The following is a 114,752-nucleotide window of genomic DNA, read 5'->3' as shown; positions in this document are numbered from 1 at the left end:
ATTTCCTTCATCATCTATAAAGCCAATTGGTGCACCATATAATCCTCTATCTAAAAGCTCTACATCACGAATTAATTTCAACGCCTCATGACGAGGTGTACCACCAAGAGCTGGTGTTGGATGTAATTCTTCTACCATCGTTAAAAGACTTGCATCACCATTTGCTTCTACTGGCGTATATAAATGGATTAAATTTTTCGTCGTTAATAAGCCTGGGCTCTCCGGAATATTAACAGATTCGCAATGCTCACTTAGCACACCTCGAATCATGTTAACTACATAACCGTGTTCAGCCAAATTCTTTTCATCATGAAGAAGCGTCTCACCATTTTGTTTACTTTCTTCTATAGAATTGCCATGACCAATTGAACCAGCAAGGCACATCGATGTGAACTTCTCGCCTTCTTTTCGAATCAATCGCTCAGGTGTCGCCCCTAAGAAGCATGCTCCTTTATAATCAAAAGAAAATACGTAACAATCCGGTTGCCCAATGCGAAGCGCTTCTAAAACAAGAACGGAATCAATATGCTGATCCATCGTTAATTTTAGCTCCCTTGCTAATACAACCTTCTGCACGTTCCCTTGCTTCATTTCATCTTGCACTTTTCCAATCGCGTTCATCCAGCTACTCGGATCAACTTCTACTTTAGAAGTAACTGTTAATTTTGATCCTACTAGTGCACATTTACTCTCTTGTAAAATTCTCTCTTCTACAGAAATAATTTCGTTATAAAGAGTTTCTGCACAATCTTCAGCTGAAACGAACTGATTAATCGTTAACCACGCCTTTTCATTTTTTACAGTTAATAAAAATGCTGGTAGTGAAAATGTGGTATCATCAAATTCTTTCCAAAGATTCGTTTTTTCTTTTTCTTGGTCAAATGAAAATCCACCAAATAAAAGAGGACCTGTTCCAAATTCGTATCCTTCTCTTTGTACGAATGCTTTCTCTTTTACTTTATCCCACTCGTCACGAGCAGTTTGAAAGCGTTTGTGAGAAGAATTTGCTATAGTGAAAACAGAGCCAATTCCAGCAAATATTACATGCTGAGCTGGGTCTGCAAAATAACATCTATTTTCGAATGCGATCCTTTTTCCTGCTGCATAAAACAGAAGTGGATCCACCCAATCTATTTGTTTTACAAAACTAACTAATGTTTTTTCATCAGTCGTACGCTTAATAGCTGTAACAAGAACTTCTTGTAAGCCTTTTCGTTTCGTTTGAATCACAATTGTCTCCCCCCTATGGGCGAAAAATAGTCATAATTACGCTTGATTTTAAGATACACCTCAAAGGAAAGGCCTGTCAACGTTTAGCATTTCTGAGAAATTCACCTTCTCTTCCTAGAAAATAAACGTTGACACTAAATGATGCTTTTTCTACACTTAATTGTGTACAATATGTGACCAAGGAGGATTCAACATGGAAATGAACGTCGAAACGAATTCCTCTCCTACGGCGCCAAAGCCAAGTAAACAAACAGGCTGGCGAATTTGGTGGAGTTTATTACGTCCCCATACATTAACAGCAGCTTTCGTTCCTGTTTTCATCGGAACAGCTTTTGCAATGCAGGTCGGAGGTATAAATCAAATACATCTTCCTCTTTTCTTTATGATGCTTCTTGCTTGCCTTCTCATTCAAGCAGCAACGAACATGTTTAATGAATACTTTGATTATAAAAGAGGACTCGATCATGAAGGTTCAGTTGGAATCGGAGGTGCTATCGTCCGCGATGGCATTAAACCAAAAACCGTGCTTAACTTAGCATTCGGATTTTTAGGAATCGCAACGCTATTAGGTGTTTATATTTGTATGAACTCTAGCTGGTGGCTTGCTGCAATCGGTCTTGTTTGTATGGCCGTTGCTTACCTTTACACTGGTGGCCCCATTCCAATTGCGTACACACCATTTGGAGAGCTAACAGCAGGATTATTTATGGGTGTCATTATTATTGGTATTTCATTCTTTATCCAAACAGGGGCAGTAACATCAGAAGTGATTTTATTATCTATTCCAAGCTCCATTTTAATTGGTGCAATTTTACTATCTAACAATATTCGTGATTTAGATGGTGATAAAGAAAATGGTCGTAAAACGTTAGCAATTCTCGTTGGACGCGAAAGAGCCGTTGGTGTACTTGCTTCTATGTTTATCGTTGCCTACATTTGGACAATCGCTTTAATCATCGTTAACATCGTATCACCATGGATGCTTATCGTATTCTTAAGTGTACCGAAAGCATTTAAAGCGACGAAAGGCTTTATCGGCAAAAGCATTCCAATGGAAATGGTACCTGCGATGATTTCAACAGCAAAAACAAATACAATTTTCGGTCTCCTAATGGGAATCGGATTATTGCTTGGATACTTCCTATAGAAAGGAGCTGCTTATGCGGCTCCTTTTTTCATATACCGACTTCCCGGCTGAAATTCATCTCATAATTCCTACTCCCAACGCTCATACTATGTAAAGAAACTGAATTGTAGGAAGGTGGACGACTATGTTAACTCCACAACAAATAAATCAATTTAAATCTATTCTAGAAAAACAACAGCAAGAAGTTGAACAAACGATACAAACTCATGAAGATGAAAACCGTGCATCTGAACGTGATTCAGTAGGAGAATTGTCTAGCTATGACAACCATCCAGGTGATATGGCTACAGAATTGTACGAACGTGAGAAAGATTTCGGACTCATCGAATTTTGGCATAAACAGTTAGAAGATACGAAACATGCTCTGCAAAAAATTGAAGCTGGTACGTACGGAATTTGCGAAGTGTCTGGTGAGGAAATTCCATTTGAAAGATTAGAAGCAATGCCAACTGCTACAACGTGTATTCAGCACACTACAAATAAATTAGATATGAAGGCGCGCCCAGTTGAAGAAGAGGTGCTAAATTCTTCTTTTCATAAGCACGACGAAGATCATTCTGTAGAGTACGATGCTGAAGATGCTTGGCAAGACGTCGCAAATTACGGAACATCAGAAACACCATCCGATTTAGAAAGACAGGATTCAAAAAACTATAATGGCATGTACGTAAATAGTGAAGAAAATGTTGGGTATGTAGAGGATTTCGAAAACTTTATTGGAACAGATATGTATGGAAAAAACCCACAAGTTTTCGCAACAGAAGAACATGAAGAATATGAACAATTGCTTGATGACTCTGAAGAACGAACCTTTAAAGGTGAATTATCTTCAGATGAGTCTGGTTCTAAAGCATAAAAAAAGCATTCCGAAATTCGGAATGCTTTTTTTCGCTAGCTAATTAGTTTTTTGTAACGTTAGCTGCTTGTGGTCCGCGGTTTCCATCAACGATTTCGAAAGAAACTTCTTGACCTTCTTCTAAAGTTTTGAAGCCGTCGCCTTGAATAGCTGAGAAATGTACGAATACGTCTTCTCCGCCTTCAACTTCGATGAAGCCAAAACCTTTTTCGCCGTTAAACCATTTAACTTTACCTGTTTGCATGTCATGTACCTCCTAAATAAAAATGAAACTATGAATCCACATGAAAAGGTGGATATAAAGGACATGAATGTATAACAAGCTTACAGCCTTTAATACAACGTGCTTTATTTCCGTACCACATTATGTAGCTCAATAGTGTTTTCACTATATCATGCTATATCAAAAACGTCAAATGAGAACACTTTCGTCCCATCGTTTTTTATAATTCTAGTATAACCTTAAATTTTCATTCTATTTTTATTCAAAAATTAATAAAACTACAGTATTCTAATTCCTTTGATTTCTGTACAATATAATTACTACATATGATGAGGTGAAAAAATGCAAGCACATGAAATCGAGTATAAATTATATGGCGATGATATGCAGTTTGTTGAAATTGAATTGGATCCAGAAGAAAGCGTTGTCGCAGAGGCTGGCGCAATGATGATGATGGAAGATCATATCGAAATGGAAACGATTTTCGGTGATGGTTCTGGACCATCTAATGGTCTATTCGGTAAATTAATGGGCGCAGGTAAACGTCTCGTTACGGGTGAAAGTATGTTTATGACTGTATTTACAAATACAGGTCATGGCAAACGACACGTATCATTCGCCGCTCCTTATCCTGGAAAAATTATTCCTGTTGATTTAACAGAATATCAAGGAAAAGTAGTCTGCCAAAAAGATGCATTTCTTTGTGCCGCAAAAGGTGTTTCTATCGGAATTGAGTTTACTAAAAAAATAGGAACTGGTTTCTTCGGTGGTGAAGGTTTCATCATGCAGAAACTTGAAGGTGATGGTCTAGCTTTCATGCATGCAGGCGGAACTGTATATAAGCGCGAATTAAAACCTGGCGAGAAACTTCGCATTGATACAGGTTGTCTCGTTGCAATGACGAAAGATGTTAACTACGATGTTCAATTCGTTGGAAAAGTAAAAACAGCTCTATTTGGCGGCGAAGGTTTATTCTTCGCAACGCTAGAAGGTCCTGGAACGGTTTGGATTCAGTCCTTAACACTTAGCCGCTTAGCAGCACGCCTTACAAGCCCAGCAGCTCAAAGCAGCGGTGAAGGCAGCGTTTTAGGCGGACTTGGTCGCCTTTTAGATGGGAAAGAATAAATAGTGTCCTTCTGGGGCCTTAGCCATCAACTTAAGAGAATGAATAAAATTAAAACACCCTTTCATAGTACTGCATGAAAGGGTGTTTTAATTTACGTCTACAAACAACAACACGTTGGTTGAGGAGTTACGCATACTAGGTGAAAAATTCCGAAATGAATTTTCCAAATCATCAGTCCATGAGGTTAGATAATATGTCCAGACATAATGCTGTCCTCGTTTTTTCTCCATTTTGGTTCACCTCGCATTATTTAGATAAAATCTGCCTTAAGCTAACGGGCAGGTTAGTTTAATAAGGTAATATTTGGATTAAGATAGATATAAGTAAAAAATTAATAAGGTTTACTTCAGTAAAATAAGGTATATTATATTGGTTGAATAGATTCTCTTTAAAGACAAGAAAAGTAGGTGAACAAAGTGGGAAAATATCAATTGGATTACAAAAGTCAGGTAGCTGTGGCAAAGTTTCATGAAAAACAGACGCCTGCCAAATTTGATAAAAAGCAGCAACTTGAAAAATTGCGTGCGGAGTATTTGAAAAAAAAGCAAAAACAAACAGATAAATAACACGTTACATTTTCCCTAATTTTCTGTATATGGTGCAAACAAACACAAGAAAATAGGTAAGTTATTCATCGTTCAAATATATACAGGCTATTTTTCAAACCTCTTACTTAATGAACTAACGCATGCGTTAGTTCATTAAGTATAACTAAAAAAGTCGATTCCTTGAGATTGAAATCGGCTTTTTTATTTAGGTGGACTATACAAACCATTTTTAACCATATAACATTCCATCGCTTCATTAAGCCATAACTCTTCTTCCTCTGTATAAGGAAAAGGCATCGTATTATTATATTGTTCTTCTACATTCTCTAATTTACCTAGAGAATACATTGTCTCTTCACCGACATACTTAAGAGTCGCTTTCATATGTTCATCAACCAATTTTTGCACTTCTGAATCTTCAATTTGTCTTCCAAATAACCTTTTCACTTCTTTTGCTAAACGCATAAACTCTTTATCAAGTGCTATGTCCTCTTCTTCCGGCTTATTATATAATCCATCAGCCACTTCTTTTGATACATATTCTTCAAGCCATAAACGTTGTTCATTTTCTTTTTGGATACTATTAATTAAGCTCATTAATATGTTACTATCTACCTCTTCATCTTCCTCAAGGTATACCATTGTTCGTTCAATCGCCTTTATCGAAACTTCAAGTTGTTTTTTCTTTTCTTCAAAGGCTACTCTTTGATTTTGTAATGTTTCTTTTAAGCTTATATTCAAACTTTTCACATTGAGCATGACACGAATTTCTTCTAAACTATATCCTAATACTTTAAGACTCACTATTTTTTGGAGCGCTAATATATCTCTATCTTTATATACACGGTGTCCTGAACTTATATTTTTTTCAGGTTTAAGCAGGCCAAGTTCATCGTAATACTGTAGTGTCCTTATTGATATACCTGTTCTCTTTGAAAACTCACCAATTGAATACCCTTCCTTTTTGCTCATCCTACACTCCTCCTAACAATATGTTTACAAAAATCATACTCCCTCACGTAACTGTAGGTTCAAGCCTTTTTTCAAAAAAGAATGAATCAAGTCCCTCACTGCATATATTGAACTATACCTTTTCTTAAGGAGGGCTTGCTTGATGCGTACTCCTTTATCCTTTGATAAAGATACTGCCATATTGTTAGCATCTTGTTGTGAGTTAACGTATGAACAATATAAACAAAATGGGATTTTTGAAATACCTGATGGATTCCAATATGTACAAGGCTTTCAAGGAAAAGCGATTCAAACGATGGAATGGTTTGGGTTCATATTAGAATCTGAAGATACGATTATTGTAGCTTTTAGAGGCACACAAACAGATACAGATTGGATTATCGATTCACTCGTCAACCAAAGACCATACCCATACGCTTTAAATAGCGGAAATGTTCATAACGGCTTTCTTTCGATTTATGAATCTTGCCGGGATTCTATTATGGATATGCTCGTGTCATTACCAGCCCATAAGAAACTTCTTGCAACAGGCCATAGCTTAGGCGGCGCGCTCGCCACACTACATATACTCGATGCGCGTATCAACACCGCCTTCGCACAGTACGGTCTTTATACATTTGCCTCTCCCAAAGTGGGCGATATTGTATTTCGTAATTATTATAAACTACAAGTAGCTAGTAGCTTTCGCTTTGTTAATTTATTTGATGTCGTTCCTCTTCTCCCTCCGCGCAATGTCCATTTTAATGAACAAGACTGGGAATATGCACATGTTCATCACAACATGACTTTTACAAAAAACACAAAATCTATTACAAATAATCATGCCATGACAACATACAAAACATGTCTGACTTCTCATTTTTAACCAGGTAATGATTGGAAACCCTATATCCTTATACTATAATAATATATGAAGTTATTTTTGGATGAGGGGACCTTACATGCTAAAATTTATCTTTGCACTTTTTCTCATTGTAATTTTTACGTTTACAGGTTTCTTTACATTTTCATACTTTGCGACGGGAGAATATGATGGAACAGGTATCATATATACCGCTATCCCATTTCTTTCTTAAGCAAAAAAAGAAAACCGAGCTTAATGAGATTAAGCTCGGTTTTTTAAGTGATTATATTCCTCTTTTAAAAGTGAATACACTTTAGCGTCCCTATACGTATTATTCATTTTTACACTTTGTCTCCATGAATAAAAGTCCCTTCAAAAGGGACTTTCACTTAATACTGTGTAACCGCATTACCAATACTCCAAATCTCATTACTATACTGTAAAATCGTTCGATCACTCGCAAAATGACCAGACTGTGCAATATTTAAAATCGACATTTCTAGCCACTTCGTTCGGTTTTCATACGCTCTACCAACAGCTTCTTGCCTTTCCGCATATGGACCAAAATCTCGCAGAACGAAGTATTCATCATTTTGAATTACGAGAGAATCATAAATCGCTTCAAATTCAGCTCCCGAATGTGCAAAGAAACCATTCGTTAACTGATCTACTACTTTTTTAATATGCATATTGTGGTGATAATAATCACTTGCACGATATCCACCATTTTGATAGTAATGAAGAACCTCTTCCGCTGTTAAACCAAAAATGAAACAGTTATCATCACCGACCCGGTCTTTTATTTCAACATTAGCTCCGTCTAACGTTCCGAGTGTAATCGCACCATTCATCATAAATTTCATATTCCCTGTTCCTGATGCTTCTTTACTCGCAGTTGAAATTTGCTCACTCACATCCGCAGCTGGGAATATATCTTCCGCTAAAGACACTCGATAGTTTTCTAGAAAGATAACTTTCATATATTGGCTTACGTACGGATCATTATTTACTTTCCTTGCGAGTTCATTGATTAATTTAATAATTTTTTTCGCATAGTAATAGCCAGGTGATGCTTTCGCTCCAAAGATAAAAGTACGCGGATAAAATGTAAAACTAGCATCCTCTTTCAAACGGTTATACAAATATAAAATATGAAGAACGTTTAATAGTTGTCGTTTGTAAGCATGTAGTCTTTTTACTTGCACATCAAAAATAGAATTAGGATCAATTATAATCCCCATTTTATTATGAATACGCTCCGCTAAAATCTCTTTACGCTCTTGTTTTACCTCTGCAAATTTCTCTTGGAAACTCGCATCGTGTTGAACTGTTTGCAGCGCTTGAAGCTTAATCGGTTCTTTCTTCCACTCTGTTCCAATCGCCTCTGAAATCAGGTTTGTCAGCTGCGGATTCGCCTTCATTAACCAACGTCTATGAGCGATTCCATTCGTTTTATTATTAAACTTATCTGGATAAAACTCATAAAACAATCGCATTTCACGTTGCTTTAAAATTTCCGTATGAATTTTTGCTACACCATTTACGCTATGGCTACCGACAATTGCTAAATGAGCCATTTTCACAAGATCATGCGCAATAATCGCCATCTCTTCAATACGATGCCATTCATATGGATAACGTTCCCAAAGTTCATGACAGAAACGTTCATTAATCTCCTCAATAATCATATAAATTCTCGGTAATAACGGTTTAAAAATGTGAATTGGCCACTTCTCAAGCGCTTCTGATAACGTCGTATGATTCGTATAAGAAATCGTTTGTGTCGTTATGTGCCATGCTTCTTCCCATGCTAGTTTTTCTTCATCTAATAAAATACGCATTAGTTCTGGAATCGCCAAAACTGGATGTGTATCATTAATGTGAATCGCAATTTTCTCATGTAATTGACGAAGGTCACCATATCTTTCTCTATGCATACGAACGATATTTTGCAAACTTGCTGATACGAGGAAATACTGTTGCTTCAAACGAAGTATTTTCCCCTCATCATGCGTATCATCTGGATATAAAAACTCCGATACAGCCTCTGTTTCACGCTTATATTTCAAAATATCTTTGCAATTTTGCGGGAAAGGAACTGGTTCAGCATTCCAAAGTCTGAGTGTATTTACAGTACTCGTCTCATAACCTACTACTGGAACGTCATATGGTACTGCCATAATCACTTCTGCATTCGTATGCCTGAACTCTAAACGCCCATCAATGTATAGCGGTTCAACATTGCCGAAATAACTTACTTCTACAGCTTGATCATGCCTTCTTACTTCCCATACGTTTTCATGAAGAAGCCACTGTTCTGGAAATTCAACTTGATAACCATCAACAATTTTTTGATCAAATAAGCCGTGTTTGTAACGAATTCCACAGCCATGACCTGGTAAGTTTAAAGATGCAAGTGAATCAAGGAAACAGGCTGCTAATCGTCCAAGTCCACCATTTCCAAGACCTGCATCTGCTTCCACCTCTTCTAATTGTTGCAAAGAAATCCCAAGCTCAGAAAGTCCTTGTTCACATACATCCCTGATGCCTAAATTTAATATGTTACTTCCAAGCAAACGCCCAAGTAAAAACTCAATGGATAAGTAATACATTTGCTTTTGCTCTCCAGACCGATAACTTTCGTTCGTTGCAATCCATTGACTATTCATATACTCACGTACCATGTACCCAAGCGTATTGTATTGATCACGAGTTGTAGAGTCTTTAAAACTTTTACCATACATCGTCTCTAACTTTTCTAGAAAAGCTGATTTGAAACTTTCAACATGAGTAAACATTTCTTCACCACCTACATGTTATTCCATGAGACTTTTATACAATTTCTTATAGGCAAGAGCTGATTTCTCCCAGCTATAATCTTCAGTCATCGCTTGTTTTACAAGCTGCTCCCATACCGGTTTATCATGATAAAATTCAATCGCACGAAGAACCGTGTGCAACATGTCATGCGCATTAAAGTTCGTGAAACTGAAACCATTTCCTTCTCCAGTTTCTTCGTCATAAGATTGTACAGTATCATTTAATCCGCCTGTCTCTCTTACAATCGGAATTGTACCGTACGCTAATGCGATAAGTTGTCCAAGTCCACACGGTTCAAATAGTGATGGCATTAAGAATAAATCACTTCCCGCATACACTTGGTGGGCTAGTTCTTCATTAAATCCGATATACACTTTTACCTTCTCAGGATACTCGTATGCCATCCACTCAAAGAATTGTTCATATTCAGAATCACCTGATCCTAAAATAATACATTGCACATCTTCCTCCATTATTTCGCGGAATACAGTACGTACTAAATCAAGACCTTTTTGCTTCGTTAATCTCGTTACCATCGAAATAATTGGTGTATCTTCTTTTTCTGGCAAACCAAAATAACGCTGCAAGGCGCGTTTATTTTCATTCTTTTCCTCTAATGACTCTGCATCATACTGAGCAGTAATATACGAATCTGTTTCTGGATTATATACGCTCGTATCAATTCCATTTACGATGCCGCTAAGCTTACCATTATTTTTTCGTAACAACCCATCTAACTTCTCACCGAAAAACTCATATTGAATTTCCTCTTTGTATGTCGGGCTAACTGCTGTAATTTGATCAGAAGCGATAATTCCGCCCTTCATAAAGTTCACATTTCCATAAAACTCTAGCTGCTCACTATGAAAATATTCATCACCAAGTTCTAACAAGTCGTACATCACTTCAGGAGGAAATACACCTTGGAACTGCAAGTTATGAATCGTATACACCGTTTTAATATGCTCATATAATGGATTATCTTGATACTTTTCACGCAGTAAGAAATTCACCATAGCTGTATGCCAATCGTGGCTATGAAGAACATCCACTTCGAAATCAAGATGCGGAATACACTCTAAAACTGCTTTCGAAAAATAAGAAAAACGCTCTCCGTCATCATAATGACCATATAGAGAATCTCTCTTAAAATAATATTCATTATCTATTAAGTAATACGTAATCCCGTCTTGCTCACCTTTTAAAATTCCGCAATATTGATTTCTCCACCCAAGCGGGACGTTAATTACTTTATGTAACGTACATCCATCCCTTAATTTTTGCGGAATAAGACTATAATTTGGAAGTATAATGCGAACGTCCACGCCTAATTTTTTTAGCTCTTTTGGGAGCGCACCTGCTACATCAGCTAATCCTCCCGATTTAACAAATGGTACACATTCTGATACTGCAAATAAAATATTCACTTGTTGTCCCACTGCACGAAAAGCTTATACAACTTCCCTTGCAGCTTCCTCCCTTCGAGTTTTCATTTGAATGAATGCTTTAATCAGTGGAGGAAAAACCCCCACTGATTCTTTTAAGAATAACTATTAATCGTACTGTTTTGAATGCTTCCTTTTTCTACAACATATGGCTCATCGGCGTTTCCTTTTAGTACAACACCGTCACCAATTTTCACGTCTTTATCAATAATAACACCGTCTATTATGCAATTATCTCCAATTTGGCTCTTTTGCATAATAATACTATTACGAACAATTGAACCTTTTCCAATTTTAACAGAACGGGAGACAACACTATTTTCTACTTCACCCTCAATAATACTGCCGTTTGCAATCATCGTATTTTTCACTACTGCACCCTTCACATAACGAGTTGGTGGCTCATCTTTTACTTTCGTAAAGATTGGTGCTTCTTTCTTAAATAATTGCTTCCAAATAGAAGGCTGCAAAATTTCTAGGCTATGTTTATAGTAACTTTCAATAGAATCAATAATAGCTACATATCCTGTATGTTCGTACGTAGTAATATGCAGTGATTTCCCGCTCTTTTCTCTCACTACATCAAATAAACTGTATTGCTCTACATCTTTATATGTCTCAAATAAGTCTAGCAATAATTGTTTCTTTAACACATATGTTTGAAGCGAAACCCCTTCATGACAAACTTCAGTAATATCTGCAGACGTATGTATATGTCGCCCTAACACCGCTTGAAAGTTTAACGCTGTTACAAGATGGCTATTCGTAATAACAACATATTCTTCTCTGCTTCTTAGAAAATAATCAATATGTCTTCTAAAATGTGCAAAAGATCCAAATTCGTCATGATCACATTGGCAGTTCGGTGGGAATAAAAACAGTCCATCACGCTTTCTATCTAAATCCCACTGTTTTCCTGAACCGACATGATCCATTAAAGAACGATTTTTATGACTTGTAAAAACCGCCACGCTATGAATATTAGAATTCACCATATTTGAAAGCATGAAATCAATGAGGCGATAACGGCCTCCAAACGGTAACGCCGCTAATGAACGATGCCCTGTTACTTTCTTTAAGGAAGGAAAACTTCCCGTTGCATTAATAATTCCTAACATTTTTTCTCCCATTCATTTCATCCCCCTTTTCTATTTTCCTTCAGCAATTAGTACTACATCATCAACATTTTTTTCTGGACGAATTATTGTCCCATCTTCAATAACCATTTCCGATCCAACGATCGCTCTTTCAATCACAACGTTTTTACCAATCTTTGCCCCCGGCATAACGACAGAATCGATTACCATACTACCTTCTTCCACCGTCACTCCTTGGAATAAAACAGAATGCTTCACGTCCCCTTCAATGACGCACCCTTCATTAATAAGTGACTCTTCTACTTTTGCCTTTTCTGCAATATATTGAGGCGGCTCGTTTGGATTTACAGAATAAATGCGCCAATTACGATCGTTCAAGTTCAACGATGTTTCATCGCGAAGTAAATCCATATTCGCTTCCCATAAGCTTTTCACCGTTCCAACATCTTTCCAATATCCTTCAAATGGATACGCCATCAACTTCTTCCCTTCATCTAACAAGAGCGGAAGTACATCTTTTCCGAAGTCATTACTAGATTCAGGGTTTCTTGCATCCATCTCTAAATATTCTTTTAAAATAGCCCAGTTAAAAATATAAATTCCCATTGATGCAAGATTACTTCTTGGAAATTGCGGTTTCTCCTCAAATTCAACAACTTCCATCTCTTCATTTGTATTCATGATGCCAAAGCGACTTGCTTCATCCCACGGCACTTCAATAACAGAAATCGAAACATCCGCTTCTTTCTCAATATGGTAATCTAGCATTTTGCTGTAATCCATTTTATAAATATGATCGCCTGATAAAATAAGGACATATTCTGGTTCATACTGACTTAAATAGTTTAAGTTTTGATAAATAGCACTTGCCGTACCTGTATACCACTTCACACCTGAAGACTCCGCATAAGGAGGTAACACAGTGACTCCACCGTTTACACGATCAAGATCCCAAGCATTTCCGATTCCAATATAATTATGAAGTTCTAACGGTTGATATTGTGTTAAAATCCCCACCGTTTCAATACCGGAGTTTGCACAGTTACTTAACGTAAAATCAATAATGCGATATTTACCACCAAATGGAACAGCTGGCTTGGCTAAATTTTTTGTTAATGCACTTAAACGACTACCTTTTCCCCCTGCTAGTAACATTGCTACGCACTTTTGTTTTTGAGCCATCTTGTTTTTTGCTCCCCTTTCTCGTCTTCACTGGTCGTAATATGGATACGCCAAATGGTGGAATTGTAATTTCTACATGTGCCGCTTGATTATGATATGGCTCTAGAATCGTCTTGAGACGTTTCTTATTCACTTGCCCCGATCCGCCATATTGCGCCGAGTCACTGTTTAAAATTTCGTTATAGTACTCGAAATCCGGTACACCTACTTTATAGTTTTCATATGTAGCTTTCGTAAAATTACATACGACAACTAACGCATCTTCCTGCTTATCCCCTTGGCGGATAAACGAGAAAATACTTTGTTCATTATTATTAGCATCAATCCACTGAAATCCTTCAGGCGAGTGATCTAACTGCCAAAGTGGTTTTGAGCGCTTATACAATGCTATGAGCTCTTTAAAGTAATCATGCATATTACGATGCATTTCAAAATCATGTAAATTCCAATCTAAATCTTCAAGGTCTTTCCACTCATCAAATTGCCCGAATTCTCCACCCATAAAGAGTAATTTCTTACCTGGATGAGTAAAGAAATATCCATATAATAAACGAAGCTGAGCAAACTTATCCCAGTAATCTCCCGGCATTTTATTTAATAACGACTTTTTCCCATGAACGACTTCATCATGAGAAAGCGGCAATATGAAGTTTTCAGAGTGAGCATATATTAAAGAGAATGTCATTTTCTCATGAATGTATTTCCGGTACTCTGGCGCACATTCCATATATTTCAGCACGTCATTCATCCAACCCATATTCCATTTATAATTGAATCCAAGTCCACCCTCGTATGTTGGAGCTGTTACAAGTGGCCAAGCTGTTGAATCTTCCGCTGTCATAAGAAACTCTTCATCTTCTGCAAACACGGCTTCATTTAACTCTCGTAAGAAAGAAACAGCATGTTCATTGCTTTGCTCTTTTCCTTCTTTATTCCAGTACAGCATATTCGCAACTGCATCTACCCTGAAACCATCAATATGGAAATGCCTCATCCAAAATAACGCATTTGAAATTAAGAAATTACGTACTTCTCTCTTCCCTAAATCAAAATTAACAGTTCCCCATACAAGGTTTTCTTGTACGTCTCTATCTTTATATTCATAAGTCGGTGTCCCATCAAACAAATATAAACCGTGAGCATCTTTACAAAAATGCCCCGGCACCCAATCTAAAATGACACCGATTCCATATTTATGACATTCATCGACAAAATACATCAAATCATGTGGCGTGCCGAATCTACTTGTCGCTGCATAATATCCTGTTCCTTGATATCCCCAAGAACGGTCATAGGGATGCTCAACAAGCGGCATAATTTCAATATGTGTAAATTGATGTTCCACCACATACGGAATGAGCTCCTCGGCCATTTCTCTGTAAGAATACAGAGCGCCATCCTCTTTCTTTTTCCAAGAACCGAAATGTAATTCATAAACTGTCATCGCTTCTTTATAAATCGATTTTTTCTTTCTCTTACGAATCCAGTTTTTATCATTCCATTCATATCCCTCTATATCAAAAACTACAGATGCCGTATTTGGTCTTACTTCTGCATATACTGCATAAGGATCCGCTTTTAAAATAACGTCACCATCCATCGTTTCAATCGCATACTTATATATATCATTCTCTTCAATATGCGGTGCAAATAAGGACCAAATCCCCTCTTCTGTCACTTGTAGCATCTTATGTTGCTCATAATCCCATTCATTAAAATCCCCAACAACACTCATTGCTTTCGCATGAGGAGCCCATACTGTGAATCGTACACCTCGCATCCCATCTTCCGTCACAATATGTGCCCCAAAGATGTTATAACTGTCATAGTACTTTTCTGTATGAAACTCATCTCGTTTCACTTCTTCACAATTTATTACATCCAATATGTTCACCTCACTAAGATGACAGAAATTTTAAACACTTTAACTATTTCTGCAAAAAACTGAAATATCCTTGTTGTTTTTAAAAAATATTCGTTTTTTTCTTAAATTTCACTTAAAATATTCACATTTTTCGTGTAAATTATCGAATTTTGACGAATATTCATTACAAGCGCTTCATTTCCCTTACTATTTCTCGCCTTTCATTGTTGCTCAATATTTATTTTATTGGTTTTTCTCTGTATTTCACGCTCTTTCCACGTAAAATACATGCGAAATAATCTATTGTTTAAAAATATTTCTCAACATTTTTTGTCCCAAATTTTATCACTTCCCGACGGAAAACTCCCACCTCAAGGAATATCTAATGAGTATGCGGGAGATGAATGCCGTTTTGGAAAAATCGCCACAAGGTTAACTCCTAAAGAATAAGGTGAAACTCTGCTCGCAAATAGTGGGATAACGCACAAAAGCACTCTATTCAAAAATAGAGTGCTTTTTCTATAAACGACCCTTCTCCAGCAAAAGGGGTATATTGGGGATATACAAGGGAAACCGGAAAAGGAATTTATATTAAATTATATAAAAACTCAGAGGTAGGAAGCAGTTTCCCGCCTCTGAATTATTTAGCAATTATTATAGTACTGGTGCCATTGTTTCTTTTAATACTTTTACAGAATGAGCGAACTTCACTTTTTCTTCTTCGTTTAATTCAAGTTCTACGATTTCACGTACACCTTCGCGGTTAATAACAGCTGGAACACCTACGTAAGCATCTTTCTCACCATATTGACCTTCAAGGTATGCAGATACAGTTAATACGCTGTTCTCGTTGCTTAAGATCGCTTTAGTTACACGAAGTAGTGACATACCGATTCCGTAGTAAGTTGCGCCTTTACGCTCAATAATGTGGTAAGCTGCATCGCGTACATTTTCAAAGATTTTATCTAAATCTTCTTGGTTATACTGTTCGTTGTTCGCTAAGATTGTTTCTAGTTTTTGTACACCTACAGTAGCGTGGCTCCATACTGGAAGTTCAGTGTCACCGTGCTCACCAACGATGTAAGCATGAACGTTACGTGGATCTACATCTAAGTAGTCACCTAACATGTAACGGAAACGAGCAGAGTCTAAAGTAGTACCAGAACCGATTACGCGCTCTTTTGGTAAACCAGATTCTTTCCAAGTTACGTAAGTTAAAATATCAACTGGGTTAGTTGCGATTAAGAAGATTCCATCGAATCCGCTATCCATAATGCCGCGAACGATTTGTTTAAAGATCTTTGTATTTTTCTCAACTAAGTCTAAACGAGTTTCGCCTGGCTTTTGTGGTAATCCAGCAGTGATAACTACTAAATCTGCATCTTTACAATCTGCATAGCTACCGCTCCAAACTTTTGTTGGTGATGGAGAGAATGGTACCGCATGGCTTAAGTCCATTGCTTCCCCTTCTGCTTTTGCTTCATTAACATCTACTAGTACGAATTCTTCAGCTACACCTTGGTTGATCATTGAGTAAGCGTAACTACAACCTACAGCTCCTGTTCCTACTAATACTACGCGATTGATACCTTTTTTCATGTTAATTTCCCCTTTCAATTGTTTACATCTATTTTTTATTATTGTTTAAGTAATTAATTAAAATACTAATTTAATGTTGTTTAACTTCTTTACATACATATTGTAGCACGGATTATTGTGAATTCCTTCACAAATTATGACCTATTTGTGAACTTTTTCACATAGAGTGTAAAGTTGTTAGAATGCGGGTGAAATCCATCTCAATGGAGGCGTTTTCTTTAGATTGTGAAAGGTTTTTTCTTAAAGTTTTCTTGGTAAGTGAAATTATATCGAACACAACTTTGGTTATATCGACGTTTCGACAAGGATAACACCATAAAGAAGCTGTCTCCAATAGATTACCTATTTAGAGACAGCTTCTTCTATCTATATATGTTATCTAAAGCAGACTACTAAAAGTCCGCTTTAGATAACATATACAACAAAAAAGAGATAGCAGATTATGCTATCTCTTTTAGTATGACCCGTACGGGATTCGAACCCGTGTTACCGCCGTGAAAGGGCGGTGTCTTAACCACTTGACCAACGGGCCAAAATCTGGCAGAGAAGAAGGGATTCGAACCCTCGCACCGCGTTCGCGATCTACTCCCTTAGCAGGGGAGCCCCTTGAGCCACTTGGGTACTTCTCTATAATATGGCTCCGCAGGTAGGACTCGAACCTACGACCGATCGGTTAACAGCCGATAGCTCTACCACTGAGCTACTGCGGAATAATTATGGTGGGCCTAAATGGACTCGAACCATCGACCTCACGCTTATCAGGCGTGCGCTCTAACCAGCTGAGCTATAGGCCCATAAAAAGCGGGTGAAGAGAATCGAACTCTCGACCAGAGCTTGGAAGGCTCTTGTTTTACCACTAAACTACACCCGCATTAAATTAAAAATGGTGAGCCATGAAGGATTCGAACCTTCGACCCTCTGATTAAAAGTCAGATGCTCTACCAACTGAGCTAATGGCTCATTTTGAAAGTGGTGCCGGCTAGAGGACTTGAACCCCCAACCTACTGATTACAAGTCAGTTGCTCTACCAATTGAGCTAAGCCGGCTTGCGATTTCAAAATGGTGGCTCGGGACGGAATCGAACCGCCGACACGAGGATTTTCAGTCCTCTGCTCTACCGACTGAGCTACCGAGCCTTTATGTAAAAAAATGGCGGTCCCGACCGGGGTCGAACCGGCGATCTCCTGCGTGACAGGCAGGCATGTTAACCACTACACCACGGGACCATTTGGTTGCGGGGACAGGATTTGAACCTGCGACCTTCGGGTTATGAGCCCGACGAGCTACCGTACTGCTCCACCCCGCGATGATATAATATTTAATTTAGAAAAAATGGAGGAGGTAGAGGGATTCGAACCCCCGCGCGACTCTCGCCGCCTGTCGGTTTTCAAGACCGATCCCTTCAGCCGAACTTGGGTATACCTCCGAGATATGAACTTTGAGTGGTGGACCTTGTAGGACTCGAACCTACGACCGGACGGTTATGAGCCGTCTGCTCTAACCAGCTGAGCTAAAGGTCCTTTATGGTAGCGGCGGAGGGGATCGAACCCCCGACCTCACGGGTATGAACCGTACGCTCTAGCCAGCTGAGCTACACCGCCATAAGTTATATTCAAATAAGTGGAGCCTAGCGGGATCGAACCGCTGACCTCCTGCGTGCAAGGCAGGCGCTCTCCCAGCTGAGCTAAGGCCCCATATTTTGAAAATATCGGGAAGACAGGATTTGAACCTGCGACCCCCTGGTCCCAAACCAGGTGCTCTACCAAGCTGAGCCACTTCCCGTTAATAAAAAACGCGCCCGAGAGGAGTCGAACCCCTAACCTCTTGATCCGTAGTCAAACGCTCTATCCAATTGAGCTACGGGCGCATATGGTGCCGAGGGCGGGGGTCGAACCCGCACGGTGGTCACCCACCGCAGGATTTTAAGTCCTGTGCGTCTGCCTGTTCCGCCACCCCGGCATGTCATACTGAAAATTGGAGCGGAAGACGGGATTCGAACCCGCGACCCCAACCTTGGCAAGGTTGTATTCTACCACTGAACTACTTCCGCAAGACATGTTTGAGTTATTTTATTAAAAGTGCGGGTGAAGGGAGTCGAACCCCCACGCCAAAGGCGCTAGATCCTAAGTCTAGTGCGTCTGCCAATTCCGCCACACCCGCATATTATAATTTAAAAAGAAAAAATGGGGCGACTGATGGGAATTGAACCCACGAATGCCGGAGCCACAATCCGGTGCGTTAACCACTTCGCCACAACCGCCATGATTTTCTGGTGCCGACTAGAGGACTTGAACCCCCAACCTACTGATTACAAGTCAGTTGCTCTACCAATTGAGCTAAGTCGGCTAAATGGTGGAGGATGACGGGATCGAACCGCCGACCCCCTGCTTGTAAGGCAGGTGCTCTCCCAGCTGAGCTAATCCTCCGAATTGCCTGGCAACGTCCTACTCTCACAGGGACAAGGTCCCAACTACCATCGGCGCTAGAGAGCTTAACTTCCGTGTTCGGTATGGGAACGGGTGTGACCTCTCTGCCATCATTACCAGACTGTATTCATTTAAGACAAGAATTATCATAACTTATTCGACATTTAAAGTCAACAAGTTTTTTATATTCTTTCAAAACTAGATAACAGTGCTTCATATTATATGGTTAAGTCCTCGATCTATTAGTATTCGTCAGCTCCACATGTCACCATGCTTCCACCTCGAACCTATCAACCTGATCATCTTTCAGGGATCTTACTAGCTTACGCTATGGGAAATCTCATCTTGAGGGGGGCTTCATGCTTAGATGCTTTCAGCACTTATCCCTTCCGCACATAGCTACCCAGCTATGCCCTTGGCAGAACAACTGGTACACCAGCGGTGCGTCCATCCCGGTCCTCTCGTACTAAGGACAGCTCCTCTCAAATTTCCTGCGCCCACGACGGATAGGGACCGAACTGTCTCACGACGTTCTGAACCCAGCTCGCGTACCGCTTTAATGGGCGAACAGCCCAACCCTTGGGACCGACTACAGCCCCAGGATGCGATGAGCCGACATCGAGGTGCCAAACCTCCCCGTCGATGTGGACTCTTGGGGGAGATAAGCCTGTTATCCCCGGGGTAGCTTTTATCCGTTGAGCGATGGCCCTTCCATGCGGAACCACCGGATCACTAAGCCCGACTTTCGTCCCTGCTCGACTTGTAGGTCTCGCAGTCAAGCTCCCTTATGCCTTTGCACTCTACGAATGATTTCCAACCATTCTGAGGGAACCTTTGGGCGCCTCCGTTACACTTTAGGAGGCGACCGCCCCAGTCAAACTGCCCACCTGACACTGTCTCCCGGGTCGATGAGACCCGTAGGTTAGAATTTCAATACAGTCAGGGCGGTATCCCACCAGCGCCTCCACCGAAGCTAGCGCTCCGGTTTCAATGGCTCCCGCCTATCCTGTACAAACTGTACCAAAATTCAATATCAGGCTACAGTAAAGCTCCACGGGGTCTTTCCGTCCTGTCGCGGGTAACCTGCATCTTCACAGGTACTATAATTTCACCGAGTCTCTGGTTGAGACAGTGCCCAAATCGTTACACCTTTCGTGCGGGTCGGAACTTACCCGACAAGGAATTTCGCTACCTTAGGACCGTTATAGTTACGGCCGCCGTTTACTGGGGCTTCAGTTCAGAGCTTCGCTTACGCTAACCCCTCTCCTTAACCTTCCAGCACCGGGCAGGTGTCAGCCCCTATACTTCGCCTTACGGCTTCGCAGAGACCTGTGTTTTTGCTAAACAGTCGCTTGGGCCTATTCACTGCGGCTTTCCGTTAAGAAAGCACCCCTTCTCCCGAAGTTACGGGGTCATTTTGCCGAGTTCCTTAACCAGAGTTCTCTCGCACACCTTAGGATTCTCTCCTCGCCTACCTGTGTCGGTTTGCGGTACAGGCACCTTTTATCTCGCTAGAAGCTTTTCTTGGCAGCGGGGAATCAAAGACTTCGCTCCATAAGGAGCTTCCCCATCACAGCTCAGCCTTCACGATAAGCGGATTTGCCTACTTATCAGCCTAACTGCTTGGACGTGCACAACCAATCGCACGCTTCTTCTATCCTTCTGCGTCCCTCCATTGCTCAAACGATAAAGAGGTGGTACAGGAATATCAACCTGTTGTCCATCGCCTACGCCTGTCGGCCTCGGCTTAGGTCCTGACTAACCCTGAGCGGACGAGCCTTCCTCAGGAAACCTTAGGCATTCGGTGGACGGGATTCTCACCCGTCTTTCGCTACTCATACCGGCATTCTCACTTCTAAGCGCTCCACCAGTCCTTCCGGTCTGACTTCACTGCACTTAGAACGCTCCCCTACCACTGATACCATTGGTATCAATTCGCAGCTTCGGTGGTGTATTTAGCCCCGGTACATTTTCGGCGCAGAGTCACTCGACTAGTGAGCTATTACGCACTCTTTAAATGGTGGCTGCTTCTGAGCCAACATCCTAGTTGTCTAAGCAACTCCACATCCTTTTCCACTTAATACACACTTTGGGACCTTAGCTGGCGATCTGGGCTGTTTCCCTCTTGACTACGGATCTTATCACTCGCAGTCTGACTCCTAAGGATAAGTCATTGGCATTCGGAGTTTGACTGAATTCGGTAATCCGATGAGGACCCCTAGTTCAATCAGTGCTCTACCTCCAAGACTCTTACACTTAAGGCTAGCCCTAAAGCTATTTCGGGGAGAACCAGCTATCTCCAGGTTCGATTGGAATTTCTCCGCTACCCACACCTCATCCCCGCACTTTTCAACGTGCGTGGGTTCGGGCCTCCATTCAGTGTTACCTGAACTTCACCCTGGACATGGGTAGATCACCTGGTTTCGGGTCTACGACCACGTACTAAACGCCCTATTCAGACTCGCTTTCGCTGCGGCTCCGCCTCTTCAGCTTAACCTCGCACGGGATCGTAACTCGCCGGTTCATTCTACAAAAGGCACGCCATCACCCATTAACGGGCTCTGACTATTTGTAGGCACACGGTTTCAGGATCTCTTTCACTCCCCTTCCGGGGTGCTTTTCACCTTTCCCTCACGGTACTGGTTCACTATCGATCACTAGGGAGTATTTAGCCTTGGGAGATGGTCCTCCCAGATTCCGACGGAATTTCACGTGTTCCGCCGTACTCAGGATACATTCAAGAGAGAACGAAGTTTCGACTACGGGGTTATTACCCTCTGTGACGGACCTTTCCAGGTCGCTTCGTCTACCTCGTTCCTTTGTAACTCCGTATAGAATGTCCTACAACCCCAAGAGGCAAGCCTCTTGGTTTGGGCTAGATTCCGTTTCGCTCGCCGCTACTCAGGAAATCGCATTTGCTTTCTCTTCCTCCAGGTACTTAGATGTTTCAGTTCCCTGGGTCTGTCTTCCATACCCTATGTATTCAGGTAAGGATACCATACCATTACGTATAGTGGGTTTCCCCATTCGGAAATCTTCGGATCAAAGCTTACTTACAGCTCCCCGAAGCATATCGGCGTTAGTCCCGTCCTTCATCGACTCCTAGTGTCAAGGCATCCACCGTGCGCCCTTTCTAACTTAACCAAACTAAAATTAAAAAAATATGAGCTACACTGTTATCTAGTTTTCAAAGAACATACATTTAAACTTGAGAGATAGTTCTCTCAAAACTGAACGAAACAAAACAAGTCAACGTTTATTGATGAACTGCGTTCATCAATTCTCCATAGAAAGGAGGTGATCCAGCCGCACCTTCCGATACGGCTACCTTGTTACGACTTCACCCCAATCATCTGTCCCACCTTAGGCGGCTGGCTCCATAAAGGTTACCCCACCGACTTCGGGTGTTACAAACTCTCGTGGTGTGACGGGCGGTGTGTACAAGGCCCGGGAACGTATTCACCGCGGCATGCTGATCCGCGATTACTAGCGATTCCAGCTTCATGTAGGCGAGTTGCAGCCTACAATCCGAACTGAGAACGGTTTTATGAGATTAGCTCCACCTCGCGGTCTTGCAGCTCTTTGTACCGTCCATTGTAGCACGTGTGTAGCCCAGGTCATAAGGGGCATGATGATTTGACGTCATCCCCACCTTCCTCCGGTTTGTCACCGGCAGTCACCTTAGAGTGCCCAACTTAATGATGGCAACTAAGATCAAGGGTTGCGCTCGTTGCGGGACTTAACCCAACATCTCACGACACGAGCTGACGACAACCATGCACCACCTGTCACTCTGCTCCCGAAGGAGAAGCTCTATCTCTAGAGTTTTCAGAGGATGTCAAGACCTGGTAAGGTTCTTCGCGTTGCTTCGAATTAAACCACATGCTCCACCGCTTGTGCGGGCCCCCGTCAATTCCTTTGAGTTTCAGCCTTGCGGCCGTACTCCCCAGGCGGAGTGCTTAATGCGTTAACTTCAGCACTAAAGGGCGGAAACCCTCTAACACTTAGCACTCATCGTTTACGGCGTGGACTACCAGGGTATCTAATCCTGTTTGCTCCCCACGCTTTCGCGCCTCAGTGTCAGTTACAGACCAGAAAGTCGCCTTCGCCACTGGTGTTCCTCCATATCTCTACGCATTTCACCGCTACACATGGAATTCCACTTTCCTCTTCTGCACTCAAGTCTCCCAGTTTCCAATGACCCTCCACGGTTGAGCCGTGGGCTTTCACATCAGACTTAAGAAACCACCTGCGCGCGCTTTACGCCCAATAATTCCGGATAACGCTTGCCACCTACGTATTACCGCGGCTGCTGGCACGTAGTTAGCCGTGGCTTTCTGGTTAGGTACCGTCAAGGTGCCAGCTTATTCAACTAGCACTTGTTCTTCCCTAACAACAGAGTTTTACGACCCGAAAGCCTTCATCACTCACGCGGCGTTGCTCCGTCAGACTTTCGTCCATTGCGGAAGATTCCCTACTGCTGCCTCCCGTAGGAGTCTGGGCCGTGTCTCAGTCCCAGTGTGGCCGATCACCCTCTCAGGTCGGCTACGCATCGTCGCCTTGGTGAGCCGTTACCTCACCAACTAGCTAATGCGACGCGGGTCCATCCATAAGTGACAGCCGAAGCCGCCTTTCAATTTCGAACTATGCAGTTCAAAATATTATCCGGTATTAGCCCCGGTTTCCCGGAGTTATCCCAGTCTTATGGGTAGGTTACCCACGTGTTACTCACCCGTCCGCCGCTAACTTCATAAGAGCAAGCTCTTAATCCATTCGCTCGACTTGCATGTATTAGGCACGCCGCCAGCGTTCATCCTGAGCCAGGATCAAACTCTCCAATAAAGTTAGTTTGTCTAGCATCTAAAAATAAAAATTGACGTTCACGTTGTTTGTTTCGTTCAGTTTTCAAAGAACTTATCTGCCGCTTCAGAAGCGACTTCATCATATTAACATCTTCATTTTTCGATGTCAACTATGTTTTTCAATTTCTTTTTTGTCGTTTTCTGCGTTTCTGCATCAGCGACGTTTATTAATATATCATGTGAAAAAATGAAATGCAACACCTTTTGAAAACTTTTTTGAAACCAACTACATTTCTTTTTTAATATCATATACTTAAACGAAACATCTCTTTCATTTCTAAGTAATTCCTACATATATTCTATAGAAAGTCACTCTGTCAAAAAACGTTTCTTTCTATATAAAGTGAAACTTTAATCAGTGGGGTGTTCATCCCCCACTGATTATTAGCCTTCACCAATCGGGCATTTACGGGCAGTCGTCTCCCACCTAACTTTCTCGCATTCGGCGAATTTTGAGGCGGGGCTGACTGCCCGCAAATAGTGGGATAAACGTTTTATTCATATACCATATCATACAAGGAGGAATATACATGGACTACACCGACTTATTAATAAAACTAGGTCTCTCGGCTATTTTAGGATTCGCTATCGGTTTAGAGCGCGAATTAAAACGTAAACCACTCGGCTTAAAAACGTGTTTAGTTATTTCTATTATTAGTTGCCTCCTAACTATTGTTTCTATTAAAGCAGCTTACAACTTACCACATACCGATCATATGAATATGGATCCACTTCGACTTGCCGCTCAAATTGTATCAGGAATTGGTTTTTTAGGTGCCGGTGTAATTTTACGCAGAGGAAACGATAGTATTGCGGGGTTAACGACCGCCGCTATGATTTGGGGTGCTTCTGGCATCGGCATTGCCGTTGGAGCTGGTTTCTATATCGAGGCTATTTTCGGAATGTGTTTCCTTATGATTAGTGTAGAACTTATACCATTAGCGATGAAATACGTCGGTCCTAGATCATTTCGCCAACGTGATATCGCAGTGAGACTCGTTGTACGAAATATGGACAATATCCCGACCGTAATTGAAGAAATAAAAGAAATGGATATAAAAGTTAAGAACATGAAGCTCAAAACATTGGAAAATGGTTCGCACTATTTACATTTAAAATTGTCTATCGATCAAAAAAGACATACTGCTGATGTTTATTATGCTCTTCAGCATCTTGAAAGTGTTCAACAAACTGAAGTTGAAAGTATGTATTAATTATGAAATGAACTCTCTTTTTAATTAGAGAGTTTTTCTTTTTTCTATAATGGTAACAATGAATGTAGTCCTGAAAAGTAAGGAGGAATAGGAACTTGAAATCCCGTCCGAATTTAGTAGATACATTTCGTGATTCCATTATTTTCCGTTTAATTTGCTTTATTATTGTACTTACTGCCCTCTCCGGCTTTCTTATACATATATTAGAGCCATCTCACTTCACCACATGGTTCGACGGGGTTTGGTGGTCAATCGTTACCATTTTCACCGTTGGATACGGCGATTTCGCCCCCCATACAACGATAGGAAAACTTATTGGTATATGTATTATTTTATTAGGAACGGGATTTTGTTCTTATTATATGGTTCTATTCGCTACCGACATGATTAATAAACAATATATGAGAATTAAAGGTGAAACAGCTGCTACCTCTAATGGTCATATGATTATCGTTGGCTGGAATGAGCGTGCAAAACATGTTGTAAAACAAATGCACATATTACAACCGAACCTTGATATCGTTTTAATTGATGAAACACTTTCTTTACTTCCAAAGCCATTTCATCATTTAGAATTTATAAAAGGTTGTCCGCATCACGATCAAACTTTATTAAAAGCTAACATTACAACAGCTCACACTATATTAATAACAGCGGATAAAGAGAAGAACGAAAGCTTAGCAGATACACAGTCCATTTTAAATATTTTAACTGCAAAAGGACTTAATCCAAACATTCACTGCATCGCTGAACTTCTTACTTCTGAACAAATCCAAAATGCAACGAGAGCTGGCGTATCAGAAATTATAGAAGGAAATAAATTAACGAGCTATGTATTTACCGCTTCTCTTTTATTCCCTTCCATTTCAGGTGTACTATTCTCACTTTACGATGAAATCTCTGATAACAAATTACAACTGATGGAGATTCCCCCGTCCTGTACCGGACAATCCTTTGCAAATTGTAGCTATACTCTTTTAAAGCAAAACATTCTCTTACTAGGTGTAAAGCGCGACGAACAATATATGATCAATCCAGTTCATTCTTTCATTCTCATCGAAAGCGACATACTCATCGTTATTCACCATTAAAAAAATGATTTTCTAGTTCTTGTACCAATACTTTACCAATATTGACATACTTTCTTTTCACATCTCCATCTGGATCTTGCGGCTCCGCAAATTGATCCAATCCACTCGTTCCAGCTGTTAAAGCATTAACATTATCATCTAGTTCGTCTTGATATACGTGCGAAAGAATATACGGTGTTTCAAGACGGACTATTACACCAGGCACATCTAGTTCCCCATCCACCGCTGTAAATGGTACGCGTAAAAATTGATACCCTTCTTCTTCGTCGATTTTATAATCAAAGCATCCTTTATCATAATCCCAATTGCCGCCAATACTATATCCAAGTGGTTTCATAACCTCTTCTAACTTATATAACGCATATGTACATCCTTCTAATTTTGATTGAATCGGAATCAAGCCCATCCCTCCTAGACTTTTCCTTTAGCATACCCATTCTAGTTTGAATATACCGATGTACCTTTCAATAAAATAATAAAAAGCGACCGGAGACCCGATCGCTTTTTATTATTTTAAACGCTCTTCTAATTCTGCTTTTAATTCTTCAAATCCTGGTTTACCAAGTAAAGCAAACATGTTTTTCTTGTATGCTTCTACTCCTGGTTGGTCAAATGGATTTACGCCTAATAGGTAGCCGCTCATCGCACATGCTTTTTCGAAGAAGTATACAAGGTAACCGAATGTGTACTCATTTAATTCAGGGATGTTTACGATTAAGTTTGGTACTCCGCCATCGCTATGTGCAAGTAATGTACCTTCGTATGCTTTTGTGTTTACGAAGTCTATCGTTTCACCAGCAAGGTAGTTTAATCCATCTAAATCGTTGTCGTCTAATTCGATTTTTAGTTCGTGTGTAGATTTACCTACTTTAAGAACTGTTTCGAATAGGTCACGACGACCTTCTTGAATGTATTGACCTAATGAGTGTAAGTCAGTTGAGAAGTTTGCTGAAGATGGGAAAATACCTTTTTGATCTTTTCCTTCACTTTCACCAAATAACTGTTTCCACCACTCAGAGAAGTAGTGAAGTGCTGGCTCATAGTTAACAAGCATTTCAATTGTTTTCCCTTTATTATATAGAGCATTACGAACTACTGCGTATTGGTAAGCTGGGTTTTCTTCAAGTTCTGATTTCGCGAAATCATTATGACCAGCAGCTGCACCTTTCATCATCTCTTCAATGTTTAGGCCACTTACAGCGATTGGCAATAAACCTACTGGTGTTAATACAGAGAAACGACCGCCAACATCATCTGGAATAACGAACGTTTCGTAGCCTTCATTATCAGATAATGTTTTTAAAGCACCGCGCGCTTTATCTGTAGTCGCATAAATACGTTTGCGTGCTTCTTCTTTTCCATACTTTTCTTCTAATAATTTACGGAAAATACGGAATGCGATTGCAGGCTCTGTTGTTGTACCTGATTTGGAAATAACGTTAATAGAAAAGTCTTTACCTTCTAGTACGTCCATTAAATCTTTCATGTAAGTGGAGCTAATGTTTTGTCCAACAAATAGCACTTGTGGAGTTTTACGTTGTTCTTTAGAAAGCGTGTTATAGAAAGAATGGTTTAACATTTCAATTGCTGCGCGTGCTCCTAGGTAAGAACCACCAATACCTACAACAAGTAAAATGTCAGAGTCATTTTTAATTTTTTCTGCGCATTTTTGAATGCGAGCGAATTCTTCTTTGTCATATTGAAGCGGAAGCTCTACCCACCCAAGGAAATCGTTCCCAGCTCCAGTTTTTTCGTGGATTGCATGATGTGTTACTTTTACTGCATCACGTAAATAAGTTAGTTCATTTTCACCGATGAAGGATAACGCTTTAGAATAGTCGAACGTTACATGTGTACTCATCTTTTTCCCTCCAATTATGTATATGTATTTCTGTATTCACTTTAGCGAAACTAAAGTTGTAAATCAAGCGATTCAACAATTGTAAACGTAACCATTATTTATTTTTTAGAAAAAGTTCATTTTTTGCATAAAAATTCGAATTTTTCGGTATAGATGTATATACATCGTTTTTCGTACATTTTTCATGTATAAAAACAACAAAACTATACCATTCTATAAAGGAGTTAAATTTTCTTATTAACTCCTTGCTTGCTCACGCTTCACATTAAGGGGGGGCTTTTCATGAGTACCTTGCAACGTATCGCATTAGTCTTCACTGTAATCGGCGCTGTTAACTGGGGACTGATCGGGTTCTTCCAGTTTGACTTAGTAGCGGCTATTTTCGGGGGACAGAACTCAGCTCTTGCACGTATTATTTACGGCATCGTTGGTATTTCTGGGCTTATCAATCTCGGCTTACTATTTAAACCATCCGAGAATCTTGGTACTCACCCAGAAACACATGAAATTCAATAGTCAGTATGTCTTTTTCGCCTCCGACATACGAATATGATTGCATGCAATCATATTTGCAAATATATATATCATAAGTCACAGTAAAAGAGGAACGCTCATATGCGTTCCTCTTTTACTTTATTACCTCCGACTCTTCAATCCATTCTGCTAGCTTTTCTCGCAGTGTATTAAATCCGTTCTCTGATGGATTCGGTATAAGAATTCGTCCTTGCTTTCTTTTCGCCGCTTTTAACGATAAACTCATTTTTCTGTGTTCTTCATCAATTGAAAGTACTTTTACTTCTACTGTATCTCCGACCTTTAAAAAGTCATGAATGTCTTTTACATACCCATTTGTGATTTCAGATATATGCACAAGTCCTTGTGTTTCTGCATCCAAAGCTACAAATGCACCGTAATCTTGAATTCCAGTTACTTTCCCTGTTACAACCACTCCCGTTGTATATTGTTCTGACATGTGAAACACTCCCATACGTTTACCATTTTCTCTACAATTGTAAATAGCAAAGCAGATGTATTTATTGTTAAATATCCGATTAGTGAGTAAGTATCCTAAGTAAAACACCGAGGATACTCCACCTTATATTAGTAAATTATACCACTTCGATAGAACTCATTCAAAATTCACGAAAAAATTTCCTGTAATACGTATAATTCTCCAATATTAGGATAGAATACTAACACATGGCTTTCTAGTATTCCCCCCCTTTTATGGACAAAACGTATTGTGTTTTGTCCTTTTTTTATTCTCTATGAACCGTTCCATTCTCTTCATTGCTTCCATAAGTTGCTCAAGCGATGTTGCATATGAACAACGAATAAATCCTTCACCACTCCCGCCAAACACATTTCCAGGAACAACAGCCACTTTTTCTTCTAATAATAACTGCTCTGCAAATTCTGCTGAAGATAGTCCGGTTGAAGCTATAGAAGGGAAGACATAAAATGCCCCGCCTGGCACATGACATGTTAAGCCCATTTCATTGAAAGATGTCGTCATAAAGTTACGACGCTTTTTATAGCTATCTCTCATTCGAATTACTTCATCATTTCCCCCGCGTAATGCTTCAAGCGCTGCAAATTGAGACATCGTTGGTGCACACATCATTGAATACTGGTGGATTTTGAGCATTAATTCTGAAAATTGAACAGGGGCTGCAATCATCCCAAGACGCCATCCCGTCATGGCAAACCCTTTTGAAAACCCTGAAATTAAAATCGTATGGTCACGCATATTTTTAATACTCGCGAAACTCGTATATGCTTCGTCGTATACGAGCTCTGCATAAATTTCATCCGATAACACGATTAAATTATACTTCTCAACAATAACTGCTAGCTTTTCTAATTCGGATTTATTTAACATTGCGCCTGTTGGGTTATTGGGAGAACAAAGTAATATTGCCTTTGTTTTCGTTGTAATAGCTGCTTCAATTTGATCTGGCTGTACTTTAAATTCATCTTCTAATGAAGTCGCCACTGGAACTGGGACCCCGCCCGCTAACGTAACAAGCGGTGCATACGAAACGAAACTTGGTTCAATAATAAGTATTTCATCATCAGGGTTTACAATAGCACGCATCGCTACATCTAGCGCTTGACTCGCTCCAACTGTAACAATGATTTCATCATTCGGATCATAAGATACTGCAAATTGTTTTTTTAGATACTTTGCTATTTCTTGACGGAGCTCCAATAATCCTGCATTTGCTGTATATGACGTATATCCTTGTTCTAAAGAACGAATACATGCTTGCCTTACATTCCAAGGTGTAACAAAGTCCGGCTCTCCCACTCCAAGTGAAATAACACCTTTCATACTTGCCGCTAAATCAAAAAACTTTCGTATACCGGACGGTTGTAAAGATTCTGCTACTCTAGATAGGTCAAATTGCTTCACGGTGTCACCACAATTCTCTTATCATCATCTGTCTTTTCATAAATAATCCCCTCATGTTTATACTTCTTCAAAATAAAATGAGTTGTCGTTGAAACGACAGATTCAATTGTTGCTAATTTCTCAGAAACAAACATCGCTACTTCTCCCATCGTCTTTCCTTCTAATGTAATAGAAAGGTCATATGTCCCAGACATTAAATAAACGGATTTCACTTCTGAATAGCGATAAATTTGTTCAGCTACTGCATCAAAACCGACACCACGCTTCGGTGTAACTTTCACATCAATCATCGCCGTTAAACCAGTATGTTCTTTCACTTTTGTCCAATCGATATGTGTTACATAGTCCACGATAATCTTTTCACTTTCTAATTTCGTAACCATTTTTTTCGCTTCTTCTACTTCTATATTTAACAACTTCGCTAATGTATCTACAGATAAACGACTATTCTTTTCAAGACAAGCTAATAATTCCAATTCTTTCTCTTTCACCATATAAATCATCCTTCCTTTTAGTTTCTGTCTAAATTATACAAATACTCTTTCCAATTTGAAAAGAAGATTTTTTTAGTGAATTATGTCAAAATAAAGTGAAACTTTAATCAGTGGAAAGACTCACCCCGCTGATTATTATTTGAACCAATCGAGCTTTTACGGACCGTTGCTTTCCCACCTAATCTCTTTGCTTAAGCTGCTTTTTGAGGCGGGAGGCTTACTGTCCGTTAAATCGGGGTAAAGTGAAAAAACGCAGGATAAAGTGAAAGGGGATGGAACCGTGAAACCAAAAGTATATATTGCTGAACCAGTTCCAACATTTGTAGAAAACTATTTATCAGAACACTGTGATTTTGAAAAATGGGATCAAAACGAGAAAGTACCTCGTGATGTTCTATTAGAAAAAATAAAAGATAAAGATGGGTTATTAAATTTCGGATCTACTATAAATGAAGAATTATTGCAGGTTGCTCCTAATTTAAAAGTAGTAAGTAACATTTCTGTTGGCCATGATAACTTTGATTTAAAAGCGATGGAGAAACAAAATGTTATCGGAACGAATACTCCATATGTGTTAGATGATACAGTAGCCGATCTCGTTTTCGCTCTTATGTTATCTGCTGGTCGCCGTGTTTGCGAACTCAATTCCTATGTAAAAAATGGTGAATGGAACGCTGAAATTGGAAAAGAACACTTCGGACTAGATGTACATCATAGTACGATTGGTATTATCGGAATGGGACGAATTGGAGAAGCTGTCGCAAAACGAGCGAAATTCGGCTTTGATATGAATGTCCTTTACTATAACCGTCGCCGTAAAGAAGAAGCTGAGCAAAAATTTGATGCTACATATTGTGATTTACAAACTTTAATCAAACAATCTGATTTTATTATTCTTCTTACTCCATTAACAGATGAAACGTATCATCTTATCGGTGAAAAGGAATTTTCACTAATGAAAGAAACAGCAATTTTCATTAATGCTTCTCGCGGGAAAACAGTAGATGAAACTGCATTAATTCATGCGTTAACAGAAAAGAAAATATTTGCAGCCGGCATCGACACATTTACACAAGAGCCGATTCAAAAAGAGAATCCACTCTTATCATTACAAAACGTTGTAACTTTACCGCACATCGGATCTGCAACATTAAAAACTCGGCAGCAAATGGCAATGACAGCTGCTGAAAATTTAGTAGCAGGATTACAAGGAAAAACACCACCTAATATTGTGCGTGGGTAATTATAAAGTGAAACTTTAATCAGTGGGGGTTTTGTCCATCCCCACTGATTATTAGCCTTCACCAATCGGGCTTTTACGGGCCGGCAAATAGCGGGATAAATAAGCGAAAGGGAAGATGACGATGTCATCTTCCCTTTTTTTGTTAACATATTTTGTTTCTTGCCGGGAGATGATATGAACAAAAATCAATGGAGTGACAAAAAATGAACCATGAATGCAAATGCCCTTACTTCACTTTTTCCACTCGCGGGACTACTATTCATTACGAATTGTATGAACATAATACTAAAAAAGAACGACCTACTTTCGTACTCGTTCACGGCTTCCTCTCTTCCTCATTTAGCTATCGACGACTCATTCCTTTACTAACAAAGGAAGGTACAGTAATTGCCCTTGATTTACCACCATTCGGAAAAAGTGATAAATCTCATCTCTTTAAATATTCTTATCACAATTTAGCAGCTATTATTATCGATTTAATCGAACATTTATCTCTCTCGAATATTGTATTAGTTGGCCATTCTATGGGCGGACAAATTTCACTCTTTGTAAACCGACTACGCCCTGAATTAATTTCAAAGACGATTTTACTATGTAGCTCTAGTTATTTAGCACGCGCAAACTTACCTTTACTGTACTCCTCTTATTTACCGTTCTTCCACTTATACGTGAAGAACTGGATTATTCGAAGGGGCATCGTCCATAACTTAATGAATGTCGTTCATGACCATTCATTAATTGACAATGAAATGATGGAAGGCTATGCTGCTCCTTTTTATGATGATCGTATATTCCCTGCCTTAACTCGAATGATAAGAGACCGGGAAGGTGACTTATCTTCAACTGAATTACAAAAAATCGAAACCCCAGTATTACTCATTTGGGGTGAAAAAGATCGCGTCGTCCCTGTACATGTAGGACACCGTCTCCATAAGGACCTACCTAATTCAACTTTCATTTCTTACGAAAATACAGGGCACTTACTACCTGAAGAAAAGCCCGATCATGTTTATGAAGAAATTATTACGTTTGCGACGCAATAAAGTGAAGCTTTATCCGCGAGCGGTTCTATCCCCACGGATTATTAGCCTTCACCAATCGGGTTTTTACGGGCAGTTTGATTTCTCGCCTAACCTCTTTGCTTCAACCGAATTTTGAGGCGGGAGTCTTACTGCCCGCAAATAGCGGGATAAGGTGAAGCTTTAATCAATCAGCACAAATGAAAATAAACAAAAAGGCTGTCGTAAATTCCGACAGCCTATAACGAACAACTTCCGCCTTCTTTTAGTACGAGTAACTCTACTGCTAATTTTTCGCATTTTTCAAGTGCAGGTACTTCTTCAAAAGACATAAAGTATATATGTTGAATCTTCTTTGCGATGTATTTCGGATCATCAAACACACTTACGACGTTTACAACATCGCTCGCTTCTGTTTCATAAAACTCCGGTCCCATTTGAAACGGATCCCAATTTTTCACAACCTCAATCATTTTGTCATATGCACCCATCTGCTTCCCGCCTTTTCACTTTTTAATGCTTTTCTTTATCGTATCACATCAGCTATTCTATAAGAAGAGTGAGAATTTTCATAACTTAACAGTTTGACAGAAGAAAGGAGCAAACATATGCAACTATTTCATAAAACGGTAAATCGTCGCGGAACGCATAGTACAAAATGGGATACATATAAAAATGAAGAGCTCATCCACGCTTGGATTGCCGATATGGATTTTGAAGTACCAAAACCAATTCAAACTGCATTACAAAAACGCACAGAACATCCTATTTTCGGCTATACACTTCCTCCTGAAAATATTGGGGATATCATTTGTAATTGGACGAAAAGCCAATACAATTGGGAAATACAAAAAGAATGGATTGTATTTAGCGCAGGTATCGTTCCAGCTCTTAGTACGAGCATACAAGCTATAACGAAAGAAGGAGAAGCCGTACTCGTACAACCTCCTATTTATCCACCATTTTTTGAAATGGTCAAAACAAATAATAGACAATTATGTGAGAGTCCCTTATTTAAACAAAATGGCATATATAAGATAGACTTCGAGCATCTAGAAACTCAATTTAAACAAGGTGTAAAACTAATGCTTCTTTGCAGCCCTCACAATCCTATCGGGCGCGTTTGGACGAAAGAGGAGCTAACAAAACTCGGTACGTTATGTACGCAATATAATGTAACCGTTGTCGCGGATGAAATTCACGCCGATATTATTTATAGAGGCCATACTCATACACCGTTTGCTTCTTTATCTGAAGAATTAGCAGCACGCACTATTACTTGTATGGCTCCGAGCAAAACATTTAATATCGCTGGATTACAAGCATCGATCATTATTATTCCGAATGAAAATCTCCGTAATGCCTTTATGTCTATCCAATATAGACAAGGATTCCACGGATTAAATACATTTGCTTATACAGCAATGCAAAGTGCCTATACAGAATGTAATGATTGGCTAAATGAAATTCGATTGTACGTTGAAGATAACGCTCAATTTGCTTGTGAGTATATTCAAAATCACATACCAGCTCTTTCTGTAATTAAACCAGAAGGTAGTTTTTTACTGTGGATTGATTGTTCCCACTTGGATCTTTCTCAAGATGAACGAACAGCATTGCTTGAAGAGAAAGGTAAAATCATCGTTGAGCCTGGTGAGAAATACGGAATGGGCGGGGAAGCCTATATCCGAATTAACATTGGCTGTCCTAGATCTGTTTTAGAAGAAATTTTAAACAGACTACACCATACATTCTCATAACAAAAAAGGAGGCTATCCCAAAATGATTTTGGGATAGCCTCCTTTTTTCGATAAATCGATATAATTCCACTTACTATCATGCGGTTTTACAACAAAATCTACCATTCACGGTAGCTTCTATTTTTTCTTCATATCCGACACTTTTTTTACGATAACACCGCAAGCAATTCGGCCACCAGATTTACCCGTTGGTTGCGTCATACCATCATCAGCGTTTTCTGTAATAATAATAGACGCTCCATCTTTTCTATGAATCGTCGTTTTTCCTTCTTCAAGCGTTATATGCGGAGCATCGATTTCTGCTTTAATCTTTCCCGAACCGTCTGCAACTACGTTCGGTAAATCACCATTTTCCGCACCTTTCGGATTCAAGAGCCCATGTTTTTTATTATCCGGATTAAAATGATTCCCAGATGATTCGAAACGTGGCGCTTTACATTCTCCGATTTCATGCACATGTATCCCGTGTGGTCCTGGTGTAAAGCCTTCCGCTTTAATCGTAATTTTCACTCCACTTGTTTGCTGAACTACTTTTGCAGTCCCAACTTCATCACCTGAAGCATTATGTAATTTCACATCAATTTCTTTCGGCTTCCCTTGGTCACAACCCGCCATTAGAAATAATAAACAACAACTGAAAAAAAGCCGTCTTTTCATTCAATTCCCTCCAAAATGCTTTCTGCCCTTAGATTGTCCGAGCATAGAGGGAAACATACAAAATGAATTACCGTTTCTTTTCAGCTAAAAGCTTTTCTTCTACTTTCTGTAATCGCTCTGCTTCTCGTTTTGATACACGAATAAACATACGCCACGTAGCGACCGCACCGATGATAAATAGAACGCAAACAATACCTGGAATAATATACTCCGTTTTATCTTCAGGAAAATATAAAGGCATCATATGAAACACTCCTTATCGGGGAATTTATAGTAAGAATAAACATCAGAATTTTCTGTTTTATCATCTTAAATTATAATTGAAGCCTGTCATATTCTCAAGGGGGGCGTTCCGAAAGCGAATGATTTCTTTGACTCCTTCGCGCACTTTCCTTACTATAAACTTGAGGTGAAAAATATGAGAGAAACATTTGAAATTGGTGAAATCGTTACTGGTATTTATAAAACTGGAAAATACATCGGCGAAATTACAAATAGCCGTCCTGGCAGTTACGTCGTAAAAGTACTAGCTGTTTTAAAACATCCAGTGCAAGGTGACTTACATAACGTAAAACAAGCTGACGTACCATTTTTCCATGAAAGACGTGCTTTAGCTTTTCGTGAACAGACGAACATTCCAGAGCAAATGGTGAAGAAATATGAAGGAGAAATTCCGGATTATACAGAGTCACTAAAATTAGCATTAGAAACTCAAATGAATTCATTTTCTGAAGATGATTCACCTTTTGCGGGGCGTAGTCTAGAAACACTTCAGCAATTGAAGCAAGATTACAAACTTTAAAAAACAAAACGACCAAATTACATATTTTGCAATTTGGTCGTTACTGTGTACTCACTTTCTTTAACACTTTCGAAAAATCAACAAGTTCCCCTAATGTCGGAGGTGCTGGTTTGACTAAATACTCTTTATCTTTTTCTACTAACTTAAAAATATTATATGTCGTCATCGCATCATCAAGCGCACAATGATGCTTTCCTGTTCCTGCTTTTCCATACGCCTCAATTGCTTTCCACAGCCCTGTTTGATTTCTCTCTCCAAAAAACTTCTTATACTCAAGCGATAAATCACGACACTGTCCAAAGAATGGAAATTCTACTCCCGCCATTTCACAGTTATGCTTTAAGACTTTCATATCCATATTTCCCCACGTTACAATTGTCGGTTTACCACTCTTCTCATATTCTGCAAGTTTCTCAACAAGTTCATGAAAAGAAATTCCTTTGTCCACTACTTCCTGTTTAATTCCTAAAAATTTTTTACATCGATCCGTTAAAGACGGAAATGTTTTCGGTCTAATATGCGATGAATACGTATCTTCCACCTTACAACCAACAACTGAAACGAGTCCGACCTCAATAATTTCTGGGAAAAAACCTTTTGGCTTTTTTCTATGCTGGGGCATCGTAAACTCAAAGTCTAAAAACAAAAATCGTTGTTCATCCATACGATCCCTTCCTTATCATATTTGTCATTCCTTTCTATTTGACACTCCTACACGAACAAGCTCGAATGCTGATTCGATTTTAAATATTCAGATTGGATGTATCTTATATATATGTCAGATGCCCACAAATATTTTTAAAAATAAGAAAAAATGACCTATGCAGAAAATATGACAAAATAAACCCTTCCATTTACATCCGCCATTTTTCTACTTTATAATGACGTTATGTGTGTTTCATCTAGTTAATTTTTTGACACACTAAGAAAAGTGAATGAAAGGAGATGAGAGTTTTGCACGAAACAACGCAAGAACTCGCAAACTGGCAGTATTATTTCGCTATCGCAGTCTTTTTAATTACATATGCCATTATTATTTCTGAAAAAATTAACCGTGCTGTCATCGCACTTCTTGGTGCAGCATTCATGGTAATTGCAGGGGTCGTTGACTTACACAATGCCTTTACGAAACATATTGAATGGGGAACAATTACATTACTCATCGGTATGATGATACTCGTAAACATTACAAGTAAGTCAGGTGTCTTCCAATACGTTGCCATTAAAGCCGCAAAAGGAGCACAAGGAAATCCAATTAAAATTTTAATTTCACTTTCCTTACTTACCGCGCTCGGCTCCGCATTTTTAGATAACGTTACAACAGTACTTCTTGTTGTTCCAGTTACTTTATCTATTACGCGCATCTTGCAAGTAAATCCTGTTCCATATTTACTTTCTGAAATTATTTTTTCAAATATCGGAGGAACAGCAACATTAATTGGTGATCCGCCAAACATTATGATTGGTTCTGCAAATAAGCATTTAGATTTCAATGCTTTCTTATTCAACTTAGCACCTATCGTGATCATCATTATTGCTGTTACGGCAACAATTCTTTACTTCATGTACCGTAAGCAATTAATTGCTGATCCTGTACAAATTAAAAAATTAATGAGCTTAGATGAAAAACAATACATTAAAGACCCAGTATTAATGAAGAAATCTTTAACAGTACTTGGCCTTACTATTTTAGGTTTCATGACTCATTCCATTTTCCATATTGATGCAGCTATCATCGCCTTAACTGGCGCTACTGTACTTATGCTAATCGGTGTGAAAGAGCATGAAATTGAAGAGGTATTCGCAAGTGTAGAGTGGGTAACAATCTTCTTCTTCGCGGGACTATTCGTACTCGTTGGAGGACTTATTGATATCGGGCTTATCAAAATGTTAGCTCAAAAAGTAATTGGAATAACAGGCGGAGATATTTCTCAGGCATCTATCCTTATTCTATGGGTATCTGGTATCGCCTCTGCAACAATCGATAACATTCCATTCGTCGCAACAATGATTCCACTTATTAACGATATGGCAGTTGGGCTAGGTTTATCACCTTCTGACGCACAAGTCGACGTACTATGGTGGGCATTAGCATTAGGTGCTTGCTTAGGTGGAAACGGAACATTAATCGGGGCTTCTGCTAACGTAATCGTAGCTGGTATCGCAAGTCGTGAAGGACATAAATTCAGCTACATGGAATTCCTTAAAGTCGGCTTCCCAATTATGATCGTTTCATTAATCATTTCTCATATTTACATTTACTTACGCTATCTTATGTAGTAGAAAAAAGCGCCCTGCTCAGCAGGGCGCTTTCGTTCTTTTTTCAGCATATCCGAATTATTATAGAACCAAATATATCGACCGCAGGGCAACTTTGATACGCCTACTCGTTATACCTCACCGGCTCATTCCGAATAATGAACAAATGAATCGGCAAGAAAACCGAAAATGTGATTGTATGAATGATCGTAAATAGTATGGAATTCGTTCCGTATCTATCCAAAATAGCATAGATAAGATAAATAGACAGTACAAGTGATACAGCTGTTGCTAATATATATAGAATTGGTACGAAATTAAAGATGAAGCATCCAACATATATGCCAAATACTTTCCACCCTGCTTCTTCTTTCAAGAAATCTGGTAATTTATCTTTCGCTAAATCACCCCATATCTTACTATTTATAAACGGAATAAAAGCAAGAACACCATCAGTTGCACCATCATTTTTTGCCATCGTATAAAGTGCAAAAGCCGTTAACAAATACGAAATAATTGCCCAAATTATTATAACAAGCATAAACGCAAAACTAAGAGCAAAGAAACCTGCTAGTACGCCTTGATCTTCCATCTTATCCTCTCCTCTCTCTTCTCAACATATTTCATTACAGTGCAAGTTATGTTTTAAAATTTAACCAAACTCTTTGTATAATAAGAAAAGAAAGATAATGAGAGAGGAGTACATACCTATGCATCCATTTGTAAAGGCATTACAAGAGCATTTTACAGCTCATCAAAATCCCGAAAAAGCAGAACCGATGGCACGTTATATGAAAAATCACTTCCCGTTTCTTGGTATTCAAACTCCTGAGAGAAGACAGTTATTGAAAGACGTAATTCAAATACATACTCTCCCAGATAAAAAGGACTTCCAAATTATCGTGCGTGAACTTTGGGACCTACCAGAACGTGAATTTCAAGCTGCCGCACTCGATATCATGCAAAAATATAAAAAACACATAAATGAAACTCACATCCCATTTTTAGAAGAGCTTATTGTCACAAAATCTTGGTGGGATTCTGTTGATAGCATCGTCCCTACATTTTTAGGTGCTATCTTTTTAAAACATCCAGAATTAATTTCTGCATATATTCCAAAGTGGATTGCATCAGAAAACATATGGTTACAACGTGCCGCTATTTTATTCCAGCTAAAATATAAACAAAAAATGGATGAAGAACTCCTTTTCTGGATTATCGGACAACTACATTCCTCAAAAGAATTTTTCATTCAAAAAGCAATCGGCTGGGTCCTTCGCGAATATGCAAAAACAAAACCAGATGTAGTATGGGAATACGTTCAAAACAACGAACTTGCCTCGCTTAGTAAACGCGAAGCAATTAAGCACATTAAGCAAAATTACGGAATAAATAACGAAAAAATAGGCGAAACTCTATCCTAGGTGGGCACGTTCCTCTATTGAGATTTAAAAAAGAACGTGTTAAAATATGTTCATTATTATTAATATAAGTAGCGATGACGGACTTATAAGTACTTGCATAAAAAGCGATTCAGGGATAGTGAAAGCCTGAAGCTGCGAGGAAACGGCAGTCTCGAGCAATACGTGATAAAGTGGATGCACATTTTGTGTATCAACTAGGGTGGAACCGCGGGCAAACGCTCGTCCCTAGGCGATTAAGCCTTGGGATGAGCGTTTTTTTATGTTTTTTAAAGCATATATTGCTCGTTTCCAAAGTACCCATCACGTCATCGCAAATACGTTAACTTTCAAAAGGAGGATTTTATTATGTATTCAATGGAACAAGTTGTAAACTTAGCGAAACATCGCGGTTTCGTTTTCCCTGGTTCTGAAATTTACGGTGGTCTTGCAAACACATGGGATTACGGTCCACTTGGAATCGAATTAAAAAATAACGTCAAAAAAGCTTGGTGGAAAAAATTCATTCAAGAATCTCCACACAACGTTGGTTTAGATGCTGCTATTTTAATGAACCCAAAAACTTGGATCGCTTCTGGTCACGTTGGTAACTTTAATGATCCAATGATCGACTGTAAAAAATGTAAAGCTCGTCACCGTGCTGACAAATTAATTGAAGATGCATTAGACGCAAAAGGTATCGAAATGGTCGTTGACGGTCTTACTTTCGACCAAATGGCTGACTTAATGAAAGAACATGAAGTAAAATGCCCAGATTGCGGTAGCCAAGAATTCACGGAAATCCGTCAGTTCAACTTAATGTTCAAAACATTCCAAGGTGTTACAGAGTCTAGCACAAACGAAATCTTCCTTCGTCCTGAAACAGCACAAGGTATTTTCGTAAACTTTAAAAACGTACAACGCTCTATGCGTAAAAAACTTCCATTTGGTATCGGCCAAATCGGTAAAAGTTTCCGTAACGAAATCACACCTGGTAACTTCACATTCCGTACACGTGAATTCGAACAAATGGAACTTGAATTCTTCTGTAAGCCTGGTGAAGATTTAGAGTGGTTCGCATTCTGGCGTGAAACTTGTAAAAACTGGTTACTTTCACTTGGTATGACTGAAGAAAGCATGCGTCTTCGTGACCACGGTGAAGACGAATTATCTCATTACAGTAACGCAACAACTGATATTGAATTCAGATTCCCATTCGGTTGGGGCGAACTATGGGGCGTTGCATCTCGTACAGACTTCGATTTAAAACGTCATATGGAACACTCTAACGAAGACTTTAACTATATCGATCCACAAACGAATGAGCGTTACGTGCCTTACTGCATCGAGCCATCTCTAGGTGCAGACCGTGTAACATTAGCATTCTTATGTGATGCATATGAAGAAGAGCAATTAGAAAACGATTCTCGTACAGTTCTTCGTTTCCACCCTGCTTTAGCACCATATAAAGCAGCTATCTTACCATTATCTAAAAAGCTATCTGAAGGTGCTACTGAAGTATTCGCAGAACTAGCTAAAGACTTCATGGTAGACTTTGATGAAACTGGTTCTATCGGTAAACGTTACCGTCGTCAAGACGAAATCGGTACTCCATTCTGTATCACATACGACTTCGACTCTGTTGAAGACAAAGCTGTTACAGTACGTGACCGTGACACAATGGAACAAGTTCGTATGCCAATTAGCGAACTAAAAGGTTTCTTAGAGAAGAAAATCCAGTTCTAATTATAAAAAAAGAGGCTGCTCATCAGAGCTGCCTCTTTTCTATTTTTCACGTTTTTCTTTAATTGCTACTGTACATCTTGATATGCATAGTAACTCATCATTTTCATCAATGATGCGAATATCCCAAACCATTGTCGATTGTCCTCTATGTATCGGTGTTCCAATTGCTGTTACAATTCCATCTTGCTTTGAGCGAATATGATTTGCATTAATTTCTAATCCGAAACAAATACATTTTTCTTGATCAATTAAATTGTATGAGCCAACACTTGCCACAGTTTCTGCTAATGCAACAGATGCACCACCGTGTAAAAATCCAAACGGCTGATGCGTGCGTTCATCAACAGGCATTGTAGCAACTACTTTATCCTCTGTCATTTCTAACAACTCAATTCCAAGCGAATCCATTAAAGTTTTTGACATATCGTTTTCAACCTCTCTCCCTTTAGATCAAATGTATAATTTTACCTGTTTAATTTCAAACTACCTATAACACTTATATAAGGAGGTTTCACCTAAATGAAACAGAAATTTTGTATACTATTGCTTATGTTCTCCTTGCTGACTATTGTACCAAATTGTGCAATAGCAGCCAAAGCATCCAACCTGACAATCAATGTTAAGACTGTAACGCAAAAAGGTAAGAAACCTTATATAGAATATCAAATTAATAGGCCTTCCTTTCACAACTTTTCTGATTCGAAATTTCAAAATAAGCTGAATTCCTATTACAAAAACTCTACTACTAAATTTAAAAGTAAATTAGAAAAAGAAGCGAAGAAATATTATGAAGAAACAGAAGGATCTAGCACACCTTTTCATCCATACGTTGCAAATGTTGACTATAAAGTAGCTTTAAACAAACCACCTTTCCTAAGTCTATATGTGAATTACTATCAATATACAGGCGGAGCGCACGGACTGTATACGTGGAAGGCAAATACATTTGATTTAAACGAAAAAAAATTATTACACTTAGACGATTTATTTCAACAAGAGGATAAATATAAAGAAATAATTCGCACAGAGATTGTAAGACAAATTAAACAAAATGAAAGCATTTATTTTCCTGATGCAGTCGAAAAAGTAACGAGCACTAAAAAGTTTCACTACTTTTTAGAACCCGATAATCTTGTGATTTATTTCCCTTTATATGAAATTGCTCCTTATTCAAGCGGAATTCCGCAGTTTCGTATTCCATACACATTGCTTAGAGACTATTTAAAGCCTTCTTATCAAAATATTTTGATTGACAACAAGTAAATATTTTCGCTACGATAATGTTAACCTAAACACAACTGGAGGTTAACATTATGAAGAAGCTTCATGTTTTAGATTTAGCATTAGCTGCCATGTTCGTCGCTCTTATGGCTATTGGTGCAAATATTGTATCGTGGGCACCATTCTTACAAATAGCGGGCATTCCATTATCTATGCAACCATTTTTCGCAATTTTAGCAGGTCTTCTTCTCGGGAGTAGACTTGGGGCATTATCAATGACTGTTTACATGCTTGTTGGAGTAGCAGGTGCGCCAATCTTCGCTAACTTCAAAGCTGGATTTGGAGCACTTTTAGATCCTACTGGTGGTTTTATTATCGCATTTATTATCGTTGCTTACGTATCAGGAAAACTAGTAGAACAAAAAGAACGACCAACATTCAGCACCTTTGCAATTTCTTCTTTCGTCGGAATCATTTTAACGTATATTATCGGTACTACTTATATGTACGGGGCAGTCAATATTTTCATGGGTGGTAATATGAGTTATAAAGCTGCCTGGATGATTATGATGTGGTTCGCAGTAAAGGATATTGCGTTTACAATTATCGGCGCCATTATCGCACCTCGCATATACTATGCTGTACGTCGTTCTGCTTATCAGCATTCTCATTCGACGATTTCATAATAAACAAGGAGCTGTTCCTATAGGAACAGCTCCTTGTTTATTATATTAAGACTCTTGCTTCATTTGCTCGTCTAAAACTTTCTTCATCATTACTAGCATATCATCACGTAATTCTGGGTGCTGCAATGCCATTTCAATTGTCGTTTGAACGAATCCTAATTTTTCACCAACGTCATAACGCTTTCCTTCAAAATCATATGCAAATACACGTTGAATTTCATTTAAGCTTTGAATTGCATCCGTTAACTGAATTTCGCCACCCGCTCCAACTTGTTGCTGTTCCAAGAACATAAAGATTTCAGGAGTTAAAATGTAACGTCCCATAATCGCTAAGTTTGAAGGCGCAGTACCTTGCGCTGGTTTTTCAACGAATTTACGAACTTGATAACGACGTCCCTCTTGCTCTAACGGATCAATAATTCCGTAGCGATGTGTTTCTGCTTCAGGAACAGTTTGTACACCAATAACAGAAGAAAGTGTTTTGTCATACTCGTCCATTAATTGACGTAAACATGGTTTTTCAGCTTGAACGATATCATCGCCTAATAATACTGCAAACGGCTCATCACCAATGAATTTACGTGCGCACCAAACAGCATGTCCTAATCCTTTTGGTTCTTTTTGTCGAATGTAATGGATATCTACCATTTTAGAAGAAGCTTGTACTTTTTCAAGTAACTCATACTTTTTCTTCTCTAATAAGTTTTGCTCTAATTCAAATGCGTTATCAAAATGATCTTCGATAGAGCGCTTTCCTTTACCAGTAACGATAATAATATCTTCGATGCCTGATTTTACTGCTTCTTCTACGATGTATTGAATTGTTGGTTTATCTACAATTGGAAGCATTTCTTTTGGCATTGCTTTCGTTGCTGGTAAAAAGCGTGTTCCTAATCCCGCTGCCGGGATAATTGCTTTTCTCACTTTTTTCATGACAAATACCCTCGCTTTTCATTCTAATTCTCTTAGTAAAGTGCAAATTTATAACACTCGCTCGTAATAATCCTCTACATCAAACAAAACTACAAGAAAAGAGGAGGCCGTTCTCCGTTCTCCTCTTTTCCTATCAGTAGCATTCTATTCTATTATAAACGATTCATAATATCTTCTTTAATAGTAAGTAACTTTTGTTCACTATTTTGTAAGGAATCATCTTGTACACCAAAGTAGAATTTAATTTTCGGCTCTGTTCCAGATGGACGTAAGCAGAACCAAGAACCATCTTCTAATTGATATTTTAACACATTTGATTTCGGTAAGTGAATCTCTTCCTTATTTCCATCTTGTAACGTTGTAATGATGCTTTCTTTATAATCCTCAACTGCAACGACTGTTAAACCAGCTACTTCTTTCGGAGGATTCTCACGGAATGTTGCCATCATCTTTTGAATCTGTTCGGCACCATCTTTTCCTTTTAACGTTAACGATACAAGGTCCTCACGGAAGAACCCATACTTCTTAAATACTTCTAGCAGACCATCGTATAACGTTTTACCTTGTGATTTGTAGTATGCAGCTACTTCACATGCAAATAGGACGGATTGCACCGCGTCTTTATCACGGCAGAATGGACGGATTAAATAACCGTAGCTTTCCTCATAACCGAATTGGAATTCATATTGTCCGCTTTCTTCATACTGTTTAATTTTTTCACCGATAAATTTAAATCCAGTTAACGTATCAACTGTATCTAAACCGTATGCTTTTGCGATTGTACGGCCAATTTCAGACGTTACGATTGTTTTTAAAACAACACCGTTTTCTGGAAGCGTTCCGTTTTCCTTCTTTTGTGATAATAAGTAATCAAGCATTAACGCACCTGTTTGGTTACCAGTTAATACTTGGAACTCACCATCATGATTGCGAACTGCTACACCTAGACGGTCTGCATCAGGATCTGTTGCGATTAACACATCTGCGCCTACTTTTTCACCGTCGCGAATTGCATACTCAAACGCTGCATGCTCTTCTGGGTTTGGTGATTTTACTGTAGAGAAATTTGGATCTGGTAACTCTTGCTCTTTTACAACTGTTACATCTGTAAATCCAACTTCTTCTAAACCACGGCGTACCGAAATATTTGATGTTCCATGCAATGGTGTAAAGACGATTTTCAAATCTTTTCCTACTTCTTTCACCATCTCTTTATTAATAATGACATTGTTCAATTCTGCTGCATACGCATCATCTACTTCTTGTCCAATTATATGTAATAAACCGTCAGCTTTTAATTGCTCAACATCAGCAACTTCAACTGTTAATTCATTCTCTACTGCATTTACGTAGCTAATTAACTCATCAGCTTCCTTTGGAGGCAACTGGCCACCATCTTCACCATATACTTTATAACCGTTATATTCGGGCGGATTATGGCTTGCCGTAAGAACGATTCCACTTGCTGTATGTAAATGACGAACTGCGAAAGAAAGCACTGGTGTTGGACGTAAGCTTTCAAATACATATGTTGTAATACCGTGTGCACCAAGAGTAGCAGCTACTTCCATTGCGAATTCAGGTGATTTATGACGAGAATCATACGCGACAACAACACCGCGTTTTTTCGCTTCTTCACCTAATTTTTCAATAAACATAGCTAATCCTTTTGTTGCTTTACGAACTGTATATACATTTAAACGGTTCGTACCAGCACCAAGTTCACCACGCATACCACCTGTTCCGAACTCTAGATTTTTATAAAAGCTATCCTCGATTTTCTTCTCATCTTGCTTCATGTTTTCTAGCTGTTCTTTTAATTCTGCGTCTAATTCTGCATATGAAAGCCAGCGACTAAATTCTTGTTTCCAATTCATACTTCCATCTCCTCTCGCCTGTCGTACCTTCATTATATGAAAAAAACAACCTGAATCTCAATATTTTTTAAAATCTAGCAGGATTTTACTATAAATATTTGTATACACTATGGTTAAATACTCCACCAAAGGGAATGAGGATTATGCAAGAATGGGGCTTGTCAGAAGAGCTCAAAATAAAAACAAAGCAGATGATTGAAATTGCTGAAAAAGAATTATCAAACATGAAGCATGCAATCGATAAAGAAGATGAATGTATTTTATGTAAAATGGAAGATATTCATCATATGCTAACAAATGTACAAACGTTAGCAGCTACATATTATATTCAAGCATATTTATCACCTTATACGGAAAGTTCACATTTCATCACTACAGCTGTCCAACATTTAAGCGCTCGAAAACACGGTGCTCTTATTATTGTGGAACGAAGTGACGCTCTTGAGTCTTTCATTCAAACTGGAACGACATTAAACGCACACTTAACCGCGCCACTACTTGAATCGATTTTTTATCCAGGGAACCCTCTTCATGACGGAGCCGTTCTCATTAAAAATAATCATATTGTCTCAGCAGCTAATATTCTCCCATTAACAAAAAGCATGGAAATCAATCCTGAGCTAGGAACACGTCATAGGGCTGCAATTGGCTTATCCGAGAAAATTGATGCACTTATATTAGTTGTCTCTGAGGAAACAGGGCGTACTTCATTCGCTTTAGGTGGGACGTTATATACGATTTCTTTATAGGACGAATCTTTAGCTATGTAGCACTTTTTGGAACGGTAAAATAGTAAATGAAATTATATTAACCGTAACTCCAAATATATCGACTTACCGACAAAAACTGACAATAGTCATACCATATCAATAAGAAAAGGCTATCCCAAAAATTTGAGACAGCCTTTTCTTCAAAAATTATTCTTCTCCGAAACGCTCAACAAGTGTTGCAAGTGTACGCACCATTGCACCTGTTGCTCCAGATGGTCCTAAATCATGTGCTCCTGATGTTTCAGATGTTCCAGCGATGTCTAAGTGTACCCATGGTGTTTCTTCTGCAAATTCACCAAGGAATGCCCCAGCCATAACCGCATGTCCTTCACGGCCTGGTGAGTTATTTAAATCAGCAAATTTACTGTTTTTGACACGTTCTTTATCACGTTCAAAAATCGGCAATTGCCAAATTGGCTCATCCGTTTCCATAGAAGCCTCTAACACTTGTTCAAACAATTCTTCATTATTTGTCATCGCGCCTGTTGTATGATTTCCAAGTGCAACAATTACACCGCCTGTTAATGTTGCAACATCAACTAAGTAATTTGCGCCAAGTTTCTTCGCATACGTAATACCGTCAGCTAACGCTAGGCGACCTTCTGCATCTGTATTTAATACTTCAATTGTTTTTCCGCTCATAGATGTAATAACATCATCTGGCTTAAATGCTGTACCACTTACAACGTTGTCAGTTGATGGAATAACAGCAATTACATTTTGCTCTGGGCGAAGTTCACCGATGATCTCCATCGCGCCAAGAACAGCTGCAGCTCCGCCCATATCACCTTTCATACCAACCATGCCTTCACGTGGTTTTAAAGAATAACCGCCTGTATCATATGTAATCCCTTTTCCAACAAATCCAATTACATCTTTCCACTCTTCTTTTCCTTTATAAATAAGAGCGATCATTTTTGGCGGTTCAGTAGATCCTTGGTTTACTGCAAGTAATGCACCCATACCAAGCTCTTCCATCTCTTCTTTCTCAAGAACCTTATAATCCATATCGTATTTTTCTGCTAATTCAACTGCATACTCAGCAAGCTTTGTCGCTGTTAATACGTTTGGCGGCATATTTACAAGCGTACGAGCTGAATTCGTTGCACGTCCATGTACGTATCCTACCGTTAATGCTGCTTCAATTTCTTGTGCATCTTCTGCTGTAATAGCCGTAAACTTCTCTAATTCTACACGATCCTTTTTATCTGATTTATACGTTTGTAATTCATATGTACCAAGACCTTGTACTTCTGCCGCAATATGAGCTACATCAATCGCATCTAATTTATCTGTCACGAAAGAATCAAGTAAGATTGCTGCATCTTGTACTTTTGCTGCTTGTAACGCTTTAAACGCCTTACCAAGAGCAGCACGTAACGTTTCCGTTGTATATGACTCTTTCTTACCTAAACCAACAAAATAATAACGTTTAACATTTGTTTTTCCTAAGCTATGTACTTTTGAAATGGCTTTCTTCTTAGTTGAAAGTTCTTTTTCTTCTAATAAAACTTGTAATTGTCCTTCAAACACTTTATCCAGTTCTTGTACAAAGCTACTCTTTTTATCTTCTTCAAATAAGGCAACAATTACCGCTTCATGACTTACTAATTCTTTTTGTACTCGAAACATGTTCAGACCCCCTAAATTTCTCTACGTCCATTATAACTTTATTTTCGATAAAATGCGACAATTCTAAATTCTGTTATTTCATATAAAGTGAAACTTTAATCAGTGGGGGTTTTACCGGCCGCAAATAGCAGGATAAAGATACTATCTCCAATATCTTCTATGGTGAAATAAGACAAGAAAAAAGTCTAGCGTTATTACCACTAGACTATCTTTGTTTTAAATATTGTCCACGAAACACTTGCATCGTTTCGTCTTGATTTAACATCGTTAACTCTTCTTCCGAAAACTTGCCATTTCCTATTTTCACTATATACACATTTACTTTTTTCTTACCCCATTGGCTATAAACATCTTTCACCGTATCATAATATAAATCGAGACGATTTCCTTTTATAGCACCGCCCTTATCAGCTACAACACCATATCCGTAACCTGGCACGAATAGAATTGTCCCAAGCGGGAATACGCGTAAATCGGCAGCGATTGTGGAATATAAATCCCTTTTTGCTTTAACACCTGAATATGTAATGCCATACTCTGGATGCCCCGGCCTCTTTCCAGTTGACTCTATACCTGATGTATAACCAGTTGCAGTCATTTCTATAACACGATATTTAGACCAGTCATTTGCCTGCTCTAAAGCATTTATCACTTCTTTACTCGGAGCAATTTTTTTCTCAATTTCTGCTGCATGTACTTCTTTTACACTTGTTCCTTCATATGATTTTATAATCTCTACTAAAGAAACTCCTGTGAAAGCCTGCCATGTTACGCATAATGCGAATGCAAGTAAACAAGTCATCATAATGCGAATACAATATCGTTTTAACATTTTTATATTCCACACTCCTTCATCGTTAATCATTCCCTATACGATGAAGGAATATGCAAAAAAATAATCTCCAAATTGATTGGAGATTAAAACATTTGATATCCACTTTTCCGAAGTTTTTTAATTATAATTCCTGCTAAAGCAGCACCTACTAATCCAGTAGATAGAATAAACACATCTGCGTGTCCTAAATGCGATACACTTGTCCCAAATGAAGAAAATGTTTCTTTTGGCTTTGAAAAATAGTCCCATACACTCGCTTTATTAATAATAAGCATACAAATAATCGGATATACAATAACCATTACCCACGTAGCTCGCAAAATCATGTTGAGTAAAAATCCAATTCCAAAAAATAAAATAAAGAACAACATCATTGAAATAAGTAGTACCGGTATACTCACTTCTTCTCCCTCTCCTTCGCATACGCCGTAAACACATGATAAGCCGTATAACCAAATTGCTCTCCTGGATTTAATGTTTTGTCCATTTCAAAATGCGACTCTGCTCTTCCTTCTAATAAATATTTGATGAGTACAGAAGTATTTTGATCATCTGCAATATTTTCTGGATGTAAAAAAGCTACTTCCGACAATTCTTTCTCCTGTACGATAACGTCTTCTCCCTCTGGCTCTAGAAGAAAAATAATCATATTATCACTAATTTCATTATGAATAACACCTGAGCGAATACCAATAATCCCCTTTACATGAGCAACAATGCCTGTCTCTTCCAAAATTTCACGTTTCACAGCTTCATCAACAGTCTCGCCTTCATTAACAAAACCAGCAGGTAAAGACCATTGCCCTTTCAATCCACCGTATTTTTTCTTAACGAATAGCCATCTTCCATCTTCTGTAGCTACTAAGCCACTGACAGCTAACCACACTTTCCCTCGCTTCCCCATGATATAACCTCCTCCATCAAAACGAACAGAATATTCTTTCTTTTTTATATATTATACTATATTTTCAATACGAAAAAAGCAGAAACAGCTCATAGCCGTTTCTGCTTTTTCTACTATATATTAAAAGAACTTCAATTTACCTTTTTTAAGAACTAATAAAGGTCCGCCTAGTAAGAATAAGTAACGGTTGTCGATTACTTTCTTCATGAATGAAGCTTTCCAACCTGTTAACTTTTTACCCATAACAACGCCCATTGCATCGTCATGACCTAATGAACATACAGATCCTTTATTATCAAATGCGAACTTTTTCATTTCACCTTTGCCGCGAACTAACACAGTTAAATTGTGTGCAATATTATAACCTTCTTGAATTGCAATCTGTGCTGTTGGTGGGTATGGACGGTTAATCTCTTCGTTGATGATTAACGCTGCATCACCAACCATGAATACATCTTCATGACCTGGAGCGTGCATGTACTCATCCACTTTAATACGTCCGCGCATTGCTTCAAATCCAGACTCTTCCACAATACCATTACCACGAACACCTGCAGCCCAAACTACAGTTTCAGATTTAAGAAGTTCAGCATCATCACCGTTGGCAACGATAATACCTTCTTCAGTTGCTTCCTTAATTGCTGTACCGATGCGGAATTCTACACCTTTTTTCTCAAGTTGTTTTACAGCGTACTCTACTAATGCTGGATCGAAACCAGGAAGTGCTGTTGGAGCAGCTTCTACACAGATGATACGTGCTTTTTCACGTGGAACATCGTACTCTTTGCAAAGTTCAGGAATACGGTTTGCAAGCTCACCTACGTACTCGATACCCGTAAATCCAGCGCCACCAACAACGATTGTTACTAACTCATCACGTTTTTCAGTCGCATATTGAGCGAATTTTTCTTCCATATGCTCACGAATTTGACGAGTTGCATTAATGTTAGTGATTGAGAATGCATGCTCTTTTAATCCTTTAATTCCAAACGTTTCTGATTCGAAACCAAGACCGATTACTAAGTAATCATACTCTAATTCACCATCTTTTAAGATAATACGTTTTTCAGCAGCTTTAATCTCTACTACTGTATCTTGTACAAAGTTCACTTTATTTGTATCGATAACGTCTTGAATATCTAGACAGATTTTATCATCTTGTAATGTACCAGCTGCACTCTCATGTAACCAAGTTGCTTGGTAGTGATAGCTGTTGTTGTTTACTAACGTAATTTCAGCTTCACTTACAGATAATGTTTTTTGCAGACGAACAGTCGTAATCATCCCGCCATAACCTGCACCTAAAACTACGATTTTTGGAGTCTTCACTAAATCACAACCCTTTTCTTTATATAATAGTAATAAAAAATAATACCAAGTACTAAAAACTCTATTTGTCAAGAATGTGGAATTTATCACATTCTATATCATAACAAAACGCAGTCAAAAAATCGTACGAAATTTGTCATAGAAATTTAACATAATACTTCCCTATATTAGTCGGTTTCATTCCATAATTCAAGCACCTAGAGAATTATCAATATTTTAAAATAACATAGCGTTTTCAAGGGTTTTTCAGCCTTTTTTTCATGTATTTTCCTTTCGCTATATTTTATACAATTCTAAAACATCTATGCGCAAACTTACTTATTATTCAGTCGTTTTCAGAAGTATTATTAACTGAAATATGCTATCATTTATTTGAAAGTGTCATCATTTGCAGGATTTTCATGTACATATGAACAATATATGAAATCAATATTAAAATTCCATCATCTATAGGGGGAATGAAAATGACAGAAAATCAAAAAGTTTACGACATAACGATTATTGGTGGTGGCCCAACAGGACTATTCACCGCATTTTATGGCGGAATGAGACAAGCAAGTGTAAAAATTATCGAAAGCTTACCTCAACTTGGAGGGCAATTATCCGCGCTATATCCCGAAAAATATATTTATGATGTAGCTGGATTCCCAAAAGTGCGCGCACAAGAGTTAGTTGATAACTTAAAAGAACAAATGAAAAAGTTCGATCCAACCGTTTGCTTAGAAGAAGCTGTTGATACTCTTGAAAAACAAGCTGACGGTATATTTAAGCTTGTTACAAATAAACAAACTCACTACTCTAAATCTGTCATTATTACTGCTGGTAATGGTGCGTTCCAGCCACGCCGCTTAGAATTAGAAGGCACAGCAAAATATGAAAAGAAAAACTTACATTATTTCGTTGATGATATGAATAAATTTGCTGGAAGACGCGTCGTTGTATTCGGCGGTGGTGACTCAGCAGTAGATTGGACAATGATGTTAGAACCGATTGCGGACAAAGTTACAATTGCTCATCGCCGCGATAAATTCCGTGCACATGAACATAGCGTAGAAAGCTTAATGAATTCCCGTGCAGAAGTAAGCACACCTTACGTTCCAGTTGAACTTATCGGTGATGATACTATTGAACAAGTTGTTCTTCAGCACGTAAAAACAGAAGAAAAAATTATCATCGATGTTGATGACGTAATCGTAAACTACGGCTTCGTTTCTTCACTTGGTCCAATTAAAAATTGGGGCTTAGATATTCAAAAAAACAGCATCCTCGTGAACTCAAAAATGGAAACAAATATTCCTGGCATTTACGCTGCTGGTGACATTTGTACATATGAAGGAAAAGTAAAACTCATTGCTTGCGGCTTTGGTGAAGCACCGACAGCAGTAAACAATGCAAAAGCTTACTTCGATCCAAACGCAAAACTTCAACCAATGCATAGCTCAAGCATGTTTTAATATAGAAATGAAAAGAACTCCTTTTACATGAAAGGAGTTCTTTTGTTATAAAGATCCCTAATCCAAATTACCTCTCTTTCTTCACAGCTATGTACTTTAGAAAAAAATACCACATATTCCTAAAATATGTTACAATGAAACAGAACGTACGTTTCATTCAATGGAGGGGAATTTTATAATGAAAGAACCTATTATCATTAAGAAAGAAGCTTTCCAAGCAATCGGCGTTTCTATTACGACGACAAATGAAAAAGAGGCATCTACTGAAGGAAAAATCCCAGGGCTTTGGAACCAATACTTCCAAGAACAAATCATGCATCACATCCCAAATCAACAAACAAAAGAAACATTCGCTTTCTACTCAAACTATGAATCAGATGAAACTGGTACATATCAATTTACTATTGGCATGCCTGTTTCTTCATTAGAAGACGTTCCTGAAAATATGACAGCCTTAAGAATACCTACTGCAACGTATGCGGTATTTACAACGAGAAAAGGTCCTGTGTCTGAAGTCATTTGTGAAACTTGGGAATATATTTGGCAATGGTCGAAAGAAAACAAACGTGCTTTTACAACAGACTTTGAGCTTTATGACGAAAATGCAGTAGATCCAAATAACGTACAAGTGGATATTTATATTGCTTTAGCGTGAATGACAAAAAAGAAGATACCCTTTGGTATCTTCTTTTTTGTCGTTAAATAGCCACTGTGCAAATTCATTATTATTGTCTACAATGAGAAAGTGCAGTATAGAAATATTAGAAACTGTATAAAACGATTGTTAATAGGTTTTTCAGTCTAAATTTGGTACATAGAAAGGAAGCAATATGGAGGAACTACAACAAAATAAATCTGCTTTAGAAGGAAGCGGAAAACCGTTATTAAAAAATACGAACTTCCTTTTTCTTTGGGCAGCTACTCTCTTTTCAAGTTTTGCTTTAGCCTTTTTTACTTTTTCACAAACATGGTACATAGCAAAAACATTAAACCTTGAGGCTTCACTCGGTATTGTTTTCGTGGCTCTTAGTGTTCCAAGACTCATCTTTATGATTATCGGCGGTGCATTAGCTGATAAATTCCCGAAAAAAAATATTATGTTTTACTCTAATATTATTCGCGCTATTCTTGTCGCAACCATTCTCACCTGGTTCATCGTCGGTGATGTAACACTATATACATTTGCTTTGTTCGCTTTGTTCTTCGGACTTGCTGACGCTTTCTTCTGGTCAGCAGATGGATCTATTCTGCCTGAACTTGTAGAAAAAAGCCGTTTAACACAAGCAAATTCACTTACTCAAATGACAAACCAAGGATCGGTCATCTTGGGCCCTGTACTTGGCGGTATTCTCATTAAATTTACGAACTATGAAACAATCTTTTCAATTACAATCCTGCTACTCATTATCGCTGCGATACTCGTTCAAAAAATACAATTTACAGTACCCGAAAAAAATGAAACAGATAAAGGCATGTTTACTTCTATTAAAGAGGGAATTTTATATGTAAAAGAATCACCATTTCTTTCAACTTTCCTTATATGTAGCGCCTTTTTAAATTTATTTTTAATCGGCCCAATGCAAGTAGGCTTCCCGCTCTTCGTCAAAAACGTTCTGCACGGTGATTCACTTCAGTTTAGTTACTTAGAAGCGTCTGTTGGCGGCGGGATGGCGATAGGAGCTGTCATTGTCGGATTAAAAAACATTAACCGCAGACGTGGTCTATTTTGTATTATCATGATGCTACTGTCTGGTATATTCTTCCTAGCCATCAACTTTAGCACCGTACTTTGGCAAGCGTTATTAGCTGGAATGTTTTACGGTATTACAATTGCGATGGCTATCGTTCCACTTATGGCAATGATTCAATCAACAGTAAAAGAAGAGATGATGGGACGCGTTATGAGTTTACTCATGCTTTCATCGATGGGATTCATTCCGCTCTCTTACGCATTTACATCGCTTGCACTTGGGATAGGCATTCCAATTGTAACGGTTATGAAAAGCGGTGCAATCGCTGTTATCGTCTTTGTACTATTTGTAGCAATTCGTGTTCCAGTTGTAAGAAAGTTCGATTAGCTACTTGGAGTCATGTATTATACGCATGGCTCTTTTTTAAATGGATCGAATAACGGTATTCCCTTACTTCTCCTTAATGCCGCTCCCCACTCTAATCCAATTTCTAAAAATAAATCTCGCATCGTACTATACAATAATGCGCCAACATCTTTACGAATTTCTCCGTACTTATACGCTCTCACAACACTTTTCACCCGCCAAATTAAATTTCCATACGCTTCTTCATCAGCTAATATTCCCTCTAATAAAGCACCTTGCTCTAGTAATCCGCTCTTTTTATAAGCAAGTTCTACCTTACTCCAAAATATATTAATCTTCTTCGGATTACTCGTCATCGGCACCAGTGCATATATAAAAGGCTTCGGTATATCGTGACGACAATACGTTTCATCAAGCTCGTACGTTACTTTTCTTTTATCTTTTATTTGTGGAATGTTTTTAGAAAGAATTGTTTCCCCCTCATTTTTTTGCTCGTTTCCACTACAGCCATCTGTACGATCATCACTTTCACATGCGGACATTTTCATACGGTCATCCATGCGGTCAATTGCAGATTTAAGAAATACATATAAGTTTGCACTATATCCCCCGCGCTTATATCTTTCTTTTGTTGCAATACGTTTTATAATCCCTAGTTCTTCTAACTTTGCAATCGAGCGGCGTACCGTACGAATACTCTTTCCAACATTTGTAGCAATCGTCTCCATTAACGGACAAGCAACTCCCACTGTTTTCTGTTTCTCATTCACTGCATACTTTCCTAAAAAATGAATAATGATAGAATCCGTTTTATTCAATTGAAATCGATAGCACTTCAAAACTTGTTTTTGATATGTATTAAACTCTTCTTTACTTCGAAATTGACTATATGGTTTCATTAAATTATATAAGCTTCCCATTTTTATCACCTCACTTATAGGTAAGAAATAGGAAGAGAAATTGGCGTGATATTTAATATTTTTTATCCCGCATTAACGGGCAGTAAGACTCCCACCTCCAGATTCGGCGAATGCGATGAGGTTAGGTGGGAGATCAACTGCCCGTAAAAGCCCGATTGGTGCGGGCTAATAATCAGTGGGGGATGGACAAAACCCCCACTGATTAAAATTTCACTTTATTGGAGATGAAAATATGATTGTAATTAGTGCTTGTTTAGGTGGTATTGCTTGTCGGTATGACGGTAACGATAATCTCGTTTCACAAATAGAAGAGTTATTACAGAGGGAAGATACCATCCTTGTTTGTCCCGAAGTATTAGGCGGTTTACCAACACCACGCCCTTCTGCTGAAATTATCGGCGGTAATGGCGATGATGTTTTAGATGGAAAAGCAAAAGTAATGACGAAAGAAGAACAAGATGTCACGGAAGCTTTCGTGCGTGGTGCTTATAAAGCATTAGAACAAATAAAAGATTTAAACCCAGAATATATAATTTTAAAAGAACGCAGTCCATCTTGTGGTAGTTCTACTATTTACACAGGGGAATTTAACGGCAATAAACAAACTGGTTACGGAGTGACAACTGCTTTATTTAAAAGACACGGATTTAAAGTCATTTCAGAAGAGGATTTTGAAAGTAAAAAAAGGAATTGCCCCTGTTCGTCAATTCCTTTTTTCTGTCTTATTTCGCACCTAGTTTTTCTTTCACTTTCGCTGGAAGCTCGTCCTTTTTCACTTCTTCCCAAGCTGTTACACCTTTTTTATCTGAGTGGTATACGCGTAGGAATGCTTCTTTACGAAGATTTTTTTGCGCTATGAATTCTAATTCTTTCTCTTTACCATCTTTATCAAAACCAGTTAGTTTATATTCGTAATCTTTATACGGCTGACCATTATCAGCTTTACCATTATATTCTTTTCCATCTACTGTAATTTGAACGTAATACTCATCTTTACCCATACGGTTTAAATCACAGCCAACTAACAAACTTGCGAATACAACTAAAATACTAAAAAGTGCAATATATCTTTTCATTTCCTTCACCTCATATGTTTTTCTTATATTGTTATCTTAAAGCCTAAGCTTTAAAGAAGAAATTCAAAAACATGACATGAACATTACACTTTTGTAAGATAGTAAATTAAAACTTTAATCAGTTTTTTTCATTGAAAACGTTATTGACACTCATCTAGCCTAGTCATGACAATCTATTAACGCCAATTTTTCCACTTGTCACGAATCTTATCACGTAATTTCCTTATACCGCTTATTACACCTTCTATTACGCACTCTATTATGATATCAATTATAAGGTAACTTACGAATCTAATTATAGGTTTAATTACATATCTCCTTACGAATTCAAAAATATCGTCAATCTTGCGTCCCCTCCCGCTCGTACAAAGAACTGCTACTTCCGATTCATTTTGCGCAATCTACGTTCTGTTACAACCGCTGCGCCTACTGCAGTAGCTATCAACAAAAATAGTACGGCGATAGCGTCCACAATGAGGCTATTGAATTTGGATGAAACCCCAACAAATACTAACGCTATCGTTAATACTGCTAGCATAATTATCGTTATCTTATCTTCGTTCATCATTGTCCTCTCCGATTACTCACGGTTCTCTCTCCAAGACTTTATAAAGCCACCGACAACTTTACTGCAATTGTTCCCGTAATTAATTTATTATCGTTGTAATCCATCTTCTACTACCTGCGTAACAGTTCCATTCGGTTCGAATATTACACGTAATGTTCCTTCGCCGCCATAACCGGTATAGCCGTATACTGAATACGATTTATATTTCTCAATCATACGTGGCTGTCCAATCGCAGCTTTTACTTGATTCGCAGGCATACCTTTTTTGATTTTCAAATAGTGATTATAGTCTACTTCCGCCGAATCGTTATTTACATCTTTATACCACGGTACGCGGTCGTTTTTTTCTTCATATTCCTTTACAGGCTCTTCACTGCTTTTCGTAGATACCTGACTCTCTTTATCCGCATCCTTTATAGCAGTGCGTTCAATATTAACAACGTAACCATATGTATTTAATTCAACCATAATTTCATATGTACCATCCGTATCCTTTTCAGTATAAAACACGCGTTTTTCCTTGTTATTATAATTTTTTATGTTCTCACCGCCGTAGTCAATCGTATTAAGAATATCCGTATATGTCATGCCTTCCTCAATCTTTTCGGCTTCGTCGCGAGAAATATAACGCTTCTGTGATGACGGAGCGTCCTCATATTTAATGCTGTCACGTTCGCTCGTAGTCATAGGGGTTTCCTTCTGTTCTTTTAGTACTTCCGCTTCCGATTTCACCTGTTGCTTTGCTCCCGCTTTTGTTAACACGTCTGTATCGTTAGAACATGCTCCAAATATTGATGCTGTAACCAACGTCATCCCTAATACCAGTACTTTCTTAAATGACTTCATTGTAATTCCTCCGGTAGTTTTTAATTTCTAGTAATCAGCGTATTTTAATTAATATGGAACGAGTCAGTTCTATACAATTTGATATGGCCTGCACCTTCATGCATCCTCTTTATCCTTCTTCTTGCATATATTCGTTATCTTTGTCATGCTCTTTTTCTTTTTAGCGCAAAAGAAAAGACCTTCCTAACGATTTGGTTTCATCGCTAAGAAGGTCTTTATATGCAACCTACCCATTCAATTTCCACTTAGAATAAAGGGATGAAAAAACTTAGCAATCTTCTGGCTTACCAGCATTCGACGCTGTACGGAAAGATGATCCGCATCCACATGATGCGATCGCGTTTGGATTGTCGATTGTGAATCCGCCGCCAAGCATAGATTGCTTATAGTCAACTTTCACTCCCTTTACAATCGGAGCACTTTCTTTATCGATAACAAATTCAACACCGAAAAACTCAAGAACTGTGTCGTCTTCTTTTGGTTCTACTTCAAATCCTAAGCCGTAAGAAAGACCACTACATCCGCCGCCATGTACAGCAAGGCGCACGTACTTCTCTCCATCTTCAGCATCTTTTAACATATCTTTAATTTGAAAAGCTGCTTGTTCTGTTACTTCAATCATGAAATACACCATCCTTTCTGTTCTCATTCTATTATACATCTTTACGCTTCTATCTTGTACTCATACACTCCGCGGCAAATTATTTCCGCAGGTCCTTTCATTAATACATTTCCTTCTTCTGTCCATGCGATCATTAAGTCGCCGCCTGCTAAGTGAACCGTAATTTCTTTACCGTGTTCCATTTTCCCATTTAAAATTGCCGCAACGACAGCTGCGCATGCTCCTGTCCCGCAAGCTTGTGTTACACCAGATCCTCGTTCCCAAACGCGGAAATTCATCTCTTCATCATTCAAAATCTCGATGAATTCAACATTCACTCGCTCTGGGAACATTTCATGCGTCTCAAGAACCGGTCCTAACGTTGTAAGAGGCGCTTTTTCTACATCATCAACAAAAATAACCGCATGTGGATTCCCCATTGAAACAGCTGTAAATGCATAACGGTGATTATTGTATAAGAAGTTTTCACGAATAAATGGTGTTTCTCCTTCACCAAGCATCGGTATCTCTTCACGTGTTAAACGAGGTGCTCCCATATCGATTTTCGCTAATGTAACTTTGTCATCTTCTACCGTTACTTCTGCCGTAACAATACCAGCTAACGTTTCAATTGTGAAAACTTTACCTTCTACTAGTTTATGCTCATACGCATATTTCGCTACGCAGCGTAAACCATTTCCACAGCTCTTTCCTTCTGAGCCATCGTTATTAAACATGCGCATTTTTACTGGTGCCACGTCAGAAGGACAAATTAAAATCATTCCATCTGCACCAATACCAGTATTAATATTTGAAACCTTTTCCGCTACAATTGCTAAATCTTCTTCTCTAATTTGTTCTTCAAACATATTTACATATATATAACTATTTCCAAGACCATGCATTTTTGTAAAAGAAAATTGGCTCATTTTTATTCACTCCAAAAATAATTTATTATTTCAAGTATAAAATGCATGCTTTTAGAACACAATATGAATGTCCCCCGTTTCTCATATTTGACAGTGTTTTGGCAATAGGCCGTTCTTACACAAATCGTGTAAGAAAAAAGCCCTTCTAAAAGGGCTTTTTTTTTCGAAATAAACACTCCTAATAAAGTGAAACTTTAATCAGTCTGGGGACGGGCAACAGGGCTTCAACCTAACTTCTTTGCTTCAGCTGAATTTTGAGGTGGGAGTCTTACTACCCGCAAATAGCGGGATAAATGAAAAAAGAAAAACGTTGCCTGTTTGCAACGCTTTAAAACATTGGATTTTCATCCATATAATCATATACATTATTTACAAGTTCTTCTACTGTTGCACCTTGTACAACTTCACCATTTACAAGTGCAAATGGACCTTCAAAACAGATGCCACAATATCCTAAACAACCATATTCCATTACGTCTAAATTAGGATCTTTTTCTAATTTTTCTAAAGCTGCTTGCGAACCGCTTGCAAGGTTACCTACACAAAATTCGATTAATGGTTTAATCAAAACTCTCTCCCCCCTGTATCTCTAAACAAATTACCATTTACTTTATATGGTATGTGCATACCTAATTTGCGAAACGGATAAGTAACCCTCTCTACTTGTTACCATTCCACTTTATTTATAAGAAGAAAACTAAGCTGTTTCTTGTTGTTTTCGTTATATATTCTAAACTATTTAGTTACTTCACTATTTCACTTCATAATAGATGGTCTTCTTTATATAACATACTACTCATAATGAAATAGTAAATAGTAACTAGAAAATGAAAACCACTTACTTTACTTTTCTTCTTATTGTACAACAGAGTATTCATTCATGCATTGTTATTTGTTCACAAATTCGATATAATTTGATTGTGTAAAGTCAAAATATTTTATTAATATAAAATTGTATGATTAGGGGATATTTCAACAGAAAAGGGGTAATCCATCATGAAACACCTCGTACTACTAGGTGGTGGCTACGGTGGAATGAGAATTCTGCAGCGGCTACTTCCAAGCAACCAACTTCCAGATGATGTACAAGTGACATTAATCGACAAAGTACCATATCATTGCTTTAAAACTGAATATTATGCATTAGTTGCGGGTACAATTTCAGAAACGCATATTCGCATACCGTTTCCTGAGCACCCACGTCTCAATATTCAATACGGAACAGTAACAAATATTGACCTCGAAACGAAGGCCGTTCATCTCGATGGCGGTGAAACGATTCAATATGATGATTTAATTATCGGGCTTGGCTGTGAAGATAAATATCATAACGTTCCTGGGGCAAAGGAATATACACATAGCCTACAATCAATTGAACAAACACGTAAGACATATGAACAATTAAATAGCTTAGAACCAAATGCAACAGTAGCTGTCGTTGGGGCTGGTTTAAGCGGCGTTGAAGTGGCAAGTGAACTTCGCGAAAGCCGTTCAGATTTAAAAATCTATTTATTTGATCGAAAAGATAGAATTTTATTCCCATATCCAGAGAAATTAAGTAGATACGTAGAAGAATGGTTTGTAAAACATAAAGTTACCATTATACGAAACTCTAACATTACAAAAGTGGAACCAAACATTGTATACAACCATGATGAACCACTTGAATGTGATGCAATCGTCTGGACAGCTGGTATTCAAGCAAATGAAGTTGTTCGAAACCTTCCAGTAGAACAAGATGGTAGCGGACGGGTTGTTTTAACGAAATATCACAATATTCCAAATAACGAGCACGTTTATGTCGTAGGAGATTGTGCAGCACTTCCACACGCACCATCTGCTCAACTTGCTGAAGGTCAAGGAGAACAAATTGTCCAAATATTATTAAAACGTTGGAATAATGAACCCCTTCCTGATGAACTGCCTGTTATTAAATTAAAAGGTGTTCTCGGTTCTCTCGGCAAAAAACACGGATTTGGTTTACTAGCAAACCAACCATTAATGGGACGTGTACCGAGATTATTAAAATCCGGTCTTCTTTGGATGTATAAATATCATAACGGTTAATACTTTAAAGGCTGCCTACATAGTAGACAGCCTTTTTCTATTCATTTTTTGTAACTACTCAGTCATTCTATGAAAAAACCGACAGAAAAGCATTTTTTTAAATGGTCGAGAGGGACTGGCTATGTATAGGATCGGTCAGTGCCTTTTCCTGCCACGCGCAAAGTTTTAAAACAAAGAAAAAAGATGTTCCTTCTAAAGAGACTTTATTTTTCTATTTTTCTCCCTTTTTGATACGATATAACTAGAATCAGAAAGGAGCAATTTATGTTTATATTAAAAGACATCATATATAAAGATATTCTACACATTCCTTATTTACAGATTCAAAAAGAAAAAACAACTTGTATTATCGGTGAAAGTGGTAGTGGTAAAAGCACATTACTTCGCATGTTAAACGATTTACAATCACCAACATCTGGCACAATTGAATATAACGGAAAATCTATTTTAGATTATCCTCCCATTCAATTACGCCGTGAAGTTGTCATGCTCGGACAAACTCCGCCTATTTTTGATGGAACAATTAAAGATAATTTATTAATGGGACTTCGATTTTCTGAAAAGCCATTTCCAAATGACGACGCCCTGCAAGGCGCATTAACGACTGTTAGCCTAGATAAAAAATTAGAAGATAACGCCTCTTCTTTATCAGGTGGCGAAAAACAAAGACTTGCTTTCGCTCGTATTATACTAATGGATCCGCCCGTCTATTTATTAGATGAACCAACTTCGGCACTAGATGGTGACACAGAACGCCGCGTTATGAAACAATTCACTCTACTGGCAAGAGAAAAGAAAAAAACAGTTATCTTCATCACGCACTCGCAACAACTTCCAGAAGAAATCGCAGACGATATTATTGAAATTAGTAAAACAAACGGTGCAACTAGAAAGGAAGTGCTATCAATTGAAGGGCGTTATTGAACTACAAATTTGGCAACTTGCAGCTGCATATATTTTCATCCTTATTTTAATCGGGCTTGTGAAATTAAAAGGAATACCGCGTGAGAAACAAATTACAATTGCTACATTACGTATGACAATTCAGCTCGTACTAGTCGCATATGTTCTTACATACATATTTGAAAATAGTAATCCGTTTTATACAATAGCTCTCATTACTTCTATTACTACATTTGCGATTTTCAACATTTATAAACGAATAAACCTTCCTATGTCAAAAGAATTAAAACGAGTAGCCGCCCTCTCCATGATCGCTGGATCAATTGGCCCTCTTCTACTATTTATCTTTGTCATTATCGGACACGATCCTTGGTATGCTCCGCAATATATCGTTCCTATTGCCGGCATGCTAATCGGTAACGCTATGACAGGTATTTGCCTCGGGGCAAACACCTTTTTAAACAGTATGAAATCACAAAGAGACCATATTGAAGGTGCACTTATGCTTGGCGCAACTCCAAAACAAGCAGCTGCTCCGCTCATACGGGACGCTTTCGATTCTGCTATTTTACCAACAATTAATTCCATGGTCGGAATGGGAATTATAAGTCTTCCAGGCATGATGACAGGACAAATTTTATCCGGTGTATCACCATTTACAGCTATCCAATATCAAATTGCGATTATACTTGGCATTTCTGGAAGTACAGCTTTCTCTGTTATTATCTTCTTACAGCTTGGTTATAAAACGTTCTTTAATAAGCGGTGCCAGTTGAAAGAAGTTGAAGTACAATCATAAAAAAGACGCTCTGCAAGTTACTTACAGAGCGTCTTTTTTCTTTGCTAATCTTACGCTTTCTTAACGAACTGTGATTTTAACTTCATAGCTCCGAAACCATCGATTTTACAATCAATATCGTGATCTCCCTCAACTAGACGGATACTCTTTACTTTCGTACCAATCTTTACAACTGAAGAAGTTCCTTTTACTTTTAAATCTTTAATGACAGTAACAGCATCGCCATCTTGAAGAACGTTTCCGTTCGCATCTTTTACAACTTTTGCACCATCATTACTTTCAGCTTCCGCTTCTTGACCCCACTCATGGGCACATTCTGGACATACGAAAAGAGCGCCATCCTCATACGTATATTCTGAATTACATTTTGGACAATTTGGTAAAGTAGCCATAAATTCATTTCCTCCGTTCATTATTTATACGTAAAAATCAAAATTGATGTTTACATCTCGATAAATAAAATTTGTACAGCATTTCTTTATAGTGCCATAGTCTTACGTTATTGACAAGCCTACCTGGAATTCTCATTTTTTATTGTATTTTACAAAATTTCAATTCGTATGGTGTTTGTTTACTAATGTTTTTCTCTTCTTGTTACATATCCTTTCTCATAAATAAAAAGAAGAATCTTCATTAGACTCTTCTTTTTGCGATACATCATTATCTATTTATATTAATACCAGGCATTTTCTTCAATATAAAATTGATACTCTTCTGCTTCTTCTTCATTTAACTTTTTATCGTTTAAATAAATTTCTTTCCATTCAAATCTCTGTTTATCTAAATACACAGCGAACTTAATCTTTACATCCTTTTTTTCCTCATAATCATAACCAGTAAATTCTACTATATCAAAACGTCCTTCTTTTTTTACATACGTCCATTTTGGATCATCAGTAAAAACTTCCAATGTAATCCCTTCATCACTTAAACGAACTACATCTTTTATATTCGGTTCCGTCGGTAAATACGATAACCCATAACCAGCTGCACCAAATACTACAAATAATAACGCATTTAATCCAAGCATAATCCCAACATGAGTGCCACCCTTTGTTTGGAAGTAATAATTGTGTTGTGCATCAGATAACTCTTTTGCCTTATGTAAAACGCGAACTGTATGCTTGTAATATAAACGATTCCCTTGCCATCCAGTAAATAGCATAGTTCCGAAATAAACAATAAAATCGATCCACATCGGGATATCTATAAAAACAGAGGTAATTAAAGTAGGAACTCCTACTAATGCAATAATAATAAATAATTTATACATTTTGCGATAAGCTAACCACAATAATGGGAAGAAAAAGGCTATCCAGTTCCAACTATTTCCCTTCTCGGGATCTTTTGCTTTCCCCCACTTAAAGTCGTAATATGCAGTATTATTTCTCACAACTTTATGTAACTCTTTAGGAGCTATCGCTTCCTGTAAAACAGTGTCCTTCACGTACATCATCCTTCTCTTATTTCTATATAACTTTATTGTATATCTATAAAAAGAAGGAATCTAACAAAAAATAGTTATATTTCATAAAAATGAACAAAAATCGAATACATTCCGACAATTATCCATTCTATATTCCATTTTTCTATTAAATATATTAGAATACTCATATATAAGACATTTAATACACTATGTTAAACATCTTGTATATTCGCAAAAAAGGATGTATCAAAATCATTTTGACACACCCTTCTCCTATTAAACTACTATTGTAATATGACCTAGCCTAAAATCTCGACTTAAGAGACTTCACAAATTAGCTCTCTACTATTTCAAACATATTTCCACTTACACAACTATCCCACATTACCCTTCACTTTCTCAATAACATCTTCTATACGCTTAGCTATACATTCTGGCTCCCAATCTCCCTCACCATGCATAGCTGTATAAACCGGACAATTCTCATCATTACTATCTACAAAGATCGGGTCTCCGAGATAGGAATCTATCCCAATTACAATCCAACCGTCTTTCCACTCTCCGTCTTCATTCCCGATTAAGCTTTGCCCTTCATCATCAAAGCTATAACCAAGTTGCCCTTCTTCTATTTCTTCACTATTAAATAATTCTATTGTCATTGGTTCAAATTCACACTCTAACTCAATTTCATTATCCTCAGCGCGATCTACATGTGCTAAAAGTTGTTTAATTTTATTGTGGTTAATCATAAGATTTTCTCCCTCATAAAGTGAAACTTTAATCAGTGGGGGTTTTGTTCATCCCCCACTGATTATTAGCCTTCACCAATCGGGCTTTTACGGGCAGTTGATCTCCCATCTAACTCCCTCGCATTCGCCGAATTTTGAAGTGAGAGTCTTACTGCCCGTTAATGCGGGATAAATTTACACGCTGCTTTAAAACCACTTGGATTTAAGAAGAAAAGACATACATTTTCCAAAGCTGATAACGGATTTTATAAGATCATTCATATACAAAAAAGCCAGTTTGGAGATGATTTCTATATAAATATAGGTGTTCATCCAATTGGTCTCCCGCAACTTATTACGGACCAATTACAAGTAAAAGAAAACATCTCAATATTCGATTGCATTCTACGAACAAGGATAGAGCCTATACATATGAAACAGAACCAGTTATTACATAATGTTTCACATGAAACTATCGACATTCCGAATTACCTTTCTACTATTTTCGACTGGTTTCAAACGTGGGCTTCATATAAAACTTTAATAAAAACAACTATACATTCCATAACTCCTGTACTAGCTGTCGTTCCAATATTACAAGAAAAAGCGTTTCTGCTTCTTACCTGTTTCTCTTTCTACAAATTAAAACAGTACGAACAAGCTAATCGCTACTTACAGCAATATTTGCATTGTGCTGTTCATCTTAATACCGAGGAGAAAGAGCCAGTCTTCTTTCATGAAGTTGATATGTATATGAAAAAACTAGTAGAAAGTGCAATGTAACTTCACATTGTGCTTTCTACTAGTGCTTTATATTCCTCTTGTAACTTTTTAAATTGTTCTTCATACTTTTGCATCTTTACCGTATCCGTTTTCGAATTAAGGAATGTCCTTCTTCTCCCAATCACCATTATATTTTTCCCTTCTATTGCATCGTTCATATATACGTAAGGTTTAAAAAACTTACATTCCGTATATGGCAATGCTACAGATAATTTTGCATACTCTTCCACTTTAAATTGATTAGATAAACTTAACTCTCGCAAATTTTTTAATTGTATTAAAGGTTCTAACGAATCATCTTTAACCTTTAAGTTCATAAGGGTAAGCTTTTTCAAATGTTGTAATGCAGCGAGTGGTTGTAAAGTTTGTACTTTCATCGTTGTATTTATTCCACCACCCATGTAAAAGGTATTGAGTTGCGGACACTTACTTAAAGCAGTTAAATCTTCTAGCTTAGAAAAATCATCAATTAGTAAGGATTTGAGTTTTTTATTATACGCAATATCCCATAACGTCTTCGCTTTTGTATTCCAGCACATATACAACTGTTGTAAATCAGATAATTTTTGAAGGCTACTTAAATCCTCGACCCTCATTTCGTAAACGTACAATATATTTGGACGAGCGTACGTAAGAATATGCTCAAATTGCTTTTGATTTACTGCGAAAACCCATAACTTCTTAACTTGTAAAGATGCTAATCGTTCTATATTTTTTGTTTTCCCCTCAATCGCTAATTCTTCTAAACTAGCAGTAACATTTTCCAAGTCCTTTATAATCCTCGGTTGCTCACCAATTGGAAACATTTTATCCTCTCCTACAACGCCCAAGTAATATTCATTTCTTCAAACGACTTCTTACTCACTTCCAACCCTTCGCCATCATCAGTTCCAATCATCGCTACTTCTTCTTTAGACAACATAATTTTCTCGTTTGGATTTTTGATTTTTCTCTCATACACGAGTTGTAACAGATCCATTTGCTCCTCTGTCAGTTCATACTCTTCTTCCAATCTTTCTATTGCAGATTCCGTATCAAGTAATGGGATTTCTAATAAGAATCCACCGTGCTCTTCCATCTCTTCAAATGAATCAATTGAATATGCACCGCTATCCTCAATCCAAAATGCCGTCGTAATGAAAGGAACTGTTTCCCCCTCTACCTCCTCTAATACGTATTGGAGTGCTTCCTCTTTAGCAATTTCTATCACTTCCGAAGGTGCCCCTTCAAAATAATTTTCCGCATCAATCCACTCATCAATTCTCTCACTATTCACATCTTGAAGACATACGATTGTGTACTTCGAATCAAAAGTAATTGTCCCTCTTCCGCCTTGACTATCTTGCATACTATAGTTAAATCCATCCCATGAACTTTCATGTGAGAAATCAGGAGCATGTGCTACAAAAATTGCATCTGCAATCGACTTTAAGATGCAACCTCTCCATAATTGTTCTTTGTCTATATGTAATTTATATTTACTCATCGTCTTCCCCCATACACATGTTTTTTCTATTATCTTTCCTCTACATAATACTTGTAAAGCCTTTTCTACCTACTGCAAAATAGGAAAGACGCCCTTTTCAAAAAGGCGTCTTTTTACATTTGAAAATTTACTAATATAAAAAATGAATTATTTAATAAATGAATTCCCCATGGAACGAGTAAATTATTTGTTTTCTTATATGTGTAGGCTAAACATACACCTATACCAAAAATATATAACATACTACCTAAAGTAAGGGGATGACCTAAAGTAAATATAAAAGCACTTATAACAATACTAGTAAGTGTAGAGAAGCGCTGAGATAATTTCGTGAAAAATATCCCCCGAAATAAAAGTTCTTCCCAAATCGGTGCAAAAATGGTGAGTACAACTACGTATAAAATGATTTCACTTATAGTAGGCTCTATTACTATATTTGACTCATCCACACTAAGCCCCTGTGGTAAAACTAAATTTAATACCGCAAGATATATAAGCAGTATGATCATCGTCATTACTATTGTTACATAATGTTTAAAATTATTGAACTGTAGTGATTTTACTAGCTGTGAACAATACTTTCTTGCTGGTGCATACATTACAATAATCGTACAAAACGTAAAGGGTGGGATAAGATGGTCTACATACCATGGATATAATGAGGAGTCATATAAAAAGTTCAAAAAACCCATTCCATGCATTACCCCAAAAGTAATTATTATAATGCTAATTACTTCGAGCATACTCATTTGTATATTCTTCTCTTCATATGTAGCTAATTCTGTGTTCATCCTATCCCCTCCAGTATAATTAAACCTTTCAAACCATTATATACCAATTTTAACACAAAAACAGACGATACAATTTACTGTATCGTCTGTTTTTCCCTACCATTTCTCTCTACATGCTTCAATTAGATGCAGCAAATACCTCTTCGTCATATCAGCCCTTCTCCACCTTGAGATTATTCGCTTTTCTTTTGGATTATGCCGCATTCGCTCTACTTCCCTTAATAAAGGATCCCACTTATGAGAGTAAAGTTCCAACATGTATTGTAATCCTCTATCTTTTGAAACAATTGTTTTATGTTCTAACGTATATAAAATACGTCCCATCGTAACGACAGCTGATTCTACCCATTCTTCTATGAAAAATAAATAAGGATGCTTCGCTTTTTCAAGCCAGTAATGTTCTACGTTGTATTTCATTGTATTTACTACATCGTCCCACTTTATTTGAAAGGAAAGGTCTTCTACTTCTTTCCCGCTAACTGTAATACCTTGATTTTTCAATGTCCACCATGTGACCGCGTTAATATCCCAATGACCAATATCAGCCTTACCATCTGCACAATACACGTACTCATTCATTTCATCATTGTATTTCCCCAAGTCAGCAAGCGGAATATACATACCGTCCATTCTTTTACCTAACGTACTTTTACTAATTTTTTTATGCAGTTCTATAATTTGTTGTTTTTCAGCTTCATTCACGGAATCACTTATTACCGTAACAAAGTCAACATCGCTCGTTTCTATATGAAATGCTCCTAGCGCGATTGATCCGTAAATATATACCCCGACTATTTTTTCGTCCGAAAAAATTTCTTTTAATTCTACTATGTACTGCTCCATTAATTGCTTTACTTCTTCTGGTAAAACTTGTTTTATTCCATTCTCCACATCTATCCCTCCATTAAAAAAAGCCTTTGCGAATTCGCAAAGGCTTCCTGCTTTATAAATATTTCTCGATTTCTTCGTAAACATCCTTCAAACGAGGATTTCCTTCTCCAACAATTTCTCCATTTACAAGAACGACCGGATAAAATAGATCTTCTTCCACTACGCGCTCTGCGAATGCTTTTTTATCTTCATCTTCTTGTTCTTGTTGAAAATCAATATACTCGAAATTAAATTTATTTTCTTGTCCTTCATATTTACGACCAATCGCCGCTTGTAACCACTCAAACGTTTCTGTTGAAGATGGCATTCCAACGCAGCTCGCACAAATTACTTTCGTCCCATACACTTGCACATTAACCATTTCTTCTCCCCCACTTCTTGCCCTAACAGTATATTCAGATGTCTTAGTACATAAGCACATCATTTTACAAACTTATTCCATACCCCTATACTGAAAAAACACGTTGTACACACGATATAATATTTTGACAATAAAACAAGAAGAGAAAAAATAGATTTTCCCCTCTATCTTGATTATAATAAAACTGATGAAAGGAGTCGATAAAAATGGAAAACCCACATATGCAAGAACAAGTACTAGAGGTATTAGATAAATTACGTCCATTCTTACTTCGCGATGGCGGAGACGTTGAATTAGTAGACATTGAAGAAGGTATCGTAAAATTACGCCTTATGGGTGCATGCGGAAGCTGCCCAAGTTCTACAATCACACTAAAAGCTGGTATCGAACGCGCACTACTTGAAGAAGTACCAGGCGTTATTGAAGTAGAACAAGTATTTTAATTTAAAAGCGGCGGTGGCTCGTTCAGCTCTGACTGGCTAAGGTTCTTTCGCATAGAAGGCGCTTTTTGCCTTCTTATGCGGAAGGTTCTTAGACACGAAGAGCTAGCCACCAGAGCTAGATAACATCTAAAAGCGGAAGCGGCTCGTCCAAAATGTGAGGAGGATGGAGCTTCTGACATAGAGGCGCTTTTTGCCTCGGCGGAAGAAGCGAAGCCACCGAACATTTTAGCCGCTGGAGCTAGACATTATCTAAAAGCGGAAGCGGCTCGTTCAGAACAGAAGGTCATTGGAGCTCCTGACGAAGAGGCGCTTTTTGCCTCACAGGAAGGCGCGAAATGGCCGACTGTTCTAGCCGCTGGAGCTAGACAATATCTAAAAGCAGAAGCGGCTCGTTCAGAATCGCTTCCTAGAAAGAGACCCAAATGGGTCTCTTTTTTTATTCAAATAACACTTCCCCTTTAACATCATAAAACAAAATTGGAAATCCTTCTCAAAAAGTGCGATAATTAATACTATAGAATCGTTCACACATATACAGAAAAAAACATAGGGGGACGACACATGCCAAGAATGGGGAACACTTTCTTAACAATTCAAGAACTAGAAAAGAAAAAAGAGTATTTATTAGACCTTTCATCCGTTATACCAACATGGAATGCAAGTTATCAATTTTTATTTAAAGAAATCCAGCAAGAATTATTGAGTAAAGTAAATGAAAAAATCGAAAGACATCAATTCATTTTAAATATATGTGCAGATCAACAGGTAGGGGCATAATGTATTACATACAATTGTGATATATAAAAAAGAGACCTCACCCGGTCTCTTTTTTCATTTTAAGACAGCCAATCTAATTTCCTAATGCCTAACTTATCAACAGGTAAACGAAATGACTCGTAAAAATGATTCATAAATTGCTCAGTGCGCTTCACATCATGTAAAATGATTTCTAAACGGGCTCTATATATGCCTTTTTGTTCTTCGTTTCCTGTTTGATAATATCGTTCAATCGTTTCAAAGTAGTGAAGCGGGAACAGAAGCCTTGCGAATAATAAGCGCCAACCAAATGAAGAGAGCGAATAATTACGTTCATAATCTGTAATGAATTGAACTACCGTTTGCTCCCAATCTTTCTTTTTTTCTATCATCATATAGCGAATACATTCTGCTATATCTCTACTTGGGTGATCATATACCCAATCAAAAGGAAGTTTTAAACGCTTCGTTTGCTGCCATAATAAAGGTGTAAATCGTTCTTGGCAAATTGTTGCTGCGTCAGTTATTTGTGGTGTATCGTCCATTTCTGTATCGACAACATATTGAATTGCATTTTCTGCAACTCCTAAGTAATACGGGAAGGATTCAATAAACAATTGATCGAATACGTCTGAAGGATGGTTCATCACTTGCGATTGCCAAAACCTTTCTAATTGGTCGAGCCTTTTTTCCCATAATGCTTTCCATTCACCAATGCGGCTTAATTGCTCAACTTCTTCTGGAAAGAATGCGCCACGTTTATGGAATATAGAAAGCTCACTTCCTAATGATGTAGCATGTCGCTCTAACATACGCATACCTTTTAATAAGCAGTAATTTTTTTCTTCTATCTCACTTACATAGTAGCCGTGTATAGTCGGAACGAAAGTCGAAACAGTTATATCCCCTTGCTGGTTCATATAATCACTGAGCTTTTTCATCTCTACAAGTACTTCTTCCTCCATTTCTCCAATTGGAACAAGTACATAAATTTTGTTGCGAATCCAAAAGCTTTTATAGGGGCCAAGGGGGATTAATTCTTTAACATGCATGTGATAATGCTCATAAATATGCTGAATCATCGCAGTCGCCACCTATGGTTTTTCTTTATATATATGAGCTTGTGCTCGCCTTTCATTCCTATGCACATGATAAAGCAACGAAACGTATACAAATACTAAAAAGAAAAAAAGGTGATAAACATGAAAGACTCAAATCAACTACAAGAAAGAGCATTACAACTATTACAAGAACGCGGTGTAACAATTGACGATATTGCTGATCTTGTTCATTTTCTTCAAAAGAAATACCATGCAAATTTAGAGATGTCAGAATGTCGCTATAACGTTGAGCGTGTACTATCCAAACGAGAAGTACAAAACGCACTTATTACAGGCATTGAACTTGATGTCCTCGCTGAAAAAGGACTATTAAGTCAACCGTTACAAGATATCGTAAAACGCGATGAAGGACTATATGGAATCGATGAAGTCATCGCACTTTCAATCGTTAACGTGTACGGCTCTATCGGTTTCACGAACTTTGGATATATCGATAAATTAAAGCCAGGTATTTTAGAATACTTAAATGATAAATCAACTGGAAAAGTTCACACATTCCTTGATGATATCGTTGGCGGAATCGCTGCCGCTGCTTCAAGTCGTTTAGCGCACCGTGCTGAGCATTCGGAATAACGTATCTAGGCCGTCAGTTTCACACTGACGGCCTTTCATATTCCATAAGCATGAACTCTCTTCCACGGCTCAAAAAAAGAGGTCCTACTTGAAATCCAATGTTTTTATACAGCCTAATCGCTCTCTTATTGAATGTCGCTACACTCAGTCGAAACATTTTCGAATTCAATTCCTCAGTAGCAAATGCTATTCCCGCTTGAAAAAATATTTCCCCCATCCCTTTTCCTGTTAACTCCGGCTTCATCCCAAGCCCAATATCTACTACATCTTCTCCCCTATATAAATTAGCATCTCTTCCCCCTGGCACTTGTGCATTTTCTCCAAAACAAAAATAGCCGATGAATTCTCCATTCTCTCCGCAACAACCGTAATACGTCCCATCTAGCAACTCTTCTATTACTTCAGCATCTCCCGAAAAGCTATATAACGTATAGGGATTTTCATACTTCCACGTATTTATTTCTTTCGCTTCTTCTTCTGTTAACTTATGTATATCCATTCATCTCGCTCCTTATCAAATACTCTACTAATCTATATGTATTTACTCATTCATTTTCCAAACTTGATTCTCCTCTAATCGTAATATGCATAGTTACATACGCACACCCCTTTAAAAAATGCTAAAATTTATTTGAATCGCTGTTGTTACACTTCTTGATTAAGAAAGACTGTTAACCGGAAAATTAACGTCTTATCAAACCCAAGCAATTGGCACGTTTTGTCATCATGAAAGACACTCGAAAGAGTGTCTTTTTTCTATACCTGAGCAGGACCTGCTCATTTACAAAATTAATGCATAAATTAATATAACTCTTAAACCCATTATTCCCTTTCTATACGTTGCAGCGTTCGTTGCGACAGATTCGGATAATAAAAAGCACTCCAGCCAGAGTGCTTTTTACTTTCAAACAAGGAGGTTACATATATGGATAGTACTCTTGTATTTAACTTTGGCATTGGTATTGTTATCATTTTATTCGTCTTCTTTGTACTTTGTATGAGCGGGATATAGTAATCTTTTATGCTGATAACTCCTTTAAAGTATCACTCAATTTAAACTTTCTTAATTGTAATGAAGCAATCATTGCTGCTCCTGCTCCGAGTATAATGCTAGCTAGTGCCAATATTAAAACTTGATTATACGGAATGATAATAACCGTTAACTCTAAGCTTGATAACACAATATAACTAAATACAATACCACCTAAAACCCCAATACAACCAGCTATCGCTCCAAGTAAAGTGCCCTCTAATAAAACAATCCGTCTCATTTGCTTCGGAATAGCTCCTACCGCACGAATCATACTAATTTCAGCACGTCTTTCATGTAAACTTGAGACAATCGCATTCATTAACCCTATACCAGAAATAATGAAAACAATTACAACTAACAAGCGAATTAACATCATCATTTGCGATAATAACTGTTCTTGTTCTTTCAATAAATCATAACTGTTTATAACTTCTACATTCTCTTTATTATTTGTAATTTCTTTTACTTGCTTCTTAATCGCTTCAAATGATTGTTTAGAATTTGTCATAATTTGAATCGCTTCATATCCTTGTACGTGAAACTTATCGCGAGCCCATTGTTCATTTACAAAAATATCTAACCCTCTTAACCTTAATCCTTGCTCAATAATCGAAACGACTTTAATCGTTTGTTTTTCTTTCCCTTTTCCTTGTACTTCAATCGTATCATGCAACTGAAGTCCTAAATTTTCAGCCACTTCCTTCGTAATGACTCCCTCACCATCTTGTAACGGCTTACTTAAAGTTTGCCCTGCAATCACTTTCGCCTTTGTTACTTTCTGGTACGCTACAATATCGTTACCGACAACTTCCATTGAATCGTAGTTCAAATTGTTTTTTTTCGCAAATTCATACCATTCTTGATTCGCTTGTTTAAAGTCATAATTCACAAGCTTTGCTGTAAAGTCAGTAGCATTCCCAACACATGATTCCACACCATCAATTTTTCTAACCTTCTCCATCCAACTAAACGGTAATGTTTCTATTCCTTGCGACTCTACCGGAATTCTTATTACTAAGTCCGCTGGTAAATGTTTTTGTAATCCTTTCTTCGTACCTTCATACATAGAATTTACATACATCGTTCCAACAAGGGCTAACATAAAACCAAATGCTAATATAGCAACCGATACAGCTGCCTTATTTCGATAACGAATTACATTTCGGCTACTAATCGTCGTTTCAATTCGTAATATCATTTGAAACGGTTTTGCAATCACTGGTGCTATCATACGAATAAAGAACGGAATTGCAAATAACAAACCAACTGCAAATAACAGCGCTCCTATCGCACTTGGATTAAAACCGATATACTGCTCTAATACGTTACCTGCTAGTCCAATAACAGTACCAATGATTAAAATGCTAAGGCTAAAAGCACTCCATCTCTTTTCTTTTTTCTCATTACTAGGAAGACCTGGGCGAAGTGCTTGAACTGGTGGAATCTTTCTAACCATGAAAGCTGGTATAATGGCCCCTACGATAGACATAACAACGCCTAGTAAAAACGTAATGAGTAAAATCTCACCTGAAATCGAGAATGATGCTTTACCTGCCCCCTCAATATTCACCCATTTGTTGATGAATGATGCTGCAATTGTTTGCGTACCTGCCCCAAGAATAACCCCTGCTAGCGATCCGATTGCTCCGATGCATAAAGCCTCTAATAAAACGACTAATATAATTTGATTTGGGTTACTACCGAGTGCACGTAATAATGCCCATTGCTTAAATCGACTTCTAACAGATAAGAAGAAACTTCCCATTATTAAAAGAGCTACAACAAATAAAGCAATACCACCTAAACTAAAAATTAACGGCTTCATTACATTTAGTCGTTCAAACGCCTTATCAACATAAGTACGTTGATCCACCTTTATATTTTCTATCTTCTTATTTACATCAAGAGCAATTGCCCTTTTCACATTTACATCGGCGGTTTTCACTTGAACGAGGTTGAATTGATTTGATAGATTTAATTCTTTTTGAAGCCAATGTATTGGAAAATAAGCACTATGCCCCATTGCTGCCATTAGCGGTGGATTTAAAATCCCGACGACTTTCACATTCTTTTCTCCATGCTGCGGGAATGGCAGTTTAATCGTATCTCCTACCCGTATATTTTCACGATCTGTATACCCTTTTGTCAGTGCTACTTCAGCACCTTCTTTCGGATATCGTCCTTCTAATATTTTATAAGAATGCATTTCTGGAGAATCTTGCTCAACACCCCAATAAGATGGCTTTCCCGATAGTTCTTTATAATGTGGAAAAGGATACGGTATAAGTGCTTTTGATATTTTTTCAGCATTTTCTAAGCCATCTATTCCTTTTAAACTTTCATTATTTAAATACATGTCATTTTTTATATAGCCAAATTGTAAATTATAATCTCCATACCGACTTACTACTTGTTCCTTCACACTTTGCTCTACTGATTGATTACCTAGTAATAACATCGTCGCTAACATAACACCTAAAGCTGCACCGAGGGCAATCAACATATTTCGCAACCAATTTTGTTTCATCGATTTTACCGCATACTTAATTACCCATCGCATCACCTTTACCTCCTACTTTAAAGTGACGATTCATAATCTCTTGAATGTGAGTAACTTGTTGCGGGATATTTCGAAATTTCCACCCTTTACTTTCAGTATGCTCATGAATCACCTCACCATCTAATAAGAAAACGACTTTATCAGCATGGGCCGCTACGAACGGATCGTGCGTTACAATGACAGCTGTTTGCCCTAATTCATCACATGCATTGCGAAGTGCCGCGATAATATTTTTGCTGTTTTCTGAATCTAACGCCCCTGTTGGCTCATCTGCTAATATAATAGCCGGCTCATTTGCAAAAGCTCTTGCTATCGCAACCCTTTGCTGTTGCCCACCTGATAACTGTGCTGGTAAATGCTTTTCTTTTCCTTTCAATCCAACGAGCTCTAATAAACGATTTGCTGTCACAGTTGCCTTCTTTTGCGAAACATTATCTAATAGTAAAGGCAACCCTACATTTTCCTCCGCATTAAACACTGGAATTAAATTAAACTGCTGAAAAATAAAACCGATTTTATGCCTTCTAAATAAAGCGAGCTCTTTTTCTTTTAATGTTGAAATCTCCGTACCATCAACTCGAATACTACCTACCGATGGAATATCTAATCCACCTAACAGCTGAAGTAAAGTCGTTTTACCCGATCCACTTGCCCCCATAATACAAACAAAGTCACCTTTTTGAATTTGAACATTAATATCTTTTAAGATCTTTACTTTACTATCCCCAATATCAAACGATTTTTCTAACCCTTCAATTTCAATAATATTCATCCCAATATCCCCTTCTCTCTATTTACCAATCTATATATTCTATTCAGAAATGCAAAATCCCTACTATTTTGTATTTTTTTGTCACATACTAACATTTATATTAATGGGCCGTAAGACTCCCACCGATTAAAGTTTCACTTTATTTCTCACGTCAGAAAAGTTTACTCTCGCAACGAAAGTAATCATAATAGTTACACGAATACATAAAAACTATTCACATATCCACAATTAGGAGGAAGAACAATGAAACATGTAATCGTTTATGCACACCCGAATACAGCAAGCTTCAACCATGCAATTTTAGAAACTGTAAAAAGTGAATTAGAAGAAAAAGGTCATGAAGTACGCGTTCGTGATTTATACGAATTAAACTTCAATCCAGTATTAGGCGCTTCCGATTTCATCTCATTTTCCCAAGGAAACACACCAGAAGATATTAAAGAAGAACAAAAGCATATCTCTTGGGCTGATAGTATTACATTCATTTACCCAGTTTGGTGGGCGGGTCTTCCTGCTATTTTAAAAGGATACGTTGACCGTGTATTTAGCCACGGCTTCGCTTATGCTTACGGTGAGAATGGTATTGAAAAGTTATTAAGCAGTAAAAAAGGATTGTTATTATCTACGATGGGAAATTCGAAAGAAGTATACACAGCAGGCGGTATGTTTGATGCAATGAAAAAAACAACTGATGCTGGTATTTTTGAATTTACAGGCATTGAAACACTGGAGCATACATTCTATACAAGTGTTCCTTCTGTGGATGACAGTGTGCGTAAACAATATCTTGAAGAAGTTAAAGACGTAGTGAATCGTGCGTTTTAATAAAAAAACTCCGGTTATAACAACCGGAGTTTTTATTTCATCATCAATTTCGGAATATACCTTTGAAGAATGCTTTCTAATTCATTCATATCTTCCTGTCTAATAAGTAAATTCACATTATCATTCATTTTTTCTCGCCCGCGATATAAAAATATATTTTCTTTTGGATTTTCCCATGTTGATGTTTTATAGCCTTTTAATTCTTCGTATGAATAAAAGTTCAATCCGTCTATTACACCTTTTTCATATATTTGTACACTTTTAATCAGATGGATAGCTATTAAAGTCATAAAACAACTTACTACAGCATAACTACCTGACTGAACGAGAAATTGTTCAATTGTACCAATATCACCACTTACGTACTGAGCATATGTATACATACATTGTCCGATGAAATACGCCGGTCCAAGTGATGCAATCCAACGCCGTTTCACCCGAGGATATGTTGCAATAAGTTTTCCCGCTCTTTTTTTCATTGCATTTATTTTATATATCTTCCATAGAACAAAGAACAAAACACATAATGCAAAAACAAACATAATGCATGACATCCAGTACACTCTTATTCCCTCCCTTTTTATATCAATACATATAAATTCTACATTTTATATAACTACAGTACATATGCAATTATGCATAAAAAAACAGGCAACCTCCTCCGGTTACCTGCATTTCATTACATCTTCTCAATCCACTCCGTCAAGTTGTGCACAACTTGCGTCGGTTGTACTTCATATTCTGTTAACTTGTCCACAGTTGTTACTCCAGTGTGGACAAGAAGGGTATGCATACTAGCATTTATCCCCGCTAAAATGTCTGTATCGTAGTTATCCCCAACCATTAAAGCTTCTTCTTTTCCTATGCCAAGCACTTTTAACGCTTGTTCCATAATGATTGATTCTGGTTTACCAATAAAGATTGGGTCCACACCTGTTGATACTGCAACAACTGATGTTAATGAACCGTTACCTGGTAATAATCCGCGTTCAGTCGGAATTGCGATATCCCCATTTGTTGAAATAAACGTTGCACCGTTACGCACAGCAAGGCACGCTTTTGCTAATTTTTCATATGTGATATCGCGATCTAAACCAACAATGACGAAATCAGGATTTTCATCCACAATTTCAAATCCCTTTTCCACAAGAGCAGCGTGTAAGCCCTCTTCACCAATCATATATACAGTCGCATCTTGTTTACGCTCATAAATAAAGTTCGCTGTAGCCATACTCGTTGTGAATACTTGCTCCGCTTTCGCTGGAATATCGAAACGAACAAGCTTTTCTGCAACTTGTTCTGGTTTACGAGTTGAGTTATTTGTAACGAATAAATATGGAATACCGCGCTCTCCTAACGCTTTTACGAAATCGCTTGCTTCTTCAATTTGTTCTTCACCACGATACATTGTACCGTCTAAGTCAATTAAATAGCCTTTATACATCTGTTTGTCTCTCCTTCTATGCTAACGTTCTCACCTATCATACCACTCTTATATTAACCCCTTTTTCAAAAGAAAAAAACGCTTTACCCTAAAGCGTCCCATAACGTTCATTTTTTCTCTTTTATTTGGTACGAACAATTACAATCGCCCACGCACATGTTCGTTAGCGCTTTCACATTTGCACCTGTAAATAACCGCTTGTACATATCTTTTTCATCTTCACACACTTGCGGGTATTTCTCCGCTATTTCCTTTAACGGACAGTTTTGCTTTTCAAGTATGAAAGAGCGTTCCCCATCTCTCTTTATTTGAACCATATAACCATTTTTCTCTTGCATAGCAGCTATTTCTTGTACTTTATACGCTAAATTACTTTGGTTACTTATCTTCTTTTTTAACTGTTCTTCCATTCGTTTCGTTCTCGCTTGTAAAACGTAACGAAGTATTTTTTCATCGCCCATTCGAGCTAAATCATCTAATATTTCAATAGCAAACTGCTTATATTCTTTCGGGAATGTATCTTCTCCCTTTTGACTTAATCCATACAAATATGTTGGTCGTCCAACATGCTGCCTTACCATCTTTGAATAAATTAGCTCTTCATTTTCTAGTTTACTTAAATGTCGACGAATCGCCATCTCTGTAATTTCTAAAGCTTCGGCTAATTCTGCTACAGTATGCTCTCCTTTTATCTTCAGTAATTGTACAATCTCTTCTCTCGTAGTACGTGCTTCCCCCATAGCTCACCCTTCTCCCTTTTCTTTCTCCTATACAATATAAGATCCCCAAAGGAATTCCCGGGGATCTTATAAGCACAATTATTCTGGTACAAATGCAGATACAGGTCCTAATTCCTTTTCTAAATAACTGTGAATATTCGCTGGGTATTTCTCTACCACGGCGATATGTTTTTGAATTGTCTTATATAATTCATCATGATTCATTTGAATATAGTCTTGCGTAAGCATTTTTCGAAGAAGAATAATTTCTTTAATATGCGCTCCCTCTTCTCCACTTATAACTCTCTCGTCCATTAAAATATCAATAATATCTTCGTAACTTCCTGGATCGCGCATAATAAATCCATCAATCATCGCATTCCCTACATCTAATATACAATCGATAATAAGATGCGCCATGCGCTCTAATGCGTAAAATTCAAACTCGGTTTCATATGTCTTTTTCTCTTGAAATGTATTTGTTGCTCGTTCTAAACATACTAGCATTTGTTCTATTTTCTTTCTGTCTACGAAGTACATGAATGTCACCTACCTGGAAATTAAAGCATTTACATTTTAATTGTAACGCTTTCTTCTGAAAAAATCGACAATTTTTCGAATTCACCTTTTCCTCGTTATTTGTTATAGTTATATTTGTATGATTTTTGAAATTGGAGGAATGCAACCTTGGAACGTGAACTCGCACTAGAAATTGTCCGTGTAACAGAAGCAGCAGCCTTAGCATCCGCACAGTGGATGGGCCGCGGAAAGAAAAACGAAGCAGATGATGCAGCAACTACAGCTATGCGTGATATGTTCGATTCAGTAAACATGGCAGGTACAGTTGTAATTGGTGAAGGAGAACTTGATGAAGCACCGATGTTATATATTGGTGAAGAACTAGGAACAGGTAACGGTCCAGAAGTAGATATCGCCGTTGACCCATTAGAAGGCACAAACATCGTTGCAAAAGGTCTTGCAAATGCAATGGCAGTTATTGCAATCGCGGATAAAGGAAACCTTCTTCATGCTCCGGATATGTACATGGAAAAAATCGCGGTTGGTCCAAAAGCAGCTGGTAAAATTAGCTTAGATGATCCAATTGAAAAAACAATTGATATTGTAGCAGAAGCAAACAATAAAAAAATTCGTGACCTAACGGTTATCATCCAAGAACGTGAACGTCATCAAGATATTATTGACCGTGTTCGTGCAAAAGGTGCACGCGTAAAACTATTTGGTGATGGAGATGTTGGTGCATCAATCGCTACAGCTTTACCTGGAACAGGTATCGACTTATTCGTAGGTGTAGGCGGAGCTCCAGAAGGCGTTATTTCTGCAGCAGCATTAAAATGCCTTGAAGGTGAAATGCAAGCTCGCTTAGTTCCAATGAACGAAGAAGAAGAAGCTCGTTGTCGTGAAATGGGATTAGAAGATCCTCGTCAACTTCTTATGTTAGATGACTTAGTATCTGGTGATGATGCAATCTTCTCAGCAACAGGTGTATCTGCTGGTGAATTATTAGACGGCGTGAAATTCCTTGGCGGAGATTTAGCTGAAACATATTCTATCGTAATGCGTTACAAAACAAGAACAGTACGTTTCATTAAAACGCATCACCATTTAGATCATAAACCACACTTAAACTTAGATATTTAATAAAGGAGCCATGTGTATGGAAGAACGTTTCTTTCTGTACGACGATACAGTCGCTACAAGAACTCGTTTCGTTAGCTTTTTGGGGGAAAATGAGCGTCATGATTTAGCGCTTTTATACTCCGATCGTCATTACGGTAAAACGATAGTCCTTGATATGCAAAGCAACAAATTTGCTATCATTGGTCCTGACGATTTAAACGAACAAGGCTACTTAGAGCATGCATTTTCGATGTCTGAAGAAAATGCAGAAGAATTACGCTCATTTTTATTTGAACTTATATAATTTATCTGGTGCACCAGCTATGTTAGCTGGTGTTTTTTTACAATTTATATTTTGAATTTTCAATCTTATGTGTTATACTTATGAACAAATCTATTTGGATAGAAAGGACGTTATCTGCGTATGCCAACATTTACTTTGTAATGGACCAGCAATTGGATAGCATTACTCTCAAAAAAGCACCGTGCTTTTTCAAGGGAGTAGTCTGCCCATTCCCATTACGAAGGAACGTAACGCATCTGTAGTATGATGTTTACGGAGGTTCCTCTTGGGGGAATCTCTTTTTATTTTTGTCTACTTCTTATGTCTTCATACTACAAGACATCCAAATAGCTGTATTACGTTCCTTTGCCACTAATATAAGAGGTGAAGGAAAATGCAGAAAGTACAACTTTCTTGGAGTTTATATGAAAACGAACTAGCAACAATCGAAAAGTATTGTAAAAATTGCAGACGCACTACCCTATTTACTAACACGAACATTCGCAGACATAATGCAAACGGAAAGAATATATACCGATTTGCAATTTATAAATGTCCGAAAGATCATACGTGGAATCAAAAACTTCATATTTATAAATCATTTACTGATCACGTCGAAACTGTCGATATGACTCAGCAAGAACAAACGGAAACAAGTACTACCATTTCCATTACACAATACAAAGAAAGTGGTATAGCCGAAATAACGATCGTATTAGACATAGTTTTCGGTTCCCACCGGATTGATAAAGTGTTATCCACATATATTTCAGATTGGAGCCGCACTATCATTGTGGATAAAATTAAAAATGGGCATATCCAATTGAACCGACAACAAATGAAACCAAACACACTACTTTCTGAAGGCGATTCTATTTCAATTTGTTTGTGAGCAAGTATAAAAAAAATCCTCTTACAATCGTAAGAGGATTTTTTCATTTCTTCACTTTTCGTAATACAAAGTGTGCACAACCGAAGTTACAGTACTCGTATAAATACTCTGATAAAGTACTAATTTTCGTATCATATGTCGAACGTTGATTACTATCATCAAAGAATCCGCGCAATCTAAGTTGCTCATAACCCCAGTCTCCAACGATATAATCATATTTATTTAAAATTTCTGCATAGCGCTCTTTAAGTGCTTCTTCACTAAAACCGTCACGAAAGTTTTTAATTACTTCGTACTGAACATTATTAACGCTCACCGTAGTATGAATCTCTTGCTTTTGCTCCATTATGAACTTCCTCTCTAAGCATTCTTCTTTTTATCGTATCACAAAGCATAACAACCAACAATTTCAAATACAAAAAATTGAAAATTAGTGCATGCTATGGAGAAGGAGGTGCTACATCGTGAAAAAACAAATTATACTCTCTCTTCTCACTCTTTCCTTATTTGCAGGCTGCCAATCAACTAATAAAGCTGAAATGGAGCGTGAAGAAGGAAGTCGTGTTCTTGTTTCCAACAAAAACGACATGTATCATACGGAAAATACAAATACACGGCTCACAAGGGTGGGCTATTCATCTAAACAAAAACATGAAGTATCTAACAAACAAGTAGGCGCCATTAACCGTGAGAAAGTCGCTGAAATGATTACAAGCATGACAGTCAAACTTCCTGACGTCACCAATGCCGCTACACTCGTTACCGACGACGAAGTGTTCGTTGTATACCGTGCAAACACAACGGATCCGAAACTCGTAACAGATCAAGTATATAAAACTGCTTTGTCCATCGTTCCTCGCTATTATAAAGCATATGTATCAACAAACCAAAAGTTGATTTCTCAAATTCAAGGTCTTCAATCTGGTAGCCTAAACGATAAAGAATATGAACAAAGTCTTGATATGTTAAAACGTGAAATGAGCGATAATCCTCATTTGAACAATACGGGGGATCAAACTTTAAATGACATGATTAAAAAATAAAAAGGTGGAGAAAACCTCCACCTTTTTACTATTTCTTACGATCCGCATAAACCTCCATCGCATCACACATAAACTGCGCTAAACCTTCACCAAACTTATCAATATTTTTCGTAAAACGCTCATCAGCAACATACATTTGACCGAGCCCCTTAAAGGCTTCTAATGAATATTCACCAAAGTTTTGCAAGTAATCGTACCATACCCCGATTGCGGATTGCGCCTCTTTAGAATCAGGTGCTCCATTTCGAAGTGTTGCTAGATTTCTGTAAATATTATTAAACTCCTCCTGTTTCTCTTTAGACATCCCCTTCGCTGTTTTATTCGCTTTATCTACAGCCTCATCTCCCCATCGTTCACGTGCTTCTTCTTCGTACGGATTATGACTAAAATCAAATCCTTCAAATTTCTCTTTATTCGTCATATCAATCTCTCCTTTTGTATGCTGAATTGTTTTATTAATCGTCGCTATCACCTTATCTAACCTGGCACGCTTTTCAAGAAGCATTTTCTTATGAAGCTGTAGCGCTTCTTCATGATCAAATGATGGACTCATGATAATTTCTTTAATCTTCTTCAAAGGGAAGCCTAGCTCTTTAAAAAATAAAATTTGCTGCAGTGTCTCTAAATTTTCATTGGAATACAGACGATATCCAGACTCTGTCGTCTCATCTGGGGTTAACAACCCAATTTCATCGTAATGATGCAGTGTGCGCACACTAATCCCAACTAAATTAGCTACTTCTTTTACCCTCATTGTCATGCGTATCTCCCCCTTAATACATACGATAAAGTATGACGCAACGTTAGAGTCAATAAGTAAATTCATTTATCTCTAAAAGTTTCATCTCTCCCATATTTCATGCATAATAGATATGTACATATATTAGAAAGCGGTGAAAGTATGGTTTCAAATACTGTAATTGCCAGCATCATATTTCAACTCGTTGTTTCGGTTCTGGTCCCAATTATTGTACTCGTTTATTTCCGTAAAAAATATAATATTAATTGGAAAGTGGTCGGCGTTGGTGTTCTTATCTTTATTGGATTTACCCAAATTCTCGAAACACCGTTCCACCTATTTATGCGTGGTAATCCAGCAATCGCTCCATTTTTAGAAAATCCGTATGTCTTTGCAATTTATGGCGGACTAACTGCTGGTATTTTTGAAGAACTAGGTCGTTTCGTTGCCTTTTACTACTTACTGAAAAAATATCGAGATTATAAAGACGGTCTTGCGTACGGAATTGGGCACGGCGGTATTGAATCGATTTTAGTCGGCGGATTCGCTGGGCTTCAAACTCTTACCTTTGCAACATCTATTAACAATGGTAGCTTCGCTCAAATGGTTGAACAATACCCACAGTTGAGCCATATCAAGGACTTGTTAATAGAGCAACCTGCCTATTTATACTTACTTGGTAGCCTAGAAAGAATTATGGCATTAGTACTGCAAATTGCCTTCACAATGCTTGTCGTATACGCGGTAAAACAAAAGAAATACATTTTCCTCGCATACGCTATACTATTCCACGCACTTGTAGACTTTTTCGCAGCACTTTACCAAACAAAAATGATTAACATCTTTGTCGCAGAAGGAATTACTCTTCTCTTCGCGATCGGTGGTTTCATTCTTATTCGTAAAATGAAAGAGAAATTAGTAAGTGTGCCAGAGTAAAAAATAACCCACCAATTGGTGGGTTATTTTTTATATGGATTGTCATAATGATGATAGCTTTTTCCCCCTTGTAGTTCCCTCTTTGTTTCCGCATCTATGACGATGTACTTATGAAACTCTTCTACCTCATTTTGAGTAAAAGAAGCAAAAAAGTACACTTGGCGATCAGGGTGAACGAAAGAATCGTCCATCGTCATTTTACTGTGACAGTCGGCATTTGTTTTTTGCCTAAAAATAAATTCCTCATCAGCCACTTCTTTAAATGAAACTTTTTTACGAACGCTATACGCTGCATTTTCATATTCTTTATAAATTTTCTTATCTAACTGTTCATAAAACACATCCTCACTCACAAATGGCTTATTTCGATTGCTTGGATAGTCTAATTTTTGATTTGATTGTGCATATGTTGTGGACAATTGCGCGAGAAAACAAATACTGAATACAATGCATATCATTTTTTTCATAATTGCACCTCAAATTTTCATTATCCACATTACTTTTCCACATACTTAGATCACTATTCCGTTTCCAATAAAAAGGAATTTTTCCCACATTTGTCGAAGTATATATGGTCAACTTGAAAGATGGGGATGAATTATGAAGAAAATTATTGTAATACGACATTGTTCCGCAACTGGACAAGAGCGTAATGCCGAATTAACAAACATGGGAAGAGACCAATCAAACACCGTTGCTACATTCCTCATGGAAAATCATCTACAAATAGATCATATTATTTCAAGCCCATTTGTCCGAGCTATCGATTCTATTCGGCCATATGCCCTCCAAGCTAATTTATCTATTCAAGAAGATGAACGGTTAGCAGAACGCATATTAAGCACTGTTTCAATGGATGATTGGCTTCAAAAACTAGAATACACTTTTACCAATATAGATATTGCCTTTTCGGGCGGAGAGTCAACAAAACAAGCGATGGATCGCGCCATCTCACTTATTCAGGAAGTTTTAAAACTAGAGCATGACACAACATTACTCGTTACACACGGCAACTTACTCACATTAATTTTAAAGCACTTTGATCATACTATTGGCTTTGACACATGGAAAACTTTAACGAATCCTGATATTTATGAAATTACACTTGATGAACAATCTATCATAAAACGATTATGGGAAGCGCCATCCAAGTAATATCCCTTTCCAATACATTCAGTTGACACCGCGAGGAGATATGGTAGAACTGCAGTAAACATAGAGAGGGGTATCATTCAATATGTACGAAGACGTACTTTCTTTACTACATAAAACAAATGCTTCTTATGAAAAATTTGAACACGAACCAGTACTTGACTATGAAACAGATCGTATCGTTCGTGAAAGACTTGGTTTGCAAGGCACTCCAAGTAAAAGCTTATTTTTAAAATCAAAATCCGGGGAGCATTACGTATTCTTTACGTTAGAAGGCACTCGCCTCAACCGAGGAGAGATGAAGGAAATAACAGGAGAGAGCTTATCTCTCTGTTCTCCTAATGAGCTAAGAGAAGAGACTGGTTGCACTCCTGGATGTGTAGCTCCTTTCGGTTATTCACAAGATGTAACGATTATTGTGGACAGTTCAATTTATACTTACGATAAAATTTTAATTACACCTGGTGTACCTGAATTTACAATTGAATTATCCACAGAAGAATTAAAAAAGATTTTATCCACATGTCAAAATAAAGTTTTAGAGTATAAGAAAAAAGAGAGCTAATGATTAGCTCTCTTTTTTCATTATTTCGCTTCTGCTGTTTTTTCTTTTGCAGAACGTACTTGCTCGTCCGCATGATAAGAAGAACGTACAAGTGGACCAGCTTCACAGTGGCTAAATCCTTTGCTAAGTGCAATTTCTTTTAGCTCTGCAAATTCTGCTGGTGGATAATATTTAATAACTGGTAAATGCTTCTTAGATGGTTGTAGGTATTGTCCAAGAGTTAAAATATCCACATTGTTTGCACGTAAGTCATCCATTGCTTCAATTAAATCTTCTCTCGTTTCACCTAAGCCCAGCATAATGCTCGATTTAGTTGGAATATCAGGCTGCATTTCTTTTGCTCGACGTAAAAACTCTAATGAACGGTCATATTTTGCTCTAGCGCGAACTCGGTTAGATAATCGACGTACTGTTTCAATGTTATGGTTCAAAATATCTGGTTTTGCATCCATTAACATTTTTAAGTTTTCTTCTACCCCACCCATATCAGATGGTAATACTTCGATAGACGTGAATGGATTTTCACGACGTACAGCGCGTACTGTTTCAGCAAAAACAGCTGCTCCGCCGTCCTTTAAATCATCACGTGCAACCGCTGTTATAACAACGTGCTTTAAGCCCATTTGTACTACAGAATCTGCTACGCGTTCTGGCTCTTGTAAATCAAGCTCAGTTGGTAAGCCTGTTTTAACCGCACAAAAACGACAAGCACGTGTACAAACCGCACCTAAGATCATAAATGTTGCTGTTTTCCTTACAGCCCAGCATTCATGAATATTCGGACATTTCGCCTCTTCACAAACTGTATGAAGATTCTTAGAACGCATCATTTTCTTTAAGCCTGTATAGTTTTCATTCGTGTTTAACTTAATTTTCAACCATTCGGGCTTGCGCTTATACTCTGTTTGTTTTGTCATGGTTATCAACTCCGCACAATATGAAATAGTTTACCGTGTTCGCTTCTTTCAATGTAACATATCTATTCTAACGTATGAAAGCGATTTGCTCAAATGAAGATTCTAAGATTTTTTCCAATCGTTCCCTATAATGAAATACTCCGTATATCCCACACTAAAAAGAGTGATGTTGTGAAAGGAGTCTATTTCATGCTTCGAAAAATTTCTCTTTTGCTTTCGATTTGCTTTCTTCTCCACCAAAACATCGCTTACGGTGAAGATAATCAGCAAAGCATATATGAAAAGCGCATGGCACTATATAAAGAAACTGAGCAATCTTCCGGTATTCCGTGGTATTACTTAGCCGCAATGGATCAATACGAAAGAAACATACGGAGCGTAAGAAAAAATATTCCGAAAAAACCAGATGCCATCATTTCCCTTTATTTCAAACCTGAAATATGGGCTGGACCTGTTAATAGTAATGATACTCTCCCCCATACAATTTCTCTATTTGGCGGAATGGGTTTAGATGGTGACAAAGATGGATTTGCAAATGCAAATAACGACCGTGATCTTCTGCATACAGCAGCAACCATTTTAAAGAAACAAGGAACGTCGGAAGACCGTATTAACATTATGCTTTGGGAATATTATAGACGTGCAAAAACAGTTGAATTAATTACAGAATACGCCCGAATTTATAAACATTATGGACGCATTAATTTAGAAGGTAATGCTTTCCCTCTCCCGATTCGCAGTGACCATAGCTATCGTAGTACTTTCGGTGCTGGTAGAAGCTTTGGCGGCAGGAGGATTCATGAAGGAACCGATATTTTTGCTGGATATGGCGTACCAGTACGATCAACCTGCTATGGCGTTATTGAAACAAAAGGATGGAATCGTCTTGGTGGATGGCGCATTGGTATTCGTGACCTTCATAATAATTACCACTATTACGCTCATTTAGGCGGGTTCTCTAAAGAAATACAGCTCGGACAAATTGTCGAACCAGGAAAAGTAATCGGATTTGTCGGTAGTACCGGCTACGGTCCTCCTGGTACAGCTGGAAAATTCCCGCCCCACTTACATTTCGGCATGTATAAAGACAATGGCTATACAGAATGGGCTTTCGATCCATACATGCATTTAAGCCTTTGGGAACGAAAAGAACGAGCAAATACAAAACGATAACCGTAGCAAATTGCTACGGTTATTTTTTATAAATATAAATCAATAAAACACTACTGACTAATTATCCGTTTTCTTTTTATCTGGTACAACAACTCCGCCACTTCCGTAATAAGTAGGCACTTCACCTTGAACGATGCGCGTCGCAATCGGAATGTTTTGCTTCACTTTAATTTCTTTCGTGCGTAACGGAATCATAACTTGTAACGTCACTTCCACTTCCATAATAATTTTGATCGCTGTATTATTAATTCCTTGCGGCTCAACTAATTGTTTAATATCCGTATTCACATGACCAATTGGCGTAAAATTAATCGGAATATCCGGTCCTATATTACCAAGAAGCGCATTATCAGTTATACGCCCAAAAGGAACTGACATAGATACCCCATTCTCTTCAAAAATACCAAGTGCTTTCGTATCCCCTTTTTCTACTTGTTGTAAATATTTTTCTATGTATGCAGTAGTCGATGTTAATATTTCATTTACTTGTTTTGTATTTAAATCAATTGTAGATACTTTCCCGTTCCTATCCGTTTGTACTTTCATTAATGAATCTACATCAAACCCTTCATTAATTCGGTCTTTTACCGCTTTCGTCATAACTGCTGTTGCCATTTTATGAGTCTCTGTTTCCCCATATTTAATTAACGTTGGCTGAATACTTTTATTTACAATCCATAAACCTTGAACTACCATTACGATAAAAAGAATAAATGAAATAAGCAGTATATACCGAAAGGAAATCGGTCCCCTTCGAAACCGCGAATTTTTCGAACGAAATATGCCCATAAGAAAACCCTCCTTCTTATATTATTTCTATGCAAGAAAGAGGGACGATATATGCTTATCTCATTTTTAATAGTGCATCTTTTCCGATTGTGCCTACCGGAATACCTAAAGCTTCGGCTCCAGTCGTTACTGATTCCAGCGGTGCTTCAAGAAGTTGTTCAATCGTTCTTACACCAACCGCACGGCCAGCAATAATTCCTCGATCACCTAACTTCTCATTTAGAAGACCTACATCTAAAGCACCGCACATAATATATCCTTTATCGCTCATTACAGCTAGCAAATTTGTCTTTGGAAGTTTTACGCTAACAGCAATGAACGTATAGTTATCAATTATAATTGGCTCTACATTAACCATAGTTCACACTCCTCTCTTTCTTATCTTTATGACAAGAGAAAAATGAGTGTTACAAGTTAACTAGCCTATAGTTTGACTGAAGATGTATAAGTTATCAACATGTCTGTTAGTACATCTCTAAGCAATTCCGGCATATAATATTGTTTGTCAGAAAGTGTGGATAGCTCTGGGTATAAGTATCCGAATGTAAACATATCAATCGTTCCTACCGTATATATCCGGTCTAATTCCAGCGATTCGCCGTTAATCAATACATCTTCTAGTAAAATTTTATTCCCTGGAATCGTATCTGGAATCACTTCCAAACCATCGTAAATCATTTTCCCCATTACTTTTCCACGAAATCCGAATCCTTTCACCTCAAGATTCTCCATATTCGGGCGGCGCGCTTTCAAAATAACTTCTCTTAACGTTTTCCCTGGTACTTTTAACATACATGGATTAATTGGATGTGGACAAATCCGATGAATATCTCCGCGCGTCACAACACCTTCATTTAATCCCTCAAGAAGTACACCAGCATTCACCATCCCAACATCCGCATTACACCACTCTTTAAGTGCACTTGCCAACATATGAGAAAACGTCGTCTCCTTAAACCAATCAACCGGCAATGATTCTTTTAAATGAACGACAGGCTCAGCCATTATCTGTTTACTTTCTTCCTTTAGCATTTCAATTGTGGATAACGGCTCGCTATAAGCACCTAACCGTTCTGTCTTAATCGCTCTACCGTCTTTTTTCAACAGTCTCTTCGTCTCTTTATCCACAGTAAGCTGAACGTGACCAACGTAATGTCCCCACTTTTCACAACAGCAAAGCAAGGTATTATCCACAAGAACGCCACGCTCAAATAAATGATGCGTATGTGCCCCTAAAATAACATCTATATCATAATGCTCCGCCATATACTCATCCATACTTTTTCCAAGATGAGAAAGCACAACAGTAATATGAGCTGTATCCTTAACTTCTTCTAAAATAGACTCTAAATGGATGATTGGATCTTCAATATGCCAATCAAGCATATGATAAAACTCTGGATAAGCTACCGTTAATCCAATAAAGGCAATCGTAATCCCATCTGTCGTTGTATGTAATTTATAAGGCTTCGCCCACGCTGGACGTACACCCTCTTTTTCAAATAAGTTCGCTACAAGCACCTCAAAACCAGCATCATCATATAGACGATTCAAATGCTCTTTCGCCAATGTAATTCCTTCATTATTTCCGATCGTTACATAATCATATAACGCCTCATTTAATAATTTTGTATTCCCAAGTCCATTTGTCGCTTCCGAAATACTATGAAAACGATCCACATGATCGCCGATATCCACAGTTAAAACAGTCTCTCCCGCTTCCTGTCTTCGCCTTTTCTCCCCTTGTACAAACCGAGAAATTTGCGGCCAATTTTCAAAATGACTATGTATATCGTTTGTATGATAAAGGTGGATGATTGTTTCTTTATTTATATTCAGAGAAAAAACCTCCTCTCAGTTCCTTACTGCCATTTACGCTATACGTACGCAATAATCCTGTAAATACTTTTCGTCTTTTCTTGCTATTCTACATTGTACTCGCATTATAAGAAAAAGCCAAAGATTGCCCTTTTCATATGGAAAACTTTATATTACTTTTTCTAGTTTGTTGATTAGTTTGAGGGGGAATTTTTGTGAAATGATTCTAGTTCGAGGAGGATATTTGTCAGAAAGTTTGTCGGACAATTCTTCAAGAAGTTTAGCAGGCAATTCGGCGGATTCTTCAGCGGATTTATCAGTATCTTTGCATCAATTGCTTCTAGTCGTCCACTTTATGTATTAGTGCTCCTCTCCTATTTGAATGTTGAGGGGGATATGAGGGGATTTCCCTTGTCTTATTTTGTCGAACAGTTGATATATTCCGAGTTGTGTTCGATATATTTAACCGAAAATCCATCACCTGTGCTAAGCCGAGACCAACTCACACAACATAAAAAGGCGCCCTGCATAGCAGGACGTTTTTTCCATTTATTATCCAACCACCATTATTAAAACTGTTGATTAGCGTTCTCAGCACTGCTGAATAAATCTTTTCCACTATATTATTTTTTTGCGATTCCAAATACCTGTAATACATTTCATGGGACCATAAAATCAATTGGATAACAAATTACTTGATAATGACCACCTTTTATTCTCTAGATACTCCATTACCACTAATTTATAATAATAGAACAAAAAATTATCCACGCATACTCAAAAGATACTTTAGAAACTAAGACTCTATTTTTCTTTTTAGCTCCTCAGCAATTTTTTTATCAACATTCAAATGTTCCAACGCCTTATTTATATAATCACCATCTAGATTTTTATTAGCAAGCCCTCGGCTAATCTGGCCTTTTAATGAACATATCTTCAATAGATTTTGATAATCTTTGCTTTCCATCACATCATTGTATTTGCATTTCAATATTTCAATATTCTCTTCTAATTTTAATGCCCTCAATTTCTCTTCTAGCTCTACTTGCATTTCTTCAGCTGTATTTGCAATAACTCGATAATTATTTAATTGATCATTTAGTCCCCCTTTAATCTGTTCGATTATCATCTTATCCATATTTTTTTTAACTTCATTGAAGAAAAGTTCCTTGAATGTATCAATTTTAGTTTGATATTGATTTGGATAACTGCTGCTTATAACCTTCTTCATAATATCTTCATCAAGTAATAACATCTCAACTTCATTATACGGTAAGACATAAATTCCATCTTTTCGATACTCACTAATACGCTCTGCAATTAAATAATCATGATCAATGATACCAATTGCCCCATTCCCCATAATTATGGGACTCTCATTGTATTGTCGAGTATAGGAGATTACCTCTCGATGTCCCCCAACTGGCTGGATTAAATATTCTTCCCCAAATATACTGGTATACACTTGATAATCTAGACTTGTTTTCTTATCACCTTCACAAAATAAAACTTTCTTTTTTGATCCTAATAGCTCAGTTAACATTGCTCGTGGAAAACTATCTGTTGTTATCAACTCAAAATTCCATACATCAGGATAGATAAAATTTTTACACCACATCATTTGTGCCTGTTTACGAGACTGAACAAAGTCAACATCATGAGATACATACATAAATGTGCAATCTTGTCGTTCGGATTCTAAAATATTCCATAAAGTATTCGCAACAGCGGGATTTAGATACGTTTCTGGTTCATCAATCACAATAAAACTCTTATCACTTGCCAACAACACATGACAAATATAATATAAAATGGCCTTCTCTCCATCACTCATAGCATTGATAGAATATTTATTTCCATTTTTAAACGGTTCAATAACTCTTCTGGTTGTATCAACATCTAGGCTAATATTGTCTATCACTTTTCCCCATATATTATTTAAACGGCTTAATAAGTTTACACTCATTCCTTCAGATAGAGTGCTTTTATCTTGCTTAGTAACAGAATGTAACTCCTCAATATATTTATTGATAAAAGCACTAACAACTATTGTAAATGAGTTTATAAGTTCTCCAAATCTATAACTATCTACATCTTCTTGGTAAAATCTAGTCCAATTTGTTTGTTGAAAGTCCCGCACTTCTGTAATAGTTTTCAAATGGATGTTAGGAGTATCTCGATTAAAAAACAAATGCTTTTGAGCCGGAACAACTGTCAATCCATTCATTTTACTTTCCCTTAAAAAACTAACAAATGTTGACTTTCCTGCACCATTACCACCTACAATTATGAAATTCTTTCTATTTATCCCTTTGAATTCAGATAAATATTTAACCCGTAAAAATTCTTGTAAAATATTACTCAGATCACCTGATTTTCGGCGTAAAAATTCCTCATCATTAATTTCAGCATCAAAAAAGTAACTTGTCTTTTTCAATGCATTGTCCAGCAGGTTTCGTACTATCTCTTGGAAAGGCCCTTCTTGAGAATAAATTGTAGATATATTTAAATCTGCTAGTAGATCAGATATCTTAGTAATCAAAGAAATTACGTTATCCTTTTTATATTCTGTCGTCAAACCTTTAACATACTGTTCAAGTCTGTTTAACTCTTTTAAGAAAGCCTCTTTTTGTCGTTCCATTACTAAATCACCATTTTCTCCAAAGTAATTTAATTAACAATAAAAACATCATAAAATCCTATCAAAATCAGGTAAATATAACCTTCATAGTAAAAAGAAACAACGCTTCCACTTAATTTTCGCATAAAAAAACCCCGCCACAAACATTTATATGACGGGGTTTTTACTAGAATTAACCGATAGAACCTTCCATCTCAAACTTGATTAGGCGGTTCATTTCAACTGCGTATTCCATTGGAAGTTCGCGAGTGAATGGCTCGATGAAGCCCATTACGATCATTTCTGTAGCTTCTTGCTCAGAAATACCGCGGCTCATTAGGTAGAATAATTGTTCTTCTGATACTTTAGATACTTTCGCTTCGTGCTCAAGTGAAACGTAATCGTTTTTGATTTCGTTGTAAGGAATTGTATCAGATGTAGATTGGTTATCCATGATTAACGTGTCACACTCGATGTTAGAGCGAGAGTTTTTCGCTTTTGGTCCGAATTGTACGATACCACGGTAAGTTACTTTACCACCATGCTTCGCAATCGATTTAGAAACGATTGTTGAAGACGTGTTTGGTGCTAAGTGAATCATTTTCGCACCAGCATCTTGGTGTTGGCCTTTACCAGCAATCGCGATAGATAATGTTAAACCACGAGCGCCTTCGCCTTTTAAGATAACTGCTGGGTATTTCATCGTTAATTTAGATCCGATGTTACCGTCAATCCATTCCATCGTTGCGTTTTCTTCACAAACCGCACGTTTTGTAACTAGGTTGTATACGTTGTTCGCCCAGTTTTGGATTGTTGTATAACGGCAATATGCATCTTTTTTAATGATGATTTCTACTACCGCACTATGAAGTGAGTTAGTCGTGTAAACAGGTGCTGTACAACCTTCTACGTAGTGTACGTGTGCGCCTTCGTCTACGATGATAAGCGTACGCTCGAATTGTCCCATATTTTCAGAGTTAATACGGAAATACGCTTGAAGTGGTGTATCAACTTTAATACCTTTTGGAACGTAGATGAATGATCCACCAGACCAAACTGCAGAGTTTAATGCAGAGAATTTGTTGTCTGTTGGTGGGATTACTTTTCCGAAATGCTCACGGAAAATATCTTCGTTCTCTTTTAATGCGCTATCTGTATCTTTGAATACGACTCCTAGATCTTCTAGGTCTTCTTTCATGTTGTGGTATACAACTTCAGATTCGTACTGTGCAGATACACCAGCTAAATATTTTTGCTCAGCTTCAGGAATACCTAATTTATCAAATGTCGCTTTAATTTCCTCAGGTACTTCATCCCAAGACTTCTCAGATTTCTCAGATGGTTTTACGTAGTACGTAATTTCATCGAAATCTAAGTCGTTTAAGTCGCCGCCCCATTGTGGCATTGGCATTTCATAGAACTTATCCAGTGATTTTAAACGGAAGTCTAACATCCACTGTGGTTCTTCTTTCATACGTGAAATCTCTTCAACGATTTCTTTTGTTAAACCGCGTCCAGCACGGAAAATCGAAACGTCTTTATCCTTGAAACCATATTTATAATCGCCGATATCTGGCAGTTGCTTCGCCATGTTGGTGTGTCCCTCCTTATATAACCTCGTTTTTAGGAACCTTTAACATTACTTATCTTCGTTTAAGCCCTTTTCTAACGCTTTCCACGCTAATGTTGCACATTTAATACGTGCCGGGAACTTGCATACGCCTTGTAATGCTTCAATATCTCCTAAATCAATGCTGTCATCATACTCTTTTCCTAGCATCATGTCAGAGAAAATTTTAGAAAGCTTAAGGGCCTCTTCAATTTTCTTTCCTTTTACTGCTTGTGTCATCATTGAAGCTGAAGACATTGAAATTGAACATCCTTCGCCTTCAAACTTCGCTTCTTGTACAATACCCTCTTCTACTTTCATCGTAAGTTGAATACGATCGCCGCAAGTTGGATTGTTCAAGTTAACGGTAACACTATCTTCTAACACGCCATGGTTACGAGGATTTTTATAATGATCCATAATAACTTGACGATATAACGTATCTAAATTATTAAATGACATTTGTGAAATACTCCTTTGTCTTGATTAGTGATTCAACAAATGTATCAATTTCTTCTTTTGTATTATATAAATAGAAGCTCGCACGTGCTGTAGAAGAAGCTTTTAGCCACTTCATAAGCGGTTGTGCACAGTGATGTCCTGCGCGAACCGCAATGCCTTCTACATCTAATACAGTTGCTACATCGTGAGGATGTACGTCTTCAATATTAAATGTAACTAGACCAGCGCGATGCTTTGGACCATAAATTGTAACGCCATCTACTTCTGATAGTCTCTCTAAAGCGTATTGCGCTAATTCATGTTCATGCTTTTCAATATTATGAAGACCGATTTCTTCTAGGAAATCAATTGCCGCACCAAGTCCGATTGCATTACCGATAATCGGTGTACCTGCTTCGAACTTCCACGGAAGCTCTTTCCAAGTAGACTCTTGTAAGTCTACGAAATCAATCATTTCACCACCAAATTCAATTGGTTCCATATTGTTTAGCAATTCTTTCTTACCATATAATACGCCGACACCTGTTGGTCCGCACATCTTATGAGCAGATAATGCGTAGAAATCACAGTTTAAATCTTGTACATCCACTTTCATATGAGGTGCACTTTGTGCTCCATCAACGATCATGATTGCACCGTTTTCATGTGCGATTGCTCCGATTTCTTTTACAGGGTTAATCGTTCCAAGTACGTTAGAAACGTGCATGATAGAAACGATTTTTGTATTCGGTGTAACTGTTTGACGAACATCTTCTAAAGAAATTGTACCGTCTAGTTGAAGCGGAAGGTATTTTAAAGTTGCACCAGTTTTCTTCGCAACTTGTTGCCACGGAATGATGTTACTATGGTGCTCCATGTAAGAGATGACGATTTCATCGCCTTCTTTTACATTATCAAGGCCATAGCTAGCTGCTACTGTATTTAATGCAGTTGTCGTTCCGCGCGTGAAAATAATCTCTTCCATTGATTTCGCATTAATAAACTTGCGAACTTTCTCACGTGCACCTTCATACGCGTCGGTAGCTTTCGTACCGAGCGTATGAACACCGCGATGCACGTTAGAATTATATTCTTTATAATAACGTTCTAACGTTTCAATGACTTGAATTGGTTTTTGAGAAGTTGCTGCACTATCGAAATATACAAGTTGTTTGCCGTTCACTTTTTGATCAAGAATTGGAAACTGTTTGCGTATTTCATGAATATTCATTAGCGAACTTTCCTTTCAATTACCTCAACAAGCTGTGCCTTTACTCCTTCAATTGGAAGCTCATTTACTACAGGTGCTAAGAATCCATGGATGACTAAACGTTCTGCTTCGCGTTTTGGAATACCACGGCTCATCAAGTAGTATAATTGGTATGGATCTACGCGGCCTACTGAAGCTGCGTGACCTGCCATTACATCATCTTCATCGATTAAAAGAATTGGATTTGCATCACCGCGAGCTTTCTCATCTAACATAAGAACGCGAGAAGATTGTTGTGCATTTGATTTAGATGCACCGTGTTCAATCTTACCAATTCCGTTAAAGATAGATGTTGCACTATCTTTTTGTACACCGTGTTTTAAAATCCAACCTTCAGAGTGTTTACCGAAGTGAACAACTTTAGTTGTAAAGTTTTGTGTTTGGTTACCACGACCAATTGTTACTGTTTTTGTATCAGCATATGATCCGTCGCCCATTAAGTTCGTAACGTTCTCTGAAATTGTGTTTCCGTCATTCATAAGGCCTAGAGCCCAATCAATGCGGCCGTCGCGTCCAACAATTCCGCGGCGGTTAACGTAAGTTGTTACGTCTTTTGCTAATAGATCAACCGCACCGAATTTCACTTGTGCGCCTTGTTCCACGATTACTTCTGCTACGATATTTGCAATACCTTTAGCATTTTCATTTGCAACATAGTTTTCTACATATGTTGCAGTACTGTTCGCATCAGCTACGAATAATACGTGGTTATATACGTTAGCTTCTTCGCCGTCTACTAAGAATACAGCTTGAAGTGGAGTTTCAAGAACAACGTTTTTCGGAACATATACGAATGCACCGCCGTTGATTAATGCAGCATGAAGTGCAGTTAGACGATGTTCGTCTACTTTCACGCCGTCTTTCATTAAGTACTTTTGTACTAATTCAGCATGCTCTGTTGCAGCTGTTACGATGTCTGTAAAAATAACACCTTTTTCTTTTGCTTCGTCTGCTAAAGAAACGAAAGCAGTTGTACCAGTACGTTGTACTAATACGCTGTTATTTTCATCGATTAAGTTTTTCACTGCTTCTGGAAGCTCTGTTAAAGAACTTACAGGCTCTTGCTTAGCAGCGTCGCCTTTTCCGATAAAGTCCCATTTTTCAATTTTCGTTTTATCAGGCGTTGGCATTGGAAGTTCAGTTGCTTGTGCAAGAGCTTGTAAGCGGAACTCAGTCAACCAAGCAGCTTCGTTTACTTCGCTTGCGCGCTGACGGATTGTTTCTTGATCGAAAGGTAATGTACCGATTGTCATGTTTATGCTCCTCTCTTACGCTTCTTGCTCTGCTGTTTCGTCTTCAATACCTAATTCTTTTTTAATCCAGTCGTAACCTTCAGCTTCTAGACGTTGTGCAAGCTCAGGGCCACCAGATTTAACGATACGACCGTTCATCATAACGTGAACGAAGTCTGGAGTGATGTAGTTTAATAAACGTTGGTAATGCGTAATCATTAGGCAACCGAACTCTTCGCCGCGCATTTGGTTAATACCTTTAGATACAACTTTTAATGCATCGATATCAAGACCTGAGTCGATTTCATCTAAGATTGCGATTTTTGGCTCAATCATCATTAATTGAAGAATTTCGTTACGTTTTTTCTCTCCACCAGAGAAACCTTCGTTTAAGTAACGTTGTGCCATTTCTGGATCCATTTCTAGGAATTCCATGTTTTTATCTAAAGTACGGATAAATTTCATAAGAGAAATTTCATCGCCTTCTTCACGACGTGCATTAATTGCAGAACGTAAGAAGTCCGCGTTTGTTACTCCGCTAATTTCACTTGGATATTGCATTGCTAAGAATAGACCTGCTAGCGCACGCTCATCTACTTCCATTTCTAATACATCTTCACCGTCGATGATTATGCTACCTTCTGTTACTTCATACTTTGGGTGACCCATAATCGCAGAAGATAAAGTTGATTTACCTGTTCCGTTAGGTCCCATAATTGCGTGGATTTCTCCACCTTTTACTTCAAGGTTTACACCTTTTAAAATTTCTTTGCCATCGATTGATACGTGTAAGTCTTTAACCGTTAATGTAGAACCAGCCATCTCAATACCTCCATTAATCCTCTATATACATTTTAAAAATTACTAAAACGTTCATATTCTCATTTTATTCTCATTCTAATCTTATAGCAAATAAAATGATATCGCAAACACTAAAAAAATGTAACAATTTTTTCACAAATGTATATAAGTATTTCCTTTACATCCTCTTATGATACACCTTTCTTCTTATATATATAAAGAAAAAAGGACTGGGTTATTCCCAGCCCTTTCCAGCACCTATTCGTTCACAGGAAGTACAGCACCTTTATATTCTTTGTTAATAAAATCTTGAATTTCTTTTGAATGTAGCACTTCTACTAGCTCTTTAATTTCTTTTTTCTTCTCGTCACCTTTACGAACTGCGATAATATTTGCGTAAGGAGAGTCTGATCCTTCAATTGCAATTGCATCCTTTGTTGGATTTAATTTCGCATCAATTGCGTAATTTGAATTAATAAATAAAGCATCACCTTCATTGTTTTCGTACAGCTTCGGTGAAAGTCCAGGTTCTACATCTGTTTTAAACTTTAAATTTTTCGGATTTTCTACAACATCTTTTACTGTTGCTTTAACAACATCTACACCGTCTTTTAATTTAATAACGCCGCCTTTTTGTAACAATGCGAGCATACGGCCACGCTCCGCTACGTTATTACTCATAATAACTGTTCCGCCATCTGGAAGTTCTTTTAAGCTTTTATATTTCTTAGAATAAATGCCCATTGGCTCTAAATGAATTTTTCCTGCATTTACAATTTTGTATCCTTTTTCTTGAATCTCTTTATCTAAATAAGGGATATGTTGAAAATAATTTGCATCGATTTCTTTATCAGCTAATGCCTTATTTGGTAAAACATAATCCTGGAATTTTTTTATCTCTAACTTAATGCCCTTTTTCTCTAATATTGGCTGTGCCTTTTCTAAAATAACAGCGTGCGGTATATTAGAAGCGCCAACGACAAGCTTATTCTCATCTTTCCCCCCGCAAGCAGCTAATGTAAATACAGACAGTGCTGTAACAACTGACAATATAATCTTTTTCATATGATGTCCCCTTCTCCCCTATATTTATGTAGTAAAAAAAGGACCGGCATACACCAGCCCTTTTTCCGCAATTATTCTTTTACAGGAACAACTGCCCCTTTATATTCTTTAGTAATAAAGTCTTCAATTTCTTTAGAATGCAGTACTTCTATAAGAGCTTTAATCTCTTTTTTATCTTTATCGCCTTTACGAACAGCTACTACGTTTGCGTATGGAGAATCATTTCCTTCAATTGCAATCGCGTCTTTTTCTGGGTTTAATTTCGCATCAATTGCATAGTTAGAATTAATTAGAACCGCATCGCCTTCTTTATTGTTATACACTTGTGGCAATAAACCAGGCTCGATATCTGTTTTGAACTTTAAGTTTTTCGGATTATCCGCAATATCTTTTGGAGTTGCTTTAACTGGCTCTACTCCGTCTTTAATTTTTAAAATGCCTTCTTTTTGTAAAATTGCTAAACCACGACCATGATCAGTAACAGAATTACTCATAATAATTGTCGCCCCGTTTGGAAGTTCTTTTAAGCTCTTATATTTTTGAGAATACACACCAATCGGTTCTAAATGGATTTTTCCTGCTATTTCAAAATCATATTTTTTATCTTTAATTTCCTTTTCTAAATACGGAATGTGCTGGAAGTAGTTCGCATCTAATTCTTTATCTGCTAACGATTTATTCGGTAACACGTAGTCTTGGAATTTTTTAATTTCTAACTCAATTCCTTTTTTCTCAAGTAATGGCTTTGCCTTTTCTAAAATTTCAGCGTGCGGTACGTTAGAAGCACCAACAACAAGTTTCTTTTCATCTTTATCTTTCCCGCCACAAGCAGCTAACCCAAAAATTGAAGTTGAAATAAGTGCTGTAAGTAATAATTTTTTCATTTGAAATATCCCCCTGTTTTCATTATCTTTTATCTATTCGAGTCGTTAAACTATCACCAATCCACTGAATTAAAAATACAACGAGTAATACACAAATTGTCGCAACGATTGTTACATCGTTATTTCCACGCTGGAATCCCTCTAAGTAAGCAAGTGTTCCAAGACCACCAGCACCAACAACACCTGCCATTGCTGTATAGCCTACTAAAGCAATAGTCGTAACCGTAATACCAGATACTAACGCTGGTAACGATTCTGGAATTAACACCTTCAAAATAATTGTGCTTGTTTTTGCTCCCATTGCTTTTGAAGCTTCAATTACACCTTTATCAATCTCGCGAAGCGCGATTTCAACCATTCTCGCATAAAACGGTGCTGCACCAATAATTAAAGCTGGCAGCGCTGCACTCGCTCCGAGTATTGTTCCAAGAAGAATCTTTGTGAACGGGATTAATAAAATAATTAAAATGATGAACGGTATAGAACGGAAAATGTTTACGAACGCTCCAATCACCGTATTAATCGCTTTATTTTCCCATAAATTATCTTTCGCTGTCATAAAGAGTAATAATCCTAAAATAAGTCCTAAAACAAATGTGGCAAGCGCTGCGATTGCCGTCATATATAACGTTTCACCAGTTGCTTCTAACATTTGATTCCAATCAATATTTGCGATTAACTTATCCATGTGCAATCACCTCCAGCTCTACTTGATCTTGATGAATCCCTTCTATTGCTTGCTGGATCGCTGTTTCTTCACCATTTAAATGAACGACTAAACTTCCGTAAGAGCCGTTATTCGTTTGCGCGATATTTCCTTGCAAAATGCTAACTTCTATATCACCGCGCTGCATTAACCTTTGAAGTACCGGTCTTTCTACCGCTTCACCGACAAACTGCAAACGAATTACTTTTCCATCTGGATACTTTTCTATTAAACTTTCAATCGTTTCATTCGTATCTTCAGAATCAGTTAACTGCTGTACAAATCGTTTTGTAATGTCTTGCTGTGGATTACGGAATACGTCAAGTACTGGACCCGTTTCTACGATTTTCCCTTTCTCCATTACAGCAACTCGATTACAAATTTTGCGAATAACGTGCATCTCATGCGTAATCAATACAATTGTTAAGCCGAGACGCTTATTAATATCTAACAATAAATCTAAAATTTGATCTGTCGTTTCCGGATCAAGAGCTGACGTTGCTTCATCACATAAAAGTACTTGTGGATTATTTGCTAACGCTCTTGCAATCCCGACGCGCTGCTTTTGTCCACCACTTAGCTGAGATGGGTACGCGTCTCCTCTTCCTTCTAATCCAACAAGATGAATTAACTCATCGACACGTTTTCTTCTCTCCGCCTTATCGACACCTGCAATTTCAAGTGGGAATGCGATATTTTCACGCACAGTTCGTGACCAAAGTAAGTTGAAATGCTGAAAAATCATTCCGATTTCTTGTCTTGCCTTACGAAGTTCATTTCCAGTAATCGCTGAAATCACACGATTCGCAATTGTAATTTGGCCAGAAGTTGGTTTCTCTAACTGATTAAACAATCTAATTAACGAACTTTTCCCAGCGCCACTATATCCAATAACACCAAATATTTCACCCTTATCTACTTTTAAGTTGGCGTTATCTACAGCAGTGACATCACCGCTTTTTGCCTTATATATTTTCTTTACATTTTCTAATAAAATCATGATGTTCACCCCTTTTTTGTTTAAAAAGCGTAAGCGGCTCGTTTAGAACAAGAGGGCGTTGGAATCCCAGACGTAGAGGCGCTTTTTGCCTCATAGGAAGGGATGAAACGACCGACTGTTCTAGCCGCTGGAGCTGGATTTCATAAAACTTTGGATAGACTCCGCATTTTTTTATTTTTCATGCGTGTAGTCCATCGTTATAGCTCCTCTTATTATTTGAATGTCCTCCGCATTCAAACAACAAAAAACCTTTCCGCTTCTAGAGAAGCAGAAAGGTTTATATGCGTATATAACAACATTATCCCTCTCTCTCATCTCTCAAAGCATTTGCTTTGCAGGAATTGGCACCATTTCAACATAAGTTGACGGTTGCCGGGCTTCACAGGGCACAGTCCCTCCACCTCTCTTAATAAGAGAAATCAGATTAAATTTTCGTCTGATTTAAAATTTATGAAATTGTCTATATTTTATGAATTGAATTGTATCAATATCCACACGCTCTGTCAACAGAAATTTTCGTAAAAAAAGAAACTTCAGAATTTTAAGCTCCGACTGACATCGGTTTACATATATGAAACATCGATTCAACTAATAACATCGTTCGATACGTTCCAGAATATTGTACCCGTCCATCACTCATTAACTTTTGCAACCTCATATTTCCAGTCACTAATTTTTGTACATCCTCTTCCTCTAAACAAACGATTTGTTCCGTTCCTCTCGCCTCTTTCAAAAGTTCTATATAATCTCTTGAAATTTGTAACGAACAGCATTCATCTCCAAAACGAAAATTAACAGTTCTTTCTCCTTGCCTTAAAAGCGGTTCTAAATGATATTGACCATTAGCGTAATTTACAAATGATTGAAGCAAAGAATATAATTTCATCCTAAACCACATCCCTCATATCACTTTCTATTACATACCATTCCCTCTTATTAAAGGGCAATCCTGTTATTTTCGCTCGACAAATACTGTATCTATCACGCATGTCGACATATTTCCCAAGAAATATGTCGAGGCGGCAAAAACTTTGCCGCCTACTTTAATTCCGTATATAAATATTCCACCGAATGAAATGCATATATTTTCTTCATCAGTGTCCCATTTTCAAAAATAAGTAAACACGGTACACTTTCTATCCCATACTCTTTCGCTAAATGCGGGGCATAATTTAAATCTAACATTCCAATTTTCAAATCTTCAATCGTCATCTCAACGACCGTTAACATCTTCTTTGCCAATTGGCATGTTCCACACATTGGTGTATACACATATAACACTGTTTTTTCTTCATTTCCTATTAGGGCTGTAGCTTCGGCACCTGTCCAATCAATCACTTCTATCATTCCTTACCGTAAATATTCTGTATAAACGTCAATGTCTGCTCCCCATAATACATTTGCTAAATGTGAAGAAGGTGCAGTCGCCACCTCGCGATACGAGCGATCAATATAAATATGCTCTGCTTGCGGAAATTCTTTTCGGAATTGTTTCCTTAACTTTTCTCCTGCATCATCAGCATCCACTAGCACATATACGTCCTTATCAAAAAATTGATCAATGAGCTCATCCATTTTCGACAAACCAATTGTACCATTTGTACAAACAATTTCCACTGGTTCACGAATAATAGATTCAATCTTTCTTCTATCCGATTTACCTTCTACAATAATGACTTTTTCCACATAAATCATATGTCATCACCCGATCACCATATACTATACAACCTTTAACTTAGTATATAGTATATTCGTTATTTTCATGTTGTTTCCTGTTTATTTTTGCAAAAGAAAAGCGGAAGCGGCTCGCTCAGATTGTGAGGGGGATGGAGCTTCTGACGTAAAGGCGCTTTTTGCCTTGTAGGAAGAAGCGAAGCCACCGAACAATCTAGCCGCTGGAGCTGGATCACAAAGAAAAGCGCAAGCGGCTCGTTCAGATTGCGAGGGGGATGGAGCTTCTGAGGTAGAGGCGCCTTTTGCCTCACAGGAAGACGCGAAGCCACCGAACAATCTAGCCCGCTGGAGCTAGACAATGAAAAGCGCAAGCCGCTCGCTCAGCATGAAGCCTCCATGAAAAAAGTTTTTCAAAAACGTTCTCCTACATAATAATTAATATATATGTTTTTAAATTCATTATGTACACAACATAAAAAAGGACAGCACAAAGGCTGTCCTTTTTCTTCGACTATAATTAGTCTTGGTTTGTCATTTCTGCATATTTTTCTGCAGTTAATAACTTCTCAACTTGGCTTGCATCAGAAAGTTCAACTTTAACCATCCATGCACCCTCGTATGGAGATTCGTTAACTAGTTCTGGTTGGTCACTTAATTCTTCGTTTACTGCTACAACTTTACCACTTACAGGTGCGTATAGTTCAGAAACTGTTTTAACAGATTCTACGCTTCCGAATGGCTCGTCAGCTTGGATTGTTGCACCTACTTCAGGAAGTTCAACGAATACGATATCGCCTAACTCACCTTGCGCAAAATGAGTAATACCGATAACAACCGCATTACCTTCTGTTTTTACCCATTCGTGTTCTTCAGAGTAACGTAAATTATTTGGAATGCTCATGACTGTACCTCCAGTGAATGTATTAATTATGTAAAAATACCTTATTGGTACTTTTTCCACACACTTTCAAACTGCTCTTCGTTAAAACCAAGTGTTACACTCGTTCCATCTGTTACAATTGGACGTTTAATTAACATGCCATCAGATGCTAAAAGCTCATACATTTCGTCTTCGCTTGCATCCTTTAACTTATCTTTTAAACCAAGTTCGCGGTAACGCATTCCACTTGTATTAAAGAATTTTTTTAATGGTAATTCACTTTTCTCATGTAAATTACGTAAATCTTCTTTTGACGGTGGATTTTCAACAATATGAATCATCTCATATGCTACATCGTTTGCCTCAAACCATTTCTTTGCTTTTTGACATGTGCCACATTTTGGATATGAATAAAATGTTACTGTCATAAATTCACCTACTTTTTTACTAACCTTTACCTTTATCATATAGAAAACATTTTATTATTTCAAACGATTATTCGCTAAACTTTTACTTATTTCGTGATAATTTTTAATAATCCTGCTAATTTTTCTTATTTTTCCGCCATTTATTAAGAAAAAATAAATATATAATTTTTTTAAATTTTTTTCTCATCCCACGCCGAACATATATCTTAAACAAACGTTTGATTAACTACCTATTTTTCTTTGTTAGCCCTTGAGCTGTATCGGTTTCTTCTTACCGAACATACATCTTAAACAAACGTTTGATTAATTTCCTACTTTTCTTTGTTAACCTTTGAGTTGCATCGGTTTCTTCCTACCGAACATACATCTTAAACAAACGTTTATTTAACCATTTCAGCCTATAATCACAGAACCCGGAAACACTTTAAATGACAAAGGCGTACAGATAAAAGGAACTAACGATTTTGGCCGTAATAGTGAGAGTATTCCATGATGTTGAAGAAATTACTGCAATGAAAAAAGCCCTAATTAGGGCTTCTTATTCCGCTTTTACAGCAAGACTACTATCCATGAAATTGCTAATTGAATGAAATAAAAAAAGACGCATTTAAAGTGATGCGTCTTTTGGCAATGTTTCTTTTGTGAAATCATATAAAGCAACTGCGCCTAAAATAACCAATATACTTTCAGGGGCATCTAACAAAATAGTTCTCCAAGTTTCTGATATTACCCATTTAATACCTGCGGCTGATTCAAGATACGCTTGAAAATAACTGATTGTAAAATCAATTACACATAAACATACAAGTAATGTTAGACCAAATTGAATCAATTTCTTATTTTTAAACATGTAACACCTCTCAAAATTCATTGGATATTTCTGCTTTCAGTTCATTACATATAAAGATCTTTATATGTAATTTTAACATGAATAAAATCCAAATAAATACAATATGCACATTTGCATATTTCGTGAATATTGAGGAATTACTGTTAATAAAAAAGCCCTACAAGTGTAGGACAAAATAGCTTTAGCAATCCCGACAATTAATCGCATAAATAACGGAATCATTTGAACCACTATATAGCCAATCCCAGTCCTTGAAATAAGGGGAAATCCCTTTTCCTGGCTACCACCCATAATGAATATCCCGCCACATAACGCTACAACGGATGCGATAGAACCGACAGGTAAGAAATTACTGCAAAGAAAAAGCCATGCATAAACATGACTTTCATAGCATAATCACTTCTATATTCAATAGAAATTAAAGTGAATTATATTTCTTTACTTTTAAAGGAATAGATATTACATATAAATCTATAGCATAAGTAATAATCAAAATCCCTTTTCCTTCATCAGCAAATTTTGCTTGCAGAAACTTTTCTGAAACTTTCCTTTTTCCCCATCTCTTTGGAAGATATCCGAATCCTAAGAACATAATAATAGCCCGATACTCATTAACTTAACTACTTTTCTTTTTTCCATGATATTTCAAATTCTCCACCATGTTCTTCTGTTATAATTTTAACTTTATATGTATCATCTTTAGACACTTTAATATTATTTTTACTGTTTCCACTATTAACTTCCAGTATTGTATTATCATTTGAATCTAAAACATAAGCCTTTATGGTTCCTTGCTTAGTTTTATCATCAAAGGAAAATATCCAGCTTTCACCTTTTTTTACATCCATATCTTGAGTGGCAAAACCTGTGAAACTTTTATACTTTCCATCTATACTATTTGAACCTCCATGAACCTTACCACCAACAATCGTTCCCTCTCTTGTAAAACAACCACTAAGAACTACCAAACATAGAATAAATAATAATGTATTTTTAATAGTTTTCAACATCATTCCCCCTTATTTCTATGGTTCCTAATTTAACATTAGAATTACACATTCATATAATTACTGTTTTTCCCAAAAAAATCGAGGTAAAAATTATATTATTTAGAATTTTTGATGATTGTATTCCATGATAGTTAGGGAATTCCTCCAAATAAAAAAGTAATCTATATATCTTTAGCAATTTTATAAACAATGGAATCATTTGAACCACTATATAACCGATTCCTGCATGCAAAATAAAGGAGAATCCTCGTTCCTGGCTCTACCTACCATAATAAAGCTAAAGCTGCTTGCATACTTGCCCACAAACCAATACCAATCGCAAGGGGGGAGATGTGGAACTAACATTATCATCCCTTGATAAAACGAGCTAATACTCGATGCGCTTTATTAAATTTTATAATTAAATCTGCAATAGCTGATATAAAATTATAAATCGGTATCATTACAGCCTCGAATGCATCTGGCATACGTTGTAAAGCTTGCGTGAGCTTCTCAATCACATTGTTATATGCTTCTACATAAAAAAATAAGAAGCCTCGTTTACAGGCTCCTTCATCATCTATTCAAATAATCTGCAATTGTTTGAAATACTACGATATACATATTATGAATACTTTCTTCTGTATTTCCACCATTCGATAAACCAACTGCCCATTGTTGTCCTTCACCACTTCCGATATTTGCAAAACCTTGCGTATACATAGCATTTACATCTTTTCGTGCACTGTTATACTCTATCCCTTTTGTAATAAAAGTTGAATATGATTTATCTTGTAAACCAATAAAAAATACTGGTTTCTTTAGCGATGAAAATACATCTTTATACTGCTCTGTTGAGGCTTCTTGAAAGTGATCTTTCATTATTAGAAAACCATCCACTTCCTTAGATTTCTTTTCCAATTCCTCTAACTTCACATTTTCAAACTTTATATTTCTAAACGTATCTTTCGGCTTTTCACCAACAACTCCAATTACGAGTGCTCTCCCGTTGTATTCTAATTTCTCTCCTTCTTTATCCTTTGCACACCCCGTACTCACTAGGCATAACAATATAAAAACTAAGAAATAAAGTGAACGCTTCATATAGCACCCTCCCCCTCTTTTTAGTCAAGTGACAAAAATGTAAGGTGAATTCAAGAAAATGTAAGTAAAATCGATAGCCCAATTGGATTTTCTATATTATAATCAATTGAATTTATTTACATTACTAAAACATAGGAGATTATCATGAAGAAATTTAAACTTTCATCTCTTCTTCCGTTAAGTTATATATTTCTACTCGTACTCGTAAGTCCCCTTTACGATGTATTAAATAAATCTACTGTTCACGCAGTAGATGTCACAACTGTAGTAGATGATTGGATTCCATTTGTGAAAGCATTTATTATTCCTTACTTACTTTGGTTTCCATACTTATACGGTGCACTTATTTATTACTGTTTTGCTGATCGAAAGCAATATTATGTCACTTTAAGTAGTGTAATTCTTGGAAAGCTTGCTTGTTTTTCGATTTATTTTTTTTGGCAGACAACTGTACCACGCCCAACCGTCGTTGGAACAGACGTATTTTCCGAACTAGTCCGCTATATTTATAGTATTGATCAACCAGTAAACTGTTTCCCAAGCATTCATGTCCTTACGACATTTGTAATTATGTTAGCTGCCTTTAAGCGTAAGGAACAGCATACTTTGGAATATTACATCCTTACTTTCTTCGGTACGCTTATTATTTTATCAACATTATTTACGAAGCAGCATGCATTTGTAGACGCCATTTCTGGAATGACGCTTGCAAGCGTACTTTACTTCGGCGTTCAGTTGTTATTAGCAAAAGAAACCGTACGTGTTCCAGTAAAACAAAATCAAAAAATGTAAAAAGCAGACTGTGGCTTCCAGTCTGCTTTTCTCTATATAAAAGGAGATTTTCAAATTAAGATTGTGGTACAGTCATGTCACCAGAATGAATACGACCTGCTTTTTTAAGAGCAATGTACAGTATATAAGAAACAGCTACTGGAATGATGATATAAGTGATTACCATCGCTGGGACAACTTCCCACCCTTGGCTGGAAATTAAATTAATTGGTGCGATAAGAGAGCTTAATCCAAGACCTGCAATTTCTTTTCCTGCTTCCAGTTGGAAAATTAGTGCCGATACTGGGCCAACTATTGCACTGGCGACGACAGTTGGGACGAGAATCATTGGATTTTTAGTAATGTTCGGTAACTGCACTTTTGGAGTACAGAGTGCCTGAGCTAATATGCCGCCTAAGTTATTTTCTTTCGCTGAAATAACAGAGAATCCGATAAATTGAGCAACACATCCTGCAAGTGCTGCACCACCTGCAACACCGTCTAAGCTAAGCGCTATCGCTAACGCAGCTGATGAAGCTGGAGAGATAAGTAACAATCCCCAAACTACAGCAATCACGATAGAAGCGATAAACGGGCTACCAGCTGAACTATCTTTAATGAATGCTCCAACTGTATTTAAAACTGGGCTAATATTTTGAGCTAACCAAATACCGACTAAACCAGAACCTAATATTGCTGCAAATGGAACGAGCATCATATCTAAAGCAGTTTTTCCACTTAATCGTTTACCAATATAAACTGCTAAAGTCGCTGTTAATAATGCACCGATTGGTTCACCTGTTTTAATGATGAGACCAGCTTCAGTAATTGAAATTGAACCAGCTCCAATTGCTCCAGCTACCATCGCTGAGAAAATTACGAGTCCGTTTGCACCGAGCATAAAGGCAATCCCGGCTCCAATTGCTGGTGCCATAAGTGATTTTGCAACAACTCCGATTGTAATAAGTAATGGTATATCAATAATTCTTCCTATATTTTCGATCAGTAAACCAATTCCAAGGGATACGAAAATACCCTGTGCGATTCCGGCAGAAGCTTTAAACACACGAGACATTATATATTCCTTCATTTGTTTCACCTTCTCCTATAATTTAGTAACCAATTGTTTTCATATAATCGCGTAAAACATCGTTTGATTTTGCAAAGCGACTTTCTTCATCTTCTGATAAGTTTAGTTCTACCACTTCTCTTATACCATCTCTAGTAATAATTGCTGGTACTCCTGTACAAATATCGTATTCGCCATATTCACCATCTAAAATAGCTGAAACAGCGATAACACGGTGATCATCATTGAAAATTGAGCGAGCAATATAAGCTAAAGAATTTCCGATTCCGTAATAAGTAGTTCCTTTGCGCTTATAAATTTCCCATCCAGCTTTTGCAGTCTTCTCAACAATTTCATCTAAATCTATTTCACCAAATTGGTCTTTTTTCTCTTCTAAAATTTGTAAAATCGGCTTTCCACCAACAGTTACGTGAGACCAGGCAACCATTTGAGAATCACCATGTTCTCCTAATGAATACCCATGAATACTACGAGGGTCTACATGTAACATTTCAGATAAAATTGTTCTTAAGCGAGAAGAATCTAGTGATGTACCTGTACCAATCACACGATTTCTAGGTAATCCAGATAACTTCCACACTTGATATGTAATAATGTCAACTGGGTTCGATGCGAGTAAGAAAATGCCATCAAATCCACTTTCCATTACGCCGCCAACAACACCCTCCATAATCTTAGCGCTTGCTCCTAAAGTGTCTAAACGACTTTGTCCAGGCTTCGGCGCTGGTCCTGCTGTAATAATGACAATGTCCATATCTTTGCAGTCTTCATAACTTCCTGCATATACTTTTGTTCTTGTATTTGTAAAGTTAATGCAATGTGATAAGTCCATCGCTTCTCCAACTGCACGTTCATGATTTATATCAATTAACAATAGCTCTTCGCAAATCCCTTGGTTTACAATGGAATACGCACAGCTTGATCCAACTAATCCAGTACCGATAATTGCAATTTTTCTTGTGTTTCTATTCATAGCAATCTCTCCTAATTGATCATGTAGTCTATTTCTTTCTTTACACCCCTAATTATAGAGGTTCTCACGATAGAAACCATGGATACTTTGTGAAATATTGAGCAAAGTTTTTGTCCTTTTTGTGAATTGTTATATTTAATTTTCGTCATATTTGTTACAACTGAAAAAATATTTATTATGTATTTATTGACATATACCAAACAAAAAAACGAGCGAATCCATTCGCTCGTTTTTTTCATCACACTATTCCGCACTTAATTGACTTTTCAATTGCTGCACAATCATTGGATTAGCAGGTGCTGCCGGCTTATAATAACTTTTTTGCTTTGCATATTCATACATATTACGTTGACGGGATTCATCTTGATTACGAATTTGAATTAACGTTTGATGTAACTGTTCATTATCAGACTGAGAAATATAATTTGCATAACTTGTTAAACTTGAATTTAACCCTGCTAAATAATCATTTACCATATCTTTTTCATTCATTTCTCTTTTCCCCCTATCCTAAAAAAGTCATTAATTGCTGTTTCGTATTTCGTGCATCTTGCGCATCCTTTTGTAGCATTTGTTTCAACTCTGGATCTGTACAAGCCTGTGCATACTGGTCCAATTTGTTAATAATCGTCGCATGTCCACCAATTAAATGACGTAAGTTTTCAACTTCAAGCTCTGTTAAATTTTGCATATAACATACCCGCCTTTCTTTGTTCATTCATCATTAGTATTTGGTTCTTTTTGGATTGTATTCATTAACTTTTCCCACATATAAACAAAATAAAAGATGAATAGCTAGGCCATTCATCTTTTCTACTAAATATTCATTCAATTTTATAAAGAAACAATCATACTTATACTCACAAGTAGGTTCCATACAATATGTAAAATGATGCTAGGTACAATAGATTGTGTTTTCTTATATAACATAGCAAATACAATCCCCATAATCATTGCCGTAATCGGAAAACCACCATGAAGAATCCCAAAGATGAAGGAAGAAATAATGGTACCAACTAGAAAACTATATTTCTTTTCAAAAAATCGATACAAAATACCTCTATATAAAATTTCTTCTTTAATTGGTGTAATTATAGC

122 protein-coding genes, 22 tRNA genes, 3 rRNA genes, 1 pseudogene and 1 riboswitch (2 of these 149 only partly in view) are annotated in these 114,752 nt (G+C 37.5%); of the genes and pseudogenes, 41 read left to right on the top strand and 107 right to left on the bottom strand.

The genetic code is table 11. The annotated features are described in order from the left end of the window. Positions 1–1,230, bottom strand: partial view of an isochorismate synthase gene (locus MKX66_RS22970; RefSeq protein ID WP_326997210.1) — the 5' portion only. The gene continues 165 nt to the left of window position 1, outside the view; 1,230 of the gene's 1,395 nt are visible here — the first part of the coding sequence; the start codon lies at positions 1,228–1,230; the stop codon falls past the left edge of the window. Positions 1,231–1,423: 193 nt separating this feature from the next. Between MKX66_RS22970 and MKX66_RS22965 the strand changes: the two genes are divergently transcribed. Both MKX66_RS22965 and MKX66_RS22960 read left to right on the top strand, forming a co-directional pair. Continuing rightward, entirely contained in the window at positions 1,424–2,377 is a 954-nt protein-coding gene (locus tag MKX66_RS22965; RefSeq protein WP_002015811.1) for a 1,4-dihydroxy-2-naphthoate polyprenyltransferase, read from the top strand. A gap of 124 nt (positions 2,378–2,501) precedes the next feature. Further along, positions 2,502–3,233 (top strand): yteA family sporulation protein, encoded by a 732-nt coding sequence (locus MKX66_RS22960; RefSeq protein ID WP_002034523.1) that lies wholly within the window; start codon positions 2,502–2,504, stop codon positions 3,231–3,233. Positions 3,234–3,276: 43 nt separating this feature from the next. Here the strand turns inward: MKX66_RS22960 and cspD are convergent, their stop codons facing one another. After that, positions 3,277–3,477 (bottom strand): cold-shock protein CspD, encoded by a 201-nt coding sequence (gene cspD / locus MKX66_RS22955; protein ID WP_001193051.1) that lies wholly within the window; start codon positions 3,475–3,477, stop codon positions 3,277–3,279. Positions 3,478–3,798: 321 nt separating this feature from the next. Here cspD and MKX66_RS22950 point away from each other — a divergent pair, with 321 nt between their 5' ends. Both MKX66_RS22950 and MKX66_RS22945 read left to right on the top strand, forming a co-directional pair. After that, positions 3,799–4,581, top strand: a complete 783-nt coding sequence (locus MKX66_RS22950; RefSeq protein WP_341087182.1) for a TIGR00266 family protein — start codon at positions 3,799–3,801, stop codon at positions 4,579–4,581. Positions 4,582–4,998: 417 nt separating this feature from the next. Then, complete coding sequence (locus MKX66_RS22945) at positions 4,999–5,148, top strand: hypothetical protein (RefSeq protein ID WP_000521653.1); 150 nt, start codon at positions 4,999–5,001, stop codon at positions 5,146–5,148. A gap of 183 nt (positions 5,149–5,331) precedes the next feature. On the opposite strand, the gene MKX66_RS22940 is transcribed toward MKX66_RS22945, so the two are convergent. Continuing rightward, positions 5,332–6,102, bottom strand: coding sequence for a MerR family transcriptional regulator (locus MKX66_RS22940; protein ID WP_341087181.1), 771 nt, complete (start codon positions 6,100–6,102; stop codon positions 5,332–5,334). 142 nt (positions 6,103–6,244) lie between these two features. Here MKX66_RS22940 and MKX66_RS22935 point away from each other — a divergent pair, with 142 nt between their 5' ends. Together MKX66_RS22935 and MKX66_RS22930 are read left to right on the top strand one after the other, a co-directional pair. Further along, positions 6,245–6,967, top strand: coding sequence for a lipase family protein (locus tag MKX66_RS22935; RefSeq protein ID WP_002034520.1), 723 nt, complete (start codon positions 6,245–6,247; stop codon positions 6,965–6,967). Positions 6,968–7,043: 76 nt separating this feature from the next. Next, positions 7,044–7,178, top strand: a complete 135-nt coding sequence (locus MKX66_RS22930) for a hypothetical protein (protein WP_000911070.1) — start codon at positions 7,044–7,046, stop codon at positions 7,176–7,178. Between the two features lie 157 nt (positions 7,179–7,335). On the opposite strand, the gene glgP is transcribed toward MKX66_RS22930, so the two are convergent. From glgP to MKX66_RS22775, 31 genes are all read right to left on the bottom strand, one after another. Further along, a complete protein-coding gene (gene glgP / locus MKX66_RS22925) occupies positions 7,336–9,744 on the bottom strand; it encodes a glycogen phosphorylase (protein WP_215590305.1) in 2,409 nt (802 codons plus the stop codon). 18 nt (positions 9,745–9,762) lie between these two features. Beyond that, positions 9,763–11,193: a glycogen synthase GlgA gene (gene glgA / locus MKX66_RS22920; protein ID WP_002203738.1), complete on the bottom strand. Its 1,431-nt coding sequence runs from the start codon at positions 11,191–11,193 to the stop codon at positions 9,763–9,765. Positions 11,194–11,306: 113 nt separating this feature from the next. Then, positions 11,307–12,341 carry a glucose-1-phosphate adenylyltransferase subunit GlgD gene (glgD, locus tag MKX66_RS22915; protein WP_215590306.1) on the bottom strand — a complete coding sequence of 345 codons (1,035 nt, stop codon included), beginning with the start codon at positions 12,339–12,341 and terminating at the stop codon, positions 11,307–11,309. 18 nt (positions 12,342–12,359) lie between these two features. Next, positions 12,360–13,490, bottom strand: coding sequence for a glucose-1-phosphate adenylyltransferase (glgC, locus tag MKX66_RS22910; protein ID WP_002129671.1), 1,131 nt, complete (start codon positions 13,488–13,490; stop codon positions 12,360–12,362). Continuing rightward, the gene (gene glgB / locus MKX66_RS22905; protein ID WP_085312677.1) at positions 13,438–15,375 is read right to left on the bottom strand and encodes a 1,4-alpha-glucan branching protein GlgB; all 1,938 of its coding nucleotides are present in this window, start codon (positions 15,373–15,375) and stop codon (positions 13,438–13,440) included. The genes glgC and glgB overlap by 53 nt, the downstream gene beginning before the upstream one ends. A gap of 633 nt (positions 15,376–16,008) precedes the next feature. Beyond that, positions 16,009–16,953, bottom strand: a complete 945-nt coding sequence (locus MKX66_RS22900; RefSeq protein WP_002143576.1) for an L-lactate dehydrogenase — start codon at positions 16,951–16,953, stop codon at positions 16,009–16,011. Between the two features lie 460 nt (positions 16,954–17,413). Continuing rightward, positions 17,414–17,485, bottom strand: a tRNA-Glu gene (locus MKX66_RS22895). A gap of 6 nt (positions 17,486–17,491) precedes the next feature. Beyond that, positions 17,492–17,582, bottom strand: a tRNA-Ser gene (locus tag MKX66_RS22890). Positions 17,583–17,588: 6 nt separating this feature from the next. Continuing rightward, a tRNA-Asn gene (locus tag MKX66_RS22885) sits at positions 17,589–17,663 on the bottom strand. A 7-nt stretch (positions 17,664–17,670) separates the two neighbouring features. Then, a tRNA-Ile gene (locus MKX66_RS22880) sits at positions 17,671–17,747 on the bottom strand. Positions 17,748–17,753: 6 nt separating this feature from the next. Beyond that, a tRNA-Gly gene (locus MKX66_RS22875) sits at positions 17,754–17,824 on the bottom strand. Between the two features lie 13 nt (positions 17,825–17,837). After that, positions 17,838–17,913, bottom strand: a tRNA-Lys gene (locus MKX66_RS22870). A gap of 10 nt (positions 17,914–17,923) precedes the next feature. Further along, a tRNA-Thr gene (locus MKX66_RS22865) sits at positions 17,924–17,999 on the bottom strand. A 14-nt stretch (positions 18,000–18,013) separates the two neighbouring features. Further along, positions 18,014–18,089 (bottom strand) — tRNA-Phe (locus MKX66_RS22860). A gap of 14 nt (positions 18,090–18,103) precedes the next feature. Next, positions 18,104–18,179 (bottom strand) — tRNA-Asp (locus MKX66_RS22855). 3 nt (positions 18,180–18,182) lie between these two features. Further along, positions 18,183–18,259, bottom strand: a tRNA-Met gene (locus MKX66_RS22850). A gap of 27 nt (positions 18,260–18,286) precedes the next feature. Next, positions 18,287–18,379: transfer RNA gene (locus tag MKX66_RS22845), tRNA-Ser, on the bottom strand. Between the two features lie 17 nt (positions 18,380–18,396). Then, a tRNA-Ile gene (locus tag MKX66_RS22840) sits at positions 18,397–18,473 on the bottom strand. 4 nt (positions 18,474–18,477) lie between these two features. After that, a tRNA-Met gene (locus MKX66_RS22835) sits at positions 18,478–18,554 on the bottom strand. 20 nt (positions 18,555–18,574) lie between these two features. Next, positions 18,575–18,647 (bottom strand) — tRNA-Ala (locus MKX66_RS22830). Between the two features lie 14 nt (positions 18,648–18,661). Then, positions 18,662–18,735: transfer RNA gene (locus tag MKX66_RS22825), tRNA-Pro, on the bottom strand. Between the two features lie 11 nt (positions 18,736–18,746). Further along, positions 18,747–18,820 (bottom strand) — tRNA-Arg (locus tag MKX66_RS22820). Positions 18,821–18,823: 3 nt separating this feature from the next. Next, positions 18,824–18,912 (bottom strand) — tRNA-Leu (locus MKX66_RS22815). A gap of 16 nt (positions 18,913–18,928) precedes the next feature. Then, positions 18,929–19,003, bottom strand: a tRNA-Gly gene (locus tag MKX66_RS22810). A gap of 29 nt (positions 19,004–19,032) precedes the next feature. Next, positions 19,033–19,113: transfer RNA gene (locus tag MKX66_RS22805), tRNA-Leu, on the bottom strand. 24 nt (positions 19,114–19,137) lie between these two features. Continuing rightward, positions 19,138–19,213 (bottom strand) — tRNA-His (locus MKX66_RS22800). Between the two features lie 10 nt (positions 19,214–19,223). Further along, a tRNA-Thr gene (locus tag MKX66_RS22795) sits at positions 19,224–19,299 on the bottom strand. 4 nt (positions 19,300–19,303) lie between these two features. Continuing rightward, positions 19,304–19,379: transfer RNA gene (locus MKX66_RS22790), tRNA-Val, on the bottom strand. A 5-nt stretch (positions 19,380–19,384) separates the two neighbouring features. Beyond that, positions 19,385–19,500: ribosomal RNA gene (rrf, locus tag MKX66_RS22785) — 5S ribosomal RNA — on the bottom strand. 101 nt (positions 19,501–19,601) lie between these two features. Then, positions 19,602–22,523: ribosomal RNA gene (locus MKX66_RS22780) — 23S ribosomal RNA — on the bottom strand. A 146-nt stretch (positions 22,524–22,669) separates the two neighbouring features. Beyond that, positions 22,670–24,221 (bottom strand): 16S ribosomal RNA (locus tag MKX66_RS22775). Together the 16S, 23S and 5S rRNA genes with 22 tRNA genes alongside form the textbook arrangement of a ribosomal RNA operon. A gap of 550 nt (positions 24,222–24,771) precedes the next feature. Here MKX66_RS22775 and MKX66_RS22770 point away from each other — a divergent pair. Beyond that, positions 24,772–25,455, top strand: coding sequence for an MgtC/SapB family protein (locus MKX66_RS22770; protein WP_002143579.1), 684 nt, complete (start codon positions 24,772–24,774; stop codon positions 25,453–25,455). A 95-nt stretch (positions 25,456–25,550) separates the two neighbouring features. After that, a complete protein-coding gene (locus MKX66_RS22765; protein ID WP_061673634.1) occupies positions 25,551–26,546 on the top strand; it encodes a potassium channel family protein in 996 nt (331 codons plus the stop codon). Here the strand turns inward: MKX66_RS22765 and MKX66_RS22760 are convergent. Then, complete coding sequence (locus tag MKX66_RS22760) at positions 26,533–26,946, bottom strand: YugN-like family protein (RefSeq protein ID WP_002131278.1); 414 nt, start codon at positions 26,944–26,946, stop codon at positions 26,533–26,535. The two genes, MKX66_RS22765 and MKX66_RS22760, sit on opposite strands and share 14 nt — an antisense overlap. A 108-nt stretch (positions 26,947–27,054) precedes the next feature. Beyond that, positions 27,055–28,407, bottom strand: coding sequence for a glucose-6-phosphate isomerase (locus MKX66_RS22755; protein ID WP_002015845.1), 1,353 nt, complete (start codon positions 28,405–28,407; stop codon positions 27,055–27,057). Between the two features lie 282 nt (positions 28,408–28,689). Between MKX66_RS22755 and MKX66_RS22750 the strand changes: the two genes are divergently transcribed. Continuing rightward, positions 28,690–28,923: a DUF378 domain-containing protein gene (locus MKX66_RS22750; protein WP_002034535.1), complete on the top strand. Its 234-nt coding sequence runs from the start codon at positions 28,690–28,692 to the stop codon at positions 28,921–28,923. Between the two features lie 112 nt (positions 28,924–29,035). Here MKX66_RS22750 and yugI read toward each other — a convergent pair whose 3' ends face one another. The 3 genes from yugI to MKX66_RS22735 all read right to left on the bottom strand — a co-directional run bounded on the left by yugI (position 29,036) and on the right by MKX66_RS22735 (position 31,317). After that, positions 29,036–29,380 carry a S1 domain-containing post-transcriptional regulator GSP13 gene (gene yugI, locus MKX66_RS22745; protein WP_002015848.1) on the bottom strand — a complete coding sequence of 115 codons (345 nt, stop codon included), beginning with the start codon at positions 29,378–29,380 and terminating at the stop codon, positions 29,036–29,038. 252 nt (positions 29,381–29,632) lie between these two features. Continuing rightward, the gene (locus MKX66_RS22740; protein ID WP_002129685.1) at positions 29,633–30,823 is read right to left on the bottom strand and encodes an aminotransferase; all 1,191 of its coding nucleotides are present in this window, start codon (positions 30,821–30,823) and stop codon (positions 29,633–29,635) included. Next, the gene (locus tag MKX66_RS22735; protein WP_341087177.1) at positions 30,820–31,317 is read right to left on the bottom strand and encodes an Lrp/AsnC family transcriptional regulator; all 498 of its coding nucleotides are present in this window, start codon (positions 31,315–31,317) and stop codon (positions 30,820–30,822) included. The genes MKX66_RS22740 and MKX66_RS22735 overlap by 4 nt, the downstream gene beginning before the upstream one ends. Positions 31,318–31,579: 262 nt before the next feature. Between MKX66_RS22735 and MKX66_RS22730 the strand changes: the two genes are divergently transcribed. Together MKX66_RS22730 and MKX66_RS22725 are read left to right on the top strand one after the other, a co-directional pair. Next, positions 31,580–32,560 (top strand): 2-hydroxyacid dehydrogenase, encoded by a 981-nt coding sequence (locus MKX66_RS22730; RefSeq protein WP_002034537.1) that lies wholly within the window; start codon positions 31,580–31,582, stop codon positions 32,558–32,560. Positions 32,561–32,763: 203 nt separating this feature from the next. Continuing rightward, positions 32,764–33,603 carry an alpha/beta fold hydrolase gene (locus tag MKX66_RS22725; RefSeq protein WP_002034539.1) on the top strand — a complete coding sequence of 280 codons (840 nt, stop codon included), beginning with the start codon at positions 32,764–32,766 and terminating at the stop codon, positions 33,601–33,603. A gap of 215 nt (positions 33,604–33,818) precedes the next feature. Here MKX66_RS22725 and MKX66_RS22720 read toward each other — a convergent pair whose 3' ends face one another. Continuing rightward, positions 33,819–34,070 carry a YugE family protein gene (locus MKX66_RS22720; RefSeq protein ID WP_002015854.1) on the bottom strand — a complete coding sequence of 84 codons (252 nt, stop codon included), beginning with the start codon at positions 34,068–34,070 and terminating at the stop codon, positions 33,819–33,821. A gap of 117 nt (positions 34,071–34,187) precedes the next feature. Here MKX66_RS22720 and MKX66_RS22715 point away from each other — a divergent pair, with 117 nt between their 5' ends. Continuing rightward, complete coding sequence (locus tag MKX66_RS22715) at positions 34,188–35,339, top strand: MalY/PatB family protein (RefSeq protein ID WP_341087176.1); 1,152 nt, start codon at positions 34,188–34,190, stop codon at positions 35,337–35,339. A gap of 117 nt (positions 35,340–35,456) precedes the next feature. Here MKX66_RS22715 and sodC read toward each other — a convergent pair whose 3' ends face one another. Continuing rightward, entirely contained in the window at positions 35,457–35,996 is a 540-nt protein-coding gene (gene sodC / locus MKX66_RS22710; RefSeq protein WP_002143588.1) for a superoxide dismutase [Cu-Zn], read from the bottom strand. Positions 35,997–36,063: 67 nt separating this feature from the next. Next, a complete protein-coding gene (locus MKX66_RS22705; RefSeq protein ID WP_000982764.1) occupies positions 36,064–36,240 on the bottom strand; it encodes a hypothetical protein in 177 nt (58 codons plus the stop codon). A gap of 174 nt (positions 36,241–36,414) precedes the next feature. Here MKX66_RS22705 and MKX66_RS22700 point away from each other — a divergent pair, with 174 nt between their 5' ends. After that, positions 36,415–36,798, top strand: coding sequence for a kinase-associated lipoprotein B (locus MKX66_RS22700; RefSeq protein WP_001209324.1), 384 nt, complete (start codon positions 36,415–36,417; stop codon positions 36,796–36,798). A gap of 40 nt (positions 36,799–36,838) precedes the next feature. On the opposite strand, the gene kapD is transcribed toward MKX66_RS22700, so the two are convergent. Beyond that, positions 36,839–37,462 carry a 3'-5' exonuclease KapD gene (kapD, locus tag MKX66_RS22695; RefSeq protein WP_002034559.1) on the bottom strand — a complete coding sequence of 208 codons (624 nt, stop codon included), beginning with the start codon at positions 37,460–37,462 and terminating at the stop codon, positions 36,839–36,841. 290 nt (positions 37,463–37,752) lie between these two features. Here kapD and MKX66_RS22690 point away from each other — a divergent pair, with 290 nt between their 5' ends. Beyond that, positions 37,753–39,078, top strand: a complete 1,326-nt coding sequence (locus tag MKX66_RS22690; protein WP_002139350.1) for an ArsB/NhaD family transporter — start codon at positions 37,753–37,755, stop codon at positions 39,076–39,078. Positions 39,079–39,181: 103 nt separating this feature from the next. On the opposite strand, the gene MKX66_RS22685 is transcribed toward MKX66_RS22690, so the two are convergent. Next, positions 39,182–39,649 (bottom strand): hypothetical protein, encoded by a 468-nt coding sequence (locus MKX66_RS22685; protein WP_002034556.1) that lies wholly within the window; start codon positions 39,647–39,649, stop codon positions 39,182–39,184. A gap of 118 nt (positions 39,650–39,767) precedes the next feature. Between MKX66_RS22685 and MKX66_RS22680 the strand changes: the two genes are divergently transcribed. Continuing rightward, a complete protein-coding gene (locus tag MKX66_RS22680) occupies positions 39,768–40,481 on the top strand; it encodes a DNA alkylation repair protein (RefSeq protein ID WP_002034554.1) in 714 nt (237 codons plus the stop codon). Between the two features lie 345 nt (positions 40,482–40,826). Beyond that, a complete protein-coding gene (locus MKX66_RS22675) occupies positions 40,827–42,203 on the top strand; it encodes a glycine--tRNA ligase (protein ID WP_002015863.1) in 1,377 nt (458 codons plus the stop codon). Between the two features lie 39 nt (positions 42,204–42,242). Here MKX66_RS22675 and MKX66_RS22670 read toward each other — a convergent pair whose 3' ends face one another. Next, positions 42,243–42,626, bottom strand: coding sequence for a hotdog fold thioesterase (locus MKX66_RS22670; protein WP_002034550.1), 384 nt, complete (start codon positions 42,624–42,626; stop codon positions 42,243–42,245). Positions 42,627–42,722: 96 nt separating this feature from the next. Between MKX66_RS22670 and MKX66_RS22665 the strand changes: the two genes are divergently transcribed. Further along, on the top strand, positions 42,723–43,466 hold the full coding sequence (locus MKX66_RS22665) for a DUF3298 and DUF4163 domain-containing protein (protein ID WP_002089296.1): 744 nt from the start codon (positions 42,723–42,725) through the stop codon (positions 43,464–43,466). 50 nt (positions 43,467–43,516) lie between these two features. After that, positions 43,517–44,110, top strand: coding sequence for a biotin transporter BioY (locus MKX66_RS22660; protein ID WP_002015867.1), 594 nt, complete (start codon positions 43,517–43,519; stop codon positions 44,108–44,110). 45 nt (positions 44,111–44,155) lie between these two features. On the opposite strand, the gene galU is transcribed toward MKX66_RS22660, so the two are convergent. Together galU and MKX66_RS22650 are read right to left on the bottom strand one after the other, a co-directional pair. Continuing rightward, positions 44,156–45,043, bottom strand: a complete 888-nt coding sequence (galU, locus tag MKX66_RS22655; protein WP_002015869.1) for a UTP--glucose-1-phosphate uridylyltransferase GalU — start codon at positions 45,041–45,043, stop codon at positions 44,156–44,158. A 152-nt stretch (positions 45,044–45,195) separates the two neighbouring features. Next, entirely contained in the window at positions 45,196–46,920 is a 1,725-nt protein-coding gene (locus MKX66_RS22650; protein ID WP_033709550.1) for a phospho-sugar mutase, read from the bottom strand. A gap of 143 nt (positions 46,921–47,063) precedes the next feature. Between MKX66_RS22650 and cdaS the strand changes: the two genes are divergently transcribed. Continuing rightward, positions 47,064–47,669 carry a sporulation-specific diadenylate cyclase CdaS gene (gene cdaS / locus MKX66_RS22645; RefSeq protein WP_002034547.1) on the top strand — a complete coding sequence of 202 codons (606 nt, stop codon included), beginning with the start codon at positions 47,064–47,066 and terminating at the stop codon, positions 47,667–47,669. Positions 47,670–47,837: 168 nt separating this feature from the next. Here cdaS and pepA read toward each other — a convergent pair whose 3' ends face one another. The 5 genes from pepA to MKX66_RS22620 form a co-directional block, all read right to left on the bottom strand. Beyond that, positions 47,838–49,322 carry a cytosol aminopeptidase gene (gene pepA, locus MKX66_RS22640; protein WP_215590316.1) on the bottom strand — a complete coding sequence of 495 codons (1,485 nt, stop codon included), beginning with the start codon at positions 49,320–49,322 and terminating at the stop codon, positions 47,838–47,840. A gap of 205 nt (positions 49,323–49,527) precedes the next feature. Further along, on the bottom strand, positions 49,528–50,154 hold the full coding sequence (locus tag MKX66_RS22635; protein WP_033709844.1) for a 3D domain-containing protein: 627 nt from the start codon (positions 50,152–50,154) through the stop codon (positions 49,528–49,530). A gap of 86 nt (positions 50,155–50,240) precedes the next feature. Next, positions 50,241–50,558 carry a YuiB family protein gene (locus tag MKX66_RS22630; protein WP_002089308.1) on the bottom strand — a complete coding sequence of 106 codons (318 nt, stop codon included), beginning with the start codon at positions 50,556–50,558 and terminating at the stop codon, positions 50,241–50,243. Beyond that, positions 50,555–51,061, bottom strand: a complete 507-nt coding sequence (locus MKX66_RS22625; protein ID WP_002015875.1) for an NUDIX hydrolase — start codon at positions 51,059–51,061, stop codon at positions 50,555–50,557. The genes MKX66_RS22630 and MKX66_RS22625 overlap by 4 nt, the downstream gene beginning before the upstream one ends. A 120-nt stretch (positions 51,062–51,181) precedes the next feature. Further along, positions 51,182–52,390: an NAD(P)/FAD-dependent oxidoreductase gene (locus MKX66_RS22620; RefSeq protein ID WP_002067919.1), complete on the bottom strand. Its 1,209-nt coding sequence runs from the start codon at positions 52,388–52,390 to the stop codon at positions 51,182–51,184. A gap of 464 nt (positions 52,391–52,854) precedes the next feature. Here MKX66_RS22620 and MKX66_RS22615 point away from each other — a divergent pair, with 464 nt between their 5' ends. The 3 genes from MKX66_RS22615 to MKX66_RS22605 all read left to right on the top strand — a co-directional run bounded on the left by MKX66_RS22615 (position 52,855) and on the right by MKX66_RS22605 (position 55,922). After that, positions 52,855–53,844 carry an NAD(P)/FAD-dependent oxidoreductase gene (locus MKX66_RS22615; protein ID WP_012261913.1) on the top strand — a complete coding sequence of 330 codons (990 nt, stop codon included), beginning with the start codon at positions 52,855–52,857 and terminating at the stop codon, positions 53,842–53,844. Between the two features lie 178 nt (positions 53,845–54,022). Then, entirely contained in the window at positions 54,023–54,499 is a 477-nt protein-coding gene (locus tag MKX66_RS22610; RefSeq protein WP_215590317.1) for a GyrI-like domain-containing protein, read from the top strand. 175 nt (positions 54,500–54,674) lie between these two features. After that, the gene (locus MKX66_RS22605; RefSeq protein ID WP_201032012.1) at positions 54,675–55,922 is read left to right on the top strand and encodes an MFS transporter; all 1,248 of its coding nucleotides are present in this window, start codon (positions 54,675–54,677) and stop codon (positions 55,920–55,922) included. Positions 55,923–55,939: 17 nt separating this feature from the next. Here the strand turns inward: MKX66_RS22605 and MKX66_RS22600 are convergent, their stop codons facing one another. Further along, positions 55,940–56,821, bottom strand: coding sequence for a helix-turn-helix domain-containing protein (locus MKX66_RS22600; RefSeq protein ID WP_215590318.1), 882 nt, complete (start codon positions 56,819–56,821; stop codon positions 55,940–55,942). Positions 56,822–57,053: 232 nt separating this feature from the next. Between MKX66_RS22600 and MKX66_RS22595 the strand changes: the two are divergent. Beyond that, positions 57,054–57,512: pseudogene (locus tag MKX66_RS22595) on the top strand (DUF523 domain-containing protein); the annotation flags it as partial. 31 nt (positions 57,513–57,543) lie between these two features. On the opposite strand, the gene MKX66_RS22590 reads toward MKX66_RS22595, so the two are convergent. From MKX66_RS22590 to MKX66_RS22565, 6 genes are all read right to left on the bottom strand, one after another. After that, positions 57,544–57,897 carry a YxeA family protein gene (locus MKX66_RS22590; RefSeq protein ID WP_002191062.1) on the bottom strand — a complete coding sequence of 118 codons (354 nt, stop codon included), beginning with the start codon at positions 57,895–57,897 and terminating at the stop codon, positions 57,544–57,546. Between the two features lie 376 nt (positions 57,898–58,273). Then, positions 58,274–58,465 carry a hypothetical protein gene (locus tag MKX66_RS22585; RefSeq protein WP_215590320.1) on the bottom strand — a complete coding sequence of 64 codons (192 nt, stop codon included), beginning with the start codon at positions 58,463–58,465 and terminating at the stop codon, positions 58,274–58,276. An 87-nt stretch (positions 58,466–58,552) separates the two neighbouring features. Then, the gene (locus MKX66_RS22580) at positions 58,553–59,311 is read right to left on the bottom strand and encodes a hypothetical protein (protein WP_002015896.1); all 759 of its coding nucleotides are present in this window, start codon (positions 59,309–59,311) and stop codon (positions 58,553–58,555) included. Between the two features lie 268 nt (positions 59,312–59,579). Continuing rightward, positions 59,580–59,933: a HesB/IscA family protein gene (locus MKX66_RS22575; protein WP_002034566.1), complete on the bottom strand. Its 354-nt coding sequence runs from the start codon at positions 59,931–59,933 to the stop codon at positions 59,580–59,582. Between the two features lie 41 nt (positions 59,934–59,974). Further along, positions 59,975–60,841, bottom strand: coding sequence for a diaminopimelate epimerase (gene dapF, locus MKX66_RS22570; protein ID WP_002015893.1), 867 nt, complete (start codon positions 60,839–60,841; stop codon positions 59,975–59,977). A gap of 328 nt (positions 60,842–61,169) precedes the next feature. After that, on the bottom strand, positions 61,170–61,409 hold the full coding sequence (locus MKX66_RS22565) for a YuzB family protein (protein WP_002015892.1): 240 nt from the start codon (positions 61,407–61,409) through the stop codon (positions 61,170–61,172). A gap of 428 nt (positions 61,410–61,837) precedes the next feature. Here MKX66_RS22565 and MKX66_RS22560 point away from each other — a divergent pair, with 428 nt between their 5' ends. From MKX66_RS22560 to MKX66_RS22550, 3 genes are all read left to right on the top strand, one after another. After that, on the top strand, positions 61,838–62,908 hold the full coding sequence (locus MKX66_RS22560; protein WP_002015890.1) for an NAD(P)/FAD-dependent oxidoreductase: 1,071 nt from the start codon (positions 61,838–61,840) through the stop codon (positions 62,906–62,908). Between the two features lie 264 nt (positions 62,909–63,172). Next, complete coding sequence (locus MKX66_RS22555; RefSeq protein WP_002191064.1) at positions 63,173–63,832, top strand: ABC transporter ATP-binding protein; 660 nt, start codon at positions 63,173–63,175, stop codon at positions 63,830–63,832. After that, positions 63,816–64,610 (top strand): ABC transporter permease, encoded by a 795-nt coding sequence (locus tag MKX66_RS22550; RefSeq protein ID WP_002191065.1) that lies wholly within the window; start codon positions 63,816–63,818, stop codon positions 64,608–64,610. Before MKX66_RS22555 ends, MKX66_RS22550 begins: the two co-directional genes overlap by 17 nt. A 50-nt stretch (positions 64,611–64,660) precedes the next feature. On the opposite strand, the gene phnA is transcribed toward MKX66_RS22550, so the two are convergent. From phnA to MKX66_RS22535, 3 genes are all read right to left on the bottom strand, one after another. Continuing rightward, the gene (gene phnA / locus MKX66_RS22545; protein WP_002089332.1) at positions 64,661–65,002 is read right to left on the bottom strand and encodes an alkylphosphonate utilization operon protein PhnA; all 342 of its coding nucleotides are present in this window, start codon (positions 65,000–65,002) and stop codon (positions 64,661–64,663) included. A gap of 281 nt (positions 65,003–65,283) precedes the next feature. Then, a complete protein-coding gene (locus MKX66_RS22540) occupies positions 65,284–66,057 on the bottom strand; it encodes a DUF2628 domain-containing protein (RefSeq protein ID WP_044439506.1) in 774 nt (257 codons plus the stop codon). Positions 66,058–66,410: 353 nt separating this feature from the next. Then, a complete protein-coding gene (locus tag MKX66_RS22535) occupies positions 66,411–66,785 on the bottom strand; it encodes a hypothetical protein (protein ID WP_088033149.1) in 375 nt (124 codons plus the stop codon). Positions 66,786–66,953: 168 nt separating this feature from the next. Here MKX66_RS22535 and MKX66_RS22530 point away from each other — a divergent pair, with 168 nt between their 5' ends. After that, positions 66,954–67,547, top strand: a complete 594-nt coding sequence (locus tag MKX66_RS22530) for a DUF4304 domain-containing protein (protein ID WP_215591323.1) — start codon at positions 66,954–66,956, stop codon at positions 67,545–67,547. A 2-nt stretch (positions 67,548–67,549) separates the two neighbouring features. Here MKX66_RS22530 and MKX66_RS22525 read toward each other — a convergent pair whose 3' ends face one another. The 5 genes from MKX66_RS22525 to MKX66_RS22505 form a co-directional block, all read right to left on the bottom strand. Continuing rightward, positions 67,550–68,353, bottom strand: a complete 804-nt coding sequence (locus MKX66_RS22525) for a leucine-rich repeat domain-containing protein (protein WP_193652078.1) — start codon at positions 68,351–68,353, stop codon at positions 67,550–67,552. An 11-nt stretch (positions 68,354–68,364) separates the two neighbouring features. Continuing rightward, positions 68,365–69,033: a hypothetical protein gene (locus tag MKX66_RS22520; RefSeq protein ID WP_193652079.1), complete on the bottom strand. Its 669-nt coding sequence runs from the start codon at positions 69,031–69,033 to the stop codon at positions 68,365–68,367. A gap of 113 nt (positions 69,034–69,146) precedes the next feature. Beyond that, positions 69,147–69,824, bottom strand: a complete 678-nt coding sequence (locus MKX66_RS22515; protein ID WP_151305059.1) for a CPBP family intramembrane glutamic endopeptidase — start codon at positions 69,822–69,824, stop codon at positions 69,147–69,149. Positions 69,825–69,920: 96 nt separating this feature from the next. Then, the gene (locus MKX66_RS22510) at positions 69,921–70,715 is read right to left on the bottom strand and encodes a nucleotidyltransferase domain-containing protein (RefSeq protein WP_341087164.1); all 795 of its coding nucleotides are present in this window, start codon (positions 70,713–70,715) and stop codon (positions 69,921–69,923) included. A gap of 52 nt (positions 70,716–70,767) precedes the next feature. Further along, the gene (locus MKX66_RS22505) at positions 70,768–71,076 is read right to left on the bottom strand and encodes a YuzD family protein (protein ID WP_000248598.1); all 309 of its coding nucleotides are present in this window, start codon (positions 71,074–71,076) and stop codon (positions 70,768–70,770) included. Positions 71,077–71,282: 206 nt separating this feature from the next. Here MKX66_RS22505 and MKX66_RS22500 point away from each other — a divergent pair, with 206 nt between their 5' ends. Continuing rightward, on the top strand, positions 71,283–71,519 hold the full coding sequence (locus MKX66_RS22500) for a NifU family protein (protein WP_000431159.1): 237 nt from the start codon (positions 71,283–71,285) through the stop codon (positions 71,517–71,519). Between the two features lie 561 nt (positions 71,520–72,080). Next, a complete protein-coding gene (locus tag MKX66_RS22495) occupies positions 72,081–72,296 on the top strand; it encodes a hypothetical protein (RefSeq protein ID WP_001137788.1) in 216 nt (71 codons plus the stop codon). A gap of 59 nt (positions 72,297–72,355) precedes the next feature. Here MKX66_RS22495 and yutH read toward each other — a convergent pair whose 3' ends face one another. Then, positions 72,356–73,357 carry a spore coat putative kinase YutH gene (gene yutH / locus MKX66_RS22490; protein WP_002089339.1) on the bottom strand — a complete coding sequence of 334 codons (1,002 nt, stop codon included), beginning with the start codon at positions 73,355–73,357 and terminating at the stop codon, positions 72,356–72,358. 120 nt (positions 73,358–73,477) lie between these two features. Between yutH and MKX66_RS22485 the strand changes: the two genes are divergently transcribed. After that, positions 73,478–73,969, top strand: coding sequence for a phosphatidylglycerophosphatase A family protein (locus tag MKX66_RS22485; protein ID WP_078179370.1), 492 nt, complete (start codon positions 73,478–73,480; stop codon positions 73,967–73,969). A 19-nt stretch (positions 73,970–73,988) separates the two neighbouring features. On the opposite strand, the gene MKX66_RS22480 is transcribed toward MKX66_RS22485, so the two are convergent. From MKX66_RS22480 to MKX66_RS22470, 3 genes are all read right to left on the bottom strand, one after another. After that, the gene (locus MKX66_RS22480; protein ID WP_002015903.1) at positions 73,989–74,468 is read right to left on the bottom strand and encodes a GNAT family N-acetyltransferase; all 480 of its coding nucleotides are present in this window, start codon (positions 74,466–74,468) and stop codon (positions 73,989–73,991) included. Between the two features lie 520 nt (positions 74,469–74,988). Then, on the bottom strand, positions 74,989–77,562 hold the full coding sequence (locus tag MKX66_RS22475; RefSeq protein WP_341087161.1) for an FtsX-like permease family protein: 2,574 nt from the start codon (positions 77,560–77,562) through the stop codon (positions 74,989–74,991). Next, positions 77,546–78,334, bottom strand: coding sequence for an ABC transporter ATP-binding protein (locus MKX66_RS22470; protein WP_012261926.1), 789 nt, complete (start codon positions 78,332–78,334; stop codon positions 77,546–77,548). The genes MKX66_RS22475 and MKX66_RS22470 overlap by 17 nt, the downstream gene beginning before the upstream one ends. Positions 78,335–78,577: 243 nt before the next feature. Here MKX66_RS22470 and MKX66_RS22465 point away from each other — a divergent pair, with 243 nt between their 5' ends. Next, positions 78,578–79,159: an NAD(P)H-dependent oxidoreductase gene (locus MKX66_RS22465; RefSeq protein WP_215590331.1), complete on the top strand. Its 582-nt coding sequence runs from the start codon at positions 78,578–78,580 to the stop codon at positions 79,157–79,159. Between the two features lie 32 nt (positions 79,160–79,191). Here MKX66_RS22465 and MKX66_RS22460 read toward each other — a convergent pair whose 3' ends face one another. The 4 genes from MKX66_RS22460 to MKX66_RS22445 all read right to left on the bottom strand — a co-directional run bounded on the left by MKX66_RS22460 (position 79,192) and on the right by MKX66_RS22445 (position 81,862). Next, positions 79,192–79,722 carry an iron ABC transporter substrate-binding protein gene (locus MKX66_RS22460; RefSeq protein WP_215590333.1) on the bottom strand — a complete coding sequence of 177 codons (531 nt, stop codon included), beginning with the start codon at positions 79,720–79,722 and terminating at the stop codon, positions 79,192–79,194. Between the two features lie 116 nt (positions 79,723–79,838). Next, positions 79,839–80,603, bottom strand: a complete 765-nt coding sequence (locus tag MKX66_RS22455) for a TIGR01457 family HAD-type hydrolase (RefSeq protein ID WP_002129729.1) — start codon at positions 80,601–80,603, stop codon at positions 79,839–79,841. 107 nt (positions 80,604–80,710) lie between these two features. After that, entirely contained in the window at positions 80,711–81,343 is a 633-nt protein-coding gene (locus MKX66_RS22450) for a helix-turn-helix transcriptional regulator (protein WP_341087158.1), read from the bottom strand. Between the two features lie 78 nt (positions 81,344–81,421). Then, the gene (locus MKX66_RS22445) at positions 81,422–81,862 is read right to left on the bottom strand and encodes a DUF86 domain-containing protein (protein ID WP_002015910.1); all 441 of its coding nucleotides are present in this window, start codon (positions 81,860–81,862) and stop codon (positions 81,422–81,424) included. A gap of 147 nt (positions 81,863–82,009) precedes the next feature. On the opposite strand from MKX66_RS22445, the gene glpX reads away from it, so the two are divergent. From glpX to MKX66_RS22430, 3 genes are all read left to right on the top strand, one after another. Beyond that, positions 82,010–82,981: a class II fructose-bisphosphatase gene (gene glpX, locus MKX66_RS22440; protein ID WP_002015911.1), complete on the top strand. Its 972-nt coding sequence runs from the start codon at positions 82,010–82,012 to the stop codon at positions 82,979–82,981. 16 nt (positions 82,982–82,997) lie between these two features. Next, the gene (locus tag MKX66_RS22435) at positions 82,998–83,264 is read left to right on the top strand and encodes a DUF3055 domain-containing protein (protein ID WP_002015912.1); all 267 of its coding nucleotides are present in this window, start codon (positions 82,998–83,000) and stop codon (positions 83,262–83,264) included. A gap of 373 nt (positions 83,265–83,637) precedes the next feature. Continuing rightward, positions 83,638–84,135: a cytoplasmic protein gene (locus MKX66_RS22430; protein WP_326996210.1), complete on the top strand. Its 498-nt coding sequence runs from the start codon at positions 83,638–83,640 to the stop codon at positions 84,133–84,135. Between the two features lie 43 nt (positions 84,136–84,178). Here the strand turns inward: MKX66_RS22430 and MKX66_RS22425 are convergent, their stop codons facing one another. Further along, a complete protein-coding gene (locus MKX66_RS22425) occupies positions 84,179–84,481 on the bottom strand; it encodes a YutD family protein (RefSeq protein ID WP_002015914.1) in 303 nt (100 codons plus the stop codon). A gap of 118 nt (positions 84,482–84,599) precedes the next feature. Here MKX66_RS22425 and MKX66_RS22420 point away from each other — a divergent pair, with 118 nt between their 5' ends. Next, positions 84,600–85,178 (top strand): YhcN/YlaJ family sporulation lipoprotein, encoded by a 579-nt coding sequence (locus MKX66_RS22420; RefSeq protein WP_002015915.1) that lies wholly within the window; start codon positions 84,600–84,602, stop codon positions 85,176–85,178. Between the two features lie 28 nt (positions 85,179–85,206). On the opposite strand, the gene MKX66_RS22415 is transcribed toward MKX66_RS22420, so the two are convergent. Further along, positions 85,207–85,938 carry a MerR family transcriptional regulator gene (locus MKX66_RS22415; RefSeq protein ID WP_002143625.1) on the bottom strand — a complete coding sequence of 244 codons (732 nt, stop codon included), beginning with the start codon at positions 85,936–85,938 and terminating at the stop codon, positions 85,207–85,209. 99 nt (positions 85,939–86,037) lie between these two features. Between MKX66_RS22415 and MKX66_RS22410 the strand changes: the two genes are divergently transcribed. Further along, on the top strand, positions 86,038–86,853 hold the full coding sequence (locus tag MKX66_RS22410; protein ID WP_002034584.1) for a YhfC family intramembrane metalloprotease: 816 nt from the start codon (positions 86,038–86,040) through the stop codon (positions 86,851–86,853). 23 nt (positions 86,854–86,876) lie between these two features. Here the strand turns inward: MKX66_RS22410 and MKX66_RS22405 are convergent, their stop codons facing one another. Then, positions 86,877–87,320, bottom strand: a complete 444-nt coding sequence (locus MKX66_RS22405; RefSeq protein ID WP_215590339.1) for a hypothetical protein — start codon at positions 87,318–87,320, stop codon at positions 86,877–86,879. Between the two features lie 133 nt (positions 87,321–87,453). Between MKX66_RS22405 and MKX66_RS22400 the strand changes: the two genes are divergently transcribed. Beyond that, positions 87,454–88,008, top strand: a complete 555-nt coding sequence (locus tag MKX66_RS22400) for a histidine phosphatase family protein (protein WP_002034582.1) — start codon at positions 87,454–87,456, stop codon at positions 88,006–88,008. Between the two features lie 82 nt (positions 88,009–88,090). Then, the gene (locus MKX66_RS22395; protein ID WP_002034581.1) at positions 88,091–88,570 is read left to right on the top strand and encodes a YbaK/EbsC family protein; all 480 of its coding nucleotides are present in this window, start codon (positions 88,091–88,093) and stop codon (positions 88,568–88,570) included. Between the two features lie 20 nt (positions 88,571–88,590). Here the strand turns inward: MKX66_RS22395 and lipA are convergent, their stop codons facing one another. Next, the gene (lipA, locus tag MKX66_RS22390) at positions 88,591–89,487 is read right to left on the bottom strand and encodes a lipoyl synthase (protein ID WP_002034580.1); all 897 of its coding nucleotides are present in this window, start codon (positions 89,485–89,487) and stop codon (positions 88,591–88,593) included. 189 nt (positions 89,488–89,676) lie between these two features. Between lipA and MKX66_RS22385 the strand changes: the two genes are divergently transcribed. Then, a complete protein-coding gene (locus tag MKX66_RS22385; protein WP_002184733.1) occupies positions 89,677–90,660 on the top strand; it encodes a M23 family metallopeptidase in 984 nt (327 codons plus the stop codon). Between the two features lie 57 nt (positions 90,661–90,717). On the opposite strand, the gene yunB is transcribed toward MKX66_RS22385, so the two are convergent. The 3 genes from yunB to MKX66_RS22370 all read right to left on the bottom strand — a co-directional run bounded on the left by yunB (position 90,718) and on the right by MKX66_RS22370 (position 93,264). After that, on the bottom strand, positions 90,718–91,449 hold the full coding sequence (yunB, locus tag MKX66_RS22380; RefSeq protein ID WP_088040371.1) for a sporulation protein YunB: 732 nt from the start codon (positions 91,447–91,449) through the stop codon (positions 90,718–90,720). Between the two features lie 55 nt (positions 91,450–91,504). Continuing rightward, positions 91,505–91,807: a YunC family protein gene (locus MKX66_RS22375; RefSeq protein WP_002015926.1), complete on the bottom strand. Its 303-nt coding sequence runs from the start codon at positions 91,805–91,807 to the stop codon at positions 91,505–91,507. Positions 91,808–91,872: 65 nt separating this feature from the next. After that, positions 91,873–93,264 (bottom strand): bifunctional metallophosphatase/5'-nucleotidase, encoded by a 1,392-nt coding sequence (locus MKX66_RS22370; RefSeq protein WP_081085915.1) that lies wholly within the window; start codon positions 93,262–93,264, stop codon positions 91,873–91,875. Positions 93,265–93,487: 223 nt separating this feature from the next. On the opposite strand from MKX66_RS22370, the gene MKX66_RS22365 reads away from it, so the two are divergent. Beyond that, positions 93,488–93,631, top strand: a complete 144-nt coding sequence (locus tag MKX66_RS22365) for a hypothetical protein (protein WP_341087157.1) — start codon at positions 93,488–93,490, stop codon at positions 93,629–93,631. Positions 93,632–94,063: 432 nt separating this feature from the next. Here the strand turns inward: MKX66_RS22365 and MKX66_RS22360 are convergent, their stop codons facing one another. The 20 genes from MKX66_RS22360 to MKX66_RS22265 form a co-directional block, all read right to left on the bottom strand. Further along, the gene (locus tag MKX66_RS22360) at positions 94,064–95,908 is read right to left on the bottom strand and encodes a DUF4435 domain-containing protein (RefSeq protein WP_341087155.1); all 1,845 of its coding nucleotides are present in this window, start codon (positions 95,906–95,908) and stop codon (positions 94,064–94,066) included. Between the two features lie 172 nt (positions 95,909–96,080). Further along, positions 96,081–97,478: a Fe-S cluster assembly protein SufB gene (gene sufB, locus MKX66_RS22355; RefSeq protein ID WP_002015928.1), complete on the bottom strand. Its 1,398-nt coding sequence runs from the start codon at positions 97,476–97,478 to the stop codon at positions 96,081–96,083. A 48-nt stretch (positions 97,479–97,526) separates the two neighbouring features. Then, entirely contained in the window at positions 97,527–97,958 is a 432-nt protein-coding gene (gene sufU / locus MKX66_RS22350) for a Fe-S cluster assembly sulfur transfer protein SufU (RefSeq protein WP_002089369.1), read from the bottom strand. After that, positions 97,948–99,168 carry a cysteine desulfurase SufS gene (sufS, locus tag MKX66_RS22345; protein WP_002015930.1) on the bottom strand — a complete coding sequence of 407 codons (1,221 nt, stop codon included), beginning with the start codon at positions 99,166–99,168 and terminating at the stop codon, positions 97,948–97,950. The genes sufU and sufS overlap by 11 nt, the downstream gene beginning before the upstream one ends. Then, a complete protein-coding gene (sufD, locus tag MKX66_RS22340; protein ID WP_002089372.1) occupies positions 99,168–100,460 on the bottom strand; it encodes a Fe-S cluster assembly protein SufD in 1,293 nt (430 codons plus the stop codon). The genes sufS and sufD overlap by 1 nt, the downstream gene beginning before the upstream one ends. A gap of 15 nt (positions 100,461–100,475) precedes the next feature. Next, positions 100,476–101,261, bottom strand: coding sequence for a Fe-S cluster assembly ATPase SufC (sufC, locus tag MKX66_RS22335; protein ID WP_002034576.1), 786 nt, complete (start codon positions 101,259–101,261; stop codon positions 100,476–100,478). A 237-nt stretch (positions 101,262–101,498) separates the two neighbouring features. Continuing rightward, complete coding sequence (gene metQ / locus MKX66_RS22330) at positions 101,499–102,305, bottom strand: methionine ABC transporter substrate-binding lipoprotein MetQ (RefSeq protein WP_085312709.1); 807 nt, start codon at positions 102,303–102,305, stop codon at positions 101,499–101,501. 71 nt (positions 102,306–102,376) lie between these two features. Continuing rightward, positions 102,377–103,189 carry a methionine ABC transporter substrate-binding lipoprotein MetQ gene (gene metQ, locus MKX66_RS22325; protein WP_002015935.1) on the bottom strand — a complete coding sequence of 271 codons (813 nt, stop codon included), beginning with the start codon at positions 103,187–103,189 and terminating at the stop codon, positions 102,377–102,379. A gap of 22 nt (positions 103,190–103,211) precedes the next feature. Then, entirely contained in the window at positions 103,212–103,877 is a 666-nt protein-coding gene (locus tag MKX66_RS22320) for a methionine ABC transporter permease (RefSeq protein ID WP_002129754.1), read from the bottom strand. Continuing rightward, complete coding sequence (locus MKX66_RS22315; protein ID WP_002015938.1) at positions 103,870–104,895, bottom strand: methionine ABC transporter ATP-binding protein; 1,026 nt, start codon at positions 104,893–104,895, stop codon at positions 103,870–103,872. The genes MKX66_RS22320 and MKX66_RS22315 overlap by 8 nt, the downstream gene beginning before the upstream one ends. A 308-nt stretch (positions 104,896–105,203) precedes the next feature. Further along, a riboswitch (SAM riboswitch) is annotated at positions 105,204–105,311 on the bottom strand. A 125-nt stretch (positions 105,312–105,436) separates the two neighbouring features. Beyond that, positions 105,437–105,781 (bottom strand): hypothetical protein, encoded by a 345-nt coding sequence (locus tag MKX66_RS22310; RefSeq protein WP_002015939.1) that lies wholly within the window; start codon positions 105,779–105,781, stop codon positions 105,437–105,439. A gap of 152 nt (positions 105,782–105,933) precedes the next feature. Then, positions 105,934–106,242, bottom strand: a complete 309-nt coding sequence (locus MKX66_RS22305) for a thioredoxin family protein (RefSeq protein WP_002015940.1) — start codon at positions 106,240–106,242, stop codon at positions 105,934–105,936. A 3-nt stretch (positions 106,243–106,245) separates the two neighbouring features. Then, a complete protein-coding gene (locus MKX66_RS22300; protein ID WP_000640865.1) occupies positions 106,246–106,590 on the bottom strand; it encodes a toprim domain-containing protein in 345 nt (114 codons plus the stop codon). 496 nt (positions 106,591–107,086) lie between these two features. After that, positions 107,087–107,470, bottom strand: coding sequence for a glycine cleavage system protein GcvH (gene gcvH, locus MKX66_RS22295; protein ID WP_000026895.1), 384 nt, complete (start codon positions 107,468–107,470; stop codon positions 107,087–107,089). A gap of 41 nt (positions 107,471–107,511) precedes the next feature. Further along, positions 107,512–107,877 (bottom strand): arsenate reductase family protein, encoded by a 366-nt coding sequence (locus MKX66_RS22290; RefSeq protein ID WP_002129756.1) that lies wholly within the window; start codon positions 107,875–107,877, stop codon positions 107,512–107,514. A gap of 607 nt (positions 107,878–108,484) precedes the next feature. Then, positions 108,485–108,727, bottom strand: coding sequence for a DUF3937 family protein (locus MKX66_RS22285; RefSeq protein ID WP_002143630.1), 243 nt, complete (start codon positions 108,725–108,727; stop codon positions 108,485–108,487). A gap of 418 nt (positions 108,728–109,145) precedes the next feature. Continuing rightward, complete coding sequence (locus MKX66_RS22280) at positions 109,146–109,319, bottom strand: hypothetical protein (protein WP_000478362.1); 174 nt, start codon at positions 109,317–109,319, stop codon at positions 109,146–109,148. Positions 109,320–109,347: 28 nt separating this feature from the next. Beyond that, complete coding sequence (locus tag MKX66_RS22275; protein ID WP_012261937.1) at positions 109,348–109,737, bottom strand: hypothetical protein; 390 nt, start codon at positions 109,735–109,737, stop codon at positions 109,348–109,350. Between the two features lie 347 nt (positions 109,738–110,084). Further along, complete coding sequence (locus tag MKX66_RS22270; RefSeq protein ID WP_215590344.1) at positions 110,085–110,237, bottom strand: tail length tape measure protein; 153 nt, start codon at positions 110,235–110,237, stop codon at positions 110,085–110,087. 55 nt (positions 110,238–110,292) lie between these two features. Beyond that, positions 110,293–110,820 (bottom strand): hypothetical protein, encoded by a 528-nt coding sequence (locus MKX66_RS22265; protein WP_002143639.1) that lies wholly within the window; start codon positions 110,818–110,820, stop codon positions 110,293–110,295. Positions 110,821–110,964: 144 nt separating this feature from the next. Between MKX66_RS22265 and MKX66_RS22260 the strand changes: the two genes are divergently transcribed. Continuing rightward, positions 110,965–111,612 carry a phosphatase PAP2 family protein gene (locus MKX66_RS22260; RefSeq protein ID WP_341087150.1) on the top strand — a complete coding sequence of 216 codons (648 nt, stop codon included), beginning with the start codon at positions 110,965–110,967 and terminating at the stop codon, positions 111,610–111,612. A 55-nt stretch (positions 111,613–111,667) separates the two neighbouring features. Here MKX66_RS22260 and MKX66_RS22255 read toward each other — a convergent pair whose 3' ends face one another. The 5 genes from MKX66_RS22255 to MKX66_RS22235 form a co-directional block, all read right to left on the bottom strand. Continuing rightward, the gene (locus MKX66_RS22255; RefSeq protein WP_341087149.1) at positions 111,668–112,681 is read right to left on the bottom strand and encodes a PTS transporter subunit IIC; all 1,014 of its coding nucleotides are present in this window, start codon (positions 112,679–112,681) and stop codon (positions 111,668–111,670) included. A gap of 22 nt (positions 112,682–112,703) precedes the next feature. Then, entirely contained in the window at positions 112,704–113,654 is a 951-nt protein-coding gene (locus MKX66_RS22250) for an L-lactate dehydrogenase (protein WP_033713146.1), read from the bottom strand. A gap of 243 nt (positions 113,655–113,897) precedes the next feature. Further along, positions 113,898–114,146, bottom strand: a complete 249-nt coding sequence (locus MKX66_RS22245; protein ID WP_002034620.1) for a spore coat protein — start codon at positions 114,144–114,146, stop codon at positions 113,898–113,900. Positions 114,147–114,159: 13 nt separating this feature from the next. Beyond that, the gene (locus tag MKX66_RS22240) at positions 114,160–114,345 is read right to left on the bottom strand and encodes a hypothetical protein (RefSeq protein WP_002112687.1); all 186 of its coding nucleotides are present in this window, start codon (positions 114,343–114,345) and stop codon (positions 114,160–114,162) included. A 143-nt stretch (positions 114,346–114,488) separates the two neighbouring features. Beyond that, positions 114,489–114,752, bottom strand: partial view of a CPBP family intramembrane glutamic endopeptidase gene (locus MKX66_RS22235; protein ID WP_002143644.1) — the end only. Its footprint extends 450 nt past the window's final position; only the last 264 of its 714 coding nucleotides appear in the window; its start codon lies off the right edge, out of view; it ends in the stop codon at positions 114,489–114,491.

It is taken from the genome of Bacillus sp. FSL R9-9530 (assembly GCF_038008145.1).
Lineage (GTDB): Bacteria > Bacillota > Bacilli > Bacillales > Bacillaceae_G > Bacillus_A > Bacillus_A mycoides.
This window is presented reverse-complemented; position numbering and strand designations above follow the sequence as displayed.

Excerpts from the sequence above, each read along its gene's own strand:
- sufD (WP_002089372.1), bottom strand. The coding sequence starts at position 100,460 with ATGACAATCGGTACATTACCTTTCGATCAAGAAACAATCCGTCAGCGC.
- MKX66_RS22445 (WP_002015910.1), bottom strand. The coding sequence starts at position 81,862 with ATGTACTTCGTAGACAGAAAGAAAATAGAACAAATGCTAGTATGTTTA.
- sufC (WP_002034576.1), bottom strand. The coding sequence starts at position 101,261 with ATGGCTGGTTCTACATTAACGGTTAAAGACTTACACGTATCAATCGAT.
- MKX66_RS22455 (WP_002129729.1), bottom strand. The coding sequence starts at position 80,603 with ATGTATAAAGGCTATTTAATTGACTTAGACGGTACAATGTATCGTGGT.
- MKX66_RS22470 (WP_012261926.1), bottom strand. The coding sequence starts at position 78,334 with ATGAATATTATTGAAATTGAAGGGTTAGAAAAATCGTTTGATATTGGG.
- MKX66_RS22495 (WP_001137788.1), top strand. The coding sequence starts at position 72,081 with ATGCCAAGAATGGGGAACACTTTCTTAACAATTCAAGAACTAGAAAAG.
- MKX66_RS22320 (WP_002129754.1), bottom strand. The coding sequence starts at position 103,877 with ATGGATAAGTTAATCGCAAATATTGATTGGAATCAAATGTTAGAAGCA.
- MKX66_RS22675 (WP_002015863.1), top strand. The coding sequence starts at position 40,827 with ATGTATTCAATGGAACAAGTTGTAAACTTAGCGAAACATCGCGGTTTC.
- metQ (WP_002015935.1), bottom strand. The coding sequence starts at position 103,189 with ATGAAAAAATTATTACTTACAGCACTTATTTCAACTTCAATTTTTGGG.
- MKX66_RS22410 (WP_002034584.1), top strand. The coding sequence starts at position 86,038 with ATGCATAATAGATATGTACATATATTAGAAAGCGGTGAAAGTATGGTT.
- MKX66_RS22360 (WP_341087155.1), bottom strand. The coding sequence starts at position 95,908 with ATGGAACGACAAAAAGAGGCTTTCTTAAAAGAGTTAAACAGACTTGAA.
- MKX66_RS22475 (WP_341087161.1), bottom strand. The coding sequence starts at position 77,562 with ATGCGATGGGTAATTAAGTATGCGGTAAAATCGATGAAACAAAATTGG.
- MKX66_RS22265 (WP_002143639.1), bottom strand. The coding sequence starts at position 110,820 with ATGAAGCGTTCACTTTATTTCTTAGTTTTTATATTGTTATGCCTAGTG.
- phnA (WP_002089332.1), bottom strand. The coding sequence starts at position 65,002 with ATGGCTACTTTACCAAATTGTCCAAAATGTAATTCAGAATATACGTAT.
- MKX66_RS22755 (WP_002015845.1), bottom strand. The coding sequence starts at position 28,407 with ATGAGTACACATGTAACGTTCGACTATTCTAAAGCGTTATCCTTCATC.
- MKX66_RS22315 (WP_002015938.1), bottom strand. The coding sequence starts at position 104,895 with ATGATTTTATTAGAAAATGTAAAGAAAATATATAAGGCAAAAAGCGGT.
- MKX66_RS22385 (WP_002184733.1), top strand. The coding sequence starts at position 89,677 with ATGCTTCGAAAAATTTCTCTTTTGCTTTCGATTTGCTTTCTTCTCCAC.
- MKX66_RS22515 (WP_151305059.1), bottom strand. The coding sequence starts at position 69,824 with ATGAACACAGAATTAGCTACATATGAAGAGAAGAATATACAAATGAGT.
- MKX66_RS22610 (WP_215590317.1), top strand. The coding sequence starts at position 54,023 with ATGAAAGAACCTATTATCATTAAGAAAGAAGCTTTCCAAGCAATCGGC.
- MKX66_RS22965 (WP_002015811.1), top strand. The coding sequence starts at position 1,424 with ATGGAAATGAACGTCGAAACGAATTCCTCTCCTACGGCGCCAAAGCCA.
- MKX66_RS22580 (WP_002015896.1), bottom strand. The coding sequence starts at position 59,311 with ATGAAGTCATTTAAGAAAGTACTGGTATTAGGGATGACGTTGGTTACA.
- sufB (WP_002015928.1), bottom strand. The coding sequence starts at position 97,478 with ATGGCGAAGCAACTGCCAGATATCGGCGATTATAAATATGGTTTCAAG.
- MKX66_RS22635 (WP_033709844.1), bottom strand. The coding sequence starts at position 50,154 with ATGTTAAAACGATATTGTATTCGCATTATGATGACTTGTTTACTTGCA.
- MKX66_RS22715 (WP_341087176.1), top strand. The coding sequence starts at position 34,188 with ATGCAACTATTTCATAAAACGGTAAATCGTCGCGGAACGCATAGTACA.
- yunB (WP_088040371.1), bottom strand. The coding sequence starts at position 91,449 with ATGGGCATATTTCGTTCGAAAAATTCGCGGTTTCGAAGGGGACCGATT.
- cdaS (WP_002034547.1), top strand. The coding sequence starts at position 47,064 with ATGCAAGAATGGGGCTTGTCAGAAGAGCTCAAAATAAAAACAAAGCAG.
- MKX66_RS22365 (WP_341087157.1), top strand. The coding sequence starts at position 93,488 with ATGATTCTAGTTCGAGGAGGATATTTGTCAGAAAGTTTGTCGGACAAT.
- glgC (WP_002129671.1), bottom strand. The coding sequence starts at position 13,490 with ATGGCTCAAAAACAAAAGTGCGTAGCAATGTTACTAGCAGGGGGAAAA.
- MKX66_RS22935 (WP_002034520.1), top strand. The coding sequence starts at position 6,245 with ATGCGTACTCCTTTATCCTTTGATAAAGATACTGCCATATTGTTAGCA.
- MKX66_RS22600 (WP_215590318.1), bottom strand. The coding sequence starts at position 56,821 with ATGGGAAGCTTATATAATTTAATGAAACCATATAGTCAATTTCGAAGT.
- dapF (WP_002015893.1), bottom strand. The coding sequence starts at position 60,841 with ATGAGCCAATTTTCTTTTACAAAAATGCATGGTCTTGGAAATAGTTAT.
- MKX66_RS22940 (WP_341087181.1), bottom strand. The coding sequence starts at position 6,102 with ATGAGCAAAAAGGAAGGGTATTCAATTGGTGAGTTTTCAAAGAGAACA.
- MKX66_RS22425 (WP_002015914.1), bottom strand. The coding sequence starts at position 84,481 with ATGGAGCAAAAGCAAGAGATTCATACTACGGTGAGCGTTAATAATGTT.
- MKX66_RS22590 (WP_002191062.1), bottom strand. The coding sequence starts at position 57,897 with ATGAAAAGATATATTGCACTTTTTAGTATTTTAGTTGTATTCGCAAGT.
- MKX66_RS22405 (WP_215590339.1), bottom strand. The coding sequence starts at position 87,320 with ATGAAAAAAATGATATGCATTGTATTCAGTATTTGTTTTCTCGCGCAA.
- MKX66_RS22485 (WP_078179370.1), top strand. The coding sequence starts at position 73,478 with ATGAAAGACTCAAATCAACTACAAGAAAGAGCATTACAACTATTACAA.
- MKX66_RS22430 (WP_326996210.1), top strand. The coding sequence starts at position 83,638 with ATGCAGAAAGTACAACTTTCTTGGAGTTTATATGAAAACGAACTAGCA.
- MKX66_RS22575 (WP_002034566.1), bottom strand. The coding sequence starts at position 59,933 with ATGATTGAAGTAACAGAACAAGCAGCTTTTCAAATTAAAGATATGTTA.
- MKX66_RS22950 (WP_341087182.1), top strand. The coding sequence starts at position 3,799 with ATGCAAGCACATGAAATCGAGTATAAATTATATGGCGATGATATGCAG.
- MKX66_RS22770 (WP_002143579.1), top strand. The coding sequence starts at position 24,772 with ATGGACTACACCGACTTATTAATAAAACTAGGTCTCTCGGCTATTTTA.
- pepA (WP_215590316.1), bottom strand. The coding sequence starts at position 49,322 with ATGTTTCGAGTACAAAAAGAATTAGTAAGTCATGAAGCGGTAATTGTT.
- glgD (WP_215590306.1), bottom strand. The coding sequence starts at position 12,341 with ATGGGAGAAAAAATGTTAGGAATTATTAATGCAACGGGAAGTTTTCCT.
- MKX66_RS22900 (WP_002143576.1), bottom strand. The coding sequence starts at position 16,953 with ATGAAAAAAGGTATCAATCGCGTAGTATTAGTAGGAACAGGAGCTGTA.
- MKX66_RS22255 (WP_341087149.1), bottom strand. The coding sequence starts at position 112,681 with ATGAAGGAATATATAATGTCTCGTGTGTTTAAAGCTTCTGCCGGAATC.
- MKX66_RS22300 (WP_000640865.1), bottom strand. The coding sequence starts at position 106,590 with ATGATTTATGTGGAAAAAGTCATTATTGTAGAAGGTAAATCGGATAGA.
- MKX66_RS22500 (WP_000431159.1), top strand. The coding sequence starts at position 71,283 with ATGGAAAACCCACATATGCAAGAACAAGTACTAGAGGTATTAGATAAA.
- MKX66_RS22560 (WP_002015890.1), top strand. The coding sequence starts at position 61,838 with ATGAAACACCTCGTACTACTAGGTGGTGGCTACGGTGGAATGAGAATT.
- sufU (WP_002089369.1), bottom strand. The coding sequence starts at position 97,958 with ATGTCATTTAATAATTTAGATACGTTATATCGTCAAGTTATTATGGAT.
- glgP (WP_215590305.1), bottom strand. The coding sequence starts at position 9,744 with ATGTTTACTCATGTTGAAAGTTTCAAATCAGCTTTTCTAGAAAAGTTA.
- MKX66_RS22525 (WP_193652078.1), bottom strand. The coding sequence starts at position 68,353 with ATGTTTCCAATTGGTGAGCAACCGAGGATTATAAAGGACTTGGAAAAT.
- MKX66_RS22960 (WP_002034523.1), top strand. The coding sequence starts at position 2,502 with ATGTTAACTCCACAACAAATAAATCAATTTAAATCTATTCTAGAAAAA.
- MKX66_RS22520 (WP_193652079.1), bottom strand. The coding sequence starts at position 69,033 with ATGAGTAAATATAAATTACATATAGACAAAGAACAATTATGGAGAGGT.
- cspD (WP_001193051.1), bottom strand. The coding sequence starts at position 3,477 with ATGCAAACAGGTAAAGTTAAATGGTTTAACGGCGAAAAAGGTTTTGGC.
- metQ (WP_085312709.1), bottom strand. The coding sequence starts at position 102,305 with ATGAAAAAGATTATATTGTCAGTTGTTACAGCACTGTCTGTATTTACA.
- kapD (WP_002034559.1), bottom strand. The coding sequence starts at position 37,462 with ATGGATGAACAACGATTTTTGTTTTTAGACTTTGAGTTTACGATGCCC.
- galU (WP_002015869.1), bottom strand. The coding sequence starts at position 45,043 with ATGAAAAAAGTGAGAAAAGCAATTATCCCGGCAGCGGGATTAGGAACA.
- MKX66_RS22285 (WP_002143630.1), bottom strand. The coding sequence starts at position 108,727 with ATGTTTAAAAATAAGAAATTGATTCAATTTGGTCTAACATTACTTGTA.
- MKX66_RS22615 (WP_012261913.1), top strand. The coding sequence starts at position 52,855 with ATGACAGAAAATCAAAAAGTTTACGACATAACGATTATTGGTGGTGGC.
- MKX66_RS22930 (WP_000911070.1), top strand. The coding sequence starts at position 7,044 with ATGCTAAAATTTATCTTTGCACTTTTTCTCATTGTAATTTTTACGTTT.
- MKX66_RS22275 (WP_012261937.1), bottom strand. The coding sequence starts at position 109,737 with ATGTTGAAAACTATTAAAAATACATTATTATTTATTCTATGTTTGGTA.
- MKX66_RS22450 (WP_341087158.1), bottom strand. The coding sequence starts at position 81,343 with ATGGGGGAAGCACGTACTACGAGAGAAGAGATTGTACAATTACTGAAG.
- MKX66_RS22705 (WP_000982764.1), bottom strand. The coding sequence starts at position 36,240 with ATGATGCCTTTATATTTTCCTGAAGATAAAACGGAGTATATTATTCCA.
- MKX66_RS22400 (WP_002034582.1), top strand. The coding sequence starts at position 87,454 with ATGAAGAAAATTATTGTAATACGACATTGTTCCGCAACTGGACAAGAG.
- MKX66_RS22725 (WP_002034539.1), top strand. The coding sequence starts at position 32,764 with ATGAACCATGAATGCAAATGCCCTTACTTCACTTTTTCCACTCGCGGG.
- MKX66_RS22375 (WP_002015926.1), bottom strand. The coding sequence starts at position 91,807 with ATGGTTAATGTAGAGCCAATTATAATTGATAACTATACGTTCATTGCT.
- MKX66_RS22395 (WP_002034581.1), top strand. The coding sequence starts at position 88,091 with ATGTACGAAGACGTACTTTCTTTACTACATAAAACAAATGCTTCTTAT.
- MKX66_RS22585 (WP_215590320.1), bottom strand. The coding sequence starts at position 58,465 with ATGATGAACGAAGATAAGATAACGATAATTATGCTAGCAGTATTAACG.
- MKX66_RS22280 (WP_000478362.1), bottom strand. The coding sequence starts at position 109,319 with ATGTTCTTAGGATTCGGATATCTTCCAAAGAGATGGGGAAAAAGGAAA.
- MKX66_RS22250 (WP_033713146.1), bottom strand. The coding sequence starts at position 113,654 with ATGAATAGAAACACAAGAAAAATTGCAATTATCGGTACTGGATTAGTT.
- yutH (WP_002089339.1), bottom strand. The coding sequence starts at position 73,357 with ATGATTCAGCATATTTATGAGCATTATCACATGCATGTTAAAGAATTA.
- yugI (WP_002015848.1), bottom strand. The coding sequence starts at position 29,380 with ATGTCAGAACAATATACAACGGGAGTGGTTGTAACAGGGAAAGTAACT.
- MKX66_RS22245 (WP_002034620.1), bottom strand. The coding sequence starts at position 114,146 with ATGAATGAAAAAGATATGGTAAATGATTATTTAGCAGGGTTAAATTCA.
- MKX66_RS22290 (WP_002129756.1), bottom strand. The coding sequence starts at position 107,877 with ATGACAGTAACATTTTATTCATATCCAAAATGTGGCACATGTCAAAAA.
- MKX66_RS22750 (WP_002034535.1), top strand. The coding sequence starts at position 28,690 with ATGAGTACCTTGCAACGTATCGCATTAGTCTTCACTGTAATCGGCGCT.
- MKX66_RS22505 (WP_000248598.1), bottom strand. The coding sequence starts at position 71,076 with ATGGTTAATGTGCAAGTGTATGGGACGAAAGTAATTTGTGCGAGCTGC.
- MKX66_RS22535 (WP_088033149.1), bottom strand. The coding sequence starts at position 66,785 with ATGATTAACCACAATAAAATTAAACAACTTTTAGCACATGTAGATCGC.
- gcvH (WP_000026895.1), bottom strand. The coding sequence starts at position 107,470 with ATGAGCATTCCAAATAATTTACGTTACTCTGAAGAACACGAATGGGTA.
- MKX66_RS22415 (WP_002143625.1), bottom strand. The coding sequence starts at position 85,938 with ATGACAATGAGGGTAAAAGAAGTAGCTAATTTAGTTGGGATTAGTGTG.
- MKX66_RS22670 (WP_002034550.1), bottom strand. The coding sequence starts at position 42,626 with ATGTCAAAAACTTTAATGGATTCGCTTGGAATTGAGTTGTTAGAAATG.
- MKX66_RS22685 (WP_002034556.1), bottom strand. The coding sequence starts at position 39,649 with ATGGAAGATCAAGGCGTACTAGCAGGTTTCTTTGCTCTTAGTTTTGCG.
- MKX66_RS22260 (WP_341087150.1), top strand. The coding sequence starts at position 110,965 with ATGAAGAAATTTAAACTTTCATCTCTTCTTCCGTTAAGTTATATATTT.
- sodC (WP_002143588.1), bottom strand. The coding sequence starts at position 35,996 with ATGAAAAGACGGCTTTTTTTCAGTTGTTGTTTATTATTTCTAATGGCG.
- sufS (WP_002015930.1), bottom strand. The coding sequence starts at position 99,168 with ATGAATATTCATGAAATACGCAAACAGTTTCCAATTCTTGATCAAAAA.
- MKX66_RS22605 (WP_201032012.1), top strand. The coding sequence starts at position 54,675 with ATGGAGGAACTACAACAAAATAAATCTGCTTTAGAAGGAAGCGGAAAA.
- MKX66_RS22700 (WP_001209324.1), top strand. The coding sequence starts at position 36,415 with ATGAGAGAAACATTTGAAATTGGTGAAATCGTTACTGGTATTTATAAA.
- MKX66_RS22240 (WP_002112687.1), bottom strand. The coding sequence starts at position 114,345 with ATGCAAAATTTAACAGAGCTTGAAGTTGAAAACTTACGTCATTTAATT.
- MKX66_RS22660 (WP_002015867.1), top strand. The coding sequence starts at position 43,517 with ATGAAGAAGCTTCATGTTTTAGATTTAGCATTAGCTGCCATGTTCGTC.
- lipA (WP_002034580.1), bottom strand. The coding sequence starts at position 89,487 with ATGACAAAACAAACAGAGTATAAGCGCAAGCCCGAATGGTTGAAAATT.
- MKX66_RS22650 (WP_033709550.1), bottom strand. The coding sequence starts at position 46,920 with ATGAATTGGAAACAAGAATTTAGTCGCTGGCTTTCATATGCAGAATTA.
- MKX66_RS22625 (WP_002015875.1), bottom strand. The coding sequence starts at position 51,061 with ATGGGGAAGCGAGGGAAAGTGTGGTTAGCTGTCAGTGGCTTAGTAGCT.
- MKX66_RS22465 (WP_215590331.1), top strand. The coding sequence starts at position 78,578 with ATGAAACATGTAATCGTTTATGCACACCCGAATACAGCAAGCTTCAAC.
- MKX66_RS22310 (WP_002015939.1), bottom strand. The coding sequence starts at position 105,781 with ATGAAATTATATTCTTTGCTTCAATCATTTGTAAATTACGCTAATGGT.
- MKX66_RS22735 (WP_341087177.1), bottom strand. The coding sequence starts at position 31,317 with ATGGTGAAAGAGAAAGAATTGGAATTATTAGCTTGTCTTGAAAAGAAT.
- MKX66_RS22680 (WP_002034554.1), top strand. The coding sequence starts at position 39,768 with ATGCATCCATTTGTAAAGGCATTACAAGAGCATTTTACAGCTCATCAA.
- MKX66_RS22555 (WP_002191064.1), top strand. The coding sequence starts at position 63,173 with ATGTTTATATTAAAAGACATCATATATAAAGATATTCTACACATTCCT.
- MKX66_RS22480 (WP_002015903.1), bottom strand. The coding sequence starts at position 74,468 with ATGGATATACATAAGTTAACAGAAGAAGAAGCGAAAGAAATAAATACG.
- MKX66_RS22665 (WP_002089296.1), top strand. The coding sequence starts at position 42,723 with ATGAAACAGAAATTTTGTATACTATTGCTTATGTTCTCCTTGCTGACT.
- MKX66_RS22305 (WP_002015940.1), bottom strand. The coding sequence starts at position 106,242 with ATGATAGAAGTGATTGATTGGACAGGTGCCGAAGCTACAGCCCTAATA.
- MKX66_RS22435 (WP_002015912.1), top strand. The coding sequence starts at position 82,998 with ATGGAAGAACGTTTCTTTCTGTACGACGATACAGTCGCTACAAGAACT.
- MKX66_RS22720 (WP_002015854.1), bottom strand. The coding sequence starts at position 34,070 with ATGGGTGCATATGACAAAATGATTGAGGTTGTGAAAAATTGGGATCCG.